The organism is Niallia sp. XMNu-256 (assembly GCF_036670015.1).
Classification (GTDB): domain Bacteria; phylum Bacillota; class Bacilli; order Bacillales; family Cytobacillaceae; genus Bacillus_BD.
In genome coordinates, this window is record NZ_CP137636.1 from 506200 (window position 1) to 621542 (window position 115343).

The 115343-nt window shown below is 37.4% G+C and carries 109 protein-coding genes, 1 pseudogene and 1 riboswitch (2 of these 111 only partly in view); of the genes and pseudogenes, 77 read left to right on the forward strand and 33 right to left on the reverse strand.

The annotated features are described in order from the left end of the window. Positions 1–596, forward strand: the 3' end of a protein-coding gene (locus R4Z10_RS02545; RefSeq protein ID WP_338471672.1) for an SEC-C domain-containing protein. Its footprint begins 1168 nt before the window's first position; the window shows 596 of its 1764 coding nt (coding positions 1169–1764); its start codon lies beyond the left edge, outside the window; its stop codon occupies positions 594–596. 24 nt (positions 597–620) lie between these two features. On the opposite strand, the gene R4Z10_RS02550 is transcribed toward R4Z10_RS02545, so the two are convergent. After that, a complete protein-coding gene (locus tag R4Z10_RS02550) occupies positions 621–1763 on the reverse strand; it encodes an NADH-dependent flavin oxidoreductase (RefSeq protein WP_338471673.1) in 1143 nt (380 codons plus the stop codon). Between the two features lie 20 nt (positions 1764–1783). Further along, positions 1784–2536, reverse strand: coding sequence for an IclR family transcriptional regulator C-terminal domain-containing protein (locus tag R4Z10_RS02555; protein WP_338471674.1), 753 nt, complete (start codon positions 2534–2536; stop codon positions 1784–1786). 442 nt (positions 2537–2978) lie between these two features. On the opposite strand from R4Z10_RS02555, the gene R4Z10_RS02560 reads away from it, so the two are divergent. Together R4Z10_RS02560 and R4Z10_RS02565 are read left to right on the forward strand one after the other, a co-directional pair. Beyond that, positions 2979–4319, forward strand: coding sequence for an aromatic acid/H+ symport family MFS transporter (locus R4Z10_RS02560; RefSeq protein WP_338471675.1), 1341 nt, complete (start codon positions 2979–2981; stop codon positions 4317–4319). 558 nt (positions 4320–4877) lie between these two features. After that, positions 4878–6170, forward strand: coding sequence for a uracil/xanthine transporter (locus R4Z10_RS02565; RefSeq protein WP_338471676.1), 1293 nt, complete (start codon positions 4878–4880; stop codon positions 6168–6170). 508 nt (positions 6171–6678) lie between these two features. Here R4Z10_RS02565 and R4Z10_RS02570 read toward each other — a convergent pair. The 10 genes from R4Z10_RS02570 to R4Z10_RS02615 all read right to left on the reverse strand — a co-directional run bounded on the left by R4Z10_RS02570 (position 6679) and on the right by R4Z10_RS02615 (position 15614). Then, a complete protein-coding gene (locus tag R4Z10_RS02570; RefSeq protein WP_338473143.1) occupies positions 6679–7191 on the reverse strand; it encodes a DUF3189 family protein in 513 nt (170 codons plus the stop codon). Between the two features lie 36 nt (positions 7192–7227). After that, a complete protein-coding gene (locus R4Z10_RS02575; RefSeq protein ID WP_338471677.1) occupies positions 7228–7530 on the reverse strand; it encodes a phage holin family protein in 303 nt (100 codons plus the stop codon). Between the two features lie 177 nt (positions 7531–7707). Then, positions 7708–8931 (reverse strand): metallophosphoesterase, encoded by a 1224-nt coding sequence (locus R4Z10_RS02580; protein ID WP_338471678.1) that lies wholly within the window; start codon positions 8929–8931, stop codon positions 7708–7710. Between the two features lie 385 nt (positions 8932–9316). Next, entirely contained in the window at positions 9317–9901 is a 585-nt protein-coding gene (locus R4Z10_RS02585; RefSeq protein ID WP_338471679.1) for a thiamine phosphate synthase, read from the reverse strand. A gap of 9 nt (positions 9902–9910) precedes the next feature. After that, positions 9911–11065, reverse strand: coding sequence for a 2-iminoacetate synthase ThiH (gene thiH, locus R4Z10_RS02590; RefSeq protein ID WP_338471680.1), 1155 nt, complete (start codon positions 11063–11065; stop codon positions 9911–9913). Positions 11066–11069: 4 nt separating this feature from the next. Continuing rightward, on the reverse strand, positions 11070–11849 hold the full coding sequence (locus tag R4Z10_RS02595; protein ID WP_338471681.1) for a thiazole synthase: 780 nt from the start codon (positions 11847–11849) through the stop codon (positions 11070–11072). 20 nt (positions 11850–11869) lie between these two features. After that, a complete protein-coding gene (thiF, locus tag R4Z10_RS02600; protein WP_338471682.1) occupies positions 11870–12673 on the reverse strand; it encodes a sulfur carrier protein ThiS adenylyltransferase ThiF in 804 nt (267 codons plus the stop codon). Positions 12674–12676: 3 nt separating this feature from the next. Continuing rightward, a complete protein-coding gene (gene thiS / locus R4Z10_RS02605) occupies positions 12677–12871 on the reverse strand; it encodes a sulfur carrier protein ThiS (RefSeq protein WP_338471683.1) in 195 nt (64 codons plus the stop codon). A 248-nt stretch (positions 12872–13119) separates the two neighbouring features. After that, positions 13120–14277, reverse strand: coding sequence for an alanine--glyoxylate aminotransferase family protein (locus R4Z10_RS02610; protein ID WP_338471684.1), 1158 nt, complete (start codon positions 14275–14277; stop codon positions 13120–13122). An 89-nt stretch (positions 14278–14366) separates the two neighbouring features. Further along, complete coding sequence (locus R4Z10_RS02615) at positions 14367–15614, reverse strand: MFS transporter (protein ID WP_338471685.1); 1248 nt, start codon at positions 15612–15614, stop codon at positions 14367–14369. A 424-nt stretch (positions 15615–16038) separates the two neighbouring features. Here R4Z10_RS02615 and R4Z10_RS02620 point away from each other — a divergent pair, with 424 nt between their 5' ends. From R4Z10_RS02620 to R4Z10_RS02655, 8 genes are all read left to right on the forward strand, one after another. Beyond that, the gene (locus tag R4Z10_RS02620; protein WP_338473144.1) at positions 16039–17172 is read left to right on the forward strand and encodes an amidohydrolase; all 1134 of its coding nucleotides are present in this window, start codon (positions 16039–16041) and stop codon (positions 17170–17172) included. A 244-nt stretch (positions 17173–17416) separates the two neighbouring features. Further along, positions 17417–17791 (forward strand): GntR family transcriptional regulator, encoded by a 375-nt coding sequence (locus R4Z10_RS02625; protein ID WP_338471686.1) that lies wholly within the window; start codon positions 17417–17419, stop codon positions 17789–17791. Positions 17792–17802: 11 nt separating this feature from the next. Continuing rightward, positions 17803–18492: an ABC transporter ATP-binding protein gene (locus R4Z10_RS02630; protein WP_338471687.1), complete on the forward strand. Its 690-nt coding sequence runs from the start codon at positions 17803–17805 to the stop codon at positions 18490–18492. After that, positions 18489–19325, forward strand: coding sequence for a hypothetical protein (locus R4Z10_RS02635; RefSeq protein WP_338471688.1), 837 nt, complete (start codon positions 18489–18491; stop codon positions 19323–19325). Before R4Z10_RS02630 ends, R4Z10_RS02635 begins: the two co-directional genes overlap by 4 nt. A gap of 17 nt (positions 19326–19342) precedes the next feature. After that, positions 19343–20563 carry a hypothetical protein gene (locus tag R4Z10_RS02640; RefSeq protein WP_338471689.1) on the forward strand — a complete coding sequence of 407 codons (1221 nt, stop codon included), beginning with the start codon at positions 19343–19345 and terminating at the stop codon, positions 20561–20563. Between the two features lie 526 nt (positions 20564–21089). Then, positions 21090–22259: a tryptophan synthase subunit beta gene (gene trpB / locus R4Z10_RS02645; protein ID WP_338471690.1), complete on the forward strand. Its 1170-nt coding sequence runs from the start codon at positions 21090–21092 to the stop codon at positions 22257–22259. A 627-nt stretch (positions 22260–22886) separates the two neighbouring features. Continuing rightward, positions 22887–24032 (forward strand): hypothetical protein, encoded by a 1146-nt coding sequence (locus R4Z10_RS02650; RefSeq protein WP_338471691.1) that lies wholly within the window; start codon positions 22887–22889, stop codon positions 24030–24032. Positions 24033–24057: 25 nt separating this feature from the next. Next, positions 24058–24489, forward strand: coding sequence for a transposase (locus R4Z10_RS02655; RefSeq protein WP_338471692.1), 432 nt, complete (start codon positions 24058–24060; stop codon positions 24487–24489). 180 nt (positions 24490–24669) lie between these two features. On the opposite strand, the gene dacB is transcribed toward R4Z10_RS02655, so the two are convergent. Then, a complete protein-coding gene (gene dacB / locus R4Z10_RS02660) occupies positions 24670–26079 on the reverse strand; it encodes a D-alanyl-D-alanine carboxypeptidase/D-alanyl-D-alanine-endopeptidase (protein ID WP_338471693.1) in 1410 nt (469 codons plus the stop codon). 899 nt (positions 26080–26978) lie between these two features. On the opposite strand from dacB, the gene R4Z10_RS02665 reads away from it, so the two are divergent. Beyond that, complete coding sequence (locus R4Z10_RS02665; protein ID WP_338471694.1) at positions 26979–27212, forward strand: hypothetical protein; 234 nt, start codon at positions 26979–26981, stop codon at positions 27210–27212. Positions 27213–27387: 175 nt separating this feature from the next. Here R4Z10_RS02665 and R4Z10_RS02670 read toward each other — a convergent pair whose 3' ends face one another. The 3 genes from R4Z10_RS02670 to R4Z10_RS02680 form a co-directional block, all read right to left on the reverse strand. Then, a complete protein-coding gene (locus R4Z10_RS02670; RefSeq protein WP_338471695.1) occupies positions 27388–28347 on the reverse strand; it encodes a D-2-hydroxyacid dehydrogenase in 960 nt (319 codons plus the stop codon). Positions 28348–28536: 189 nt separating this feature from the next. Further along, entirely contained in the window at positions 28537–29265 is a 729-nt protein-coding gene (locus tag R4Z10_RS02675; protein ID WP_338471696.1) for an amino acid ABC transporter ATP-binding protein, read from the reverse strand. Continuing rightward, positions 29252–30661: an amino acid ABC transporter substrate-binding protein/permease gene (locus R4Z10_RS02680; RefSeq protein WP_338473145.1), complete on the reverse strand. Its 1410-nt coding sequence runs from the start codon at positions 30659–30661 to the stop codon at positions 29252–29254. The genes R4Z10_RS02675 and R4Z10_RS02680 overlap by 14 nt, the downstream gene beginning before the upstream one ends. A gap of 420 nt (positions 30662–31081) precedes the next feature. Here R4Z10_RS02680 and R4Z10_RS02685 point away from each other — a divergent pair, with 420 nt between their 5' ends. Together R4Z10_RS02685 and R4Z10_RS02690 are read left to right on the forward strand one after the other, a co-directional pair. Then, positions 31082–31294 (forward strand): hypothetical protein, encoded by a 213-nt coding sequence (locus R4Z10_RS02685; RefSeq protein ID WP_338473302.1) that lies wholly within the window; start codon positions 31082–31084, stop codon positions 31292–31294. Next, a pseudogene (locus R4Z10_RS02690) lies at positions 31289–31668 on the forward strand (DNA topoisomerase IV subunit B); the annotation flags it as partial. The gene R4Z10_RS02685 and the pseudogene R4Z10_RS02690, both read left to right, overlap by 6 nt. 31 nt (positions 31669–31699) lie before the next feature. Here the strand turns inward: R4Z10_RS02690 and R4Z10_RS02695 are convergent. Then, a complete protein-coding gene (locus R4Z10_RS02695; protein ID WP_338471697.1) occupies positions 31700–32137 on the reverse strand; it encodes a MarR family winged helix-turn-helix transcriptional regulator in 438 nt (145 codons plus the stop codon). Between the two features lie 127 nt (positions 32138–32264). Here R4Z10_RS02695 and R4Z10_RS02700 point away from each other — a divergent pair, with 127 nt between their 5' ends. Next, positions 32265–32759 carry a CarD family transcriptional regulator gene (locus R4Z10_RS02700; protein ID WP_338471698.1) on the forward strand — a complete coding sequence of 165 codons (495 nt, stop codon included), beginning with the start codon at positions 32265–32267 and terminating at the stop codon, positions 32757–32759. 52 nt (positions 32760–32811) lie between these two features. Here the strand turns inward: R4Z10_RS02700 and sstT are convergent, their stop codons facing one another. Together sstT and R4Z10_RS02710 are read right to left on the reverse strand one after the other, a co-directional pair. Further along, positions 32812–34056, reverse strand: coding sequence for a serine/threonine transporter SstT (sstT, locus tag R4Z10_RS02705; protein ID WP_338471699.1), 1245 nt, complete (start codon positions 34054–34056; stop codon positions 32812–32814). A gap of 427 nt (positions 34057–34483) precedes the next feature. Then, the gene (locus tag R4Z10_RS02710; RefSeq protein ID WP_338471700.1) at positions 34484–35425 is read right to left on the reverse strand and encodes a cupin domain-containing protein; all 942 of its coding nucleotides are present in this window, start codon (positions 35423–35425) and stop codon (positions 34484–34486) included. Between the two features lie 196 nt (positions 35426–35621). On the opposite strand from R4Z10_RS02710, the gene R4Z10_RS02715 reads away from it, so the two are divergent. After that, complete coding sequence (locus R4Z10_RS02715) at positions 35622–35906, forward strand: hypothetical protein (RefSeq protein ID WP_338471701.1); 285 nt, start codon at positions 35622–35624, stop codon at positions 35904–35906. A 154-nt stretch (positions 35907–36060) separates the two neighbouring features. After that, positions 36061–36840, forward strand: coding sequence for a Cof-type HAD-IIB family hydrolase (locus tag R4Z10_RS02720; RefSeq protein ID WP_338471702.1), 780 nt, complete (start codon positions 36061–36063; stop codon positions 36838–36840). 190 nt (positions 36841–37030) lie between these two features. Here the strand turns inward: R4Z10_RS02720 and adhE are convergent, their stop codons facing one another. Further along, positions 37031–39634: a bifunctional acetaldehyde-CoA/alcohol dehydrogenase gene (gene adhE / locus R4Z10_RS02725; RefSeq protein ID WP_338471703.1), complete on the reverse strand. Its 2604-nt coding sequence runs from the start codon at positions 39632–39634 to the stop codon at positions 37031–37033. A gap of 436 nt (positions 39635–40070) precedes the next feature. Between adhE and R4Z10_RS02730 the strand changes: the two genes are divergently transcribed. The 5 genes from R4Z10_RS02730 to R4Z10_RS02750 all read left to right on the forward strand — a co-directional run bounded on the left by R4Z10_RS02730 (position 40071) and on the right by R4Z10_RS02750 (position 45000). Beyond that, positions 40071–41357, forward strand: a complete 1287-nt coding sequence (locus tag R4Z10_RS02730) for a glycosyltransferase family 2 protein (RefSeq protein ID WP_338471704.1) — start codon at positions 40071–40073, stop codon at positions 41355–41357. A 219-nt stretch (positions 41358–41576) separates the two neighbouring features. Then, entirely contained in the window at positions 41577–42461 is an 885-nt protein-coding gene (locus R4Z10_RS02735) for a DMT family transporter (RefSeq protein WP_338471705.1), read from the forward strand. Positions 42462–42717: 256 nt separating this feature from the next. After that, positions 42718–42900: a hypothetical protein gene (locus tag R4Z10_RS02740; protein WP_338471706.1), complete on the forward strand. Its 183-nt coding sequence runs from the start codon at positions 42718–42720 to the stop codon at positions 42898–42900. A 1049-nt stretch (positions 42901–43949) separates the two neighbouring features. Beyond that, positions 43950–44336, forward strand: coding sequence for a CidA/LrgA family protein (locus R4Z10_RS02745; protein ID WP_338471707.1), 387 nt, complete (start codon positions 43950–43952; stop codon positions 44334–44336). Beyond that, the gene (locus R4Z10_RS02750) at positions 44314–45000 is read left to right on the forward strand and encodes an LrgB family protein (RefSeq protein ID WP_338471708.1); all 687 of its coding nucleotides are present in this window, start codon (positions 44314–44316) and stop codon (positions 44998–45000) included. Before R4Z10_RS02745 ends, R4Z10_RS02750 begins: the two co-directional genes overlap by 23 nt. Positions 45001–45125: 125 nt before the next feature. Here R4Z10_RS02750 and R4Z10_RS02755 read toward each other — a convergent pair whose 3' ends face one another. After that, positions 45126–46547 (reverse strand): alkaline phosphatase PhoX, encoded by a 1422-nt coding sequence (locus R4Z10_RS02755; RefSeq protein WP_338471709.1) that lies wholly within the window; start codon positions 46545–46547, stop codon positions 45126–45128. A gap of 532 nt (positions 46548–47079) precedes the next feature. Here R4Z10_RS02755 and R4Z10_RS02760 point away from each other — a divergent pair. Continuing rightward, the gene (locus R4Z10_RS02760; RefSeq protein WP_338471710.1) at positions 47080–48369 is read left to right on the forward strand and encodes a LysM peptidoglycan-binding domain-containing protein; all 1290 of its coding nucleotides are present in this window, start codon (positions 47080–47082) and stop codon (positions 48367–48369) included. Between the two features lie 48 nt (positions 48370–48417). On the opposite strand, the gene R4Z10_RS02765 is transcribed toward R4Z10_RS02760, so the two are convergent. Then, on the reverse strand, positions 48418–49155 hold the full coding sequence (locus R4Z10_RS02765; protein ID WP_338471711.1) for a rhodanese-like domain-containing protein: 738 nt from the start codon (positions 49153–49155) through the stop codon (positions 48418–48420). A gap of 330 nt (positions 49156–49485) precedes the next feature. Here R4Z10_RS02765 and R4Z10_RS02770 point away from each other — a divergent pair, with 330 nt between their 5' ends. Then, positions 49486–49860, forward strand: a complete 375-nt coding sequence (locus tag R4Z10_RS02770) for a nitrous oxide-stimulated promoter family protein (protein ID WP_338471712.1) — start codon at positions 49486–49488, stop codon at positions 49858–49860. Positions 49861–49899: 39 nt separating this feature from the next. Here R4Z10_RS02770 and R4Z10_RS02775 read toward each other — a convergent pair whose 3' ends face one another. Further along, on the reverse strand, positions 49900–50043 hold the full coding sequence (locus R4Z10_RS02775; RefSeq protein WP_338471713.1) for a hypothetical protein: 144 nt from the start codon (positions 50041–50043) through the stop codon (positions 49900–49902). Between the two features lie 138 nt (positions 50044–50181). On the opposite strand from R4Z10_RS02775, the gene R4Z10_RS02780 reads away from it, so the two are divergent. From R4Z10_RS02780 to R4Z10_RS02840, 13 genes are all read left to right on the forward strand, one after another. Then, the gene (locus tag R4Z10_RS02780; protein WP_338473146.1) at positions 50182–51039 is read left to right on the forward strand and encodes an MBL fold metallo-hydrolase; all 858 of its coding nucleotides are present in this window, start codon (positions 50182–50184) and stop codon (positions 51037–51039) included. A gap of 329 nt (positions 51040–51368) precedes the next feature. After that, positions 51369–52055, forward strand: a complete 687-nt coding sequence (locus R4Z10_RS02785) for a YdjY domain-containing protein (protein WP_338471714.1) — start codon at positions 51369–51371, stop codon at positions 52053–52055. 61 nt (positions 52056–52116) lie between these two features. After that, a complete protein-coding gene (locus tag R4Z10_RS02790; protein WP_338471715.1) occupies positions 52117–53310 on the forward strand; it encodes a TVP38/TMEM64 family protein in 1194 nt (397 codons plus the stop codon). Positions 53311–53381: 71 nt separating this feature from the next. Continuing rightward, a complete protein-coding gene (locus R4Z10_RS02795) occupies positions 53382–54476 on the forward strand; it encodes a lysylphosphatidylglycerol synthase transmembrane domain-containing protein (protein WP_338471716.1) in 1095 nt (364 codons plus the stop codon). Then, positions 54460–55218: a glycine/sarcosine/betaine reductase selenoprotein B family protein gene (locus tag R4Z10_RS02800; RefSeq protein ID WP_338471717.1), complete on the forward strand. Its 759-nt coding sequence runs from the start codon at positions 54460–54462 to the stop codon at positions 55216–55218. The genes R4Z10_RS02795 and R4Z10_RS02800 overlap by 17 nt, the downstream gene beginning before the upstream one ends. After that, on the forward strand, positions 55215–55466 hold the full coding sequence (locus R4Z10_RS02805) for a hypothetical protein (protein WP_338471718.1): 252 nt from the start codon (positions 55215–55217) through the stop codon (positions 55464–55466). The genes R4Z10_RS02800 and R4Z10_RS02805 overlap by 4 nt, the downstream gene beginning before the upstream one ends. A gap of 42 nt (positions 55467–55508) precedes the next feature. Next, positions 55509–56774: an ABC transporter substrate-binding protein gene (locus R4Z10_RS02810; protein WP_338471719.1), complete on the forward strand. Its 1266-nt coding sequence runs from the start codon at positions 55509–55511 to the stop codon at positions 56772–56774. Continuing rightward, positions 56767–57639 (forward strand): ABC transporter permease subunit, encoded by an 873-nt coding sequence (locus R4Z10_RS02815; RefSeq protein ID WP_338471720.1) that lies wholly within the window; start codon positions 56767–56769, stop codon positions 57637–57639. Before R4Z10_RS02810 ends, R4Z10_RS02815 begins: the two co-directional genes overlap by 8 nt. 5 nt (positions 57640–57644) lie before the next feature. Continuing rightward, the gene (locus R4Z10_RS02820; RefSeq protein ID WP_338471721.1) at positions 57645–58460 is read left to right on the forward strand and encodes an ABC transporter permease subunit; all 816 of its coding nucleotides are present in this window, start codon (positions 57645–57647) and stop codon (positions 58458–58460) included. Next, on the forward strand, positions 58453–59475 hold the full coding sequence (locus R4Z10_RS02825) for an ABC transporter ATP-binding protein (protein ID WP_338471722.1): 1023 nt from the start codon (positions 58453–58455) through the stop codon (positions 59473–59475). The genes R4Z10_RS02820 and R4Z10_RS02825 overlap by 8 nt, the downstream gene beginning before the upstream one ends. Positions 59476–59492: 17 nt before the next feature. Beyond that, positions 59493–60167, forward strand: coding sequence for a TIGR04283 family arsenosugar biosynthesis glycosyltransferase (locus R4Z10_RS02830; RefSeq protein ID WP_338471723.1), 675 nt, complete (start codon positions 59493–59495; stop codon positions 60165–60167). Beyond that, on the forward strand, positions 60167–60853 hold the full coding sequence (locus R4Z10_RS02835; protein ID WP_338471724.1) for a TIGR04282 family arsenosugar biosynthesis glycosyltransferase: 687 nt from the start codon (positions 60167–60169) through the stop codon (positions 60851–60853). Before R4Z10_RS02830 ends, R4Z10_RS02835 begins: the two co-directional genes overlap by 1 nt. Next, a complete protein-coding gene (locus tag R4Z10_RS02840; RefSeq protein ID WP_338471725.1) occupies positions 60822–61832 on the forward strand; it encodes a phosphotransferase in 1011 nt (336 codons plus the stop codon). Before R4Z10_RS02835 ends, R4Z10_RS02840 begins: the two co-directional genes overlap by 32 nt. Before the next feature lie 31 nt (positions 61833–61863). On the opposite strand, the gene R4Z10_RS02845 is transcribed toward R4Z10_RS02840, so the two are convergent. Beyond that, positions 61864–62748 (reverse strand): nucleoside hydrolase, encoded by an 885-nt coding sequence (locus R4Z10_RS02845; protein ID WP_338471726.1) that lies wholly within the window; start codon positions 62746–62748, stop codon positions 61864–61866. 356 nt (positions 62749–63104) lie between these two features. Here R4Z10_RS02845 and R4Z10_RS02850 point away from each other — a divergent pair, with 356 nt between their 5' ends. Together R4Z10_RS02850 and R4Z10_RS02855 are read left to right on the forward strand one after the other, a co-directional pair. Continuing rightward, entirely contained in the window at positions 63105–63998 is an 894-nt protein-coding gene (locus R4Z10_RS02850; protein ID WP_338471727.1) for a sulfurtransferase, read from the forward strand. Between the two features lie 174 nt (positions 63999–64172). Continuing rightward, positions 64173–64400, forward strand: coding sequence for a hypothetical protein (locus tag R4Z10_RS02855; protein WP_338471728.1), 228 nt, complete (start codon positions 64173–64175; stop codon positions 64398–64400). A gap of 5 nt (positions 64401–64405) precedes the next feature. On the opposite strand, the gene R4Z10_RS02860 is transcribed toward R4Z10_RS02855, so the two are convergent. Continuing rightward, positions 64406–65092 carry an SIMPL domain-containing protein gene (locus R4Z10_RS02860; protein WP_338471729.1) on the reverse strand — a complete coding sequence of 229 codons (687 nt, stop codon included), beginning with the start codon at positions 65090–65092 and terminating at the stop codon, positions 64406–64408. A 342-nt stretch (positions 65093–65434) separates the two neighbouring features. On the opposite strand from R4Z10_RS02860, the gene R4Z10_RS02865 reads away from it, so the two are divergent. Beyond that, positions 65435–66319 carry a selenium metabolism-associated LysR family transcriptional regulator gene (locus tag R4Z10_RS02865; RefSeq protein ID WP_338471730.1) on the forward strand — a complete coding sequence of 295 codons (885 nt, stop codon included), beginning with the start codon at positions 65435–65437 and terminating at the stop codon, positions 66317–66319. A 49-nt stretch (positions 66320–66368) separates the two neighbouring features. Here the strand turns inward: R4Z10_RS02865 and R4Z10_RS02870 are convergent, their stop codons facing one another. Beyond that, positions 66369–67064 carry a pirin family protein gene (locus R4Z10_RS02870; RefSeq protein ID WP_338471731.1) on the reverse strand — a complete coding sequence of 232 codons (696 nt, stop codon included), beginning with the start codon at positions 67062–67064 and terminating at the stop codon, positions 66369–66371. A gap of 187 nt (positions 67065–67251) precedes the next feature. On the opposite strand from R4Z10_RS02870, the gene R4Z10_RS02875 reads away from it, so the two are divergent. The 10 genes from R4Z10_RS02875 (at position 67252) to R4Z10_RS02920 (ending at position 76192) form a co-directional block, all read left to right on the forward strand. Further along, positions 67252–68433 carry an LL-diaminopimelate aminotransferase gene (locus tag R4Z10_RS02875; protein WP_338471732.1) on the forward strand — a complete coding sequence of 394 codons (1182 nt, stop codon included), beginning with the start codon at positions 67252–67254 and terminating at the stop codon, positions 68431–68433. 301 nt (positions 68434–68734) lie between these two features. After that, positions 68735–69058: a hypothetical protein gene (locus R4Z10_RS02880; protein WP_338471733.1), complete on the forward strand. Its 324-nt coding sequence runs from the start codon at positions 68735–68737 to the stop codon at positions 69056–69058. A 181-nt stretch (positions 69059–69239) separates the two neighbouring features. Continuing rightward, the gene (locus R4Z10_RS02885; RefSeq protein ID WP_338471734.1) at positions 69240–70004 is read left to right on the forward strand and encodes a phosphate ABC transporter ATP-binding protein; all 765 of its coding nucleotides are present in this window, start codon (positions 69240–69242) and stop codon (positions 70002–70004) included. Further along, positions 70001–70759, forward strand: coding sequence for an iron export ABC transporter permease subunit FetB (gene fetB, locus R4Z10_RS02890; RefSeq protein ID WP_338471735.1), 759 nt, complete (start codon positions 70001–70003; stop codon positions 70757–70759). The genes R4Z10_RS02885 and fetB overlap by 4 nt, the downstream gene beginning before the upstream one ends. A 216-nt stretch (positions 70760–70975) precedes the next feature. Next, a complete protein-coding gene (hemG, locus tag R4Z10_RS02895) occupies positions 70976–72361 on the forward strand; it encodes a protoporphyrinogen oxidase (RefSeq protein WP_338471736.1) in 1386 nt (461 codons plus the stop codon). Between the two features lie 246 nt (positions 72362–72607). Next, positions 72608–73390, forward strand: a complete 783-nt coding sequence (locus R4Z10_RS02900; protein ID WP_338471737.1) for an IclR family transcriptional regulator — start codon at positions 72608–72610, stop codon at positions 73388–73390. A gap of 46 nt (positions 73391–73436) precedes the next feature. Next, positions 73437–74321, forward strand: coding sequence for an acetaldehyde dehydrogenase (acetylating) (locus tag R4Z10_RS02905; protein ID WP_338471738.1), 885 nt, complete (start codon positions 73437–73439; stop codon positions 74319–74321). A gap of 25 nt (positions 74322–74346) precedes the next feature. Then, positions 74347–75378: a 4-hydroxy-2-oxovalerate aldolase gene (dmpG, locus tag R4Z10_RS02910; protein ID WP_338471739.1), complete on the forward strand. Its 1032-nt coding sequence runs from the start codon at positions 74347–74349 to the stop codon at positions 75376–75378. Positions 75379–75593: 215 nt separating this feature from the next. After that, on the forward strand, positions 75594–75944 hold the full coding sequence (locus R4Z10_RS02915) for a YbaN family protein (RefSeq protein ID WP_338473147.1): 351 nt from the start codon (positions 75594–75596) through the stop codon (positions 75942–75944). Positions 75945–75958: 14 nt separating this feature from the next. Then, positions 75959–76192, forward strand: a complete 234-nt coding sequence (locus R4Z10_RS02920) for an excisionase family DNA-binding protein (protein ID WP_338471740.1) — start codon at positions 75959–75961, stop codon at positions 76190–76192. Positions 76193–76306: 114 nt separating this feature from the next. On the opposite strand, the gene R4Z10_RS02925 is transcribed toward R4Z10_RS02920, so the two are convergent. The 3 genes from R4Z10_RS02925 to R4Z10_RS02935 form a co-directional block, all read right to left on the reverse strand. Further along, the gene (locus R4Z10_RS02925; RefSeq protein ID WP_338471741.1) at positions 76307–76810 is read right to left on the reverse strand and encodes a hypothetical protein; all 504 of its coding nucleotides are present in this window, start codon (positions 76808–76810) and stop codon (positions 76307–76309) included. A gap of 69 nt (positions 76811–76879) precedes the next feature. Next, complete coding sequence (locus R4Z10_RS02930; protein WP_338471742.1) at positions 76880–77830, reverse strand: nuclease-related domain-containing protein; 951 nt, start codon at positions 77828–77830, stop codon at positions 76880–76882. Positions 77831–78210: 380 nt separating this feature from the next. Then, complete coding sequence (locus tag R4Z10_RS02935; protein WP_338471743.1) at positions 78211–79872, reverse strand: glutamine--tRNA ligase/YqeY domain fusion protein; 1662 nt, start codon at positions 79870–79872, stop codon at positions 78211–78213. A gap of 367 nt (positions 79873–80239) precedes the next feature. On the opposite strand from R4Z10_RS02935, the gene R4Z10_RS02940 reads away from it, so the two are divergent. From R4Z10_RS02940 to R4Z10_RS02965, 6 genes are all read left to right on the forward strand, one after another. Continuing rightward, positions 80240–82951, forward strand: a complete 2712-nt coding sequence (locus R4Z10_RS02940) for a dynamin family protein (protein WP_338471744.1) — start codon at positions 80240–80242, stop codon at positions 82949–82951. A gap of 401 nt (positions 82952–83352) precedes the next feature. Then, a complete protein-coding gene (gene dat / locus R4Z10_RS02945) occupies positions 83353–84195 on the forward strand; it encodes a D-amino-acid transaminase (RefSeq protein WP_338471745.1) in 843 nt (280 codons plus the stop codon). Positions 84196–84325: 130 nt separating this feature from the next. Continuing rightward, positions 84326–85264, forward strand: coding sequence for a dipeptidase (locus R4Z10_RS02950; RefSeq protein ID WP_338471746.1), 939 nt, complete (start codon positions 84326–84328; stop codon positions 85262–85264). 162 nt (positions 85265–85426) lie between these two features. After that, positions 85427–86788: an aspartate kinase gene (locus R4Z10_RS02955; RefSeq protein WP_338471747.1), complete on the forward strand. Its 1362-nt coding sequence runs from the start codon at positions 85427–85429 to the stop codon at positions 86786–86788. A gap of 281 nt (positions 86789–87069) precedes the next feature. Further along, positions 87070–87175: riboswitch (SAM riboswitch) on the forward strand. Between the two features lie 84 nt (positions 87176–87259). Further along, complete coding sequence (locus tag R4Z10_RS02960) at positions 87260–88477, forward strand: homoserine dehydrogenase (RefSeq protein WP_338471748.1); 1218 nt, start codon at positions 87260–87262, stop codon at positions 88475–88477. 44 nt (positions 88478–88521) lie between these two features. Next, positions 88522–89034, forward strand: a complete 513-nt coding sequence (locus R4Z10_RS02965) for an acyl-CoA thioesterase (protein WP_338471749.1) — start codon at positions 88522–88524, stop codon at positions 89032–89034. Between the two features lie 59 nt (positions 89035–89093). Here the strand turns inward: R4Z10_RS02965 and R4Z10_RS02970 are convergent, their stop codons facing one another. Next, complete coding sequence (locus R4Z10_RS02970) at positions 89094–90317, reverse strand: MFS transporter (protein ID WP_338471750.1); 1224 nt, start codon at positions 90315–90317, stop codon at positions 89094–89096. A gap of 389 nt (positions 90318–90706) precedes the next feature. On the opposite strand from R4Z10_RS02970, the gene R4Z10_RS02975 reads away from it, so the two are divergent. From R4Z10_RS02975 to R4Z10_RS03070, 20 genes are all read left to right on the forward strand, one after another. Further along, on the forward strand, positions 90707–92062 hold the full coding sequence (locus tag R4Z10_RS02975; RefSeq protein ID WP_338471751.1) for a sodium:alanine symporter family protein: 1356 nt from the start codon (positions 90707–90709) through the stop codon (positions 92060–92062). A gap of 254 nt (positions 92063–92316) precedes the next feature. Beyond that, positions 92317–93972, forward strand: a complete 1656-nt coding sequence (locus R4Z10_RS02980; RefSeq protein ID WP_338471752.1) for an alkaline phosphatase PhoX — start codon at positions 92317–92319, stop codon at positions 93970–93972. 39 nt (positions 93973–94011) lie between these two features. Then, a complete protein-coding gene (gene tatA, locus R4Z10_RS02985) occupies positions 94012–94215 on the forward strand; it encodes a twin-arginine translocase TatA/TatE family subunit (RefSeq protein ID WP_338471753.1) in 204 nt (67 codons plus the stop codon). Between the two features lie 312 nt (positions 94216–94527). Beyond that, positions 94528–95688 (forward strand): DEAD/DEAH box helicase, encoded by a 1161-nt coding sequence (locus R4Z10_RS02990; RefSeq protein WP_338471754.1) that lies wholly within the window; start codon positions 94528–94530, stop codon positions 95686–95688. A gap of 79 nt (positions 95689–95767) precedes the next feature. After that, on the forward strand, positions 95768–95902 hold the full coding sequence (locus R4Z10_RS02995; RefSeq protein ID WP_338471755.1) for a hypothetical protein: 135 nt from the start codon (positions 95768–95770) through the stop codon (positions 95900–95902). 380 nt (positions 95903–96282) lie between these two features. Continuing rightward, positions 96283–97806: a spore germination protein gene (locus tag R4Z10_RS03000; protein WP_338473148.1), complete on the forward strand. Its 1524-nt coding sequence runs from the start codon at positions 96283–96285 to the stop codon at positions 97804–97806. Between the two features lie 15 nt (positions 97807–97821). Continuing rightward, positions 97822–99021 (forward strand): Ger(x)C family spore germination protein, encoded by a 1200-nt coding sequence (locus R4Z10_RS03005; RefSeq protein WP_338471756.1) that lies wholly within the window; start codon positions 97822–97824, stop codon positions 99019–99021. Beyond that, positions 99015–99236: a hypothetical protein gene (locus R4Z10_RS03010; protein ID WP_338471757.1), complete on the forward strand. Its 222-nt coding sequence runs from the start codon at positions 99015–99017 to the stop codon at positions 99234–99236. The genes R4Z10_RS03005 and R4Z10_RS03010 overlap by 7 nt, the downstream gene beginning before the upstream one ends. A 42-nt stretch (positions 99237–99278) precedes the next feature. Next, entirely contained in the window at positions 99279–100385 is a 1107-nt protein-coding gene (locus tag R4Z10_RS03015; RefSeq protein ID WP_338471758.1) for an endospore germination permease, read from the forward strand. 199 nt (positions 100386–100584) lie between these two features. Next, entirely contained in the window at positions 100585–100929 is a 345-nt protein-coding gene (locus tag R4Z10_RS03020) for a flagellar basal body rod protein (protein ID WP_338471759.1), read from the forward strand. Positions 100930–100943: 14 nt separating this feature from the next. Beyond that, positions 100944–101597 carry a PspA/IM30 family protein gene (locus R4Z10_RS03025; RefSeq protein ID WP_338471760.1) on the forward strand — a complete coding sequence of 218 codons (654 nt, stop codon included), beginning with the start codon at positions 100944–100946 and terminating at the stop codon, positions 101595–101597. A gap of 198 nt (positions 101598–101795) precedes the next feature. Then, a complete protein-coding gene (liaF, locus tag R4Z10_RS03030) occupies positions 101796–102536 on the forward strand; it encodes a cell wall-active antibiotics response protein LiaF (protein ID WP_338471761.1) in 741 nt (246 codons plus the stop codon). Next, entirely contained in the window at positions 102533–103573 is a 1041-nt protein-coding gene (locus tag R4Z10_RS03035) for a sensor histidine kinase (RefSeq protein ID WP_338471762.1), read from the forward strand. The genes liaF and R4Z10_RS03035 overlap by 4 nt, the downstream gene beginning before the upstream one ends. Then, complete coding sequence (locus R4Z10_RS03040; protein WP_338471763.1) at positions 103570–104202, forward strand: response regulator transcription factor; 633 nt, start codon at positions 103570–103572, stop codon at positions 104200–104202. Before R4Z10_RS03035 ends, R4Z10_RS03040 begins: the two co-directional genes overlap by 4 nt. Positions 104203–104435: 233 nt before the next feature. Continuing rightward, positions 104436–106862: a nitrite reductase large subunit NirB gene (gene nirB, locus R4Z10_RS03045; RefSeq protein WP_338471764.1), complete on the forward strand. Its 2427-nt coding sequence runs from the start codon at positions 104436–104438 to the stop codon at positions 106860–106862. 22 nt (positions 106863–106884) lie between these two features. Continuing rightward, on the forward strand, positions 106885–107196 hold the full coding sequence (gene nirD / locus R4Z10_RS03050) for a nitrite reductase small subunit NirD (protein WP_338471765.1): 312 nt from the start codon (positions 106885–106887) through the stop codon (positions 107194–107196). A gap of 178 nt (positions 107197–107374) precedes the next feature. After that, the gene (gene cobA / locus R4Z10_RS03055; protein WP_338471766.1) at positions 107375–108823 is read left to right on the forward strand and encodes a uroporphyrinogen-III C-methyltransferase; all 1449 of its coding nucleotides are present in this window, start codon (positions 107375–107377) and stop codon (positions 108821–108823) included. Positions 108824–108849: 26 nt separating this feature from the next. Continuing rightward, the gene (locus tag R4Z10_RS03060) at positions 108850–109494 is read left to right on the forward strand and encodes an NAD(P)-binding protein (protein ID WP_338471767.1); all 645 of its coding nucleotides are present in this window, start codon (positions 108850–108852) and stop codon (positions 109492–109494) included. 225 nt (positions 109495–109719) lie between these two features. Beyond that, positions 109720–111048 carry an oligosaccharide flippase family protein gene (locus R4Z10_RS03065; RefSeq protein WP_338471768.1) on the forward strand — a complete coding sequence of 443 codons (1329 nt, stop codon included), beginning with the start codon at positions 109720–109722 and terminating at the stop codon, positions 111046–111048. A 145-nt stretch (positions 111049–111193) separates the two neighbouring features. Continuing rightward, the gene (locus R4Z10_RS03070) at positions 111194–111706 is read left to right on the forward strand and encodes an acyl-CoA thioesterase (protein WP_338471769.1); all 513 of its coding nucleotides are present in this window, start codon (positions 111194–111196) and stop codon (positions 111704–111706) included. Positions 111707–111748: 42 nt separating this feature from the next. Here the strand turns inward: R4Z10_RS03070 and mscL are convergent, their stop codons facing one another. Beyond that, a complete protein-coding gene (gene mscL / locus R4Z10_RS03075; protein ID WP_338471770.1) occupies positions 111749–112159 on the reverse strand; it encodes a large conductance mechanosensitive channel protein MscL in 411 nt (136 codons plus the stop codon). 115 nt (positions 112160–112274) lie between these two features. Then, positions 112275–112547, reverse strand: a complete 273-nt coding sequence (locus R4Z10_RS03080) for an acylphosphatase (RefSeq protein ID WP_338471771.1) — start codon at positions 112545–112547, stop codon at positions 112275–112277. A 206-nt stretch (positions 112548–112753) separates the two neighbouring features. Here R4Z10_RS03080 and R4Z10_RS03085 point away from each other — a divergent pair, with 206 nt between their 5' ends. Further along, on the forward strand, positions 112754–114946 hold the full coding sequence (locus R4Z10_RS03085; RefSeq protein WP_338471772.1) for a DNA topoisomerase III: 2193 nt from the start codon (positions 112754–112756) through the stop codon (positions 114944–114946). A 301-nt stretch (positions 114947–115247) separates the two neighbouring features. Here the strand turns inward: R4Z10_RS03085 and R4Z10_RS03090 are convergent, their stop codons facing one another. Next, a protein-coding gene (locus tag R4Z10_RS03090; protein WP_338471773.1) for a hypothetical protein crosses the window boundary here: on the reverse strand, positions 115248–115343 show its 3' end. Its footprint extends 114 nt past the window's final position; only the last 96 of its 210 coding nucleotides appear in the window; the start codon falls outside the window, past its right edge; it ends in the stop codon at positions 115248–115250.

A 115343-nucleotide genomic window follows, 5' to 3' on the forward strand; every position in this document is an offset into this window, starting at 1 on the left:
CTCATTTCGATGGATTATCCCCAAGGGAAATGGCGGAAAGCGGTAGAATAGCAGAACTTGAACGTTGGATCCAACAACATGAATTTATTAGCTATCAAATGGCTAGACAAGTCGCGGAGACAATTGAATATACTGCAGATTACAATTGGATTCGGAAGGAGCTTGGTCTACCCCTATCTCCGTTTGTTAGTCATTATGAAACAAGGGAAACAAGCATTTCCTTGACGACAAGTCCCAAAACAGTCGTGAAAATGAATGAACATGAAGTTCCTTACTATAAACTACTAGGCTTTACACTGAAAACAGCCAAGGAGTTTTATGGACAGGATATTGTGGATTTCTTTATTGAAAAAACAGATGGGAAGACAAAGCGGACAATAGATAAGTACACAAATGGAATGAGCTATCTAGTTAACTATTTTTCTACTTTAGAAGAAGGAATCAGCTCTTGGAAGGAATGTTCTCTTGAATCATTAGAACAACTTATCTCTAGTCAACTTCTAGATGCAAATGAGCAACTATCAAATACCCAGAAAAAAGATGTACAATCAACAATTAAAGCCTTTTTCAGATGGATAAACAAGAAATATAAATAAAACATAGGGGAGCCCCCCTATGTTTTATTTTTTAACGGTTTTTTTAACGGGAAACCAACCATCAACTTCTAGAATTAACTTCCATAAAGGGGTAGGGATCACCGTTTTTTGTTGATCGTTTTCTGTTAAGGACAGGATCAAAGAATCTTCTTCTTCATTCCGTACTTTTTCCACCCAATGTGGGTCAACAACGAGAGCTCGTCCAAGTGCAACAAAGTCAGTTTTCCCTTTGTTTAACACAAGTGCAGCATCTTCAGGTGTATGAATATTGCCGACACCAATTAGTGGGACACGTCCATTAATATATTCTGCGATCCATTCGGTACGTGATTTTTCGCTAGTTATGCCACGGCGTGGTTTTGCCCAAGCATTGGTTGTTGCGATATGAAGATAATCAAGATCTGCTTTAATTAAATCATCAATAAGATCGAACGTTTCCTTCATTGTTATACCAGGTGTTTCAGGTTCTTCAGGTGAGAAACGATAGCCAATGATAAACGGTTTTGTTGCATGGTCTTTAATGACACTTTTCACTTCATCAATTAATTTGAGTGCAAATAAATGTCGATTTTCAAACTCGTCTGTTCTATGATTGGAATGAGGTGAAACAAATTGTTGAAGCAAATAGCCCGTTGCACCGTGCAATTCTACACCATCAAATCCAGCCTGAATGGCTCGACGTGTAGCTTCACTAAAATCTTTGATAATCTCGTAAATTTCCTCTGTTGTTAATGCCCTTGGTGTTTGCTCAATACTATAAAAACCTCGGTCTCCAAGCGGTGGAACCGGACTGGCACTCACTGTTTCTCCATTTGGTATAAGTCTTGGAACGGCAAGTCGGCCACCATGGTAAAGTTGAACAACGCCTTTGGCACCACCCTCATGAATCACGTCTGCCAATTTTGAAAGACCCTCAATTGTACCATCATGGTCAATGCCCATTTGGCCGTCAAAACCCTTCCCACTTTTTGAAACGTAGGCACAAGCTGTAATAATGGTTCCCACACCGTTTGAGCGTTCTCTATAATAATCTAGTTCCTCTTCTGAAACATAATCCTCTTGGTTTGATGAAAAAGTAGTCATGGGTGCCATCATCAATCGATTTCTTACTTGAACCCCACTTTTAAACGTAAAATCTTGGAATAAATCTTCATAGTTGCTTTTCATGTTCATCCTCCGTTGTTTAATTAAGTGTTTTCTAATGTCTCAATTTCCTTTGTAACCGCATTGCTACCAGCCTGTAGTTTTATAGCGATTTGTTTAATATTTGTGCGTGATATTTGATCGGCTGGAGCAGCAATCGCTAGTGCCGCAATTGCCTCATTATTGCGAAAGACAGGAACAGCTACACAGCGGATGCCAACGATTCGTTCTTCATCGTCAAATGCATAGCCATCTTCATAAATCGCCTTTAAATGATAGCGGAATAGTTGTGAATCTTGGAACGTATTGGCTGTTGCGGGTTCCAATGACATTTTATCGAGTAAGGAATTTAACTTATCCTCATTTAAATGGGCCAGAATGACTTTGCCTAAAGCGGATTGATGTAGTTTAGAACGATTGCCCAATTCTTCTTCTGTTGAGTGAAGGAAAGGAGAGTGTAACACCTGGGTCATGACAAGGTCAGTACCATCCACTTTTCCTAAATAAGTGCTCATTTGCACGTTTTGTGCTACTTGGTAAATCGAATGTAATGATGCCCAATCTTTATTCGAACGCTTTTCAAGTCCGTTACTAAACTTCTTAGGATTGAAAAAATAATGTGTTTGAATTTTATAAATATAATTTAATTTCTCTAACGTTGTTAAAAATCGAAATGCTGTTGACTTGCTTAATTGAAGTTCTTTCATCACTTCTGCCAACGTAATCCCTTGATGTTTTCGAATCAATTCTAAAACGAGAAGCCCTTTTTTTAATGTCGCTACAGAATTTTGTGCCATTTGATCACCTCGTCTATTAATAGTATAGAGGTTAAATCCATTAAACAAAAAATTGCAATGAAAGTTTCATTATTTGAAACTTGATCAACCTTACTCGGAATACAACCATTTTCCCGGGTTTCATCAAATTTTTGGTAGTATTAGATTGTAATGCAACCAATTTCAAATGCTCCATCCATTTTTGTAGGATTTAGAACTAAGTCTTGGGATCCTTATAATCCAGTCACTGGTGGCTTGAAAGTTTTTATTTCACACAATGTATTTAAATTCTAGTGTTTTTAATAGCGTTATTAATTATTTCTTAACTTATTCCAATATTGTCATAAAAATAATTAGGTCATTTATATTGCAAAGATTATAAATTATTAGTATATTTAAATAACTATAAAATAGTAAAAATTTATATTCTACTATTTTAAAAGTGATTAAGGAGGAGAGACGAATGCAGATAACAACAAATGCTGAACAATTGGTTGAGAAAACGAAGTTAAATAAGTTTCATTGGACGTTACTGTTTTGGGGTGGTCTATTAATGTTGTTTGATGGTTTTGATTTAACCGTCTATGGTGCTGTCGTTCCTACTTTGATGGAAGAATGGGGAATATCTGCTGTTAAAGCAGGGATGTATGGTAGCTATGCATTATTTGGCATGATGTTTGGAGCCTTAATATTTGGGACTTTGGCAGATAGATTAGGACGAAAAAGGATTATCATCATTTGTGTGGCGATTTTCAGTTTGTTTATGCTTTTAGCAGCTTTTGCTCCGAGTCCAGAAATCTTTGGAGTGTATCGGTTTATAACAGGTTTAGGACTAGGTGGCATGATGCCCAATGTCATTGGATTAATTAGTGAATATTCTCCAGAAGGAATGCGTAGCCGTATGATCGCTACGATTATGGCTGGGTATTCAGTCGGTGGGGTTGTAGCCGCTTTCTTAAGTATGATTTTAATTTCTAAATTTGGATGGGAGTCTGTCTTCATTTTTGGTGCATTACCATTACTGTTCGTGCCTTTCCTAGTAAAAGTATTGCCAGATTCAGTAGGAACGTTAATTGCTAGAGATGATCATAAAGGGATTCAGAAAATACTTGTAAAAGTAAATCCTACTTATACACCTTCTAAGAATGAAACATTTATTTTAAATAAACCAAAAGAAACATCGTCTCCCGTTAAAAATTTATTTACTGGAAAAAGAGCCTTTTTAACAGTAATGATCTGGTTAACATACTTTATGTCGCTTCTGATGATTTACGGATTGAATACATGGTTACCTAAATTTATGAATGAAGCGGGATTCCCACTTGGGTCAAGCTTAAGTTTCCTTTTAGCATTAAATGTTGGAGCGACAGTTGGCGCAGTTTTGATGGGGTGGCTAGCTGACCGTTGGGGTGTGGGCAGAGCACTTATTCTATTCTTTTTGATCGCGACGGTTTCCATAACAAGTCTTGGTTTTGCAACAAATATGGTTCTCTTGTATGTGATGGTAGCAATTGCGGGTGCTGCAACAGTGGGTACGCAAAACCTTACACACTCGTATACATCCCAGTTCTATCCGATCACTATGCGCTCAACAGCGTTGGGATGGGCGTTAGCCGTTGGACGGATAGGTGGAATCCTTGGACCAACAATCGGAGGTATTTTACTAGCCTCTAATTTAACTTTACAGCTTAACTTCTTTGTATTTGCCATTCCGGGAATGATTGCAGCCCTAGCGGTTTTCTTCGCTAACCGACAAGGCACAAAAGTAATTGCGGCTGATAAAGGTTTAGATACTACAGCTTAATTAAATGCAATGTTGTCGAATAAAAAAATAGTATTTGAAATGATAGACCCTCTTTTGAAATGGACGAACCATCTATTTCGAAAGGGGGTTTTATTTATCAGGCTTAACGGGCAGTAAGACCCCCACCTCAAGTTTCTGAGTAAAACTTCATTCAGCTGAAGTCACCGACTTCTATAATTGAGGGATAATGTTTTTTTAATTCAGTAGGGGTTCACCCCGGCTGAATGAAGTTAAGCCTCCGGCGGATGCCACGGATTTTTTTAAAGGTGTTTTATCGAGCGAGCGCAAATTCGGAGGGGCGAATTTGATTTAAAGAAGATAGGTGGGGGGATCAACTGCCCGTAAAGTTCTGAAATAATGAACAACACAGACTAAATTCGCCTCCGGAAACGTCTGCGGCGTGATCAGTAAGCCTGCTGGCTTCCACTAACCATCAGTGGAGGGATGAATAAAACCCTCACACTGATGGAAGTTTCACTTTATGGTAGAATAATAGAAAGTTTTTAGTTAATTTTTACTCAGAATATTGTTATAGAATAAAGATTGAAGGTGATCCTCATGAACGAAAAGTCATCGTCTGCAACGATGTTTTTTGCTGGACTACAGTGGCTGTTTTTTATGTTTGCAAACACGGTTGTCATTCCGATCACAATTGGGGAGGCATTTCAATTGTCGTCCGTGGAAGTGGCTAGTGCACTGCAAAGGTCCTTTATTTTTACTGGAGTTGCTTGTATTCTTCAAGCAGTGATCGGTCACAAATATCCACTTATGGAAGGGCAATCTGGATTATGGTGGGGAGCAATTTTAAGTATTAGTGCTTCGGCATCTTCAGCAGGATTAACAGTTAGTGAATTAGGCGGTGGTCTTTCAGTTGGGATTATCGTTTCTGGAGCCCTTATTATCATTCTTGGAGCACTTGGTATGGGAAAAGTATTGAAAAGATTGTTTACTCCAGTTGTTATGAGTACGGTGTTGTTTTTATTAGCAGCCCAGTTGATTGGGATTTTTACAAAAGGAATGCTTGGGCTGTCAACTGGAGATCGCATTCATTTGCCAACTGCCGCTTTATCCATATTCTTAATCCTTCTCGTTGTGCTCATTAATGTGAAAGGACCTAGTGCTATACGTAATTTTTCCATCTTGATTGGAATTATAACGGGGTGGATCATTTATGCGGTCTTCTTTCCTGCGCAGCCAACAGAAGCTATTCCCTCAACAAAGCTTTTCAATTTTTTCCCTTGGGGAGAGCCAACTTTTAGTATCGGTCTGATTCTATTTGCTGTGCTTACAGGATTAGTCAATACGACCAATACGGTTGCTTCCATTAAAGGGTTTGAATCGATCGCTAATACAACGACATCAGATCATCAATACAGAAGATCATTTGTATTAACGGGTGTAAATTCAATGGTTTCGGGCTCGTTCGGTATGGTTCCGTATGCACCATACATATCGTCAATCGGGTTTTTGCAATCAACTCTTATTTTTCAAACCTTACCCTTGGTGATTGGAGGAGCTATGTTTATGATTCTTGGTCTAGTTCCTGCGCTAAGTTCCTTTTTTACGACGTTGCCAGTCAGTGTAGGGAATGCCGTCTTATTTGTGGCCTATTTACAGCTATTTAGCGGAGCTCTCTCCAATTTAAATGGAATCATCTTTACCCCAAAGACGATTTATCGAATTGCAGCTCCGGTTTTATTAGGAATAGCAATTATGAATATACCCATTGAAATGTTTGAATCCATTCCAATGCTCGTTAGACCACTTCTAAGCAGTGGTTTATTAATGGGAATTCTTCTGGCTGTTTTCCTGGAGAATACGATTAATTGGTCAAAAATAGATAAAAGATGAAAAATATACATAATTATAGATTCATACCCATTTAAACTTTTCTATCATGAATAGTTTATTTTGGAATAGAAATAGGTCACCTTTGTTCGTTTTTGGAAAGGTAACAAATGACCTGAAAATGAGGGAACTGTGTTATGTACCATGGAGGAATTTATGTTGGCTTAGAGGTAAACAAAGAAAGGATTATGGATTTGGCAGACCATTTTTGCGGAGTTTTAGATGGGGTTCACCAAGTCCGATCAGTCCTCAGATGGCTATGGATTTGGCTATCGTTATCCATGTTTTCCTTATTATGAACCTCTCCTGACTGAAGTCACAAGTTTCTGGGTTGGTGCTTAAGCACATTGACCACAGGTGGCGGGGAACACACCGTCGCTAGACCCTCGAACTTAAAAGTTTCTGGGCTTACATGTTCTTTTCGGAAAATCATAAAAATGAGCGTTCCTATAGGTGGGAACGCTTTTTCATTACAAGCTGAATTATAACTGACCAGTATTTGAATTTCGGGTTACTCTTTGAAATTCTTATTATCCAAAATAACTACACTGTCATTTTGCTCGAGTGCTGTTTTTTTTGTGTGTTCAACAAGTTGATAGATCGAGTTACAACACTGTTGTGCACCTTTTACGAGCAGAGGAACCCCAATGAAATCAATCCCTAATCCTCTTGAAAACATGCCGCCAAATGTCATAGCGAGTGGAACCGTTGGCGATGTGTTTGATAAAATGATTTGTTCGTTAAGAGCGAATTTGCCTTCAAGGATGAAGTAGAAATCTTTAATAACAGGAACAATTTGTTTAAATCTTCTCCTAGCAAGCGTATACACATCATTGCCATTTTCATCTTTTCCATGGAAGAGCAGCTTTCCTATATCATTTTTTGATAATTGATTAAAATAAGGAATTCCTAAAACCTCATCCTTTGATAATCTATGCGAAGATGGGGTAAGTAGTTTCAAGTGATAAGCTGCTGCAATTGAAGTTGAATGTGTACCAGCAAAATCATGATAAATAAAAATGATAGGTAGCCACCACCTTATATATTTGTAAATATATTTTTAAGTCGGTTGCTTTCGGTATTTTTTTATCAAGGATTTCTTAAAAGCTAATATAGAGGTTTTTAAAGAGGCATAACTGCCGATTGCTGCGTATCCATAAAAATATCCCATAAAAATCCCCGCTAATAAACTCCCTCTGTGACTAATAAAGATCGAGATGATGTACCCTATAATCACCGCTATGAAAGGAATATATTTTTTCTGAACTCTAAGAATTTTTTTGATCATCTGTGTCAGAACCATCACCAATGGCACGGCAATAACCGCATCCCAAAAGTTTGTATGTATAGTTGGAAAGTCCAACATGATCACCTCTAATAATAGTGTCTATAATAAAAGAAAAAATATGCTAACTTTTTAGCAAGAGAGCCCTTTAACGTTCGATTTTTAACTAACCTAATGTAAATATAGTGGAAATATGAAACAGGGCCCGACAGGCATTATAAAAAGGCGTGCAATTTGTAGTTGCACGCCAAAGCTTTATTTTTGAAGTTTTTGATCTAATTTTTTGTTTTCTGCTAGTGGCAATGGATCCATGCTTTGGTCGTTTGGAGTTAAATCAATCCCGTAATCCTTTGCGAAAACCATATGGGTTTCCACTAAGACATCATCTGTACTTTCATCTAAATTGAATACTCGAGCACCACGAAGTCTATGTTTCTCTGCTCCTGAGAGACCGTATGTACCAAAACCAGCACTACCCCCATAGCCTAATAAAATTCCATAATAATTTCCATGATACGTGTTAATATGATCATGTCCACAGAAAACGCCTTTAACATCACCACGATCTAACATCGCTGAAAATAAGCCGCTATTAAATGGTCCTGGACATTCATCCTCATTTCTTTCACCGACAATATTGTGTTTTTGAACGGCGCGTTCATGTGCTGCGGCTGACCGATCATCTACACTAGAGAACCACATAAAGCGATGTTCCCAAAGTGGAATATGCATGAACATGAGGGAAGGAATTTTGCGTTTGTATCTATTTTCGATTTCCTTAGAAGTTTCATAATACCAATGAACTTGATTTCCACGAAGCCAGTCCCAAGTTGGATAGCCTTCAAAATTCTGGCCAGCGATTGTTGAAGGGGCATATCGGCCGCTATCTAATAACCATATATTAAAGGCAGCATCGTTTTCTTTAGAATTTTGAATAAGTATATTCGTATTCCCCGTACCAACGACTCCTTTCTCACTATGTTTATTCAAGTTGTTAGGGAAGGACATATAAATTTCTAGCATATCTTCTTCATTCAGACCACTTTTTGGTGTAGAGTCTTCATCGTGGTTTCCATAGGTAACTGCCCATTTAATTCCCCTTTGCTCCATCGGTTGAGCAAGGTTGTTAAGAGCTTGTTTCGTTTCTAAAACAGAATCAACACCAGAAGCAATATTGTCCCCATTTAGTACAACAAAGTCAGGTTTTTCGGAGTCAAGAACCTTTTCCATTAATTCAATCGTTCTCCGGTCAATTCGTTCATCGTCCTGAGTATCGTTAAACTGGACAATTTTAAATTTTCCGTTTGGATTAAATCGTAAGACTTTGTCATAGTTGGCTTTCGCTTGTGCCGTTGGTGTGACTTGACCAAATAAATTTTCTGGAAGGCCAGTTGCACCAAGTGTTAATGCAAGAGTGCCCGCACCTCCTACTTTTAGAAATGTTCTTCTATCTAACCCATTTTTTTCATTTTGATTCATACGACTTCCTCCCACTGCTTATCCTTTGACACCATCTATGTTAATTCGACAATGATAATTTTTGATGATACATATGTGAAGAAGGGGTTAAGGATTATTAAAAAATTAAATGAATTATTAAGATGAGAACGGTCCTAAATTAGACTTTGAGACTATAATTCCTCATAATTGACAATCACTGCTAAAGTTTCAAGATTCCATTGTTCATAGAGTTTTTTTATGAAGAAATGTGAACTACTACCTATCAATTACCATTAATTAACACTCTCTATTAACATGAAATTTATGTTTATTTACAATAGATTTACGAAGAAGAGAGGCGGAAGAAACGCTATCCAGTGTTTAACAAAAAAAGGCAAAGAGGTTTGTCCTCTTTGCCTTAAAACTACAATTTAAATGAATACGCAAGTTCAGTAGGATGTTGACTCGTCATCGCTTCAGACATGATGCAAACACCCTTTGCCCCTGTCGCATAAATATCGTTTACATGATACCTAGTGATTCCGCCAATAGCCAAAACAGGAAGGGGCACAGCCTCACTGACGTTTTTCAAGAAGGGGAGTCCTCTAGGTGGAACTCCTTTTTTACTATCTGTTGAAAAAATATGACCAGCAATTAAATAGGTAGCACCTAACACCTGTGCTTCTTTTGCTTCATCAATGGTATGGACCGAAGCCCCGATATTTTTAAAAGCATGTAAATCCTGGTGATACTTTCTTAAATTAGTCATGGATAATTGGATGTTGGGTATCTTCAAATTCATCGCTACAGACATATTTTGATTGATAATGAGCGGAACATGATGTTCATGACAAATTTCTTTAACCTCTACAGCTAGTTTTTCATAGTCTGGTAAATTCAAATCCTTTTCCCTAAGCATCATTCCATGAGGTTTTCCTTTTGCTAATCTTTCAATTTGATCTAAGAAATCATATTGACAAAGTTTACGATTGGTCACATAAATCAGCATTCTCTACACCTAAACTCTTATATAGTTTGTATAGACAGGCTGCAAGCCCTTGCTAACAAGCATCTTGTGAACGTCGGCCACATTTCGTTCATCAGAGATTTCAAACTGTTGATCGCCTTTTTGCTCTTCTTCGTGGCCGCCGACGCCGACACTTACTCCAGCCGACATTTTGTTGGCCACCATTCCCGCAACATGATCACGAAATCGTGGTCTTTCACGCGTAGAAATCGTAATTCCTGCAAATGGCATGAATAAGCGATAAGCAAGCATGACTTGCAATAGTTGTGTTTCATGCACATCCTTTGAATTATTATCAGCATTGTTAATGTATGGACGAATCCGAGGGACAGAAAAGCCAATTTCAGCATGCGGAAACTTTTGCTGTACCAATTGTGCGTGTAAGCCTGTAGCAAAGGCATCTTTACGAAAATCATCTAATCCTAGCAAAGCTCCGAAAGATACGCCGCGCATCCCACCCATTAAGGCGCGTTCTTGGGCATAAAAACGGTAAGGAAAAATTCGTTTTGATCCCCATAAATGAACCTGTTCATATTTATCAGGATTGTAAGTTTCTTGATAAACAGATACAAAATCGGCGCCGCATTCATGTAAATAAGCATACTCATCCACATTTAGAGGATAAATTTCAATTCCGACCGTTTTAAAAAACTTTGTTGCGTGTTTAATGGTTTCCCCGATATATTCTACATCTGATTTATAACGAGATTCACCGGTAAGGAGTAAAATCTCCTCCAAGCCAGTAGCGGCAATCGCCTTTAATTCGTCCTCTAACTCGTTGGGATTAAGAACAGCACGCTGAATTTTATTGGTTGCCTTAAAGCCGCAATAAACACACTCATTTTCACAATAGTTCGCAATATATAAAGGAGTAAACAGGGACACGTTGTTACCGTAATGTTTTCGCGTTTCTGCCATCCCTTTCTGTGCCATAATTTCTAAATAAGGCAAAGCAGCAGGGGAGAGGAGGGCTCCGAAATCCTCAAGGGAAAGGTGATCTTTACTTAAAGCTCTTTCCACATCCCGATTGGTATATTTATGATAATCATAGAGATCAACGGTTCTAAACACTTTTTCCATTACATCAGACTGGATGACTTCCATTCCTTCTTGGTACTGCATATGATCAACTTTTTTTCTAGCCATTCTATTAATCCTCCAAAAATCCTGTCAATGGACTTGATGCTTCTGCTTTAAAATCAAGCACACGTCCTAATCCAGCTAAATAAGCAGCACGCCCTGCTTTGATGGCCTGGTTAAATGCTTGGGACATCATGGACACATCATTGGCGGTTGCAATTGCGGTATTACACATAATTGCGTCAACACCCATTTCCATTGCTTCACATGCTTGTGAAGGGCGGCCAATTCCAGCATCGACAATGATTGGTAAATTGATTTCATCGACTAAAATTTGAATAAATTCTTTAGTACATAGACCTTTATTGCTGCCAATTGGTGCGCCTAGTGGCATAACAGCGGCAGCGCCAGCATCGACTAGGGCTCTTGCTGTATATAAATCAGGGTACATATAAGGAAGCACAATAAATCCTTCTTTAGCAAGCATTTCTGTCGCCCTAACGGTTTCTTGGTTATCTGGCAGTAAATATTTTGAATCTTGAATGACTTCTACTTTAACGAAATCTCCACAGCCTAGTTCCCTTGAAAGGCGGGCGATTCGTAAAGCTTCTTCTGCTGTTCTTGCTCCTGAAGTGTTTGGAAGCAAGGTGATGTTTTTTGGAATATAATCAATGATATTTTCTTCGTTCGTATTGGCTCTTCTTAGAGCAAGGGTGACAATTTCCGCCTCGCCATATTCAATAACAGCCTTCATCATATCTAGTGAAAACTTCCCTGAACCTAAAATGAAACGGGATTGAAATTCGTGTCCTCCGATAATTAATGGATCCTTAGTTAATGTCTTTTCCATGTATTAAAACTCCTTTTCTCTTAAACTTCTTCTTCTCCTACTAATAAACGCAGAATCATATTTGCTTGATGACCAGCACAAATGCCAACCCGAGGTGCCATTAAGCCTTTTCCTATACTTGCTTCATTTTCTAAGTCTCCGCATACGTATAATCGCTTCATTGGTCTACTCGTATGAATTAAATTGGAACTTTCATATCCAGCCAATCCTGTACCAGCCACAACGATACTATTAGGCAGTTGGCTTAACGCTGTATTGATGAGCATCGATTTTTGATCGGCTTTATCAAATGCTTCACAAATGATGTCCACGTCGTTGAAAAGTTCAACGACATTTTCCTCAGTGATTTTCACAAACTCGGTATCTATTTTAATAAATGGGTTGATTTCTTCGATCTGCTCTTTAAGAGCTAATGTTTTAGGCATTCCTAAATGCCTTACGTAATAACTTTGCCTGTTAAGATTGCTGGGCTCAACGATGTCAAAGTCAACGAGCAGCAGATGCCCGACACCAATTCGAGCAAGCATTACAGCAATATTGGATCCTAACCCGCCTAATCCACAAATTGCTACCTTCGCATTTTTAACCTTGTTGTGAACATTTGGGGTATGGCGGGCCATCATCATGCTCTCTAATTCCTCTTTTTTAGGCATGACCCCTTTTTGGATAATTGATAGATAATCATTTTCAGAGAGTTGGCTGTCCTCGGCAATCTGGAAACCATTGAGGATGACAATATCATCTGGATTTCCAAACTTGTCTCTTACTTTGAATGCGGTCTGTTCAGTTATTGTCTGTTCTTTTCCATTAATCGTTACTCTCATGGCTCAACCACCTCCTACGAATTTAACAATTTCTAATGTGTCTTGATCTTGGAGTTGCACAGTCTCATATTCAGTCTTAGGTACAATCTCACCATTCCGTTCAACTGCAATTTTCGTTAAATCGAAGTTTTTTAACGTTAAATATTCGTATAGCGTTTGGTCTTTCTCTAATGGTTCAACCATTCCATTTACCTTCAAATTTCTCTTCCCCTTTCTTTTTCCATAAAAAAAGCACAAAACGAAGTAACACCCTTTCGGTGGTGCTCCCCATTTTGTGCTTTGCCTTTATTAATTTAATTATCTAAATTATATATAATATTATAAAACTTGTCAACAGGTTGGCAATATTGAAAACTAAGGTAAACCCTAAACGACAAGTAAAATGATGGAACTATTCCTCTGTCTCACTAATTATTAGTAATTATAATTTTCGTGTTACTTAATTGTTATTTTCTTAATGAGGTTAAAAATACATTTTGTGCCGCCTTTACACCTGCACCGGATTCAAAGGAGTAAGAAAAGTCCTGCAATCCAGCTTCGATAAGGGAAACGGCTTCCAGAACATCGCTAGGGAAGCAATAGCCCATATGCCCAAACCTGAAAATTTGCCCTTGCAATGGTCCAAGTCCACCCGCAAAATCAAGATGATAGTTGGTCTTTAAATGGCCCAAATAGGTTGGGAGATCAAGACCTTGAGGTGTCTTGATGGCAGTGATTGTTGGTGAAGCATGTTCATCATCAGTCAACAATTCAATCGAAAGAGCCTTCATTGCTTCCCGAACCATATTTTTCATTAATAGATGGCGTTCTACAGTTTTCGAGAAACCGCCTTCTTCATCAATTAAATCACATACAGCTGAGAGGCCCATAATGAGTGAAACCGCTGGTGTGTTTGGTGTCATTCCTTTTGAAGCCCATTCACGGTAGCTGAGTAGATTTAAATAATAGGCAGGAGTCTGATTTTCCTCGATTACTTTCCATGCTCGGTCGTTAACGCTTAATAGCGCCAGTCCCGGAGGAAGCATCATTGCTTTTTGTGAGCCTGTTACTAAAATATCAATATTCCAATCATCCATTTGGGCAGGAGCTCCTCCAATCGCACTAACTCCATCGACAATAAAAAGAGCATCACTATGAGTGCGAACGACTTCGCCCAATTGATCAATTGGATTTAAAATTCCTGTTGAAGTTTCATTATAAGTCGCAAAAACAGCCTTGATGTTGGATAAAGGTTTCAAAAACTCAATAAGGTCCTCTTTCGTACATGCCTCGCCCCAATCCTTTTCAAGTTTATGTACGTGAAAGCCATATTTTTCGCAAATCGAAACGAAATAATCTCCAAAGGCACCAACTGTGATAACAACGACCTCTTCACCTGGAGAAACCGTATTGACTGCAGCTGCCTCTAAAGCGGCTGTTCCCCCTGATGGAAGAAGTAGAATATCATGTTTCGTTCCAAAAATCGGTTTGACACGCTGGGTTGTTTCTTGGTACAAATTGACAAATTCGGGTGTGCGATGACTAATCATATCCTGGGCCATCGCAAGCTCTACCCTTTTCGGTATAGGTGTGGGTCCAGGATGTCTTAGAATATTACGATACATAAAGAATCCCCCTTCATTATTAGAATTGTAGTTTAATTATATCCCAAAATAAGTGTTTAGGGAAAAGATGGCAATCCGAGAATGATCCCTCATCCATTTGCATGGATTACTCTGTTTCTACCTGCACCTAGACCGACCAACATTAAAGCGATGGTCACACCCGTTAATAGGAGAAGCGGGATCGTTGCACTTCCAGTGATATCATTCAAATAACCGAAAAGTGTTGGTCCAGTTGCTGCGAGTAAATATCCAACAGATTGAGCCATCCCAGATAATTCTGCAGCTTGTTTAGCATTTTCGGTACGCAGGCTGAAAAACATCATTGCTAGACTAAAAGAAAAACCACTTCCCATACCTAATAGTACGACCCATAAACCAATAAAATTCATACTTCCATAAAGTAATCCAAGAATTCCCGTTAAAAGACTACTTGATGTTATGATGACTAAAAGTCGTTGGTTAGACATCCGACCAGCGAGGATCGGTGCAATAAAGGTAACGGGAAGTACAGCCATCTGCATGATCGATAGATACCAGCCTGATTGGTCCGGGGAAAATCCTTGTCCCTTCAAGATTTCAGGGAGCCATGTAATAAGAATATAAAAAACCATGGATTGCAATCCCATAAAAATAGTAACCTGCCAGGCAAGTGAAGATCGCCATACTTTCCTTCCATGATCTGTCGTTTGATGATGGATCCCGGCCTTAGGTGTTTGATTAGAACGCTTTAATACTTGAGGCAACCAAAATAAAATCGATAGAAAGCTCAAAATCCCCCAAACCCCTAGGGCGCCTTGCCATCCATAACCTAATCCAAACGCAATCGGGACACTAACCCCAGAAGCGATGGCCCCACTTAGATTCATTGAAACCGAATAAACGCCAGTCATCAGTCCAATTCTTTCAGGATATTCTCTTTTTATCATACTCGGCAACAACACATTACAAGCTGCAATGCCCAGCCCTAGAATCGCTGTACCTATATATAAGTAAGTAATTCCTGAAATTGAACGTAAGGTAATCCCAAACGTTAAAATAATGATTGAAAAAAATAAAACCCTTTCCATTCCAAGTCGTTGTGTTAATCTTGGAACAAACATCGAAAAAAGTGCAAAAGCTATCAATGGTAGCGTCGTTATCATCCCAGCCATCGTATTTGATATATGCAGCTGATCACGAATCGTTTCTACTAACGGTCCTACTGAAGTTAAAGGTGCCCTTAAGTTAACCGCAATAAAAATAATTCCAATCAACAGAACGATCGAGGTTGATTGTTGACGAAGCTTTGGACGAGGCCTTGTTTTTTGAATTTGATTAAGTTGATTAGATAAATTCATCGTGTTCCCTCTCTTTAAATGTTTAAATAATTTTAATAGTACAAAATTTAGGTGTTATTCTATTATAACGTAATTAGAGGCTTGATTACCCAGCCAGTTGGCGCTTTTCTACTAATCCAGTTCTACCTATGTATAAATGTGTTTTAGTTTAAAGTTGAATAAAGATACCGATTACATCTTAGTAGTAAATTTCATATTCAACATAATCTATTTTTTTAAAAAATTATTTCACCTTTTTAATACAACTACTAGTCATTAATCCTACTAAATCACTTGATATTAGATTCTTTGTATTCTAAAATGAATTCAATATTCTGATAGAGAAGATCTTGTAGTTAATAAAGAATTGAATTTTAATTAAGGTTTTAGTTACTTAGGAATCTTATAGAAAAATTAGGAATGGGTGAAGAAAACGATGTTTGTGATGACTGACGAACTTGTAAGCGATCTAATTGAGAAAAGAAGGTACTTACATCGCAATCCTGAACTTCCTTTTGAGGAGTACAATACTACGGAGCATTTGAAAAAATGGCTTAAAGAAAATGAAATCACGATTCTCTCCTTTGACTTAGAAACTGGCGTTATTGCCGAAGTAAAGGGAGAAAAGGATGGTCCTACAATAGCGATTCGTTCAGATATTGATGCATTGCCTATCTATGAAAAAACAGAAGTTTCTTTCCGTTCTGAGATCGATGGAAAAATGCATGCATGCGGCCACGATTTTCACGCGGTTTCGATTTTAGGGGCAGCGATACTTATAAACGAAAATAAGGAACAATTACACGGGACGGTCCGCTTTATTTTCCAACCTGCTGAAGAAATTGCTCAAGGTGCTAAGTATTTAGTAGATAAAGGGGTTTTAGAGAATGTAACAGCGATTTTTGGGATGCATAATAAACCTGACCTTCCAGTAGGAACAGTTGGTGTGAAATCTGGTGGGTTAATGGCAAGTGTCGATAAATTTGAAATTACGTTTAATGGAATAGGTGGTCATGCGGGTATTCCACATCACACGATTGATCCCATTATCATAGCCTCTCAATATGTAACAAATGTACAGTCCATTATTGCAAGAAGAATTGATTTATTTCATAATGCAGTGATTAGCATTACGAGTATTAATGGGGGAAATACGTGGAATGTAATCCCTGAAAAAGTAGTGCTTCAAGGAACAGTAAGAACCTTTCAACAAGAAGCACGTGAGGTCATCCCCGGTTATATGAAGAAATTAGCAGAAACCACGGCAGAAGGCAATGGAGGAACGGTTGAGTTTCAGTGGAATTCCTATGCACCTGTTGTAAATAATGCAAGAGAATATGAGAGCATTGTCCGTGAATCGGTCATAGAGGCTGGATATGAAGTAGTCGATGCCGAACCTACCTCAGCAGGGGAGGACTTTGCTTACTATCAAAACTTTATTCCCGGATTCTTTGTGTGGGTGGGAGTAGACGGACCGAGAGAATGGCATCACCCCGAATTTGATTTAAATGAGGACGCGATTAAAGTAGCTTCCGAGTTTTTTGCCACATTGGCCGTGAATGTTTTAAATCATGAATAATTGAACAGAAGCCCCTCGTTCAGAGGGGTTTTTATTTTTTTTTTGTTAAAAAAAGGTAACCTTTACATTGACAAGTGGTGTATTAGGCGTATAATACAATTTAAGGTGTATGAAGGTTGTAGTACAGCTTGTGTGTATTAATTTAGTGATACACTAACAGAAACATTGGTTAATTGAACATTTTTTTATTTTCACTGTACTAACCACTTAATACAACACACTATGGTTTAGGAGTTGGGTTCCTATGAACGTCAAGTTTAACAATCGAGATCCTGTTTATGTGCAAGTCATTCAGCATTTTAAAGAACAAATCGCTAAAGGCTTTTTCCAACCGGGTCAGGAAATTCCATCAAGAAGAGAGCTAGCAAACCAACTGAAAATTAACCCTAATACTGCGCAGCGGGCGTATAAAGAAATGGAGGAACAAGGATTGATTTTTACAGAAGGGAATTTGCCTAGTCGGATTACAAAGGATGAGGGAATTGTTAGGAAGGTACGAGAGGAATTGATTGTAGAGGCGGTTGATACGTTCGTTCATTCGGTTCGTACCATTAACATTCCATTACATGAAGCGCTTGATTTAGTAAAGAGAAACTATGAAAATCACAGGGAAGAATAGGGGGGAGAACCGTGATAGAAGTCAAAAATGTTACCAAAAAATTTGGTCGGAAACAAGTATTAAAAGGAGTTTCATTTACTGCAGAAAAAGGAAAGATTACTTGTTTAATTGGAATAAATGGCGTAGGGAAAACAACAGTTATGAAAGCCATTATGAACTTAACACCAATTAATGACGGAGAAATTCTTATTGACGGACAGCCTCTTAAAAAAACAAGCTACGAGAAAATTACGTTTATCCCTGATGCCATTACGATGTTACCGCAGATGAAAATCGGTGATGCATTTACATTTATGGCTGACTTTTACGATAGCTGGAATCAAAGCAGGGCAAGTGAACTTCTACAATTTTTCAGACTAAAAGAAAGTGATCGAATTTCTGACCTATCAAAAGGGAATGCCGCCAAAGTCAATCTACTGCTTGGGTTAGCATTAGATGTTGATTATGTGTTAATGGATGAACCTTTTTCAGGGATTGATATTTTCAGCCGGGAGCAAATCGCAAACGTATTTACTAGTCATTTAATTGAAGATCGCGGCGTCATTATTACTACTCATGAAATTAACGACATTGAGCATTTAATCGATAAGGTCGTACTGCTTGATAACGGTGTCGTTATTAAAGAATTTGATACAGAAGAGGTTAGGGAAACAGAAGGAAAATCGGTGATTGATGTGATGAGAGAGGTGTATAAAGGATGAATCGTTTTTTAAAGCTTGTGAATTTCGAAGTGAATCGATTTCTAAGGATTTACCTTGTATTAATAGGGATCACGATTCTTTTCCAGATGATTGCCGTTATTACATCGTCTCGCGAATACCTAAGTCGTGTTGATGACCTTATTTACAGGGGATCTATGCCAAAGAAGATGTTCCTAGATCAATACGGGACGTTCACATTGTTCGATGTCACTAACAATTCTCTTTGGTTTATTAGTCCGATTTTTCTAAGTATTGCTGCGTTAATCTTTTATGTCTTTTTTATTTGGTATCGCGATTGGTTTGGTAAAAATACATTTATTTATCGATTGTTAATGTTGCCAACTGACCGGATGAATGTATATTTAGCCAAATTCACAACCATTTTATTATTTGTTTTCGGACTTGTCGCTCTACAGCTACTATTATTACCTTTAGAAGGTCAAGTGGTAAAATGGATGGTTCCAAACGAGTTCTACTCAGACATGACTATCTATGAAATAATCAAAAATAATATAATTTTAAGCCTTATTATTCCGCGCTCATTTTTTGAATTTGTCCTTGCTTATGGGATTGGAATAACAGCTGTATTAATCGTGTTTACAGCCGTTCTATTTGAACGTTCTTTCCGTTTAAAAGGAATTATTTATGGAATTATCTATTGTGCTTTATCACTTTTCATCTTTTTACTTCCAATTTTAGTTGATGTCTTTGTACTTCGTTATTATTTTTATCCAATTGAGCTGTTTATCATTGAAGTAGTCGTAATCTTACTGCTTCTAGCAGGTGCACTATGGATTGGAAGTTATCTGATCAGAAATAAAATAAGAGTTTGATGGGAGGGATATTATAAATGAAACGTTATTGGAAATTAATCATTCTAAGTCTTGTCACAGTTGTTGTGATTGGAACTTTTTACACACAAGCTAGTTTAGCTAATAAAGCAGGTATAAACATTGAGTTTGAGAAAATAACAGGCAATGAAGAAGAACTAAAGGATCTTATGATTTATGGAGATTATTCAATAGGGCATATGTACCAGCCATTACAAATCACAACTGAAGGTACCGTTAATCCCTATGATCGTTCATTTATTGAACAACTCTCGCCAGCCAACAGTTCACCGATTTTTAAGGATTGGATTAAGGATCATAAAAAGTTTATGCGCGGAAAGGATCTAATCCCATCTAATTTTTTTGAAAATGAAAGTATATTGGTGTATGCGAGTTTTAAGGGAAACTTCCATGATTACCCTAAACAAAATATTGCCTTTGATATTGATATTTTAAATAAAAATTCAGGAGAAACGTTTTCCATTCAAACAGACGTCCCGTTCTTGGAAAAATATGATTGGATGAATATAGAGGATGTTCAACTGGTCGATAATGAGCTAAAGTTATTGGTCAGAGGGTTTGGAATGGAAGGCGGAAATGATTTAAAGGTGTATACCTTTGATGTGAAAGAGCAACAAATCGTTGGAAATGACACGATCGTTTCCCTTGAAACAGCATCAAACAGCTGGACAGAAATGGTGATTATCAATGAATTGCACAACTCAATTACTTCTCAAAAATATTATGTGATTAAATTAGAGACATTTGAAGCAGAGGAAGTCCAAAGCGATGGATTTACAAGCAGCACTGAAGGCGAACCGAAAACCATCGCAAATGAAGTCCTTCTATATAATATTGAAAACGACGAAGTGAAACAATGGGCGATTCCCGACGAAATGAAAGCACTTTTGGATATGTCTATTATTTCTCAATCGTCCATCTATACGTATATGCAATTAGATGAAGGGATTGAAGTCAGTCAATATGATTTGGAAAAAGAAAAATGGATTGGAAAACAGACCTTTCATTTAAAACAGAGTATAGATAATGAAAACCCGCCCTTTATTAAAATCATGAGTGGAAAAATCTATATGATTTCTGCAACAGATGATGGACATACCTTGTTAATCGGAGATTTAAACACTGGAAAGTCATTATATGAAGGAAAACTAGTCGTTAAAAATAAAAAGGAAAATCAACAAGGCTATCGGCTTTATTTTAATGAAATTGATTCACTATAAGTGAAAAATTAGTAAGTAAAGAAAACTATGTGCCAGGTACCTTCCGGTTTGGAGAGTACCTGGCTCTTTTTAATGGTAGCTTTAATGATTGGCTATTATTTCAATGATTCGGTCCTCCACTAGTTTTCCCGCTGTCTTCATCAACTAGATTATTTAATAGAACGGAAACAATCACGGCTTTTCCTTCCTTTATTTCACATATGGGAGGCACCTGGCCTCTATATCCTCCTAATCAGACTTAACGGCAGTAAGACTTCCACCTAAAAGTCCTAGTGTAATAGAAGAAGTTAGGGGGGGTCAACACTGCCCGTAAAGCTCAGAAATAAAAACACAGACTAAATACACCTCCGGCAAATGTCTATGTGGCCAGCATGTTGCTAGTTATAACTAACCATCGGTGGGGAGACGAAAGAACCCAACACTGATGGAAGTTTCTCTTTATAGAAACTATTAAAATTTTCATAAATAATTGTTATACTAACAAAGAATAGATTTATTTCGAAGTAAGAGAGGAGATAGTTGAGATATGACGAGTATGGAAGAGAATAGGGTAAAAGGCTATTATGGAGAATTCGGTGGCAGTTTTATACCAGAAGACCTTCAAAAAGCGATGGATCAAATTGAAGAGGCATTTTTACGTTATAAAAATGATCCTGAATTTCTACAAGAATATGAATATTATTTGAAAGAATATGTGGGTCGGGAAAACCCATTAACATACGCTGAAAACTTAACAAATAAAGTTGGCGGAGCCAAAATCTATCTGAAACGTGAAGATTTAAATCATACAGGTGCTCATAAGATTAATAATGTTTTAGGGCAAATTTTAGTGGCTAAGAAAATGGGAATTAAAAGAATTATTGCAGAAACTGGGGCAGGACAGCATGGGGTTGCAACTGCTACAGCATGTGCTTTGTTTGGCATGGAATGCGTGATTTATATGGGTAAAAAGGATACGGAAAGGCAAGCTCTTAATGTGTTCCGTATGGAATTGCTGGGAGCAAAGGTGGTGGCAGTAGATAAAGGTGAGGGTCACTTGGCAGAAGCAGTAGATGAGGCATTAGGTGATTTAATGCAAAACTACAAAAATACCTTCTATTTAATCGGTTCTGCGGTTGGGCCACATCCTTATCCACAGATGATTAAAGAATTCCAAGCGGTTATTAGTAAAGAATCAAAGAAACAAATTCTTGAAAAAGAAGGTAAGCTGCCAACTGCAGTTGTTGCTTGTGTTGGAGGCGGAAGTAATGCGATTGGTGCATTTGCTCACTATATCGAAGAACCAAATGTACGTCTAATCGGGGTAGAACCTGCAGAAGCTGCTTCTCTTTCAAAAGGAGTTCCGGCAGTTTTACATGGATTTAATAGCTATGTATTGCAAGATAAAGATGGAAATCTATTACCGACACATTCCATTGCTGCCGGCTTAGACTACCAAAGTGTTGGACCTGAACATAGTTATTTAAGAGATAGCGGCAGAGGCGAATATGTGCCTGTAAGCGGACAAGAAGCTTTGGAGGCTTTTCAAATCTTATCCCAAGAGGAAGGAATTATTCCTGCCCTTGAAAGTTCTCATGCAGTAGCCTATGCGATGAAATTGGCAAAAGAGTTATCAAAGGATGATATTATCATTGTTAACCTATCTGGACGTGGAGATAAAGACGTTGAACAGGTTTTTGAAATGCTAAAAAAATAGAGATGAAAAATACCGGATACCATCCATATAATCTTGGAAGGTGCCTGGTATTTTTTTCCTAGTGAGTTTAAAAGGCTGAATTAAACAATTTAGGATAACCGGCGAGAATCCTCCCTATTTCAATAGGGAGATGAATCGCCTTTTTTTAATTATTAACTATACATATAGTATAAAGAGTCGAACTGTTGTTCCTTTTTTGATTATTGTGTATAATATATATATGGAAAATGGATCCAGTAAAACAAATTTAACCCACGCTAGAACCTGTGTGTATAACGTCAATTATCATATTGTTTGGTCCGTTAAATATTGAAGACAAGTATTAACTCTGGAAATTGAACACTACTTACAGGAGCTATTTCAAGGATTACAGAAGATAAAGATTTTGTTGTTTCAATGGTTGTTGGAGAACAAGATAATGTTCATGTTTTTTGCCTCCATACACCCAAATGTTTCCCATCTTAAATCGATAAAATGTTGAAAGGGATTTCAGGTAGAAAATTGTTTCTGAACTATCCAGAGATAAAAGAACAGCTATGGAAAGGGAGGTTATGGAGCAGTAGTTTTTATCTTGAAACAGTCGGTTCTTAAATATATTGAAAAACAGAATAATAGGGGGTGAGGGATATGGCAGAAACAAGGTCTGTATTTTTACATGGTAAACCCACCGTTCATAAAATGAATCTGTTAAAAAACACTCAAAAAGAATACACAAATCTCATTAATAAATTTATAAATAGGATGGGTCAAGACCCTACTTATTTACTAGACTTGTTAACTAACAATAAACAGTCACCAAAGGTAAGAAATCTGGAAAAAGAAGTACGTAAAGGTCATCAACTTGGTTCAGCGTATGGACAAAATGCAGTGGACATGGCCGTTAAAGAACTGCATAATCATGTCATTCGTATTCGGAATAAGGTTTACGGGTTTATCCAACAGCATCATCCAGAAATGGAGGTGTATATATCTTTTCTATCCTTATTGAATGCGACCGTTATGAAAGCGGATGAAATGGCAATGATTCAAGGTTTAATCGAGAAGGAAAATCAAAAAGAGAAACCTTCCAAATCCAAAGTTGATGATTATCAAAAGCTATTGATGAAGTTAAAGGCATTAAGTGAAGAAAAACGTGAGTATTATAAGGAAACAGTCGCAAATCTCTTTCTGGACAAGCTAAAATACATGAAATTGCCTTTTTTGACAAAAAGTGTCCCCCTTCAATTGGATTCTCGCCTCTCAACATTAGAAAAGTCCCATTCCACAAAAGAAGCTTTTATTGTATATGTAAAATTACTTGGAGAAAAAGACCGGGTAGCTTTTCCGGTAAGTACTTCAAGAAATGGATTACGCCGAATGAAACAGTATGATACAGGATCAATGACGATCAAGTTAACGGATCATGGAAAGGTTCGAATTGGAGTTCCATTTACGAAAAAAATTGAAACGAAGAAAATTCCCAAAAAGAACATCCTTTCCTTTGATGCGGGTATTACAGATTTAATCTTTACAAATACAGGAAATCCTTACGGTAGTTTTTGTGGAATGAGGCAGCTTTATGAAGAGGTCGTAGAAATAAAATTAGGTCATCGATCTTCCTTACGAAATAAAATGAGAGACTATCAAAAGGAATTAAAGAAAAGCACTAATCGATATGAAAAAGAAAGATTAAGGGGGAAAGATCCAAAAGATCGCTGCTTCACTGAATGGAAAAAAGAAAAAGGACAAATGCCTTCGTCAATATGCTCACGAAGCAGATTTACGTATAAATGAGGCGGCTTACTTATTTATAGAAGAAGTGAAAAGATCTCATTCCTTTTGTGTATATGAAGACTTAGATATTACTGAGTTTGACCGAGGAACGAGAAACAACAAACGGGATAGTATGTGGATCCGAGGTCAACTAACGAAAAAAGTCCAATCTAAATTAAATTGGCTAGGCATTCCACATATGGCTGTAGATCCCGCCTACACTTCAAAGATGTGTCCTAAATGCTCCAATATTGATGACAAGAACCGGAAAGGTAAATTTTTTGTTTGTACCGTGTGCAAGCATGAAGATGACGCAGATCATAATGCAGCTATCAATATTGGACAACGTGCGCTTGATGATGAGGTGTTAAAGCTAGTTGAAAAGTATCGATATAACACCAATAAAAGGCACTCCGCATTAAAAGAATTATTTAAAAAACGTCACCGTAGCTATATAAGTATTAAGTCAGTGGCTTAATACTTATATAGCCCAATGAACCTCTTACCCATTCATTGGGGGAAAATCTTCGAGTTCATCATTACTCATTTGTAATGCGCTGTCCGAAGGTGTATCAGCTAATGATCGGATGTGCAGGTCTGTTGTTTGACCGTATGTTTGAAAAGTTAAAAGATGCTCGGTATTTCAATGCCGAGAGGTTCACTGATTAGCTATTAGTTCTACGATTCGATCTTCCACTTCTTTTCCTTTGGCTTCATAAATGAGATTATTTAAAAGGATTGAAACGATCACGGTTTTACCATCTTTTGTTTCGACATATCCGGCTAAAGAGGTGACCGTCGATAGAGTGCCTGTTTTAGCTTTAACATTCAGAGGCTTCATTCGGTTTCTTAATGTTCCGCCAACCATTTTGTTTTGTTTACCTGCAACGGGTAAGGAGGTTGCGAAAGCGGGAAACCAAACTTCCTTTTGGACATGAAATAATAGCTGTGAAATTTCGTTCGCCGGAATTAAATTCACATGAGAAATTCCAGAACCATCTCTGATGACTACATCTGTAGGATTTACACCGAATGTAGGAAGTTCCTCTTTTAACACTTGGAGTCCTTTTTCCCAGCTGCCCTCGCCTAATCTTCTTTTCCCCATTTCTTTTACGAGAGTTTCTGCATGGCCGTTATTGCTTAGTTTCATAAAGGGGATGAGGAGCTCTGACAATGCCATTGATGTATGACTAGCTAGAATATCAGTGTTTTGTGGGGTGACCCCTGGTTTTCCAGTTCCCAAAAGTTTAATCCCTTGTTTCTCCAGTTCCCCCTTAAATAGATCAAGAACGAATACAGTTGGTTCCCAAACGGAAATATATTCTTTCTCTGTTTTCGTCTCTATGGGTAGGAACCCTTTTACAATGACCGTGTTTGTTCCATGTTTTCGCTCAACTGAAAGGTCGGTGTTTCCTTCGGGTGATCCGGTTAAGGTTTGATTGATGACTTGGACATAATTGGTTGCAGGCGAAAGTTGAATTTGTGCGGGTTCACCGATGTTTGACCCTGGTGAAATATCCATTAAAACAGTGCCTGAATCAAAGTCTTTATCTGGAGAAATGGTTAGCGCAGAAATTTGCGATCCGTAGTAGGCAGATTCATCACTCCAGACTAAATCCGGTGATAAACGAACATCATCATACCAACTATCATCACCAATTAAACTCCCTTCAATTTTAGTGACACCTGAGTGGGATAATCTTTTCGCCATGTTCGTAAGGTCTTCTTTTAATAGAGTAGGATCCCCATACCCTTTTAAATACAAATTCCCTTTAAGTATTTGTCCCTCTATTTCGCCATCGGTTCGAAGCTCTGTCTTAAATTGATAATTTTGCCCTAATACGGACAAAGCGGCTGCAGCGGTAAAGAGTTTTAGATTCGAGGCAGGTCGCATCCGAATATCCCCATTATGTTCATAAAGGATCTCGCCAGTACTTGCACAGCGAACACTAATTCCTGTGAGACTACCTTTTAAAAGGGGGTCATTCTGTAACAGTTGATCTAATTCATTTTGAAAAGAAGGACTTGTTTTTTGTGCAAAAGAGGTTGAGGATGCTATTAATAACATAACTAGGGTAATAATAACGTAAATATATATAGCTTTTTTAGATTTGTTCACTATATTCCACTTCCAGCTTTTTTAATAGCTATTTTTAACTAAGACTAACGTTCTTATGTATAAAAAAGCATTATGGGATAAAAATTTTAGATGAATCTTACCATCGAATGAAGATGTGAGACACGGCCCAAATAAGAGAGGTGGTTTCGGACAGAATCCGTGCGATTCAGGCTAGCAGAGTTCGAAAGAGAGGTGGTTTCGGACAGATTACATGAGATTCAGGCTGGCAGAGTCCGAAAGAGAGGTGGTTTCGGACAGAGTTGGTGAGATCCAGGCAGGAAAAGTCCGAAAGAGAGGTTAGTTCGGACAGATTACATGAGGTTCAGGCAGGCAGAGTCCGAAAGAGGACTTAGTTCGGACAGATTCCGTGAGATTCAGGCAGGCAGAGTCCGAAAGAGGACTTAGTTCGGACAGAATCCGTGCGATTCAGGCAGGAAGAGTCCGAAAGAGGACTTAGTTCGGACAGATTCCGTGAGGTTCAGGCAGGCAGAGTCCGAAAGAGGGCTTAATTCGGACAGATTCCGTGTGATCCAGTCAGGCAGAGTCCGAAAGAGGGCTTAGTTCGGACAGAATACGTGAGATGTAGGTAGGCAGAGTCCGAAAGAGAGGTTAGTTCGGACAGAATACGTGAGATGTAGGTAGGCAGAGTCCGAAAGAGAGGTTAGTTCGGACAGAATACGTGAGATTCAGGCTAGCAGAGTCCGAAAGAGGGCTTAGTTCGGACAGAATTCGTGCGATCTAGGCTGAAAGAGTCCGCAAGAGAGCCTAGTTCGGACAGAATACGTGAGATGTAGGCTGGAAGAGTCCGCAAGAGAGCTTAGTTCGGACAGAATACGTGAGATGTAGTAATGATAGCTTTGAAAACAATTGCTATTCTATCAGGTGCAATCTTCGTACCGTTAGTTGTTGGCTTGTTTTGGAAACGTACAACGAGTAAAGCGGCATTTTCCGCCATTATCGCGAGTACAGTTGTTGTCTTTATTACCTCTATCGTTTACGGTGTCACCTCTATGCTCCCGATCATTTATGGAGTATTCACAGGCTTAGTTGTTATTGTAGCGGTAACACTACTTGGAACATAAAAGGCTAAGAAGGGTGATAGTGAAAGTTCTGTTGAAAATATTTCATAAAAAATAAAGGGATCCGTTCTAGTCTGCGAAGATAGTCATGCAGTTAGGATGGATCCCTCTTTTTTGCGCTGTAATATTCCCTTAAACTAGCGGTTGAGGCTATTAGCTTTTATATTTAATGTCGACTTCAGTACCCTAATTTCCGATCAACTAATCCATGTAATGGTTGTTCCTCTAAATATCGTTTTAAATTTTTGATAAAAAAGTGACTTACTCCTTCAACCGTACTTGGTCCTGATAGATGAGAAGTGACATACACATTTGGCATGGACCAGAGAATATGGCCTTTAGGCAACGGTTCTTTCTCGAACACATCGAGAATGGCCGCCTGAAGATGTCCTGATTGCATAACAGAAATTAAATGATCTTCATTAATGAGTGCACCACGACCTACGTTGATCAGACAGGCATTTGGTTTCATTGCTAAAAGAATATCCTTGTTAATGACGTAATGTGTTTGATCTGTTAAAGGAAGGGTTTGCACTAAATAGTCTAGTTCTTTTACGAATTCAAGCCATTGATTTGGAAAATAATGTTGGTCAACTAATGATGCTTGTTTTCCGCTAAAACTTAGCCCGTTTACATTCATATCGAATGCTCGTGCCTTCCGTACAATTTCAGCTCCAATCGATCCGAGTCCGGCAATCCCGATTGTTTTTCCCTTCAAAGTATCGGAAGTGAATGAATCCCAACTTTGTTTCAATTGGGCCTGCCTCATCCGAGGACCATCTTTTACTATGTCCAAGAGAAATGAAAATACATATTCAGAAATGTAAGTACCAAATTGATCAACAATTCGTGTAATGAACATGTCTTTAGGAATGGAAGGGTCTGTAACTAAATCATTGACTCCAGCTCCCATTGATTGAAACCATCGGACAGATGACGAGATGGGTTTGTTTAACAGTTGAGTAGGGAATTTCCAAGCTAAAATCACTTCAGTGTTGGGTAAGTATTTTTCTGCTTCCTCAAAAGTTGTCGCTCCTTGTACGGATAAATATCCCTCTTTGCGGATACTTTCAACATATGCCTCAACATCTGTAAGATTAGGACTAAACACGAGAATATTCGTTTGACGTTTACTCATTTAACTACTCCTTTTTGGCATTATATAGAAACAAAAAATAGGTTCCTATTCTATTAGATAAGGAATTGGGAAAATTAATTCAACTTGTTCTGTTTTATAGTTTAATTGATAATGAGTACTCTGTGAAGTGAGGCAACAAACTATATATAAATAAAAAGAGAAGCACCGGAACCATGCCGGTGCTTCATTCTATAACACTTTGTTCAAGAAGTCTTTCGTACGTTCATTTTTTGGGTTGCCGAAAATTTCTTGTGGTCTGTCTTGTTCAACAATATATCCACCGTCCATAAAGATAACGCGGTCGGCTACTTCTTTTGCAAAGCCCATTTCATGGGTTACAATCACCATGGTCATTCCTTCTTGAACCAATTGTTTAATAACGGCTAATACTTCACCAACCATCTCGGGGTCAAGCGCACTCGTAGGCTCATCGAATAACATGATATCCGGATTCATCGCAAGGGCGCGAGCAATCGCAACCCTTTGCTTTTGTCCACCAGATAATTGATCTGGTTTTGCCGAAGCTTTATCCTCTAAGCCTACACGTCTTAATAGCTCTAAAGCCTTTTCCTTTGCCTGTTCTTTCGTTGCCTTATTTAACTCAACTGGAGCAAGGGTTATATTATCTAATATCGTTAGATGAGGAAAAAGATTAAAGTGTTGGAATACCATTCCGATATTTTCACGGACCTTGTTTATATTTGTTCCTTTAGTTGTAAGGTTCGTCCCATTAACAATAACCTCTCCACCCGTTACCTCTTCAAGTAAGTTTAAGCAACGAAGAAGTGTACTTTTACCAGAACCAGAAGGACCGATTAAACAAACGACTTCACCTTCTCCAACCTGCAAATCAATTGATTTTAATACTTCTAGATCCCCATATGATTTTTTCAGATTCGTTACCTTAATTTTTTCCATATTTAATCCTTCTTTCTAACACATTCGATACTTTTGTTAAAATCATAATGATAATGAAGTAAATAATACCAACGATTAACCACATTTGGAACGACTCTAAATTTCGAGCAATGATAATCTTTCCGCTTTGTGTTAACTCATTAATACCGATAATCGATAGAATGGAAGTATCTTTTAATGTAATAACAAATTGGTTAATAAATGATGGAATCATCACACGAACTGCTTGTGGCAAGACAACTTTAGACATCGCCTTTCCGTATGGAAGTCCTAAGCTTCGGGCCGCTTCCATTTGGCCTTTATCAATCGACTGAATACCACCACGAACAATTTCAGCCATATACGCACCTGCATTTAAGCTTAACGTAATTAAACCTGCCACAACAGCTGTAATTCGTATATCAAGTGCTGCAGGAATACCAAAATAAATAAAGAATGCTTGTACAATTAGAGGGGTACCACGGAAAATATCAACATATACTGTGGCAATGATCCTTAATAATCTCGTTTTTGAAACTAGGAATAACCCGAAGACCACACCGAGTGCCGAGGCAATGATTAAGGAAACAACCGTTAAAATCATCGTCATTTTTAAGCCAGTCATTAAGCTCGGAAAACTTTGTTTGAATAAACCGAAAAATCCCGTATCTTCTGCTACTTCCGACCCTGTTTCTAAATATCGATCTAAAATTTCTTGGTATTCACCTGATGCTCTTAAGTTCATCAAACCGTCATTAAACATTTGTAATAACTCAGCATTTTCACCTTTAGAAACAGCGAAGCCATATGAATTACCAGCTTCTTTTTCTGTAACAATCTTTAATCCATTGCCTTGTTTAACCCCATAAGCTAATACAGGGTAATCATCAAATGCTGCCACTGAGTTACCGGATTTTACATCTTCATACATATTCGCAGAGTCATCATATGTAACGATGTCAAAGCCGTATTCATCTTGAATGCTTTGGGCAAAAGCAGCCCCTTCTGTTCCTGTCTTTATAGCAACTCTTTTCCCTTTTAGATCTTCATAAGATGAAATCGAATCATCGTTTTCATCAACTGCCATAATAACCCCTGAATCAAAATAAGGGTCTGAGAAGTCGAATTTCTTTGCCCGTTCTTCAGTAATACTCATACCTGCAATTACTGCATCTACCTGTTTTGCTTCTAAGGCTTGTACAGCTGCATTAAAGCCAAGAGGTTTAATTTCATATTTAAAACCTTGATCTTCTGCAATTGCTTTTAATAAATCCATGTCTATTCCAACAAATTCGCCATTCACATCTTGGAATTCAAATGGGGCAAAGGTGACATCGGTACCGATTACATAAGTTTTTTCTTCTGCATGTACATTGGTTGTCGATGCTAACGAAAATGTTGTAAACAGTACCAACATAAACATAAAAAGTGATGAAAGTTTCTTAGCTGTCTTCATATCTTCTCTCCTTTAAATGATGAGTTTGTTAAGTGCAATAAATTAAATTTTGTGAATTATATAACAAATAGAATCAAACCATCCTGTTATAATTTAGTTTTATAGCTGGGGGTATTAATGGGGATTCAACTTTATTAATTATACATGTTACTTCCGCTCGAATAAAAAACAATTTTTTCCAGTTAATGATTTTTTGAAATTAATTCACCTCAACGATTTTACCATAAATATAGGGCCTAGGTATAGAGGTGCAGGTCGAATGAAATTAGCTTTAAATTCATTTATAAAACTTTTGGTCCTATTAAGTAGCCCCTCTTGATTAAAATGAATGATTAGAGGAAAATTTCAAGTAGTATAGAAAAAATGACTAGAGGGTATTCGATGAAGGTATATAAGCTTAAAAGAAAATTTCGAGGCTATAAAAAGGGAACACAGTTTTATTTGGTCGCTCAATCAGAATTTATTGGAGTTAAAGAGTTTGTGTTGAGAACAAAGGATTTAGCAGATAGGGTATCCGTTAATGAAAGTGAACTATTTCAGAATTTTATTTTCATTGGAGTAAAAACAGTAAACGTAGAACAGAAAGACATCTAATCTTTCTTTTACCGATACATGCTTGAAGCGATAGAGCAGGGCTATATTTATTGTGCTCAACCACCTTTATACAAAGTTAGCAAGGGAGAAACATTCAATATGCTTATAATGACCGCCAATTAGAAGAGATTATGGCTTCATTACCAGCATCTCCTAAGCCAAACTTGCAGCGTTATAAAGGATTAGGAGAAATGAATTCAAAGCAGTTATGGGAGACAACGATGAATCCTGAGACTAGAACTCTGTTAAAGGTGACGATTGATGACGCAAAAGTCGCTGAAGAAACAGTTGAAATGTTGATGGGAGAAAAGGTAGCACCACGCCGTCAATTCATCGAGGAAAATGCATTATACGTTAAGAACCTTGATGTATAACAGAATAAGAGGGTGTTCTTAAGGCATCCTCTTATTCATCTGATAATCCCCAATCTAAAGCAAGAACTTCTTTTAAAGCAAGTAACCGATCCGTTCCAATTTGTTCTTGGACCTTCTTTTCTAACGTTGCTTTTAAAGCCTCATTTTTCTCGTAACACTCTTCACCTAGTGGGGTTAAACGCAAACACTTTTCTTTCTTATTATTTTCTACATTTTTCACCTCAACTAATCCTTTTGCTTCAAGGTTTTTAATAAACTTATGTGTAGCTTGCCTTGAAATGTCGACATGTTTAGAAATGTAAGCGATTGTGGGCTGTTTCTTATACGTTCGTGCCATTATAAACCATTCAGAATTCGATATATAAATATCACTATGGTCATTCCATAGTTTTTCAGTTAAGTTTCGAAGTTGATAATGACGTTCGCTTAATAGGTCGAATAAATCTAATTCTTCTAAATTCCTGTCCAATGACTTCACTTCTTTCTAATTCTAAAAATAATATACAAAAGGTAGATTGTCAATTAAATTGACAATAATAAAGGAATGTCCTATAATAAGATTAGAACGAAAATTCAAAAATGTAGGGGAAATGTAGATGTTTAATATTGGAGATGTCATTATTTATTCGGAACATGGACTGTGTGAAATTGATGATATCCGTGATCAAACCTTCGCTGGTGTAACTAGGAAGTATTATATTTTACATCCTTTAGATGATGCAAATCTAAAAATCAGCACCCCGGTAGATAACGATAAAGTAGTGATGCTTAGAACAATGGATAAGGAAGAGGCAGACTTACTTTTACAAACGTTTAATGGACCAGGTATTGAATGGATTGAAGATTCTAGACAAAGGAATTTAAAATATGGAAAGATCGTTCAGTCCGGAGATCGTACAGAAATCGCTCAGGTGGCCAACACGTTAATTCGCAAGAACCTTGAGTTAAAGTCCAACGGAAAGAGAATTTATGACCAGGACCGGAAATTATTGCAAACGATTCAAACCAACTTATTTAATGAACTCGCCTTATCATTGGAAACTTCTTATGAGGATATTGAACAAAGAGTTAATGATATGTTACAGGAATAAAAATTGCCAGGCATTTTCCACTTTATGGAACGTGCCTGGCAATTTATTTTGTTTATACGGCTTTCTTTGGAATCATTACAAATTCCTTGCCTTCTTTTCGTTTTTGTGCATATTCTGCCGTTGCCGTAAAGACAACATCTGTGTGTGAATTAAGTGCTGTCTCACAAGAGTCTTGAAGTACTCCGATAATAAATCCTACTCCTACAACCTGCATGGCAATGTCATTTGAAATTCCAAATAGGCTACAAGCTAAAGGGATTAATAATAGCGATCCGCCCGCAACCCCCGAAGCACCAGCCGCAGAAACTGCCGCTAGAACGACAAGAATCACAGCAGTAGCAAAGTCAACTTGAATCCCTAAAGTATGAACAGCAGCAAGTGTTAGAACAGAAATTGTAATCGCTGCACCAGCCATATTGATTGTTGCACCTAAAGGGATGGATACAGAATACGTATCTTCATCTAAACCTAGTTCTTTACTTAAACGCATATTGACTGGAATGTTTGCAGCTGAGCTACGAGTAAAGAATGCATAGATGCCACTATCTTTAATACATTTAAAAACAAGTGGATATGGATTTTTATGAGTATAAAAATAAACGATCAAAGGGTTAACAAAAAAAGTAACAAAGAACATGCAACCTAGAAGGACTAATAATAACTGCCCATATTCAAGCAAGGCTGAAAGGCCACTTGTTGAAATGGCATTATAAACTAACCCCATGATCCCGATTGGTGCCAAATTAATCACCCATTTTACGACCTTAGAGATGGCATCTGAGAGATCGACAAACACATCTTTTGTTCGATCTGAAGCATGTTTTAAAGCAATTCCAAGAACAATTGCCCATGTTAGGATCCCGATATAGTTAGCGTTTATAATCGCATCAACTGGATTGGCGACAATATTGAATAAGAGCTTTTCGAGTACCTCTAGGATCCCCCCAGGAGGAGCTACATCTTGGGCCCCTGTTGTAAGAGTTAAGCTTACTGGGAAGATAAAGCTAGCGATCACTCCTACCAAACCAGCCAAAGTAGTACTAATTGCATATAAAATGATGATCAATTTCATATTGGTTTTTTGTCCGGTTTTATGCTGTGCTATTGCACTAATTACAAGAAATAAAACCAGAACAGGTGCAACCGCCTTTAATGCCCCAACGAATAAGGAACCGAAAATGGATACCCATTTGGTGGCATCAGGAATGGTTAAAGCGAAGATGATCCCTAAAATGAGGCCCACAACAATCCGCTTGACCAAACTCACTTGGTTCCATTTGTATATTAAATTTTTCATTAGATGTTTCCCCCTAATTTTTTCCCTGTAAAAGTTTACCTGTTACGTACAATTGTATTGTCCCGATGGACGATAAGTAATGCTAGTTTAACATGAATTCGCCTATTGGGGAACATATTATTATAGTGAAATATGTATTTTTATAATTTTGAATCCGTCTTATCCCTGGGCAATCAGGATACCACCCTCAAGGTCGGACTCAGAATTTGTACCATTCTTGTAATATGATAGAAAGGATTGAGGGGGTGGGTAATCGGATGCATTTAAATAGAATTAATGAATTGATTAGAAAATGATTGACCACTATCTCACTAAGTATTTTTTCAAGAACTTTTAGAGGACAAATAATTGAAAAGGCAATGAGAATCCTACTCATTGCCTTTTCTACTGAACCGGAAATTCGGTCTATGGAATTAGATTGGTCCTTCTATTGCCCGTACCCGTGCCCATGCCCGTGCCCGTGTTCCTGTTCAGCGGCCATTGCATCTGCTTTTGTTCGATGTACGGTACCGAACGGGTGCTGAGGGGGTGCATAAATCGAATATAGTTTAAGCGGCTCATTACCTGTGTTGGTCAAATTATGCCATGTGCCCGCAGGAATCACAATTGCAAAGTCATCAAAGACATCTCTTTGAAAGTTTAATTGGTCTTTACGTGGACCCATTTGCATAATGCCCTGCCCTTGTTCAATCCGTAAAAATTGATCAATATTAGGGTGTATTTCTAAACCAATATCCTCTCCAGGTTTAAGACTCATTAGTGTAATTTGAAAATGAGTACCCGTCCATAAGGCGGTACGAAACGTGTTATTTTGGGTTGTTGCTTCTTCAATATTTATAACAAATGGCTGTCGGCCATAGTCTCTAATGACGAGACCATTATCATTTCTGCTTACTCGCAAATCCTCTAATTGCTGAATATGCTTTGCTTCATCATTAAAGTTTTGCAAAAACAGCTCTCGAACGAATGAATCTTGTGTAAATAAATAATGATTCCGATATTCTTCAAATTCATTACATTTCACTTCAAACGTTTTTTCCAATCCATCATGAAACTCCTGAATAGGGATCTTTTCTACATTGTAAAAAGGTTGACTTCCAGTAAGACGAATATAGTGGTCTGTCAACTGCTGCAAATGTAGGTTTTCATCCTCTAAAACTTGTAATAATCGCTCTTTTTGTTCTTGATCTGGAGCTATTTGAATGAGTCGGTTGATTAAGTCAATCGTGGAAGCCTCTCCATTAATTCTTGCTAATATTGCATTAGGTACGATTTGCCATTGGGACTCTGGAATTTGGTTTCTATAATCCGGATAAATCGGGGTGCTTGCATAATAAGGATATGGATAACCTGGAGGTACATAATACATATCTTTTCAATCCCTTCGTTTTTCATCAGGGTTATTTTATGGCTTTTTACTAGGGATGTGCCTGTCATTATCAAATACGTTCTTTCTCATTACTATCTTATTAAGAATCCTTTTCATTACGTTAGAAAATAACAAGGTTTGTTGCTAAGGTAAATTCTTATGTCTTTAATAAAATATTGAAATATAGGAGAAGAATATGACAACAAAATTTAAAGGATTGTCAGCATGGCAGTTAGCAATGATGGCAATCGGAAGTGTTATAGGGGGATCATTTTATCTTGGATCATCAGTGGCTATTCATGCAGCGGGTCCATCTATTGTTATATCTTATATTTTGGCGGGTGCCTTGGCCTTCTTTACCTTATACGCCCTTTCAGAAATGACCGTCGCTAACCCAACAACAGGGTCATTTAGCACCTTTGCTGCACAGGAGTTAGGAACAGGTGCAGGATTTGTTGTCGGCTGGCTATATTGGAAATGAGAGAAAACTATGAGTGGTTTTAGTTACCATTGCAGCGATAATAGGTAGATAGCAAGAAAATGATCTTGCTGTCTTCAGTATTTCTTTGACTTATACAAAAAGTACTTATAGAGTGAATGAGAGGCAGGTTAAAGGAATAGAAAGAAGGAATAAAATGACCAAACAAAGTATAATCTTTTTTGATATAGATGGAACATTGCTAAACGATGAGAAGGAAATGCCGAAAACAGCTAAAGATGCCATATATAAATTGAAAGAAAATGGACATATCGTAGCCATTGCAACTGGACGAGCTCCTTTTATGTTTGAAAAATTGCGAGCAGAATTAGAAATAGATACCTATGTAAGTTATAACGGACAATATGTTGTTTTAAATGGGGAAGTACTATATACAAATCCGTTAAAGATCGAACCTCTCGAAAGGTTAACAGAGGAAGCCCTTCGTCATAATCATCCCGTCTTATATATGGATCACAAAGATATGAAAGCCAATGTTCCAGAACATCCATTTATTTATGAGAGTATTCGTTCCTTGAGAATCGAACAATTTCCTACCCATGATCCTTCTTATTATAAAGGTCGTCCATTATACCAATCGATAATATTTTGTGAGGCAGGGGAAGAACAGTTTTATCAAGAGAAATTTCCTGACTTTGATTTTATTAGATGGCACCCTGTATCCGTTGATGTTATTCCAACAGGCGGATCCAAGGCAAATGGAATAGAAAAAATAACGGAAAAGCTAGGTTTTTCAAGGGAAAGACAATTTGCTTTTGGCGATGGCCCAAATGATGTTGAAATGCTTTCGAGAATTTATAATAGTGTCGCCATGGGAAATGCGGATGAATCTTTAAAGTCCGTTGCAAAATATGTGACTAAATCAGTAGATGATAATGGAATTCAATATGGCCTTCAGATGGTAGGATTATTATAAATAGAATAAGAACAATATCCATAACCTATAGCCTCTTATATTAGTATAAAGGAGATATTAGATACAGTAGATGATTTCACTATGATTGGGAATCGTCTTTGGTGTTGGTAAAAAGATATCCGATCTAACTAGATAAGTTCCTTACATAAAGAAGACTTCCGCTTATACGGAAGTCCTTTTATCCTCTTGATTATACCCCTTTATAAGCCTTACGATAAATTTCAGCAAGCTCAGAAACAAGCGGCATTTTAGGGTTAGCACCTGTACATTGATCTTCAAAAGCACGGTCTGCTAGTATATCTACATTTTGTTCAAACTCTTTTTTGTCAATCCCTTGTGATTGAAGACTCATCGGGATGTTTAATTCTTTTGCTAAAGAAATGATGGCTTGAACAAGGCTTTCGACTCCTTCTGCGGTTGTACTTGCAGGAAGTCCTAAAATTCTAGCAATCTCTGCGTAACGCTCATCAGCAATAAAATGCTCGTATTTCGGGAAAGTCGCTAGTTTCCTCGGTTTTGTTGCATTGTAACGAATGACATGCGGCATAAGAATCGTATTGGCACGTCCGTGAGGTACATGGTATTCGGCACCAAGCTTATGGGCTAAGCTATGATTAATCCCTAAGAAGGCGTTGGAAAAGGCCATTCCTGCAATAGCGGATGCATTATGCATTTTTTCCCGTGCTTCTTCATCATTCCCATTCGCGTAGGCTCTTGGTAAATATTTAAATACTAATTGAATCGCTTTAATGGCAAGGCCATCTGTATAGTCGTTTGCCATAACAGACACGTAGGCTTCAATTGCATGTGTCAACACATCCATCCCTGTATCAGCCGTTACAGATTTTGGCAAGGACATGATAAACTGTGGATCAATAATCGCAACATCTGGGGTTAATTCATAATCTGCCAATGGGTATTTCATGTTGTTCACTTTATCAGAGATCACAGCAAATGATGTCATTTCTGATCCAGTACCAGAGGTAGTTGGAATTGCTACAAATTTTGCTTTTGCACCAAGCTCAGGATACTTAACAACACGTTTACGAATATCCATAAATTTTTGTTTTAACTCATGGAAATTAGCTTCAGGGTGCTCGTAAAATAACCACATACCTTTTGCCGCATCCATTGGTGAACCTCCACCTAGGGCGATGATGACATCTGGTTGGAATTCCTCCATCATCTTCGTTCCATTCATGACCGTTTCAATAGACGGATCTGGTTCCACTTGGGAGAAGATTCGATAATGAACGTTATTTGGATTCTCTTCTAAATAATGAACCACTTTATCAACATACCCGAATTCGACCATTGCTTGATCTGTTACAATCAAAGCTTTTGAAATTCCTTGCATTGCTGCTAAATATTGAATTGAATTTTTTTCAAAGTAAATTTTTGGTGGCACTTTAAACCATTGCATATTTTTATTCCTTCTCGCCATCTTTTTAATATTAATTAAATGTGAGGCAGTCACGTTAACTGAGATCGAGTTGCCGCCATATGATCCGCATCCTAGTGTTAAGGATGGTGTGTTTGCATTATAAATATCACCAATGCCTCCTTGTGAAGAAGGGGCATTTGTAATGATTCGCCCAGCTTTCATTCTACTAGCAAATTCATCAAGAACGTCCCTATTCGTAGAGTGAATGACAGCCGTGTGGCCAAGACCACCAAATTCAAGCATTTCTTCGGCTCGCTCAAAACCTTCTTCTGTTGAATGAGCTTTATAACATGCAAGAACAGGACTTAGTTTTTCACGAGATAGAGGAAATTCAGGTCCCACACCAGCTAATTCAGCAATGAGAATTTTTGTATCCTCTGCGACCTTAATCCCTGCCAACTGTGCAATTTTACTTGCGGGCTGTCCGACGATTGCAGTATTAACTGCACAAGTATTTTCATTGATAACTAGTTTTTCTACTTTATCTTTTTCATCCGTTGTTAGGAAATAGCAACCAAGATCGATAAATTCTTTTTTTGTCACATCATAGATTTCCTTATCAATAATTACTGCTTGTTCAGATGCACAAATCATCCCATTATCAAAGGTTTTTGACAGGACGAGATCATTGACAGCACGTTTAACAATCGCTGATTTTTCAATATAACAAGGAACATTCCCAGGGCCAACTCCAATGGCTGGTTTTCCTGAACTGTAGGCTGATTTGACCATTCCAGAGCCACCGGTGGCTAAAATAAGAGAAATTCCAGGATGTGTCATAAGTTGGTGGGTAGCTTCCATGGAAGGAGACTCAACCCATTGAATACAATGCTCTGGAGCACCTGCTTTGATTGCTGCATCACGTAATACTTTTGCTGCTTCACTTGAGCATTTTTGTGCGGAAGGGTGAAAAGCAAAGATGATCGGATTCCGTGCTTTAATAGAAATTAAAATTTTAAACATGGTCGTTGATGTAGGATTTGTTACTGGTGTAACAGCACAAATCACACCGATTGGGTCAGCAATGTCTACAATGCCTTCTAATTTATTTTCATGGATAACTCCAACTGTCGGCTCATCTTTAATGGTGTTCCAAATGTACTCAGTTGCAAAAAGGTTCTTGATAATTTTATCTTCATAAACCCCACGTCTTGTTTCCTGAACAGCTAGTTTTGCCAATGGCATATGCTGATCTAATCCGGCTACAGCCATTTGTTTTACAATCTCGTCGATTTGCCTTTGGTCAAACCCTTTGAATTGACTTAAAGCCTGTTTTGCATTGGAAATTAATTTGTCAATCATTTTTGATACAACTTCTTCTTGGGTGAGTTCTGCTTCGATAACAGCCATGAGAATCCTCCTTAGTTGTGAAAAGATGAGCATAAATAGTTAATGATTCAAACTGACTAATTTCCCTTCATAAGGAAACTTTGTTATTTTGTGAAGTAATGGGCAATATATTTATATTTTTAATTTAATACAAATAGAAAAAAATGACAATCACAATCATGTGAAATGTTGAGTGATGTAAGTAACAAATATCACAAGAAGTTTTAGGGAAAACTAATTTTTACCAAACTTTTACATTACATTAATCCCCTGTTTGAGAATAGACCATATACTTAACTTTTAAGAGGTCAAGTGTTGTAGTTTCACTTTGGATGTTCCAAAAAGATCAAACAGGAGGTTCGTATTTTAAGAGGGGACGGCTTTACTACATTCTGTTTAGCCAATAAAGAGTAATAGAAGAAGATTTTAACTAAAATAACTTCATGGGGGAATCTGCTTGGAATCAAATCTATCGGCTTTTATTGAATATTTTAATTTCACCATGTTTGTATTATTTGCCATTATGTATTCCTATCAAATTGTGTACATGTTTGTTGCATTTAAGGCTAAAAGGAGCAAAAAAGAGGAAGTTAGAAATATTCAACTGAACAGATATGCGATCATTATCGCAGCACGTAATGAAGAGTTAGTGATCGGACAACTGATAAATAGTATTAAAAATCAGAACTATCCTAAGGAATTGGTTGATGTTTTTGTTGTAGCAGATAATTGTACGGATGGGACTGCACATGAGGCAAGGAAGGCTGGGGCCATTGTTAGAGAACGTTTTAATAAAGCCCAAGTTGGAAAAGGGTATGCCCTTGACTATATGATAAGTATCATTGAAACAGAATTTTCATCCAAAAAGTATGATGGATTATTTGTGTTTGATGCCGATAATTTACTAGATGAAAATTATATTGCAGAAATGAACAAAACGTTTAATAGAGGATATCGGGTAGTTACGAGCTATCGAAACTCAAAAAATTATGATCAAAACTGGATCTCAGCAGGGTATGGCCTTTGGTTCTTGCATGAAGCAGAGTATTTGAATCTACCAAGGATGGTGTTGAAATCAAGCTGTGCCATATCCGGGACAGGATTTCTTGTACATGCTGATGTCATTAAAGCCAATGGAGGATGGATTCATCATTTGCTCACCGAAGATATCGAGTTTTCTGTATCTCAAATCATTAAAGGTGAAAAATTCGGCTATTGTAAAAAGGCTGTATTTTACGATGAACAACCTGTTACGTTTAGCCAATCCTGGAACCAGAGATTGCGTTGGGCAAAGGGGTTTTATCAAGTCTTCGCCAAATACGGCAAAGATCTGATTGGCGGTATTTTTCAAGGAAAACAAAATCGATTCTCCTGTTTCGATATGACGATGACGATCATGCCTGCAATGTTGATTTCTTTTGCTAGCATTTTAGTTAATGGCTTTTTCTTCGCAGCCGGTTTCTTTGATTTGTTTGGGGGAAAAGCGGTTATAGAAATGACTTCGATTGCACTACTTAAATCTGTGTGTTGGTATTATGGAGTCCTGTTTATTCTTGGTTTCATAACGACATTGACAGAATGGAGGTCCATCCACTGTGCTAGTTGGAAAAAGGTTGCCTATATGTTCACATTTCCTTTGTTTATGTTTACGTATATCCCCATTTCGGTTGTAGCTTTGTTTAAAGATGTTGAATGGAAGCCAATCGCCCATACAGTGGTGAAGTCATTAGACGATGTAAGGTAAGAATTTAGACTCGGTGATCGTGATAGACACGAATACCGGGTCTTTTTTTAATAGAATTATAATATGTCGATAGGGAAACGATAAATAATAAAAAGAATATAAACTTACTTTTTTTATTCATATGCTTTTTATTCTATTTAAATAACTTTCATAAATACCAATTTTCGCTATAATACTAATATACTACTTTAATGAACGTCATTATAAGGGGAGAACACCATGAAGGGTCAGGTTAAGCTCATTTCAGCCATGCTCATATTTGGAAGCATCGGCTTGTTCGTCAAAAATATTCATCTATCATCAAGTGAAATTGCCCTTTTAAGAGGAGCGATTGGAAGTATCTTTTTACTAGCTTTAAGCTTCTTAGTCAGACAAAGACCGTCTTTTTCAGTGATAAAAGAAAATCTGATTCTCTTACTATTATCGGGTGCAGCACTTGGATTTAACTGGATCTTTTTATTTGAGGCCTATCGATATACAACCATTTCAAATTCAACTATCAGTTATTACTTTGCACCAATTATTGTTATGGTTTTAGCACCCTTTATTTTGAAAGAAAAGCTCACACGTATTAAAATTGTTAGTTTACTGTTAGCGATGGTTGGGTTGATTTTAGTCGTCAATAACGGGGGTGGCAGCATAGACGGGGCGTATAATCACGCAGTTGGGATTATATACGGTTTGTTAGCTGCTACGTTATATGCGAGTGTCATATTAATGAATAAATTTATTAGAAATTTATCGGGGTTTGAAACAACGCTTATTCAATTAATGATGGCATCAATTGTTTTGGCTCCTTATGTTTACATAAAAGAGGGGTTGGATTTCTCAGGAATAAACAGCCAGTCCGTCATTCTCATCCTTATTCTTGGAATGGTCCACACAGGGGTTGCTTATTTCTTATATTTTGGAGCAATAAAAGAGCTTAAAGGACAAACGATTGCTGTTTTAAGCTACATTGACCCTATTTCAGCTGTCATTTTCTCATTCCTCTTCCTAGGAGAACATATGGGGGCTCTACAAATCATCGGAGGGATCCTCGTGCTAGGTTCTACTTTTCTTAGTGAAAAGGAATTTGGTCTGCGTAAGAAGGATAAAACTTGAACTTGATTTAACCAAGGTTGTCTTCAAATATAATGAGGACAGCCTTTTTATATACGAAAGAAGTAAGTGTAATTCTATTCGATGATTTAGTAAATGTAGGAACCCTACCCTAAAAAATTCCCACAAGTTATAGTTTAATTTTCTTTACTTTCAATTTATTTAGGTTTAAAATATAGACAAAAGTTCACAAATTGTTCAAAAAGTTGTAAAAAACCCGTAACAATTAGAAACTTATATTAAAAAAGGGGTAGATGAAATGAACGGATTATTATTTTCATCACTAGTATCATTAGTTGTTTTTTACGTATTAAGTATAACTATTTCATTTGGGACTGCTTTCATTATATTTTGCATTACTCTAGTTTTAATGGGAGGAGCAGCCTTTTTAGAAGTAAGTGCAGAGAAAAAACGAATCAAACATTTGCGACTTGTAAAATAGTTTAGAGGCTATATCTACAAAAAAAATGGCGTGTTAAACCTATATAGGTTTACACGCCATTTTATATAAGGTTTTTATTCATTGAACTTATTTTGGACATCTCAATTTTTTCTTCATATGCTACTCCTCACGTTGACGTTAATCCTTTTTCTTGACTGAATCTGCACATTCCACATACTTCAACAAAATAAAAAATGGCCAAAAAATTACCAACAATATGGCTTTTGTCCATTGGTTTCGTGATCGAAATTTACTGAAAAACAAACAACCTAAACCAATTAAAAAGTAAAGGGTTAATTCAAGAAACATCATGATCACCACTTCATCTCTTTTCTCTCAGTGTATACAATAAGGATTGTTTTGGTGTCTGTATCATGAACGACATATGATGAATACGGGCCAAATCATATATCGTTCTTACGATTCGAGGGGTAAATAAGTTGTAAAGAACCTTATAAGGAATGAAGGTTTTGTAAAAAATATGAAATTAAAACATTCTATAAATACCTATTTAATAACATTTACAAAAGGAGAATGAAATGAATGGGATCAACATATTCTTGGTGAAACCGAAACTGAGGATCATTTAAGCACACTAGCAGTGACTGGACAAATCGCAGCAAGAATTGTCCTGAGTGGGATGTAAAACGACTATTTCAGTCATTCTTTATCCGGTTGTGGACTTTCTTAATAGCTAAGAAAATGTTATTCTATTAAAACATTAGTTTTACTAATCAAAGAGCCTAATTTCCCTATGGGATGGGTTCTTTATTCGTTTTATCAGGATTACCGGACAGTAAGATCTTACCTCAAGTTTCTAAGTACATAAAACAAGATAAATGGGGAGTCAACTGCCCGTTAGGCTCAGAAAGTTGAACACAGACTCAATACGCTTACCCGCAACGTCTGTGTGACCCACATTCTGCTGGCCTGAGGCTTTCCATTAGTGGGAATGAAAAGCTCCACTGAGGGAAGTTTCACTTTATCATCATTTTCCTATTTTTAGGTATCCTAGTTAATAGGGAAAACTTTTTTAAGGGGATGTACTCATGAAGAATATGATGATATTTCTCGTTCAAATGGTGTTGCTTTATTTAATTTATGCCATTTCAGACTTGCTGGTGAAGTGGCTTCATTTGCCGATTCCAGGTAGTGTATGTGGTTTGATCTTATTATTTGTGCTATTAGCTACGGGTATTTTGAAAGAAAGTTATGTTGAGAAGGCGACAACATTCTTGAATAAGCATCTAGCCTTTTTTTTCATTCCCTTTGCTGTCGGTTTAATGAACTATGGACACTTAATTAAAACGAGCGGGATTCAATTATTGTTGATGATTGTTGGAAGTACATTAATTGGATTAGTCGTGACATCAGGAGTTTCGCAAGGTTTATCTGGAAAGGTAGGAGCAAAACGTGGACAGTCTGACTCTCATTAATATAAGTATAACCGTGGTTGTCTATCTAGGAGCAAAATGGCTATCCGAACGGTTGGTATCACCACTGACAACTCCTGTATTAACTGCAAGTTTGCTCATTATTGTTATTCTTAGTGTCTTTGATATTTCATATGAACAATATTCAGAAGCGAAGGAATGGATCTCTATATTATTAGGGCCTGCAACGGTTGCCCTTGCTGTACCGATGTACCATAATCGAACGGTTATTATGGAAAAAATGATTCCTGCTCTGTTTGGTTTAATGATTGGAACAATTTCAACCATTGTTTCTGCTGTTTGGTTGTCGAAGGTGTTTGGCCTTTCTGAAGCTATACAAGCCGCTGCTGCTGTGAAGGCGGTAACCACTCCTGTTGCGATTGATGTTGTTTTAATTATTAATGGCGATCCAGCTTTGGCCTCAGCGTTCGTTGTTATTGCCGGGATTGTAGGAGCTGTACTAGCACCAACTCTTCTATCCATCTTAAAAATAAAGGACCCTTTCTCTCGTGGTCTTGGGATTGGAGCCGTTTCCCATGTAATTGGAACAAGTCAGGCAGTAAAAGAAGGACCATTAGAAGGAGCTGTCTCAAGCATGGCCTTAAGTCTTGCAGCTATCTTCACCACACTCATCCTGCCTTGGCTCTATCCAGTAATTCAAATGTGATATACAGCAGTAAAGTGACTTCCATTTTTGGGAGAGCTCTGCACCCTACACATTTTGAAACTTCTACCTTTCGAAGAAAAGAGCCATTCCCGCAGTAATTGGAAATGGCTCTAAGTTTTGTCTGTTTACAGAATGGGCATACCGTGACGCTCTAACGCAGCAGCATCAAGCATCGACATTCCTTGTTCCTCAGCAAAGGAAGCAAGTTTGTCCGATACGATTGGAGCGAGTGCTTGAGGTGGTTGAGCATAGTTCATCGCACGGCGGCGAGTAGAATTTTTGCGAGCAAACGGTCCCCAAATTGCAAATGTAATACCAGGGGTTTGCATATTTACAAAAAATGTATTGCCATCATGAGAGAATGTAGGACCGGCAAATTCCGAATTATTCATCATGTTTTCGGCAAAAGTATATACTTCGCCTTCTGGAGTTAAACCAATGATCCGGTCGTTTCCACCGCCATCCTCTGCAATCCAAAGATCTCCCCATGGAGTAATACAAATATTATCAGGTGCTTCTAAATCATTTTTATCTGTAGATTCATAGAAAAGTTCTAATGAATTTGTGGCTGGAGTATAACGGTAAACACGGCCAAGACGTTCTGAACCTGCACTTGTGTCATCGAACCAGAAAGTCCCTTCTGAGAAATAAGCACCTTCTAATCGGCTAAATTGAATACAGCCAAGGTCTTTTGCATCCTGTTGAGCACGTTCTGGATTTAACTTTTTCCAAACTACTCCAAACTTTTGACCAGTTGCCATTTGTGAGGCTTGTGGTAATTCATCAATTGCCGCTGCCTCTAAAATACCGCCTTTTTGAAGAGAACCTAGTGTTTGGCTTCTGTCATGTGGAGTAAAACGATAAAGGAAACTTGGGTTAGCATCTTCTGTTAAATACCAGATGCCTGTTGAAGGGTCAACATGTCCAGCTTCATGTGAGAAGTATCCCATGTCACGGATAGGTGTTCTAGACATCTCATTTTCAGGATCCAGTGGATTGACTTCAAATACAAAACCATGTCCCATATTACGCGTTTCTTCCATTGTTAACCAAGTACCCCATGTAGTTGCCCCACCAGCACAGTTACGGATGGTACCTGAGCTTGATACGTAATGATCGATAAGTTCTCTATTAGGTCCAACAATTAAAGTGGTAGTACCACCAGCTGCCCCATTACTCCATGGATTTTTTCCATTTACCGGGAGATTTGAGTTTGTACTATTTTCATGGTTTCTTACTAAAATAGTAGTGTTTTTCTCACCTTTAAATGCAGCCATCCCATCATGCATCGCAGGAACTTTATCACCATTTGGCATTAAATCTCCAGCCTTTGAAAGCATTTTATAATGGAAGCCCTTTGGTAAATCAAGTATTCCATTTGGATCCTTTACTAAAGGTCCGTATCCCCCAAATCCACCTGTTGGATTCGTAGCTTTTCCGGCTGCTAAGCTTTTTGATGCATTTGTTAATGAAAAAAGTCCAGTAGTTCCAAGTGTTAATGCTAATGTACTCATTCCGCCAACCTTTAAGAAGTTACGTCTATCCATCCCTTTATTCCCCATCCTAATTAAAACCTCCGTTTTACCATTTGAATTTGAGGATGCTTGAATTACTGCAAACTCTATCTATAAAGTTAGCAAAGTATTCTAAAGTGTCCGTTAACAATATGTAATTTTGTTCTTTACATTGCATAATAGGTCGATAGTTATAGGTGGAAGCGGAAAAATGAGCAGAAACGGGTAAGAATTATAACTTTAGTAATATAAAAATAGTGATAAAAGCTGAAAGTGCAATGGCATATGAGGAGATATAGGATTTAAGTAGTCTAATTTATTAATTTGATTTTAATTCCATATGAAGATATGAATTAATTGTAAATGTTCATCTGAAATTAGGCGTTTTCCAAACATGCTGGGGATCTTATCTCATAAACCACAATTACGTATAAATTAATTCCAACAAGGTCGCAAATTTTGTTTATATTTCTACGTACATATTCATATATTTAAGCTAACTGTTATTTTAAAAATGAAGGTGGGACATGTTAATTGAGAATCCATCATAAAAGGGAGATAGAATATGTCAATCCATGTAGTTAGCAGTGGGGAAACATTATGGGCAATTTCTAATCAATATGGTGTCTCGATCCCAACCATTGTTCAAGATAATGGGCTTTTATCTACGCAGACACTTAAACCAGGGCTAGCTTTATACATAGCTAATAAACGATCCTCTTACTTTCCACGTTATTACAGAGTCAAAACAGGAGATGCATTATGGTCTATAGCACAGCGCTATCAGACAAGCGTAGATCAGATTATACGAGCAAATCCAAAACTTAATTCAAATCAGTTAACGATCGGACAAAAATTGATTATCCCCTCGCCCGTTCAATTACCCTTAACCACTTTAGGTTTTATTGAACCTTATAATCCTGAAGCGTTTTTAACTACATTCGTTCCCCTATCCAATCAACTAACATACATAGCTGTCGCAGCTTTTTCTATAACTGAAGAGGGAAATGCCTATGCTTTATTAAAGGATCAACTAATAGTGGAAAGAAGTAAACAATTAAATGTATCCCCATTATTAATGATACGAAATTTTAAAAATGGAGAGTTTAACCCTGAATTAATTGGCAGTATTCTTGTAAATCCCACGTATCGTAATAATTTAATTACGAGTCTGGTGAAATTGGTTCGAGAGCGAAGGTATGAGGGGGTTAGTATTGACTTTGAATTTGTACCTCCAGAAAGACGGAACGAATTTAATATGTTTTTAAGACAGTTAAAGTCGGCTTTGGGTGAACAAATTTTACATATAAATGTTCATGCCAAAACGGAAGATCTTCCCACAAATCGAATTGTAGGAGCCTATGATTATCGGGAAATTGGTCGAATAGCGGACATTGTAGCTGTGATGACGATTGATTATGGTTATCCAACAGGCCCGCCTGATCCAATTTCTCCTATTTGGTGGGTGGAAGAAGTCCTTCGCTATACGATGACACGTATTGAACCCAATAAAGTACAAATGGCAATGGCATTATATGGATATGATAAAAGTGGGTCTGACAATTTGACTCGTGCATTATCTGTTCAAGCCGCACAAAACCAAGCGATAACAAAAGGTTCATCGATTCAATATGACACTGCATCACAGTCTCCTTGGTATCAATATTGGGAAGATAAAACCAAACATATTGTGTGGTTTGAGGATATAAGAAGCTATATTGAAAAATATAAATTAATGGATGAATACGAACTATTGGGAACAACCTTTTGGCAATTAAGTTTGCCAGCCCCGCAAAACTTCGCCTTTTTAAGAGATCATATAACCGTTCGAAAGAAGTCGAGTACCAGAAAATAAATAGCAGCTACACCTAAATAAAAAGGAAGGAGCGAACTCCTTCCTTCATTAGTTTACTAAAGTAAACGAATGCTCTTTAACCCCTTCAATTGCGTTAACGACATTTTTATAACCAAGGCTTTCTAATTGCTTGGCAACATCAGCACTCTTTGTACCTGTATTGCAATACAAAGCGATTGTTTTATCTTTTGGTAATTGGTCTAACTGGTTTTCCACTTCATCAAATGGAATATTAATGGCTCCTTCAATCATGCCTTCTTCTTTTACTTGTTTTGCAGGGCGTACATCTACTAAAACAATATCTGAGTTCCCATCAATTAACGCTTGGAAGTCTGATCCTGTTACATCATCATATTTAACTAGATCATACTTGAATTCTTTTACACCTTGGGCATTAGTTACATTTGTGAAACCATTGTTGGCGAGAATTTCAGCCGCGTCACCACTTTTTTTCCCTGAATTGCAGTAGGCAATAATTGGGGTATCTTTATAATTTCCAAGCTCATCTAATCTGCCCTCTAATTCATCAACATTCATATTAATAGCATTGGGAATATGGCCAGCTTTATACTCTTCTGGTGAACGGACATCAATGATTAAGACGTCATCCTTTTTCTTATCTGAGTTTTGAGCAGTTAGTTCCTTGCCTGTCATTGCTTTAATTTCAACAGTTTCGACTGTAGTTTCAGCTGGTTTTGCTTCATCTTGAGAACATGCTACAGATAACATCGTCGATAAAGAAAGTGTTGCTAATAATGATATAAATTTAATTCTTTTATTCTTCATATTAAAGCCTCCATTATTATATTAGAAAAGTATTATCTAGGACTAAGAATATATGACAATCAATCGATAATCAATTTGTTTAATCAATAATAAACAGGGATATATATCAAATTTTTAAGATTGTAAGAGGCTAATTATTTTTGCGATAAAAGTTATATTACTAAACTGTGTATGTCAAGTGTCATCCGAACAATTAGAGGTGACGTATTTATGGATAAACTCCAATGTGATGTGATTTATATCAATTCAGATGAAATAAATCTGTGCTAATCTTATAAATAATATCTTACAACATCCAAATGAGTTTAATATTAAAGAGGGGTGGAAGAGATGACAACAACTACTATAGATAAACCAAATAAACGGAAAAGAGAATTAAATAACGGTCCACGAATTCAAAAGGAAAAAGAAACCGTTACCAAAATGATTGCGGTTTATTGCCGAAAAAATCACCATCATCGGTCCGATCTTTGTGAGGAGTGTGAAGATTTAAATAGTTACGCAATGAAAAGATTGTCATACTGTCAATTCGGCGAAGATAAAACCTTTTGTTCCTATTGTCCTGTTCATTGTTATAAATCTGATTATCGAGAAAAAATTAAAGTAGTCATGCGGTTCTCAGGTCCATGGATGCTACTTTATCATCCAATTCTAGCGATTACACATATTTGGCAAGAAAAAGTCACATACCGAAATAAACATTGATTTCTAGGTGCCAGGCGATATCCGCCTGGCATTTCTATTTTAACCTTTTATTCCGAGCAGCCACTCTTGATAGCATTCGTGGCAAAGCTTTTCTTCTCTTTCTTGATTGGATACATGAAAGGTTACTAAATGCGTTTGCTTTTCTTGTGTTTCATTCCAACAATAAAAACATGTGTGCTGCAAATGAATTTCCCCCTTAATGGTTTCTGAAATTAGTTTGAAACGAGCAGTTGATTTTATACCAGTCACTTTTCTGCATAATTGAATTTTGAAAGTGAAACCTATTACATGAAACGAATATATAATGAAAGGAAACATTCAATGGATAAAGAACTGTCATATGGAAGTGATTATAAATTTATTCCGGCAACTTCCATAAATAATGGATTAGGGATTGAAGTATTACCAGACTTATTTGCTTATACCGTTCAAATCGTTAACTTTTGTTTAGTAGGACATCCGGATCAAAAGGATTTTGTGCTTGTGGATGCGGGAATGCCAGGATCGGCAGAGGAAATGATTGCGGTGACAGAGGAAAGGTTTGGTTCTGGCGCCCGTCCTAAAGCAATTATTCTAACACATGGACATTTTGACCATGTTGGGGCTATTATCGAACTCGTTAATCATTGGGATGTTCCTGTCTATGCCCACGAACTGGAATTGCCGTACTTAAAAGGTGAAAAAGGCTATCCTGAACCTGATCCAACTGTTGAAGGGGGTCTCGTCGCCAAACTATCCCCTTATTTTCCTAATGAACCGATAAATTTAGGTGATCGAGTACAGGCCCTTCCATCCGATGGACAGGTTCCATTCATGTCAGGATATCGTTGGGTGCCAACCCCGGGACATACACCAGGCCATGTTTCATTCTTTAGAGCTGAAGATCGAGCTCTTATAACAGGGGATGCCTTTGTCACAGTTAAACAGGAGTATTTATACAAGGTATATACTCAAGAACTAGAAATAAGTGGCCCGCCGCGCTATTTAACACCTGACTGGGACACAGCATTCCAATCAGTTAAAAAGCTGGCAGCCCTAAAACCATCAGTAGCTGTAACGGGTCATGGTCAGCCACTAGAAGGAGAACAGCTTACAAGAAGTCTTGAAAAATTGGTTAATGAATTTTATACCCTTGCTGTACCGGAATATGGGAAATATGTAAAAAAGAATCTCCATTAAATTAAAAAGGATAAAACTTCAGTAAAAAGTTTTATCCTTTTAGGCATTTAGTTGTGAAACTTTTGTGAAGTAGATAACATGTTAATATTATAAAAGGTGATAATATCAAGGGTTTTGTTTTAATTTATCTAAAAAACCGATCAGTTACTCTCTGTTTGATAGGCAAAATGAATTTTAAAGTCAATGGGGTTTCATTATAATGAGGGTGTCTTTAAATAAATAATTATAGCATGTTGTTATAATTATGGAAAAATATATGCTTCATATTTATAATAACATGCTATAGTTCCACAGAGACTAATATTCTATTAATTAGGGAGGCATTGGTAATGAAATTTAATAAAAAAGCAATTATTGCCGCGGTACTTTTTGCAATCATGATGGTATTTGTTGGGTGTAGCTCAAACGATGGAGAGAATTCAGCGAAAGAGAATACAAAAACACCTGATCAAGTGGGCGGTGTATCACTAGAAAATCCTATCAAAGTGGACAAAGAGGCTGGGACTATAACTGTTCTTGCTCAAGTAAATGGTAAATATTTTACTCAACCAACACGTCATGCTTCAGTGTTCAAGGATGGATCTAACGGAGCTAAATCTGTATTAACAGCATACGGAACTCATGAAGACTTCTTTAATGCACTTGAGGAGATTGGGGCTGAGCCAGGAAACAACATGACTCCTGATAATGCTTCAACGACTAAAGTTGAAGGTACACCAATTGATTTAAAGGTTACTTGGAATGGTGCGGATAAAGAATATGATGTTAATGAAGTGATTAATGATAGCAACGGAAACAAAATTGCCTTCAAATTTGGTGGAAATCATGATAGATCTATAGAAAAGCATACTGGCTGCCTAACTTGTCTTGATAGCTGCCCAGTTGGTATCATCTCCAACACTGCTTATTCTTATGGTGCAGTAGAAAATACGAAAGAAGTTAAATTCAATGGAAATCAAGATGTGCTTCCTGAAGATGGAACTTATGTAGCTACAGTCTATTCAATTGCAAAATAATTTGGCTTAAGTTTTATTTTTGTATGGGTTTGTCATACAGAATAATTCAGGAGGTGGAGTCGTGTTAAAATTAAGACTAATTTTTTACTATACTACTGCAGGTATAGCGCTAGGCTTCCTTTTCAACATGCTGCTGTTTTTTAACGTAGCACTTGAAATGATGATAGGACTAGGATTAGTAATGTATATTTTTGCAGGCTTTGGCCTAATGGTCGCTATTGCTAAGACAAGACTAGATTGGAAGTATTCATTCTTCTATATTGAGCTAGCGGCTATACTGTTAGCTTTATTTACAGGAAGATTACAACAATTCTCTTATATTATAAAGGAAACATTAATGATCACAAATCCTGTATCACAGATACAACCAATTTTCATTGTATGTGCAATAATAATAAATCTAGTGAACCTATATATTGTACGTACTATAGGAAATTACCAAAAGGAATATACTAGGGAAGAAAGAAAAGCTTTAAGAGAAGAACAGGTAAAACTAAGTGACTTAAGGGAAGAATTAGATAAAGAGGAAATAGCATTAGTTAAGAAAAGAAGAAAACGTGGGAGAATTATTGCAATTGTTGGTATAGCAATTTTTATGGTTTTCTACTTTACTATCCCTACTCTTCATAATGGATTAAATCATGCTTTTAGTACGATATCTAAGCTAGATACAGCAATAGTAATTGAATATTTGAGATCTTACGGGAAATTAGCTGCCGTGGTGTCATTTATCCTCATGGTTCTTCAATCAATTGCTGCACCCATTCCAGCGTTTCTAATCACTCTTTCAAATGCAGCTATTTTTGGATGGTGGCAAGGAGCAATCCTATCTTGGTCATCTGCTATGGCGGGGGCTGCGCTATGTTTCTTTATTGCGAGAGTACTTGGTAGAGATGTGGTAGAAAAGCTTACTAGTAAAGGTGCGATGGAAAGTGTAGATGTTTTCTTTGAAAAATATGGAAACCGTACCATATTAGTTTGTAGACTTTTACCGTTTGTCTCCTTTGACTTTGTAAGTTATGCGGCTGGTCTTACGAATATGAGATTTTGGTCATTCTTTATTGCAACAGGTATCGGTCAATTACCTGCGACAATCGTGTATTCATACGTTGGAGGAACACTTACAGGTGGAGCTCAGAAATTGTTTGTTGGGTTATTAACATTGTTTGGATTATCGATATTAATAGGTGTTGCAAAGAGAGTATATAATGATAAGCGAAGTAAAAGTAAAATAAAAGAAGAAAAAATAGCTTAATAACGAACACAAAAGTGGTGTGACAAAAGCGTGTAAATTCTTTTTTCACACCATTAATTATTTGTAACCTAATGTTAGTAAAATTAATGATCCTAATTGCGCTATTTCAACAACTTGTTAAAGTAATTGAAAAAATTTTAGTTGAAAAGGTGAGGGAGGTGAAAAAATCGATAGAGAACAAAGTAAAATCATATTTACAACTTCTTATTAGATTTATAGTTAGTGTTGGTTTAATGGTCTGGCTAGTCACGATGATTGATTGGGATGAGGCCTTTCAAATGATGAAGGAAGGCTCTCCTTTTTATTTTTTCCTTGCTTTTATGGCGATTCAGATCACTGTTGCAACAAGCATTTGGAAATGGAAAATGCTTATCCAATCCTCTGAAAAAAAGCTTCGTAATGATCAAGTATCCCCAACTTACTTAGGGAAACTATATTATATTGGTCTATTCTTTAATAACTTTATGCCTGGCAGTGTCGGCGGGGATGTTGTCAGAATTTATTATTTAGGGAAAAAGACAAGCGTGGCAACAGCTACCACATCGGTGTTATTTGAAAGGATTACAGCTGGATTCGCTCTTGTAGGCATCGTGTTGATTTCTGCTTTATTTATGGATCAATCAAGACCTTATTTGATTTCACTACTTGTTTTACTTATCATAGCAGTAGTTTTGTATTTAACTTTTAAACTCTTTATGAAAAAGGCTAATGGAGCTAAAGTCGATCCTTCTTCTACTGGGAAACTAAGTTTATTACTAGGAAAAGGTAAGGAGACTATTGTTGGAATTGGGGAAACAGCAAAAAATTATCGTAATGAAAATTGGCAATGGTGGGGGATGATTCTTCTGCTATCCTTTCTATTTCAAGTGGGAATGGCGTGGATTAATGATTTATTATTCCGAAGTTTTGGAATAGAGGTCTCCTTTTTGCACTTACTTGTGATTATCACATTAATTTCAGTAATTACCATGATTCCTGTTTCCTTAAATGGACTGGGGGTTCGTGAAGCCAGTTATGTTTTATTTTTCCAAAGTATTGGGGTTCCAGAAGGAATTGCCTTATCTGTTTCATTATTATTTTTCTTTCTTGTTACGATTTCAAGTTTAATAGGAGGTTTATTTTGGCTAATGGAAAGGAGGGAAATGAACCATGAAGTTATCGGGTAATAAAGTAATTGAATCGGTTATGGAAGTAAAAGCGAAGGGGATGGTTGATTCAATTATAGGAGATATTCCAATTAACCGACTTGAAAAAGAAACGAGTGAAGCTACTATTGCTCTAGTCACAACAGCTGGTGTTCTTTTAAAAACACAAAATGTTTTTAATGTGGTAGACGGGGATTCTACTGTCCGGTTTATTCCGTCCACTAGTGTAGAAGATGACTTAATGATTAGTCATGAGCACTTTGACCGCAGTGATGCAGACCAAGATGTAAACTGTGTTTTTCCGCTTTCAAGACTGAAGGGGTTAGCGGAAGAGGGGATTATTGGTGGTGTAGCCAATACCCATTATGGATTAATGGGGTATATACCAGATACAGTGCCCTTGATTGAAGAGACTATTCCGAATATCGTTCAACAACTGATCACAGATGAAGTCGATGCTGTTATTTTAAATCCTGGCTGATATATCTGTCATCAATCCGTGGGGTTGATTCAATATGCAATTGAAAAGGCGGGAATTCCAGCAATTTCAATTACTCATTTAGCTCATTTAACGAGGAAGGTTCGTGTTTCGCGTGCTCTGCAGACTAAATTTCCATTAGGGCGCAGTTATGGAAAAGCTGGTGAAGTGGACATGCAAAGGCGAATATTACTAGATTGCTTGCGCTATATAAAGGAAATAAAAGAATCTGAAACCATTATCAAACTTCCTTATAAATGGAAAAGAAGGTTAAGTCTTAGATGAACAAATTGATACAAAGGATCGGACAAGCAAAAAGCATTCAACAACAGAAAGCCCGCTCCATGCAGAAGATCCTTTGGCATGTAAGATGGGTTGTCCTAAGTTTACTAATCATTTTCAATGCTATAGGCTTAATGAACGATCTTCTTGTGCCGTTTTTTCTAGCCATTAATGGAATAGGTTTTAGCTTCTATTTCCTATTAGGGCAGCTTGAAGGTTATTTTGAATGCAAGTCAAATTGCAGGATATAAGATATGTTTATGTCGTTATAAAAGAGAGGATGTTGAAAAGTTTTGATTAAGAAAAAAATATGGTTTGTATTATTGCTGTGCTTTATGCTGATTGCAGCTGGATGTACTTCAAACGAAAATACAAAGGAAAATGAAAATACGCCAGAACAAAATAAACAAGCAAATGTACTGGATAAGGAATTTGAACAAATCCTCGAAGATGCTAAAGGAAGCACCGTAAGATTCTATGGATATGGCGGTGGACAAAAAACGAATGAATGGATTGACAAATACCTCACCGAAAATGTTAAGAAAGACTATGATATCAAAGTTGAACGTGTTGGTATGAATATCGATGAAATCCTAAACATTATGTTGAATGAAAAGCAACTGAATGTTGAAGAAGGCACTGTTGATGTTGTATGGATTAATGGAGAAAACTTCTTTACGGCTATGGAAAATGATTTGCTGTTTGGGCCTTTTACGGATAAACTGCCAAATTTCAATAAATATGTTGATAAGGAATCACCTGATGTAAAATATGATTTTGGTTATCCTGTTAATGGATATGAAGCGCCTTATGGGAAAGCACAATTTGTGATGATTTACGATAGCAATCATATTGACAAAACACCGGTCGATCATAAGGAATTATTGGAATTTGCAAAAGCGAATCCAGGTAAATTTACTTATCCTGCTCCTCCTGATTTTACAGGGTCTGCTTTTGTGAGAAATATTATTAGTGATATTGTAGGATATGAACAGTTCATGGATATGGAAGCAGATGAAGAGGTCGTGAGAGAGGCGATTGCCCCTGCAATTGAGTATTTCAAAGAATTAAAGCCTTATTTGTGGAAAAAAGGAGTAACTTATCCAGCTGAAACACCTCTACTTAATAACATGTATGCCGATGGTGAGGTTTGGATGACGATGTCCTATAATCCAAATTCAGCCTCTGGTCAAATTGAAACAGGCGAGTTTCCTGAATCAACAAGAACATTTGTATTTGATAAAGGGACAATTGGAAATACGCATTTCTTAGCCATCCCACATAATGCTCCAAATAAAGAAGGGGCGCTTGCTTTGATTAACTATATTTTAAATGTAGAGTCTCAAGCGACTAAATATGACCCAGCAACATGGGGAGATTTACCAGTCTTAGACCAAGAGAAGCTTAATGAAGAGGAGAAAGAAAGATTGGCCTCTGTTAACTTGGGTGAGGCAACATTACCAGCGGATGTACTTGCTGAGCATCGAATTCCTGAAATGCCGGCTGATTTAGTACCAATTATTGAAAAAATTTGGATGGAAGAAATACCAGGTGAATAATTTTAGAGAATCGGTAAAACCATATCTATTGCTGTCTCCAATGCTTTTGATTCTAATTGGGATTTTCGTTACTGGCATTCTAATGGGGCTTCTTCAGAGTTTTGGATATTTCAAAGAGGTAGGGTTAACTGAGTTTACACTGAAATACTACAAAGAGGTTTTAATGGATTCAAACTTCCTATCATCTTTGAAATTCAGCCTGTATACATCAGCCGTTTCATCTATTATAGCAGTGGTTTTAGGGGTGTTACTCTCATATACCATCCTTCAAATTAAAGGAAATAAGGAAACAGTAGAATTAGTTTATAGAATACCCATTGCAGTGCCGCATATTGTTGCAGCGCTGCTAGTCTATAATATTGTTTCCCAAACAGGGATTCTACCTAGAATTTTGTTTGAAACTGGCTTGATCAAGGATCAAGACCAGTTTCCCTCTTTGCTATATGAACCAAACGGTGTTGGCATCATTGTAGCTTATATTTGGAAGGAAATACCTTTTGTAGCACTAACCACTTACACGGTTCTTAGCAATGTCTCTAAGAAGTTATCCGATGTAGCTTATAACCTTGGAGCCAACAAAAAGCAAGTATTTTTTTATGTATTACTGCCGCTTATCATGCCTTCTGTATTGTCCTCATTTATTATTATATTTGCCTTTTCTTTCGGAGCATATGAGTTGCCGCTCTTGCTAGGACCGACGCAGCCTAAGGCCTTACCAGTGCAAGCGTTTATTGAATATAGCAACCCTGTTCTACAAAACAGGCCTTATGCCATGGTGTATAATATGCTGATTACTCTGATTGCGGTTATCCTAACATGGCTCTACTATAAAGCTTTTGAAAAGGTATTTAAATACACAAGGTGATGAAAATGGAGAATAAAACAAAATTACGTTATAAATGGATATTAGGCATTTTTCTTAGCTTTATATTATTACCACTAGTGGTTATCGTGATATGGAGTTTTTCTAGGAATTGGCCATGGCCTCAAATATTTCCTTCCAGTTTTGGTTTACGCGGCTGGGAGTATTTTTTTGATCCATCATCAAAAAGCATCGAAATTTTATTATTTAGTCTAGGATTATCATTTATTGTCACGCTGGTGGCCTTGGCTATAACCATACCTGCTGCTAAGGCACTCGCCTTGTATCAATTTAGAGGGAAAAAGTTCATTGAAATTTTAACCTTCGCTCCCATTATTGTCCCTACCGTTGCAGTAGCTATGGGAATCCATGTCCAGTTTATTAAAATGGGATTGGCTAATACGTTTACAGGAGTGGTATTGATTCACCTTATCCCCTGTATCCCCTATACAGTAAGGATTCTTAAATCAGTTTTTGAACTAGTAGGAGATAGAATGGAGATGCAGGCTAGAGTGCTAGGAGCCGGGAAGATTCAGACACTGATTTATGTAACTCTGCCTATGATACTACCAGGAATTATCTCCGCTGGAAGCATGGCTTTCATTGTCTCCTACAGCCAGTATTTCTTAACATTTTTGATCGGCGGTGGGAAAATTATTACTTTTTCCATGCTTATGTTTCCGTTTGTCCAAAGCGGAGACAGGATGGTTGGATCTGTATACAGCGTCGTGTTCATCCTGACTACTTTCATATTCTTAATGATTATTGAAAAACTCATGAGACGATACTATAGAGGGAAACTTGGGGAATTTCATTATGTCTAAAATAACGTTAAAAAGTTTAAAGAAATCTTTTGGTAAAGGTAAGGTATTGGACAATATTGACTTTGAAGTGGATGAGGGAAAGGTCGTTTCTTTGCTTGGTCCATCGGGATGCGGAAAAACAACGACTTTGAAGTTGATTGCTGGACTACTTCAGCCTGATGAGGGGACTATTTTCTTAGGTGATCAAAACATTACGAAGTTGCCTCCAGAAAAAAGAGGGACGGTCATTGTTTTCCAGGATCATCTTCTTTTCCCGCATTTAAATGTAGAGCAAAACATTGGGTTTGGTCTCAAGATGGCAAAGCATCCAAAGCAGAGAATTAGTGAACGGGTGGAGGAGATGCTCGACCTAGTAAAACTAAAAGGAACGAATCGCAAATACCCTCATCAACTTTCAGGAGGGCAACAACAAAGAATTGCATTAGCCCGTGCATTGGCGGTTCGCCCGAAAGTACTATTGCTCGATGAGCCATTTTCGAATCTCGATCCAAATCTTAGACAAGAGATTAGAGAACTAACCTTCGAGATACAAAGGAATTTGCAAATGACTACCATCCTAGTTACGCATGATAAGGAAGAAGCTCTAATGTCTTCGGATAAAATTGCCTTTATGCAAGGTGGCCAAATTAAGCAGTTTGGGACTCCTGAAGAACTGTATCAACAGCCTAACTCTATAGAAGTTGCCCATTTCCTTGGGGAAAAGAATTTTATTCAAGGTAGGATTCAGAATGGAAGATTCGAATCTGATATGATAATGATACAGACGGCAAGTAGTGATACTGATCATGCTAGGTTAATGATAAAGCCCGAAGATATCGAGATCTTTCCTGTTGGAACAAAGGATCTAGAAGGAAAGATTGTATCGAGAAAATATGCCGGTGAAAGAGTTTATTATACAGTTGTTGTTTCGGAAATGGAGCTTAAGGTTATCTCCCAATCTGCTAACCTTTATAACATTGGCGATCAAGTGTCACTTGAAGTGAATATAAATGATCTAGTTATTTTTGAAGAATAATTGAAGGAAGAGAAGCTATGATAACGATTATTATCCCAGTACTCAATGAAGAGAAAACAATCGGAAAGTGTTTAGAAAACATCATCGAGCTTCCTGGACAAAAAGAATTAATCGTTGTCGATGGGGGTAGCCTCGATCATACGGTTGAAATAGCGAGTCGCTATGCAAAGGTAATTAGTAGTCCAAAAGGAAGAGCTAAGCAGATGAATAGTGGCGCAAAGGCTGCAAAGGGAGACATTCTTTGGTTTGTTCATTCTGATTCAAAGCTACATCAGAACAGTATTTCTGAGATAGAAAATACGATAGCCCAAAAATATATCGGGGGTTGTTTCAAGCTTTATTTCTATGATTTTGATACAAGATTTATGAGATTTGTAGCAACCACCTCTAATCTAAGGGCAAAATATTTAAAATTAATTTTTGGGGACCAAGGGATTTTCATGAGTAGAGACACCTTTGAAAAGTTGAGGGGCTTTCAGGATATGGAGCTAATGGAGGATTGGGACTTTTCCCGAAGAATCCATCGGCTTGGAATGATGAGAATGATTAATAAAAAAATTGGAACCTCGGCTAGACGATTTCAAAGGGACGGGCAGCTAAAAACCCTGCTCAAGATGCATAAAATCAAAGTCCTTTACTTATTAGGAACACCATCGGAAAAATTAAATAAGATCTATAGAGAAGTGAGATAATGAATGCTTTAATACTAATGACGAGAATTCCAATACCGGGAAAAACAAAAACAAGGTTAATGGATCTGCTCACTGGCAGTGAGTGTGCACAATTACATATGGCTTTTTTGAAAGATCTTTTCGCTACTTTTGAGGATTTAAAAGATATTGATCTATTTATGACCTACACGCCTGAAGATTCATTTTTCATTATTGAAAATATGATTCCGGATTCAATGAAGCACTTTCCTCAACAGGGGGAGGATTTGGGTGAAAAGATGTTTAATGCGATCAATCAAGTTTTTCAAAAAGGGTATAAAAAGGTTATATTAATTGGTTCAGACATCCCAGATTTGTCAGCAGAGGATATCCAGACTTCCTTCAAAGTATTGGAAGAGTGCGATTTAGTACTAGGACCAACATATGATGGAGGGTATTACTTGGTTGGCATGAAGGCATCTAATGAAAAGATCTTTCATATCCCTAAAAAGTGGGGCGGAAAATCCGTATTGGAATCAACCATTGAGATTGGGAATGAGCAGGATTTATCCATTGGGCTGAGCCAGAAATATCGGGATATTGATACAAAAGAGGACTTATTCGAATTTGAGAGGAAAAATAACCATTCAAAAGCCTCTAATACGATGAAATGGATTCTGGATTGGAGAAGGAAGGATGCTAAAAGATCATTTACTAGAACAAATTAAAGAATACATTAATAATAATCAGAGTTTGAGCCATTTAAACTTAAATAATCATACGAGAGTTAGTTTTCTCGCTCAAGGCGAATATAACATTAACTTTGTTTTGGATTCTAATCTAAATAAATATGTGTTTAGAGTAAACACTGGAAGCCAAATGGAAAATGAAAACCAAGTTAGATATGAATATGATTCTATAAAATATTTGGAACCGTCTGGTGTTACTCCTAAGGTGTTTTTTCTTGATGATTCGTTAGCCTTTTTTCAATATGGCATTTTGATTATGGAATTTCTTGAAGGGAAGCCGCTCCACTACGAAAAGGATTTGACGAAAGCTGCAGCAATCTTTTCGAATATACATTCGTTAAATGTGAAGAAGAATTCCACTCATTTTAAAGTGGAGGACTATATTTTTAGTGATCGGATCAAAGAAGGAGAAAGACTTCTTGCCAGTATTTGGGAAAGTCCACATGTCAGCAAAGAGATCAAAAGCTTTTTTGACCAATTTTTAGATTGGACCAAAGTCAATCGAAGCAAGGAGCAATATTTTATTGATGATCCTTGGCACGTCATCAATAATACAGAGGTGAATTCTCATAATTTTATTATAGGGGAGGATACATCTTTTTTGATTGATTGGGAAAAGCCAGTCATTTCGGACCCAGCCCAGGACTTAACACAATTTATGGCTCCGACCACTACCCTGTGGAAAACAAATTATCTTCTCAGTAAAGAGGAAAAGGAACTTTTCTTTTCAACCTATATTGAAGGTTTAAATGGTCAAGATAAGAACATTCGTGAGAGAGTTCAGCTATATACTCCTTACCTATATTTAAGGGCTCTCGCGTGGTGTGTCCACGCTTATGTGGAATACCATAATCCAAATAAAGAAATAAAAAACATCGATACCTTTGAAAAAATTAAAACATTTTTGGATCTAGATTTTATGAGGAAATTATGCGGCCCTTTTTGGCATTCGTCTTAGTTGACGGATGTCGGAAAAAGGGCTGTTATTTTTACATTCGTTTGATCTTAACATTTTTCCATGTTTCGAAGATGATTTCGTTAAAAAGGCCGATATCTAAAATTTCAGTTGGAATATTGACGATCGAACCTTTGTCATGATCATCTTCGGTTTTTAAAAATCCCTTTTTCAAATCCTCGTCACTTGAGATAATGGACGTATAGTTGTTATCAAACAGTTCTGGATTCGTAATGTATACGCCTGAGACAATATCCCAATTGAAAAAACCTTCTGTAGCAAAAAGCTCCTTAAAATGCTCGTACCATGCATAGGAATGTTTTTTAATATATGAATAGCAAGCAATATCCTTATTTTCCATTAGTCGCTCGTATTCCGTTTTTCCAAATTCTGCCTGTAGACAAATATGGCCAGTCATCGTTGTTATTGTTGCACCGGAATGAAGGACATTGTAGCTTGCTTCATGATCAACAGAAAAGTTTAATTCATCTAGATTCTTTCCATTGATAATAAGAGGCTTTGTCAAACCTCCCATTAATACGATTTCTTTTACTTTATCGTAAAAATGTGGATCTAGACAATAAGCTCCATATAAATTCGTAAGAGAACCGGTAGCCAGTATGGTTATTTCATTCGGATATTGATTGACCATATCAACAAGAAAAGCCGCCGCCTCACTTTTTCTGTCAGAACCCTTCCCGGCCCCTTTTTTTAGAGGAATATTAGTTATATTTAAATCGTTAAATAGTTTGGTTGTTGCTTGAAATACATCTTCTATATGGCTGTTGCCAAATGTTGTTGTTACACCTAACAAATCAATGAGATTGTTACCAATTAAATACATAAGGGTTAATCCGTCATCTACATCTTTGTTTGGAATCCCCATTGTGTTATCACAATCATATAGTACTTTTATCAAACGAATTCCTCCATTTAACTGTAGTTAAAGAATAGTATAACTTAAATCCGGATTTAGTTCTGTGATTAATATGAAGTCTTTATAAATTCAATTTGAAACAATAGTAAAGGTGTATCTATTGTATTGTTATAGGATATGGTTTTAGTATATTTTTTGTAAGATATATTCGTAGTATTTGGGATAGAGATAAGGGGCTAGGTGCGTGTTCTAGTATGAAACATGAGGTAGAGATTGATTTCAAAATCATTGGTAGAGGCACATCGGCAGAGTAGTTCTAGATATAGGAGAACGCTCGTTTAAAGGGAATTAATTATAGCATTTTTTAAAAAGCTAAGAAAATTGATAGGAGGAAAAAAGTGATTCCTATATTTGTTTCAACAGAATGGTTAGTTGATCGATTAGATGACCCTAATCTTAGAATTATAGATGCAACAACGTTTTTAGGACCCCCTTTACATGAAGCATATATGGATGTTTCATCGGGACGAGAGGCCTATGAGAAGAACCATATTAAGGGGGCCGTTTTTGCTGATTTATATGAAGACTTTTCTGAGACAGAATCAGAACTTTCCTTCACCCACCCTTCTCGAGAGAAATTTATCAAAAATATCCGTGACCTCGGTGTTGGTGAGGAGACTTATGTAGTCGTTTATGATCAAGGAATAACAGATGACGCTATTGTAGCTGTATCGTACTGGGCGTCTCGCTTCGCATGGCAACTACGCTATGAAGGCTTTGACCGAGTTGCTGTACTTGACGGTGGCTTTATTAAGTGGCTAGAAGAAAGGCGTCCAACTACTTCACAATTGAACTCTTACCCACAAGGGAATTTTGCAGGTGTAAGAAGGCCTGAATTATTTGTCACAAAAGAGGATGTGCTACAATCGCTAGATGATGAAGATATTATAATTGTTGATAGCTTACCCCGAGAAAGCTATAACGGGGATCCGAATAGTCTAGAAAGAAGTGGCCATATTCCTGGAAGTGTAAATATCTTTTTTGGCATCCAGTCAAACTCTAAAACTAAAGAGACCTCACCTGATGGAGATATTCAGGAAATCTTTGAAAAAGCAGGTGTATTGGACCCGGATAAAAAGGTAATTATATATTGTGGGTTTGCAGTTGCTGCAACTTGGGTAGCTCTACTATTAAATAAACTAGGACAAAATAATGTGGCTGTTTATGATGGCTCCATGGAGGAATGGGCCAGTAATTTATCATTACCACTCGAAGTGAATTTTAAAAATTAAAAGGATAGTTTCGTAGAGATTCAACCATTCTCATAACTTTCTTTTTTATTACTAAGGTAAGGGCATCATCTAGTTTTTCTGGATGGTGCCCGTCTTTTATTGGGAAAATAAAAATTCTAAAGGAATCAATCATCGATCTGTCGAAATATCATTTAAAAGAGGAGGGGGGCTTATATGACGGGTATAATTGCTGTAGTAATGGTTTTTTCAATTCCCATTATCGCCATTGTAACTAATCACTTTCAAAAGGTTGCTAAAATTAGACATGATATGATTCAAGATGAACTTAAACTAGAAGAATTAAAGTATCAAAATTATTTAATCGAAACAGAAAAAATGAAACTGGAACTTGAAAAAATGAAAGCAGACGAGCTAATTCAGGATCCTTATAAGATAAAATAACCCTACTACTGATAAACATAAACAACTTGAACGGTAGCACGGATGGAAATTTGACCTGTTTGAATCGGTGGGATTTCTTCTGCTTGAAAAGTCTGAGCTTGTGCAGAGAGGACACGGCCCACCTTATTTTGTTGTGGATTTTGTTCAGTTACTTTATTGGGAACCGGGTTCATTCTTGCGCCAATCGATTGGGAGATAACCGTTGCTTTCTCGAAAGCCATTCTAAGCGCTCTTTTCAATGCTTCCTGGTAAATAAAGTCCTGATTTGATACGATAAAGTCAATGTCACCACTACGATTAACGCCATTTCGGATGGCTGTTTCATATACTCTTCCAATGATGTCAAGGTCTTTCACGAGTACCTCTAAAAGATGTTCTACTTCATAACCTCTTAAAATGGACTGCCCCTCTACATAATCGTAACGAGGAAAAATTGTATACGAGGCTGTTTGGATCGAGGATTCTTCTATCCCTAAATCTCTTAATGCTCGAATAACAGAGTTGGAAATCAATGCATTTTCCTGCTGTGCCTTTTGAACGTCCATATTCTCGGTTACCACTCCAAGCGTAACTTTTGCTTGGTCAGGTTTAACTTTAATGGTTCCCTCACCTTCAACTATTATTGTATTACCCATTTTAGGATGTGCAAATTGATTTGACGGATAAAATGGCTGGCCTTGCTGTAAGTACATTACCATCACCTCTTTTAGATTCATACAATCAACAGACTTATATGGTAAAATTTAAATCCCTATTCCTAATAAAGTGAAACTTCCGTGAGTGGGGGGTCTATCATCCCCCACTAATGGTTAGTTGAACCAATCGGAGCTTTACGGGCAGTTGATCCCCCACCCATCTTCTATTATTATACTTTAGAATCTTGAGGTGGAGATCCTACTGCCCGTTAAGCCTGATAAATTGAAGTTAGGGCCAATATTCTATACAATATCTAGTATTACGATAAATAATTATCTGTTTTCTTGATTATTTATACGAATCAACTACTAACCAATTTTTGAGGTGTATTATAAATAATGGATTTACATCAACTTTTTGTTTTTACAAAGGTCGTAGAGCATAGAAGCTTTTCGAAAGCAGCGGAAGATATTTATTTAAGTCAATCGACGGTAAGTTCCCATATTCACTCACTTGAAAAATCCTTAAATGTTACGCTATTTGATCGTGTTGGCAGGGAAAGTATCCTAACACCGTACGGAGAGCGTTTATATAAATGGGCGTTAAAATTACTACAGCTGAAGGATGAGGCCTTGCTTGATTTGAATGAGGGAATGAGCCATATGAAAGGAAATATCCGGATTGCGGCCAGTTCGGTTCCAGGGCAATTCATCATCCCTAAAATGGTTAAAATCTTTAGAAAAGACCATCAAGGGGTCACTTTCTATGTGGATCAATCTTCATCAAAAGGTGTGGCTGAAAGGGTGCTAAATGGTTCTGTTGATTTTGGAATTTTAGGAGAAAAATATGAAAATGATAAGCTTCGCTTTATTCCTCTTTTAAAGGAGAAGCTAGTATTGATCACACCAAAAGATATGGAGTTAACATGCCCTGTTTATCTGACAGATGTAGTTAACTATCCATTCATCATGAGGCATTCAGATTCTGGAACGAATGCGATGGTGGAACGATTTCTGAAAGACAACAAGATTGCCAAGGAAAAGTTAAATGTGATTGCCTATGCAGATAATAGTCAAAGTGTCATTCAATTTGTAATTGAAGGAATTGGCGTCTCAGTCATATCTGAAATTGCCGCTAAGGAACATGCGAAAATGAATCAAATCAATATGTACTTTTTCGAAGATTTTAAAACGGAAAGAAATTTTTATTTAACTTATCATATAAATCGCACTCAATCATTAATTTCTAAGAAACTGATTGAACAGGCACCCAATTTAGTATAAGGGAGAACCGGTACGATGAACTTGTTCCGGTTCTTTTTTGGTAGATGCATTAAACGCTCATTTCGATGACTAAAAAATGAGAGGTTTCATCTGCTTTAATTTCGACTCCCTCTTCAACCATTTCTAGTGCATCTCTAGCTTCTAGTGAAAGGCCATTGATCGTTGAATTCCCTTCAATTTGTACTAAGTAAGCTTGGCGTCCAGAGCTAACTTGAAAGTCAATCTCATTTCCTTTTTCAAGTTCAAGTGAATAAAAGTTGACATCCTGATTAACTTTTACAGGCGCATTTCCCTCTTTACTTGATACCATATGAAGCCACTTATTTTTTCTTTCTTCCCAATCAAACAGGAAATCGCCATAATTTGGTGTATAGCCTTGCTTATCAGGGAAAATCCAAATTTGCAGCATTCTTAAAGGGTCATTTTTACGGTTATATTCACTATGCAGCACACCTGTACCAGCACTCATATATTGAACATGTCCCCGCTCTATCGTTCTTTGATTGCCCATACTATCCGCGTGTGTTAAAGCTCCGTCTACAACGTAGGAGATAATTTCCATATCTCGGTGGGGATGGGTTCCAAATCCTGTTCCTGGTGCAATTTGATCGTCATTAATGACTCTTAATACGCCAAAGTTAATATTTTCAGGATTATAATACTCGGCAAATGAAAAATGAAATATACTTTGAAGCCAACCTTGGTTACTTTTGCCCATTTGGCGGTGATCAATTTTTCTTAACATATTATTCGCTCCTCATATAGTGAGATCTTTATTTCAATTAAATTAATCTTAATTCAAGATAAATTATACTAGCATTTTTGTTGTGCTGTCAATTAAATTTCAATTAGGAACTTTTAATTCCATTTATTATGGTAAAATTTTGGTATAACTATATGTTCGACTAACAACATGAAATGAGGGTAAAGATATGCAGTTAATCGCTTCGGAGAAAGTACAAAGTATGGCCACGAGTATTTTTACTGAATTGGCTAATAAAAAGCGGCAGGCAATTAATAAGGGTGTTGATGTTATTGATTTAAGTGTTGGAAGCCCTGATATGGCACCGCCAGACTATGTAGTTGATACTCTAGTAAAATATAGTCAAGATACAACGAGATATGGTTATACGTTAAAAGGGCTTGATGAATTTCATCAAGCTGTACAATATTTTTATAAAAAACGGTATGATGTCGATATCAATTCAGACGATGAAGTTCTGCAGTTAATGGGATCACAAGATGGACTTGCCCACTTGGCAACAGCCATAATTGATCCAGGTGACTATGTTCTTGTTCCAGATCCAGGTTATCCGATTTATGAACATGGTGTAACAATTGCTGGGGGTAGCATATATCCTATGCCATTGCTTGAGGATAATGACTTTCTACCAAAGTTAGATGAAATTCCAGTACATATTTTGGAAAAAACAAAAATGATGATTATTAGTTATCCTGGGAATCCGGTGACAGCGCTCGCAAGTAAAGGATTTTTTGAGGAAGTTGTTGAATTTGCGAAAAAACATCAAATTCTTGTGGTTCATGATTTTGCTTACTCCGAATTGATTTGGGATGGTAGACCAAGCTTGAGTTTCATGTCAGTTGAGGGGGCAAAAGACGTCGGCATTGAATTCAATTCATTGTCAAAAACATTTAATATGGCAGGATGTCGAATTGGCTATGCAGTTGGGAACAAAGAAGCACTAAAGGTTTTGGCTACTTTTAAATCAAATATTGATTATGGTATTTTTTATCCAATTCAAATGGCGGCAGTTGCTGCACTCACCTCGGATTTTCAAGTATTAGATGAACAAGTGAAAGAATATGAAAAACGTCGGGATGCTTTACTGGCAGGCTTGGAGAAAGCCGGTTGGAAAGTAGAAAAGTCTCCAGCAACAATGTTTGTTTGGGCGAAAATCCCTGCAGGTTGGTCCTCGCGAGAATTTGCCTTTGCCTTAATTGAAAAAGCAGGGGTTGCAGTCGTACCGGGTGATGCGTTTGGCGCTCAAGGTGAAGGATACGTTCGAATGGCCATCGTTCAACCATCTGAAAAACTAACTCAAGCTGCGGAGCGGATACGATTGTTTCTAAATACCAATCAACCTTCAAAATAATGTTAGAAATGCTGACTATTTTTTAAAAGTGGTCAGCATTTTTAACTTCATTCAGCAATGTTTTTGTACCGATAGTTTGCGACAGGTACAGGAGTCCACAACTTCTATAAGTTGGAATGATTGCAAAGTGTTTATTTGATTCAGCCGGGGGTTTAAACCCCGGCTGAATGAGGCTAAGCCTTCGGTGGGAGGTGAATTTGATTATAAAAACAAGATTGTAATCTATTAGCAAAGAAACTGAAATGGATGCTTGATACAATGATAGAATGAGTCTATAAATTTTAATAAAAAGGGGATTAAGATGGATTTAAATGTTGAAAAGGCATTGCAAGAATGGAAAGATGAAATTAACTCTTTGTTAAATGAAATCGATCAAAAGTATGATGAAGTGAGAAGCGAGTTACAAGTGTATACTTACAAATATAACATCACAAAACAAGTGGTCCAATCAACGATGAATGAGGAAATAATTCGAACCATTAGAGAGCAATACCAAAAGCCATTTGAAAAGTCGTTCATAGAATTGAAAGAATCGATAAAGGATTTAGAAGAAAAGAAAAAAGTCTACCAAATGTTTGTTGATAAGATTGATAAAGTTTTAGATAAAGGTGAAAATAAGATATAGCTTCCTAAAGGAGAAACAAATAAGAAGAGATAACCCCGAACTTCTTCTAAACATATAAATTCAATTAGCTAAAAAGCCTCGAATCTCCTCTCAAAAAATAAGGTATGATTTAACTTTAATGGTAAAATGTAATCATATATTGGCACTGAAATAATCATATAAGCAAAGAAGTGAGAGGACTATGCAACTACTAGAAAATGAATCAATACACGAGAGACCCGAATTAGAATTTGTAAATGTTAGTAAAACGTTTCAGCAACAAAGTGAGTCATTGCAAGTGTTAAAAGGGATTAGTGGGAAAGTTGAAAAAGGCTCTATATTAACTCTAATCGGTCCATCTGGTTCAGGAAAAAGCACGTTAATTTCGTTAACCAATTTACTGCAAACTCCAGATGAAGGTCAAATTTACATAGGCGGCCAGGAAATTCGAGAATGGGATATCCAAGAACTTAGACGTAAAGTAGGAATCGCTTTTCAGGCTGCACCAATGATGCAAGGAACAGCGCTCGAAAATTTATCGCTCCCTGCTATTTTAAAAGGAGAGCCGCTGCCGGACCCCCAGAAGTATATGAAATATGTAGGTCTATCAGATGAACTTTTATCTAGAGAGGCAAAAGAACTTTCCGGAGGTCAAAAACAAAGATTGTCACTTGCCCGAACGCTTGTGAATGAACCAGCCATATTATTATTGGATGAGGTGACATCAGCCCTTGATTCGGTTGCAGCCCATGAAATTGAAGAACTTATTTTACGGATTAATAAAGAGAGGAAAACGACCATCCTTTGGGTGACTCATGACCTCTCACAGGCAGAACGGGTCGGTGATCAAACATGGTTTTTAATGGATGGGAAAGTGATTGAAGCAGCTCCTACTCGGGAATTCTTCAACAAACCAGCTCATGACCTGACAAAGGAATTTTTAGAAACGAAGAAGGTATATATATGAGTTTAGGTGCAATTTTACTTAGTTTTATTTTCGTTATTATGGCCCTATTTCTCTCCAATGCTTTTAAATTGGGGCTAGGTCGGGATCTTATAATTTCAAGTATTCGAGCGACGATCCAATTACTAATTGTGGGGTATATTTTAAAACTCGTATTTGGCTTCGATAATCCAATTGCTGTGATCCTAATGCTACTAGTAATGATCGTAGTCGCTGCAAAAAATGCAGCAAAGCGCGGAAAAGGATTACCTCATATTTTCACAAAGATATTTATTACAATTACCATTGTAGAAATCGTTACACAAGCGTTTTTATTAGGGCTTGAAATCATCCCTCCTAAACCGGCGTATATTATTCCGATTAGCGGGATGATTATCGGGAATTCAATGGTGATTGCAAATTTATTTCTTAACCGACTAAAGGGCGAAGTAGAGATGAGAAAAGAGGAAGTTCAACTCGTTTTGTCACTTGGAGGGACAGTGAAACAGGCGATTCATCCGATTCTAAAACAATCTATTAAATCAAGCCTGATTCCGACGATTGATAGTCAGAAAACGATTGGACTTGTACAACTACCTGGCATGATGTCCGGTCAAATTATTGCAGGCGCTGACCCCCTTCAGGCTGTCCGTTTTCAACTATTAATTGTGTTCCTTATTATGTCAGCAGCCTCCATCACAGCCATTATTCTCGGGTTTCTCATCTACCCTAGCTTATTTAATAAAGACCAACAATTAACTATTAGTAAGTGGGAATAAGTGTATGAAGGTTGGCAACTAGCCTCTGTAAATTATGTTAAACTTTTAACTTCATTCAGCAAATGTTTTTGTATTCGGTGAGGGTTCAAACCCCGCTGAAAGAAGTTAAGCCTCCGGCGGATGCCTTGGACTAGGATGTGGCGTTTTGAAGCGTAATAAAAATCCGGGCGCAAATTCGGCGGGGCGAATTTTATTGAATCATAGAGGAGGAATGGCGTGAGTACTATACTAGTTATTGGCGGAGGAGTTACTGGTTTATCTGCCATGTATACATTACAGAAATGGAAGAAAGAAAGTGGGATCGATGTTCAGTTAATTTTGGCTGAAGCGGGCGCAGAGCTAGGTGGGAAAATCCGAACAGTCAAAGATGGCGGATTCTTAATGGAAACAGGCGCTGATTCGATTGTAACCCGTAAGATCAAAGAAATGCCAATTATAAAGGATCTCGGCTTGGAAGAGGAAATCGTCTACAATCATGCAGGTCAATCTTTTCTGTTTACTGAAGGTGAGCTAAAATTGATTCCGAAAGATTCGGTGTTTGGAATTCCTGCAAGCCTTGAATCTTTGGCAAAAAGTACCCTTGTTTCATCAGAAGGAAAAGTGGAAGCGCTTAAAGATTTTTATACTAAAAATGATAGGTTTACGAAGAGTGCTTCAGTCGGTGAATTCTTAGAATACTTCTTAGGAAAAGAATTAGTCGAAAAGCAGATATCACCCGTTCTTTCAGGAGTATATTCCGGGGATTTGTATGAACTAACGATTGAATCTACCCTCCCATATATATTGGATTATAAAGAGAAGTATGGAAGCATTATACAAGGTTTTTATGAAAATAAAGCTCAATTTCAAAGCGATGGAAAACAACGATTTTTATCGTTTAGAAATGGTTTAAATACATTAATCGAAGCGTATCAACAAAAGTTTGAAGATGTTGAGGTTCGTAAAAATGCAAAAGTGAGTGGGATTGACCAAGCGGATCATCGTTATCTAGTAACATTTGAAAATGGTGACTCCATCGCAGCCGATCAAATTATCTTTAGTGTTCCACATACAGTAGCACAAGGCTTTTTTAAGGATGAAGATCTTCGGGAGGAATTCCAACAGTTGAAAAACAGTTCAATGATCAGCATCTATATGGGATTCCATGTTTCAGATGAGGTTTTGCCATTAGATGGTACGGGCTTTATTACCCAGAAAGGGGAAGCCGTATTTTGCGATGCATGTACTTGGACTAGTCGAAAATGGAAACATACTTCCAAGGAAGGTAACTTGCTAGTTCGCTTATTTTATAAAAGCAGTAACCCCTATTTCGGGGCTTTAAAAGACTTATCAGAACAAGAGCTCCTTCATGTTGTCCAAGCAGATTTGAAAAAAAGCCTTGGACTGGATATCGAACCAAGTGTTAGTGTCGTTACAAATTGGACAGACAATATGCCAAATTATTTGATTACGCATTCAACAACAGTCAAAAATTTGGAAACGAAATTAGAAAGTAACTATCCTGGAATCTTATTAGCAGGTGCTTCTTATTACGGAGTAGGAATTCCAGATTGTATTGTAAACGGAGAAAACGTGGCAAGTAAAGTTATTTCTCAACTTTAATAAAAAGACACTTCTAACAAAGGTTTGTATGCTCCATATCTAGTAATTTTTTATTTCAGATAGGACTAGATATGGAGTGTTGATATTCGTTTGGATTGGGAACAGACATATATTTAAAATTTTTTCAATATACTAACTTTCTGATAAATAAAAATTTATTGACGAAACTGAAAAAGGTGGTATTATATAAGTGTAGTGTAAAATACGAACGGCATTCGATAGTGCCGAACGAAGAGGAGATCAGACGTGTCAGAACGTTTAATTCAATCTGTAGAAAGAGCAGCTGATATCCTGGAGTTATTTTTGCGCTTGGGTCCGGAACTGAGTGTGAAAGAAATTAGCGAATTTCTAAGTATTTCAAAAAGTACAGCACATGGACTCATTAAAACGCTTGAACACAGAGGATACCTTCAACAAAACCAAGAAAACCTTAAGTATAAATTAGGTTTAAGGTTATTTGAACTGGGACATCACATGGGAGAACAACTGGATATCGTAAACATTGCGCTTCCAATAATTAAGAATTTAGTTGATGAGTTGAAGGAAACGGTTCACTTAGTTGTTCGTCAACAGGACGAGCTAATTTATGTAGCAAAAGAAGAAGGTCCACAAACACTTAGAATCTATTCTCATGTTGGAAAAAGGGCACCGATTCATTGCACAGGAGTTGGGAAAGCGATACTCGCATACCAAACTGAAGAAGAAGTAAATCGAATTTTAGACACCGTTCCATTGGAAACATTTACTGAATTCACCATTACCGATAGGAACGAAATTAAACAACAATTAAAAATGATTGAATCGAATGGTTATTCGATTGATGATGAGGAAATTGAAATCGGTCTCAAATGCGTAGCCGCGCCAATTTTTAATTTTAAAGGGGAGGTCTTTGCCTCAATCAGTTGTGCTTCGCCAAAAATGAGAGTAACCGAGGATCGCCTTCCTGTCGTCATACAAGGAGTCAAAAACGCTGCTTCTGAAATTTCAAGCAAATTAGGCTACAAGCTGTTCCATGTCTCTACCAATTGAGAACAGATTAAGATATTAAATATAGACATTTAGGAGGAGAATTAATTTGGCAAAATTAAAAGCTGCCATTGTTGGCTCAGGTAATATCGGTACAGACCTTATGATTAAATTAGGAAGATCAGAATACTTAGAATTAACTGCTGTTATCGGGATTGACCCAGAATCAGATGGACTTCGTCGTGCAAGAGAAGCTGGCTATGCGGGTGTAGATACTGGAATTGATGGCTTCTTTGCAGATTCTAATCTAGAAGCAGATATCATTTTTGACGCAACAAGTGCGAAAGCCCACCTTTATAATAATAAATTAGCTCAAGAACGCGGCATTAAAATGATCGATTTAACACCAGCTGCTGTTGGACCATATGTATCACCGGCGGTAAACATAGATGAACATATTGACAAAAGCAATATCAACATGATCACTTGTGGTGGTCAAGCTACAATTCCAATGGTACATGCAATTAATCGTGTAGCAAGTGTTGATTATGCAGAAATCGTTGCAACGATCTCAAGTAAAAGTGCGGGCCCTGGTACACGTGCTAACATTGATGAGTTTACTGAAACAACGTCAAAAGCGATTGAAGTAGTAGGTGGAGCGAAAAAAGGGAAAGCCATTATCATTTTAAACCCTGCTGAACCTCCAATTATGATGCGTAATACGGTTTATGCATTAGTAGAAGAAGGAAAAATGGATGAAGCTAAAATCCGTGAATCAATTCTTGAAATGGAAAAAACCGTTCAATCTTATGTTCCAGGATATCGCTTACGCACAGAACCTATTTTTGATGGCAATAAAGTAACCATCTTCATTGAAGTAGAAGGTGCAGGAGACTACTTACCAAAATACTCAGGTAACTTAGATATCATGACATCTGCTGCTGTCCGTGTTGCTGAAGAGTTTGCAAAAAATGCGAAGAAAGAAACAGTCTAAGCTGTAGAAAGGGGAAAATAACATAATGACAAATGAGAGAGATATTTTAATTACAGAGGTTGCTTTACGTGATGGAAGCCATGCGGTTAACCACCAATTTACAGTTGAACAAGTACGTGACATTGCAAAAGGTGTAGCGGAAGCAAATATTCCTTACATTGAAGTGGCACACGGCGACGGATTAGCGGGTTCATCTTTACAGTACGGCTTTTCTAAAGTAGATGAAATGGAATTAATCGAGGCAGCTGTCGACGCTGTTGACGGCAAGTCAAAGGTGGCTGTTCTTTTACTACCTGGTATCGGAACTCTAACAGAATTAAAACAAGCGGCAGATTTAGGTGTAAAAATGGCTCGTATCGCTACACATGTAACAGAAGCAGACGTGGCTCCACAACATATCGCATATGCAAAAGAATTAGGATTGGAAACAGTTGGCTTCCTAATGATGTCTCATATGGCACCAGTTGAAAAATTAGTAGAACAAGCAAAATTAATGGAGAGCTATGGAGCGGATACAGTATACGTAGTTGACTCTGCTGGTTACTTAGTTCCTGATCAAGTGACTGAGCGCATCCATGCATTGAAAGAATCTTTAGGTGTAAACATTGGCTTCCACGGCCACAATAACTTATCTTTAGCAATGGCAAACACACTGGCTGCGATCAATGCAGGTGCAACTCGTATTGATGGAAGTATTCGTTGTCTAGGTGCGGGTGCTGGTAACACACAAACGGAAGTTCTAATTGCTGCTTGTGAGCGTTTTGGAATTAAAACAGGTGTAGATCTGTATAAAATTATGGATGTGGCAGAAGATGTTGTCGCACCAATGCTACAAGTACCCCAAGAAATTACGCGTGACAGCTTAACTCTTGGATATGCAGGTGTTTATTCAAGCTTCGCGCTTCATGCAAAACGTGCAGCTGAAAAATTCGGTGTTGACTCTCGTGATATCTTAATTGAACTTGGTAACCGCAAAGTTGTCGGTGGTCAAGAAGATATGATTATCGATGTTGCGTCTGAACTTGCAAAGGCGAAAAGCGCAGTAGCTGCAAAATAAATAATTATAATTTCCTATGGGGATGGGAAAGGGTTTTTAATAAAGGGGATATAATATAGAAAGCAAGTAGAGCTTCCTGTTAATAGAGGAAAACCTACTTGCTTTTTCGTATTGATCGTATATTTTGAAATCGTCGCTTTTCTAGTATAATAGGACTGTATTGAATAACAAGAGGGGAGTGAATAAAAGTCAAAACAATTATCAACTGGGTTTATATACTACTAGGATTTTTATGTGTAGGGTTAGGGATTATTGGAATTGTTCTTCCGATCCTGCCGACTACACCATTATTCCTCTTAGCAACATTCTTTTTTGTAAAAGGTTCGGATAAATTCGATCGCTGGTTTAAAGGGACGAAATTATATAAAAAATATCTTGAAGATTTTGTTAGAGAGAGAGCGATGACACGTAAGCAAAAGTGGACAATTTTATTAACTGCAGATGCAATGATTGCTATTCCGTTTTTTATTTTGGACAGCAATCTTGTGAAAATCTTACTTATCCTCGTCGTAGCTTATAAGTATTATTATTTTATGACAAAAATTAAAACGATAGAAGCTCACTGAGTGGAGGGGTTTGTTTGTATTTAACGATTAAAGAGACGGCTGAATATTTATCTTTGCCAGAGTCTATGATTCAAAAACTTATTGTTCAAGGTAGTATTCGAGCTATGCCTGATGGGAACGGGGAATATCTTATTAGCAAAGGGCAATTTAATACCCATCTAGAGCAGATGAAAAAATATAAAGAACTCGTCCAAGAATATTATAATGAACCGATTCCGGAAGATCGCGATATTAAGGATGAGGATTAAAAGAAGAAAGCTTAGACATTTATAAGGGTCTAAGCTTTTTGCGTTATTAAACGTAAGTTGTTTGACGACCCTTTTGTTAACATTATTGTGCTGTCGACATATCCTCTAAATTTATTATAGAACCTCTCCATCAACAGGGCCAGTCAGCTCAACATTGTGTTCATCGGCAAGCCTTTCAATTTCATGGTTGTAATCTCGAAAAAGCTTTCGTGCCTCACTTAACATTTGGTTGGCCTCTTCAATTTTGGCTCGGTCATATTCCTCTAAAGCTGTGACAATCCTTATGAAAGCGTTGCTTTGCAAGTTAACTGCCTCAATATAAATCTCATGTGCTTCCCGCAATTCATCGGTTTTGACTTTAATTGATTCTAATTCGGTTTCAAACCTTTGATAAGTAGGAATAACTTCTAATAGCATCATTTCGTATAGAATATAGTCATCCGTATAGTTGGCACCTGTGACGCTTTCGTAAGCACTAAGGGCCTCATTTTCCAAGTGGGCAATCTCGGCAAGGTCTTCATTTAAGTATACAAGAAGATCTTCTTGAACGGGGTCACTAAAACAGCCGGAAAGGACGAACGTGAGGAACAAAACGGGTACAAGCAGCCATTTTTTCAAGCCTTCCACCTCCATAATCTTAATGTATGAAGACTGGAAGTCCCAGGATACCAGTTGCCCGAGCGGTTATTAATCGTTTTCTATATAAAATACACTTTTGGTGGTTCCTTTTTTAATGAGATTCATTGAATTTAAGATTTGTTGTGATGTTCGTCTAGAGGATAATAGGAGGAACTCCCTGCACGTTTTATTTGTTATAGGAGAATCAAATAGCAAGAAATAATCTTTGATGGCTTGGATGTGTCCTTCTTTTGACTCATTCATACAATATGGACAAAACCAGATCCCGTGATTCCTTTTCATCGGATAACGAAGACAAGTGGGACATTGAATGTCTTTAATAATTTCATGTGGGGAAATGCCCCATTTGTTTAGGATATTTATTTTCATAGGGGTATTTTCCTTAATGAGAGTTTTATGTATTTTTCGTATCATTTTACTATCTGCTACAGAGGTAGAATAAGGTTGTTCAAACTCAAGAATTTTATTAACAATATGTTCGGTATGAAACACACGGTCAAATAGTTTCTCATCATTTGTTTTCATAATGCTTTGTGGGTAGCTGATTGTAGCAAAATGCTCGATGGGGATAGAAGGAAAATTATGTTTTATAAGCCAATTTTGAAATTGGTAGGATTGCCGTTGTGCCTGTTCTCGTGGATTTGTAAAACCGTTCTCATTTCCTTCAACTGTTCGGATTAATTGTTTGGAGTATTTATCAAAAAAGAGTTCGCCAAATATATTTTTCGTTTCTAAAATAAAAATGACTTGGGGAGAAAGCAAAAGTGTGTCGATTTGAAAGGGAAATTGATCGGTTAAATGAAGGTCCCGCACGATTGTATAGCGATTATGCGGAAGAAACGTTAGGTGATAATCCATATTTAGCTCACCACGATATCCAGCCCGTCTTTTTTCAATGCTATTATGGACTTTCGGTAATATGGGATGATTTTTCGGTAATCTCCGCGCAAGTGCTTCCTCTTGAAGTAGCCGTAAAGGTGGTTTTCTTTCATTTTTCATATAACATTCACCTCAATAAGTATTCTTTGATTACATTCTAGAAAACTACTATGGTTCCTTCTCTATATTTGTGGTTTTTATGAACAATTAATGAAATATTACTGGCTTCTGCGATGTTTATTGGTTTTGAAATCTAATTAAAAAAAGAATTGCACCAGAATTAAGGAGGATTGCACCAAAACGGGCAATAATTGCACCAAAACGGGCAATAATTGCACCAAAACGGGCAATAATTGCACCAAAATTAAGGAGGATTGCACCAAAATCCGCAGGAATTGCACCAAAACCGTCCTTAATTGCACCTACTCCCTTTTTCTGGAAAAAATCCGTTACTATCTCGACAAAAATAGACCTGATTCAAAGAATCAGGCCTTCACAAATTAAAGTTTAAATGAACTTTTCAACGAAACGATCAAATTAAATACTGTTTTTTCAACGGTTGATAATTTAGGATCGACGTTAAAATAGCCATGGCGGAAAAATTGAAACTTTTCTTGGGATTTGACATCTTTCATATTCGGTTCAACAAACCCTTGAATGATTTCTAACGAATTTTTATTCACATGATCAATGAAAGTGGTTTCCTCCCCAGCTTCTTCTGCTGCTTCTAATTCATCATCAAGAATTAATGGCTCATATAAACGGAATTCGGCTGGAATGGCTTGACTCGCTTCAACCCAGTGAATCGTGCCTTTTACTTTACGACCTGTAAATCCACTACCACTTTTTGTTTCTGGATCATAGGTACAATGAATTTCAATGACATTTCCTTCACTGTCTTTTATTACTTCTTCACACTTAATAAAGTAAGCATGTTTTAAACGCACTTCGTTTCCAGGGAAGAGACGGAAGTATTTCTTTGGTGGGTTTTCCATGAAATCCTCTTGCTCAATATAAATCTCACGAGAAAATGGAATCTTACGAACACCCATTTCTGGATTTTCTGGATTGATTTCCGCATCAAGCATTTCGACTTGTCCTTCTGGATAATTCGTAATCACGACTTTCAAAGGACGAAGAATCCCCATTGTGCGCGGAGCCTTCAGTTTTAAATCCTCCCGAACAAAGTGTTCTAACATGGCAGAATCAGCTGTACCTGAAGCCTTTGAGACACCGGTTTCTTGAACAAAATTTACAATGGCTTCAGGAGTATAGCCGCGTCTTCTTAAACCAGAAATCGTTGGCATGCGTGGATCATCCCAGCCATCCACAAACCCTTCATCAACGAGTACTTTGAGCTTACGTTTACTCATGACCGTATTCGTTAAATTTAAACGACCAAATTCATATTGATGCGGAACACTCTCCATTTCACAATGTTCGACAACCCAATCATATAGCGGACGATGGTCTTCAAATTCAGTTGTACAAATGGAGTGTGTAACTCCTTCGATCGCATCCTCTAACGGATGGGCAAAATCGTACATTGGATAGATGCACCATTTGTCACCTGTATTGTGATGGGTAGCATGAGCTATTCGATAAATAACCGGATCGCGCATATTTAAATTAGGTGAAGCCATATCGATTTTTGCCCGTAAAACTTTACTTCCGTTTTCAAATTCACCATTTTTCATCCGTTCAAATAGGTCGAGATTCTCCTCTGCCGAACGATCGCGGTAAGGGCTCATCTTTCCTGGCTCGGTTAATGTACCGCGGTATTCACGGATCTCTTCAGCCGTTAAATCGTCTACATAAGCAAGCCCCTTTTTTATGAGCAATACGGCACGGTTGTACATTTCATCAAAATAGTTTGACGCAAAGAAAAGATTGTCCCAGTCAAAGCCGAGCCATTTTACATCTTCTTTTATTGAATCGACATATTCTTGATCCTCTTTTGTCGGGTTAGTATCATCGAATCGCAAATTCGTTGTTCCATTAAATTCATCCGCAAGACTAAAGTTAATGACGATTGATTTTGCATGACCGATGTGTAAATACCCATTTGGTTCAGGAGGAAAACGGGTAACGATCTCACTATGTTTTCCGCTTTCTAAATCTTCCTTTATAATAGTCTTAATAAAATTTGAATTATTTTCCATCCCTGAATCAGCCTTTCTATTATGTAAGGTTCTTATCCACCATTATAGCAAATTAAAATGTAACACTTAAACAATATAAAAGATATTTTATCATTATAACCACTTTTCACAGCAAACAATCTACTAGGACCTATTCAGTTAACCACCATTTTACTCATAAGGCTAACTTAGTAATTTAAAAAATGGTACAATAGAGAAAATGACTTCGAGGGTCTTAATACCTGTTAAGTGTCGAATAAAGTGAGCTAAACGACATTGTTCGTCAATACGTATTGTATATTATACTAAAATAAAGGAAATTGAGTGGTAAAGGAAGTAATATTTACATATATATGAGAGCGTGAATTTTACTTGGGGGACGATAATAGTGAATGATGTGAAATTGATTGAAAAAAACTACTATGAAACATTATTAGATGATCACTCAGATAAGGAGCCGATTCAGTTTTTTGGAGAGGCTTTTTTAGAAGAATCTAAAAACGACATCCCGGAATTATCAGAAATTCGATTTGCCCAAGGTGAATTATATTTTCAGTATAAAGACTTTGAAACAGCGATTTTCAAATGGGAAAGCGTCCAAGGAGAGCTTGAATATTGGGCGAAAAAAAATATCGCGGATGCTTATTTTGAACTGGGCTTATTGCCAACGGCAGAGGAAGTTTACCATAGTATCGATACGACTGACTTAATACTGAAAACAGAAATTTGGCTGCAACTGTTTTCATTATATATCCAACTCGAAAAGTTCGACCTTGCCAGCCAGAAGATTAAGCAGACAGTCGTGATCAATCCTGATTATCAGAATGTAACAATGCTGGCGCGAGCCTTTTTTGAGAAACAGCAAGATTGGTCTAGTGCGATTGAACTAGCCGCAAATGAAGGGGCACGCTTAGAATCTGTTGAGTGGTTTGATATTTTAATAGATTATGTGAAAAATGGTCATACTGTTATAAAAGAACCGGCTTATTTTGCCAAAGGCCTTAATTTGTTGGCTACATTGGCCCCTGAGCGTTTTGAGGAACTTGGAGCATCGCTATGGAATAGCTATTTCGATACACCGAAACATATGGATTGGGTCATGGTGATCAATGGGGTCATCGAAAGCTTGGATTCTAATCAAGACACTTGGAGCGAGTTATCGAGTTGGTATGAACAATCATACTTTTCTTTGATTAATGGTGAATTTTTAGTTAAAGAAATTGAAACAATTATTCCACAAGTATTAAAAAGCTGGCTTAAAATCTGTGATTCTTCTAGGGTGTTGGCGGTGTCCGCTGCAATTCTATCATGGGAAGAGATATTCCCTGGAAGTATTGAAGCCTCTACTGTCTATAAAGCTGAAAGTTATCTATTGGAACTTGACCAACCGTCCTTCAGCATTGACACAGTGATTAAGCTGGCTCGAGACATCTTAATATGGGCGAGTAAGCAGCAATTACAACCATCCCAAACGTTAAAGTGGATGTTAACATCTATAATGAACCCAAAGCAGTATCAACTTTTACTTCTTGGAACTTATGAAAGTGGTAAATCAACCTTTGTCAATTCTGTATTGAATCAGGAGGTTTTACCGGAAAGCCAGTCAAGCCTAGTAATTGTAGATCACGCAGATGAGGATGTAATCGACGAAATTTCAGAGTCTCAAATTTTACAAGTCGAGGAAGTTGAGGAACAGCCATCATTTCGATATCAATGTTCCTATCATGTGAAACTAGAGAATGACTTTTTAAAAAGAAACGAGCTTTCTATCATTCATACACCTGATTTAATAGGGCAGGATGATGATTACGAACATTTGCATTTAGCGGATGGAATCTTGTTTATATTAAATGCCAACAATCCTATAACCGAATCAGAGATTGAGGCTTTAACGAAAATAGCAGAAATGAAGCCGAATGTGCCGATTCACTTCCTATTAAATAAAATGGATTCAGTATATGATGAGGCAGAGGCAGGCATGCTTATTAGTGATACGGCCGCTAAAATACGTCCATATGTTGGAAATGCGAAAATATTTGCCTATTCACCGCATTATGATCCGCACAGTCAGTTAAGAGATTTAAGTCATTTCTTAAATGATTATTTTAGAAAGCAGGACAACACGTTAGGCAGAACAACTAACCTCCTTTACTATATTCGCAAGATGATCTCTTATTTAATTAATAAACGAATTGATAAGGAAAATTCGTTAGCGGATAGTATTCGATGGAATGAATCGATGGTGTCAAAAGTGAGTGGGGCTGTTCATCAAGTAAGCGATTTAGAAATTGACAAGGTTCGCGTTATGACAAGATCCTACAACAATGTGAAAGAAGCCATGAGGAAGGATTTGTTAGAACATATTCCGACTTTACTTAAAAGCACCACTGAATTTATTAAAGAAGACAGTGATTTTGGAAATCTGTATAACGAATTAAATGAAGAAATGAATAGAATTGTAAAGACTTACTTGGAAGACAAAGCTTTACCACAATATTACGGTTTTATTCAAAATTGGATTGAAGACTGCACAAACATTTTTAATGAAGTCCAATTTTCAATTAATGAGATGGCGGATAGTTTTAATGAACTTTATGGAGAAGAAAAGTTAAAACTAGAGTGTGATTTTAAAGTGTTAGATGATTGGCGACGAGATGCAGATCGAATGACTAGTGGGATGTACTGGGAAAACCTTAATATCTTTTTACGGTCTACCCCAACCCAACTATTATTAAAAAGTGCTGGGAAGTTACTTGGCGGACTTTCCCAAAATAAAACAAAGCTTTATAACAAATACAAACAGCTTATCGAATCAGAGGATTACGTTGCGGTTACAGAGTTAATTGCAAATAAATTCTTCCAGCAATTTGAATTGTTTGAGAAGGGACTTGACCGCGATGTGGCAATTTTCTTCAGAAATCCGCTTGCGATTTTAAAACAAACAGTGGATGAAACCAATCAGGATACTGCTTCCATGAGAGAAGAATTAAAAGTAATGCGCCAAAACCCTGAATACTACACAGATCCACTTACCTTCTTTGAAGTGAGGTTAAGACAGAATGAATGGCTTAATCAAAAGGAAAGTAAAATGAGAGTATAGTCTTAGCAAGGGAAACCCGTTTTCGAGTAGAGAACGGGTTTTTTGTTATGTTTTTTTTCAGAAAAAGAGAATAGGTGCAATTACAGGTAAAACTGGTGCAATCCAGCTCCAATTTGGTGCAATTCTTCCTCATTTTGGTGCAATCACCCTCCACTTTGGTGCAATTCCAAGAAATAGGTCTAAAAATATTCGTAGAAGTCATAAAAACAACGAAAATCTTCCCTTAATGAATCAAAACGGTATAAAAAACTATTGTTCTATTCTAAGGATTGGTCCATATACATAATCATGGTATTTCTTAGACTTTTTTATGGAACAACAATCCAATCTTATTAGCCAAGGTTTCCATATCAAGTATGCACTCATCGATAGAATTCAAACAGGCGAAGGGAGATAATTTCATGGGGATTGGTTATATTAATGGCAAGTATATTCCTTTAACTGAACCGGTTATTCCAATTGAGGAGCGCGGCCATCAATATGGGGATGGAGTATATGAAGTGATCCGTGTTTACAAGGGAAAGCCATTTATGTTGAGTGAGCATATCGACCGACTATTTATTAGTGCTACAGCGATAAAGCTTCAATTAGAGTGTAACAAGAGTTATTTTAATGATTTAATCAAGCAGGCCATTAAAGTTTCAGGCCTATTAGAATCGAAAATCTACTTGCAAATAACCCGTGGAATAGCACCCCGAAATCATTTATTCCCAGACGTTCCGGTCTCAATAACGATGACTGTCAATGAAATGATCCCATTAGATCCTGTTTTTCGTGAAAGTGGGGTTAAGGCAATCTTCCATGAAGACGAACGATGGGCCAACTGTCATATTAAATCTCTTAACCTTCTTCCCAATATATTGGCCAAGCAAGCAGCTCAGGAAATGGGCTGTTTTGAGGCAATTCTGCATCGTGATGGGTGGATAACAGAAGGGTCGTCTTCCAATATTTTTATTGTAAAAAATAACGAACTCTATACGACGCCATTATCAAATAAAATATTAGCTGGCATCACTCGAAGGGCTGTTATACAATTATGTGAAAAGCTTTCCATAAATGTTATACAGCACCCCTTTCGTAAAAAAGATCTAATAGAAGCAGATGAGGTTTTTATGACCAACACGACAAATGAGGTCGTACCAATTGTTGAGGTTGACGGGATATATAAAATTGGTTTTGGAACACCAGGGAACATGACCAAACGTTTATACCAACAATTTCAACAAGAAATTTATCAGGATTAATGGGCTGTAAGACCTCACCTCAAGATTCTAAGTATCATATTAGAAGCTAGGTGGGGGATGAAAAAAACCACTGATGGAAGGATCACTATATAGAAAATGCTATGTTGAAAGAACATAGAAAGGAGCTCTCATGAAAGTTATTGACCTGCATTGTGATGCCTTGTTTAAATTAGAGGAAGCAAAAGGGACACTAACCTTTGCAAACTCACCTGAACTAAATACGAATAAGGAACGGTTAAAAAAGGGAGAAATCCATGTACAATGTTTTGCCATCTTCATCGAACCTGATATTCCCTCAGATCAAAAATTCCAAGTAGCTTTAAAGCAAATCCATTATTTCTATGAAGAAGTCCTTGGGAAAAATCCAGAAATGAAACAAATCAAAACCTGGAGCGATTTTGATACTTTACAAGATGGTGAAATTGGAGCAATGTTAACTCTTGAAGGGGTTGAAGCCATTGGAAATGACCTCTCAAAGCTGAATATCCTTTACCAACTAGGTGTACGATCTGTGGGTTTAACCTGGAACCATGCTAATTTAGCGGCAGATGGGGCAGAAGAACCGCGTGGTGGAGGATTAACCGTTTTTGGCAAAGAAATTGTCGCCTGGAATAATAAACACCATGTCCTTACCGATGTATCTCATTTAAGTGAACGATCATTTTGGGATGTAATGGAGTTGGCGAAATATCCGATTGCTAGTCATTCGAACTCGCTGAAGTTGTGTAATCATCCACGTAACTTGAGCGACGATCAAGCAAGAGCAATGTTTAAGAAAGGCGGCATGATTCATGTTGTCTACTATCCAAAATTTATAAGAGAAGACGGCCCTGCTTCAATTGATGATTTAATTGCCCATATTGATCACTTTTGTTCATTAGGGGGTAAGAAACAAATAGGATTAGGTTCAGACTTTGATGGCATCTCCTATTTTGTTAAAGATTTAGAAAATGCCTCCCAAACCCAAAACTTAATCGAAAAATTATTGCGTTATTACAAAGAAGATGATGTAAAGGGATTTGCGTACCAGAACTTCTTAGACCATCGTCCAAGTGATTTTGAAGGGTGAGTCGACAAATTTCGGGCTTTTTCCTTAATTACCTCTTAAATGTCCTCTTATAAAAAACATTTGTCCACAATAGGAGGAAAAAGGATTGCAATTTTTATTAAAACAGTGGATAATAGAAAAATAAATTTCTACTAAAATGATAACTGTGTGGGAGATGACGAGATGAAGGTAGCAAAATTTGGTGGGAGTTCTTTAGCATCGGGTAAACAATTAGAAAAAGTATATAATATCGTTTTGTCAGATCCTGAACGAAAAGTGATTGTTGTGTCAGCTCCAGGAAAGCGATATAGCGATGATATTAAAGTAACAGACCTTCTCATCACGATTGGAGAAAAGTCTTTAGCAGGTGAAGTAGTAGAACAAGAATTACAAGCAATTGTAGACCGATATGCACAGATCGCTGAGGAATTAAATCTTACATCAGAGATTATTGATAAAATCCGTGAAAATCTAGTTGGTCTTATCAACGGGGATAAGAGCAACCCAACTTTATATATAGAGGCTTTAAAAGCGGCAGGCGAGGATAATAATGCAAAATTGGTTGCGGCCTATTTTAATGCACGGGGTCAGGAAGCGCATTATGTAAATCCGAAAGAAGCAGGTCTATTTGTGACTAATGAACCTGGAAATGCTCAAGTTCTTCCAGAGTCTTATGAAAATTTGTATCGTTTACGTGAACGTAGCGGTATTCTAATTGTTCCAGGTTTCTTTGGTTATAGTCTAGATGGAGCTGTACTGACCTTCTCACGCAGCGGATCAGATATTACTGGATCCATTTTGGCAAACGGTGTCAAAGCAGAATTATATGAAAACTTTACTGATGTGGATGCAGTCTATTCGGTTAATCCGAGTATTGTTAAACAACCGAAAGAAATTCGTGAATTAACGTATCGTGAAATGCGTGAATTATCATATGCTGGATTCTCCGTGTTCCATGATGAAGCATTAATCCCGGCTTTCCGTGCTGGTATTCCAGTTAATGTAAAAAATACAAACAATCCATCTGCACCAGGAACGTTAATTGTGAGCAAGCGCGAAAATAAGAACGGTCCTGTCATTGGAATCGCTAGTGATGATGGTTTTTGCAGCATTTATGTGAGCAAATATATGATGAATCGCGAAATTGGTTTCGGCCGTAAAGTTTTACAAATTCTTGAGGACTTTGGTCTAAGTTACGAACATGTTCCATCAGGTATTGACGATATGACTGTTGTATTACGCGAAAAGCAACTGAATAAGGAAATTGAGCTAGAAGTATTACAACGAATTAAGAATGAACTAAATGCTGATGAAGTGATTATCGAGCATCATCTAGCCCTAATTATGGTGGTAGGTGAAGGGATGCGTCATAATGTTGGTACAACAGCTAGAGCAGCAAAGGCACTTGCTGGGGTTGACATTAATATTGATATGATTAATCAAGGATCTTCTGAAGTTAGTATGATGTTTGGTGTGAAAGCTCAGGATGAAAAAAGAGCTGTTCAAGCATTATATAATGAATTTTTTGCAAGTGTATTAGTATAACTCTTGCATAACTTATATTATTAGCTATAATAATAATTAACTTTTCTAACTCATTCAACAAAGCTATATAGCAATAGCTTGCAACAGGTACAGAAGTACTCTACTTTAATGAGTGGGGATGAATATAATCCCTCTATCATTCAGTGGAAATTAAAATTAGCTGATAGAGATAAAGTTTCCGGCAGATGCTTCGGATTTTTAAAAAGGTACTTTAGCGACACGTTCGATAAAGTCCCGGACGCAAATTCGACAGGCGAATGTGATAAATCTATATTAATTAACTCTTATCCAGAGTGGTGGAGGGACAGACCCTATGAAGCCCGGCAACCATCAAGGTAGTCTTGAAAAGGTGCTAATTTCTGCAGAAGTAATTCTGAAAGATAAGAGGAGGAAAACATCGATATGTTAAAGACCTCTTCTTATTAATAGAAGAGGTCTTTTTGTATACAACAATAGAAGGGATGATGGTTCATGTCAGCTATTCATATTGCAATTCTCGGACTTGGAACGGTAGGAAAAGGCGTGCTTGAGACCATTGAAACACATCAAGAACGTTTACAATATTTATTAGGAAAACCAGTGAAAGTTGAAGCGGTTCTTGTTAAAAATTTAGACAAGCATAAATTAGAGGATTCATCGATTTTGTTAACGGATCAATTTGACGACATCCTTCAATTGGCTAAATTAGATGTAGTCATAGACGCAATTGTCGGGCAAGAACCAGCTTTTACATGTGCCAAAAAATCCATCGAGAGAGGCAGTCATGTCATCACAGCCAATAAGGAAATGTTTGCTCACCATGGGAAGGAATTGTTAGAACTAGCGAAAAAACACCAAGTTTCGATTGGGTTTGAGGCTACGGTCGCTGGTGGAATTCCCGTTATTCAAACGCTACGAAAGCTATTGAATGTAAACAGAATTACTAAAATAGAAGGAATCGTAAATGGAACGTCCAACTTTATTTTGACGAACATGAGAGAAAAAGGTTTGCCTTTTGCGGATGTATTAAAAGAGGCCCAAGAAAAGGGCTTTGCTGAAGCAGACCCTACAAATGATATTGAAGGCTTTGATGCGTATTTTAAGGCGCTGGTGCTGAGTAACGTCATATTTGGGAAACTGCCAGAACCCGAGCATATTGTGCGTGAAGGAATTTCGCATATTACTAGAGAACAAATTCAGACTGCTTCCTCTTTAGGTTTAAAATATAAACATATTGCAAAATTAGAAAAGCAAGGAGGCGCCATTAAATGTAATGTTGAGCCAGTACTTGTGACAGACGCCCATCCATTTTACAGTGTAGAAGGTGTGCAAAATGCTCTTTCAATTGACGCTGATATAGTAGGAAACATCACATTATTAGGTCCGGGTGCCGGTAAGCTTCCGACTGCTAGTGCAATCATAGAGGATTTGCCGCATTTATACGAAAAACAACCACTTAAATTTTTCGATGATAAATTGAATAGCGGAGAACAACAAGTAAAAACAGGGCAATGGCTACTCTTTAGTAAGGATTTAGAACGGAGTGTTCTCGAGCCGTATTTTGCAGAGATCTTAAATGTTAGTGAAGAAGCCATTTATGTACGTGGTTTAACAGAAAGTATGAATAAATGGGAACAAGACTATCCAGTTGTGAAGATGGTTCCAATTGAAGGGGAATTCTCCCTTGTGAAGGAATTATTATTAGTGTAATTAATCGTGTAACATTGTGGGATGAATCAGGAGGAAAAGGATATATGAAAGCTAAATATTGTAAGGAATCAAGAGTAGTTCGAACGAGTCGTGTATTCCCAAATGATGTGAATAATCATAATACATTATTTGGTGGGAGATTAATGAGTGATTTAGACCAAGTTGCCTCTATTTCGGCAGCGCGTCATAGCCGCAGCGAATGCGTAACTGCGTCAACGGATTCAGTTGACTTCTTGCATCCGATTCGCCCAACAGACTCAGTTTGTTTTGAATCGTATGTATCATGGACGGGTAGATCATCGATGGAAGTATTTGTGAAAATTATTGCGGAGGATTTAAAAAGTGGAGAGCGTAAAATAGCTGCTACGGCTTTATTAACTTTTGTGGCACTTGATCATCTGAAAAGACCTATACAAGTTCCACAGGTCATTCCGGAAACAAAAGAAGAAAAAAAGTTACATGAAACAGCACCAGAGAGAGCAAGAATTCGAAAAGAAAGAAAACAAAAAAGCCAAGAGTTGGCTGAGTTTATAACGACAAATCAACCATGGAAATGATTTGAGAATGGTTCTTGTCAAGAAGTATCCAAAAGAGTCGGCACAAACTAGCCGACTCTTTAACTCGCCTTTACTGATTCTTTCACTTTCTTCCTATGATGATGAACAGATGTAAATAGGATACCCCCACCAATTACAAGCAAACCGCTTGTCGTAAAGAACACAGATGAGAAGCCAAAATGTCCGGAAATTATTCCACCCATTGAAGGACCAATCAGATTACCTAGAAATTGAAGGCTGGTGTTATAACCGAGAACCTCTCCTTGTACTGCAATCGGAGCCTCTTGACGAATATAGGCCACTCGAAGCGGAATAAGGCCGCCTAATGTAATTCCCAACAAAAATCGAATGACTAGGAGTTGCCAGTAATCGGTAATAAAGGCCCCTGGAAGATAAATGAGACCTGCAGCAAATAAAAGGATGATCAAAATTTTTACATATCCATATCGGTCTCCAAGTCCGCCCCAGCGTTTTGCCATTAACAAGCTTCCTAATCCCGCAGCAGAGAAAGCCATTCCTGAGAAAAAGGCAAGATTGTTGTCCCCATGAAGTTCATTAACAAATAATGAGAGAATAGGTTGGATACTAAAGTTAGCTACTTGAATTAAGGTAGAAAGAAGCAATACGGTAACCATGATAGGATTATGAATAATCCGCTTGATTACTTCCATACTTGAGTAACTTTTGGTCAACTCTTGCTTCGTACCTAACTTAAATTCCTTCGTAGTAAACACAAGACAAGCTGAAATTAAGATGAGAAAAGAGGTTAGTTTAAATGATGTTGAAAAGCCAACGGCATCAGCTAACATTCCACCGAGTAAAGGTCCCATTAAACTTCCAGTAATATTACCTGTTTGTAATGTGCCAAGTGCCCGGCCTGCGACTTCCTTTGGTGTTTGTGTTGAAATATAGGCTTGAGAAGTGGGAATAAACCCAGTAAAAATGCCAGAAAAAAGCCTTAATAAAAACAGTTGCCAGACTGATGTAACAAATCCCATTAAAAACAGGGAGGATGCTAGACCTACCCCTGAAAAAATAAGGATCTTTTTACGTCCAAATTTATCACCAATTTTCCCCCAAATTGGTGCAAATAAAAAAGCAGTTAGAAAAGTAACTGCAAACGTCCAACCTGCCCATTGTTGAACATAAGTATCTGAAAAGTCCCCGAATGAATCAATATATAAGGAGATGAAGGGAAGAACCATTGTCATACTAGCACCAACGAAAAAGTTTGCGAACCACATAATCCTTAAATTTCGCTTTGCGATTCTCTTGTCTACCATATAGAAAAACACTTCTTTCTTGGAATAGTAAAATATTTAATATTCTGCATATAATTCTATCATACTCTAATGCTAATGAAATTCAAGGAAACCGCCTTTCCTAAAAAGCGGTTAGAGAAATAATATTAAAAATATCTTTGTATTAATTATTCAGAATATTTAAATAAATAATTGACTGGGCTTGTATGATGTTATATATTTAAGAGGATTTACATTATTCTGTTATAAAAATGGGAAAAATAGTATCGTAGATAACTGTTGAAAAAGACACTAATATTAGTCTGAATGTTCGTTAAATTATAAGCCTACATAATTTTTTTGGGTGTTTTCTGTCTTATTAGGCGGATTCATTAAAATAAATTTAAATAAAAGAGGGATGGTGAATTTGTATGATAGACCTTTTAAATTGGTTAAGTAGTTTTTTATGGGGACCACCCACACTGATTTTAATCGTGGGAACTGGACTATTATTATCATTTCGTCTAGGTTTTTATCAATTTAGTAGTCTGCCATATGCATTAAAATTGGCATTTTCAAAGAACCAAGATCGAACCTCTGAAGGGGATATTTCCCACTTCCAATCCTTAATGACAGCATTATCCGCTACCATTGGGACTGGTAATATCGCTGGCGTTGCCACAGCTGTTGTTTTAGGGGGGCCAGGTGCTGTTTTTTGGATGTGGATGACCGCACTGGTAGGAATGGCCACAAAGTATGCGGAAGCGATCCTTGCTGTTAAGTACCGTGTAAATAAAAACGGTCAAATGGCAGGGGGACCCATGTATTATATTGAAAAAGGTCTAGGATGGAAATGGCTCGCTGTACTATTTGCTTTATTTGGTTCTATTGCTGCATTTGGTATTGGTAGTTCCGTTCAATCGAATTCTGTTGCTGCTGCTGTAAAGGAAAGCATGGGTATTAATCCTTGGATAACAGGTATTATTTTAACTATTTTTACAGCTTTAGTTATTCTAGGTGGAATAAAAAGTATCGGTCGAGTAACATCTTATTTTGTACCAGTTATGGCCATTTTTTATGTGGTCGGTGGGTTAGTCATTATATTGATGAATATTGATATGCTTCCAAGTGCTTTAGCCCTTATTTTTAAAGATGCCTTTACTGGTCAAGCCGTAGCAGGTGGTGCCATTGGTGCTGTCATCCGTTGGGGGGTTGCTCGCGGAGTCTTCTCGAATGAAGCGGGGATGGGTTCTGCCCCGATCGCGGCAGCTGCAGCAAAAACGGACCACCCTGGTCGTCAAGCATTAATTTCAATGACTGGAACCTTCCTTGATACGATCATCGTTTGTTCAATTACAGGGATTACCCTTGTTATGGGTGGACTGTATATTGGTAATCCTGATTTAACCGGTGCAGCTTTAACAACCAAAACATTTGATGCGATGCTACCTGGTGGCGGTTGGATTGTAACTATTGGGATTATTCTATTCGCGTATTCTACTGTGTTAGGTTGGGCCTATTATGGAGAAAAATGTTTCGAATATTTATTTGGAACAAAATCCATATCCGTTTACCGAGTCGTTTATGTTTCAACGGTTTTAGTTGGTGCTGGAATGAACTTAGGATTAGTTTGGACAATTGCCGATATATTCAACGCCCTTATGGCGATTCCGAACTTAATTGGATTAGTTCTTCTGTCTGGTGTAGTAGTTGCTGAGACAAGATCGTTTAAAAAGCTGCGTGCAGAGGAGAAATTACAAGTAAAGGAGCCGAATATTCAAGCTTAATAGATAGATTGAGAAGTCCTATAGTATTAGCTATTAGGGCTTCTTTTTTTTTCTAGGATAACCAGTATTATACTTTCTTCCAATTATTCGACATGTAAAGGAAATTGTATAATTTAGCGAAAAATTAATAATTATGTAAAAATCTATACATTTATTTAGAATCTCTTAATCTACTATCGACACTCTCTTAACAATTGTTTATTAATATTTTCATTAGGGAAACGTTAGAAATGAATGAAAAGAGGGTAAACAATATGACTGAAATTAATCGTCGTAAATTTTTAACATATGTAGGTACAGGCGCAGCGGCATTAACGGTTGCTTCTGCAGGTCTTGGGGGACTAGCTCCTAAAGTTGAAGCTAAAGGAAGAAATGCGGCAAATAACTTATTTGGTTTTAATAAGAAGGTGTCGGGTTTAAACTTTAAACCGATTGAACCAACAGATACGGATGATGTGATCCTTCCAAAAGGATTTAAATACGAAGTAGTAGCAGCATATGGAGATAAGATTAACGAGGCAGGCGATACGTTCGGATTTAACTGTGACTTTACTCAGTACTTACCAATTAATGGATCCAATCATGGACTGTTATGGGTAAACCATGAGTATTCTAGTGATCTTTTTGTACAGGGGAAACCTGCTGGGGCAAACGGTAAATATACGCCAGAACAAATCGAACAATTATTATATGTTCAAGGCGGCTCGATTATTGAGGTAAAAGGGGATCGTAAAGGCGGCTGGAAGATGGTTACAAATTCTAAATATGCCCGCCGTATAACAGGATTAACCCCATTTGAATTAACCGGTCCAGCCAAAGGTTCACAAGCTATGGAAAATGCAACAAATGTACAAGGTACTTTTGCTAACTGTTCTGGTGGTTTAACGCTATGGAACACCGTTCTTTCAGCAGAAGAAAACTATGAATCTACTAGTAGAGCTGCAGGATTAAATGAAAATCACTACGGTTGGATTGTTGAAATTGATCCGTTTGATCCAAACTTCAAGGTTCGTAAGCATACAGCATTAGGTCGTTTCCACCATGAAAATGCTGCAATGGGTCTTACTAACGATGGTCGTGTAGCAGTGTACATGGGGGATGACGTAAAAGATGCTTGTGTGTACAAATATATTAGTAAAAATAAATACATAGAATCTCGCGGAAAAGCTAATTCTGATTTATTAGAAGAAGGTACCCTTTATGTGGCAAACATGAAAAAAGGCGAATGGGTTGCCATGACGATTGAAAATGTACGAGCAGCGATTAAAGGAAAGGCTGACCTTGAAGCCAAATTCCAAACTCAAGCAGATGTTTTAGTTTATGCAGATGAAGCATCAATTTTACTTGGAGGAACACCAACTGATCGTCCAGAAGATGTTGAAATCAGCCCATTTGATAAAACAATCTTCATTGCTCATACAAATAATGATAGACATGGGAACTTCCATGGACATATTACAAGGTTCATTGAAGACAACAATGACCTTGGTTCATTAACATTTGATTTTGAAATTTTTGCTGCTGGTGGGAAGCAAAGCGGATTTAGTGCACCAGATAACTTAACTTTCGATAGCAATGCAAATTTATGGACGGTAACAGATATTTCCTCTGGAAGTTTGAATAAAGGAATCCACAAAAACTTCAAAAATAACGGATTGTTTGTTATCCCAACGGTTGCTCATAAAAACGTAAAAGAAGAGGAAGTCGGTGAAGCCTACCAATTTGCTTCAGGTCCAGTTGAAGCAGAAATGACAGGACCAAGCTTTACACCAGATGAAACAACTTTATTCTTAGCTGTTCAGCATCCAGGCGAAAATACAAGAGATATTAATAATCCCACAAGCATGTGGCCACACCGTAAAGGTGACACAATGCCAAGACCATCTGTTATTGCGATTACAGGATTTTAATCTAATTCAGTCTTATCGTGCCTGAAAGGGAGGTTTATCATGCTAACCAATATTGGTGTACCTGGTTTGATCTTAATTATTGTCCTTGCGTTAATCATTTTCGGTCCAAAAAAATTACCAGAACTAGGCAGAGCGGTTGGAACTACTTTGAAAGAATTCAAACGTTCTGCAAAGGACTTAGTGGATGATGATGACGATTCTGAGGAAAAAGGCGAAAACAAAGAAATAAAAAGAATTAAGTAAAAGGAAAGGAAGACTCCACGATCAAGTGGGGCCTCCTTTTCGCTTTATAAACAAATCTAAAAAACGTCATTCCCTGTTAGCTTTTTAAATAACAAACATAATAGTATAATGAAATGAAAGATTTTTTAACATCATTCAGCCAAAGTCTTCCACTTCTATAAGTGGTGAGACGAGTGCTAAGTTTTTTAATCAATTTAGTCTCGGCTGAATGCAGTTATAGCCTTAGCGGCTGTCACAGATAATATCGAGCGAGCCGAGGTATGATCTGAGCGCAAATACGCAAAGGCGAATTTGTATTAGAAGGAGATCGGAATGACGGAAAATCAAAAGGTAATTAAAGATCTTAAACCATTTATTGGTCAAATATGGGAAAAGGCAGGATTTAGTACTCCTACAACGATTCAGTCTTACGCAATTCCTGCGATTGTTGAAAATAAAGATGTGATTGCTCAATCACCGACAGGAACGGGTAAAACTCTCGCTTATTTATTGCCGGCACTTAACAAAATTGATCCTGAACAAAAATCAGTCCAAGCGGTTATTTTAGCTTCATCCCAGGAGCTAGTGATGCAAATTTTAAATGAACTTCAAAAATGGTCTGAAGGAAGCGGGATTCGGGGGGCTTCTTTCATAGGCGGGGCAAATGTAAAAAGACAATTAGAAAAGTTAAAAAAGCATCCGCATATTGCGGTAGGAACTCCTGGTCGGATATTGGAGTTAATCAAGCAAAAAAAGTTAAAAATGCATGAAGTAAAGACAGTGGTCCTTGATGAAGGAGATCAATTGCTTGTCCCGGAACATATTAGTACGATTAAGGAAATTATAAAATCTACATTAAGTGACCGACAAGTAGTACTCTTTTCTGCGACCTTGCCCGAACAAACGGTTAACATGGCAAAGGAACTTACGAATGATGCCGAAATTATTACAGTTGAAAAAGACGAGACGATTGTAGCCGGTAAAGTGGATCACATTTACTTTATGAGCGAACAACGTGATAAAATCAGGCTAATTGAAAAGATATCTCGTCTGGATAAAGTAAAAGGTCTCGTTTTTGTCAAAGATATTGGCAGTTTAACTGTGTTGGTGGAAAAACTTCAGTACAATCAAATAAAGGTTAGTCCTCTTCATAGTGATATGAATAAAATGGACAGGCAAAAATCAATTCGTGAATTCCGTGATGGAAAAACCCCTATGCTGATTGCAACCGATGTTGCGGCAAGAGGACTTGATATTGAAGGAATTTCCCATGTGGTCCACTATGATTTTCCAAAAGACATTAATCAGTATGTCCACCGTTCTGGGAGAACGGGAAGATTTGGGGCTAGTGGTATGGTGATTTCCTTAGTTACAGAGCGTGAAGAACGGGAATTAAAGACGTTTGCTAAAAAGCTCGGTATGGACGTTGAAATGAAACGATTCCATGGTGAAAGTATCGTCGATCCTCACGTGAAATTTTCAGGAAAAAGGTAATTTCTGCGCCTGAATAATGCGAGAGAACAAATACATACTACCTACTGTAAGCTATTCTAGAAGGAGTGTGTTTTGGACAATGGGTAGAACAAAACGCGGAAATGCAAATGCGCAGCGTAATAAAAATAAGAAGCGAGAACAAAGAACAAGTGAAGAGTTAGTTGAATTCACAACAGGAAGCAAGGAAAGACAAGCTACAGAAACGATTGATTAATTATTGAAATACAGGAGGTACTCGGATTTTAATTGCCGAGTATCTTTTTTTGTGACTTTCTTAGATTAGGTCGATATCACGCTAATTAGGATTGAGAAATGCGGCATTATCTAGGTCAATTCATAAAATATTTTCTTGATAGCTATCGGTTAAAATGATTTTTCCCATCTGTTTTAACGAGTCATTTCATGATCCAACGCCAATGCTGTGGCAACGAACCTCTCACTATTCCCAGAAATTAATGCAATGTTGTATAAAATTTCCTAAATGAAGAATGATAGAAAAATAAGAGCATGAATATTAGGGAATAAAAGAGGGATTCAGACTTGATACGTAATGTGAATCGACTACTAAGAAAGAGGCAGGACAAAAAATCACTTCTGAAGAAGATACACGAGGATTCTAAACCTCAGGATGCTCTCCAAGATGGCTTTGATCAAAACGTAGAAACCTTTCGAGGAATTTATCAAAAATGTTCAGATGTCAACTTTAGATCGTTTTACCTTTTTGGGAAAAGGCAAGCAATGATCATTTATATCGAGGGGATCTCAGATACCGAAGGAATTGAAAATTATGTGTTGATCCCATTTATGCAGGAGACTGAAAAGGAGAATCAACCTTTAAATGAGCTTTTAGAGAAAAGGATGCCTGTATCTAAAGTAAAAAAGATACGCTTGATTGCTGATTGTATAGAGTCGATTTCGAATGGAAATCCACTTTTATTAATCGAGGGGGAAAAGGAGGCTTACTCGCTAGGACTTTCTAAATGGGAAAAGCGGTCAATAGAAGAGCCGGTCGCAGAAGGTGGAATTAGAGGGCCCAGGGAAGGATTTAATGAATCACTTGGGATCGGCACAGCTCTTTTAAGGAGAATTATTAAAAGTCCTGCTTTAAAAATGCAATCGATGAAAATTGGCCGCTATACGAGTACGAATGTTGTAGTAGCTTATATTGAAGGAATTGCTGATCCTGCATTAATTGACGAAATCACCAAACGGTTAAATAGAATTGACATTGATGGGGTTTTGGAAAGTGCTTACATTGAGGAATTGATCGAAGATAATCCGTATTCTCCCTTTCCGCAAATCATGACTACGGAACGACCGGATGTTGCCTGTTCCAATCTATTAGAGGGGAGAGTCGTCATTTTAATCGATGGAACCCCCTTTTGTTTAATTGCACCGATTTCTTTTTTTTCATTGCTTCAGTCCCAGGAAGATTATTATGAACACTATACAATTGCTACTTTTATTCGCTGGCTCCGTTATTTATTTTTAGGAATGTCCCTACTGTTCCCATCCATTTATATAGCCGTTTTGACCTTTCATCAAGAAATGGTACCTAGTCAACTTCTACTTTCTATGGCGTCTTCTCGAGAAACGGTTCCTTTTCCTGCCATTGTTGAGGTTTTACTAATGGAAGTATCATTTGAAGCATTACGGGAGGCGGGAATCCGCTTGCCTAAACAAATTGGCTCCGCGGTTAGTATTGTTGGGGCTCTAGTAATTGGGCAGGCTGCTGTTCAGGCGGGAATTGTTTCAGCACCTATGGTCATTATTGTAGCCACTACCGGAATTGCTTCCTTTATGATCCCACGGTATACAGCGGGAATTACGATTCGATTGCTCCGTTTTCCGATCATGCTACTTGCTGCTAGTTTAGGGTTGTTAGGTGTCATGATGGGAGTGATTGCCATTGCTATCCATTTATGCACATTGCGATCATTTGGGGAACCATATTTAGCTCCAGTGGCACCGATAAAAAGAAGTGAGTTGAAAGATGTCCTTTGGAGATCTCCATTGTGGATGATGAACAAACGCCCAAATTTTACTGGGAAAATGAACGTACATCGTCAAGCGATTGAACAGAAACCAGGTATAAATGATGGGAAAAGTAATGAATAAGGAAGGTGAAAGGACTTGGAGACGGATAATTCAAAACGTATACGCTGGATCCCTCTTCTTCTTATCTCTTTTTCACTTCTTTTCTTAACTGGTTGCTGGGACCGAACGGAAGTAAATGACTTAGCAATTGTAACAGGGGCAGCGATTGATCAAAAAGAGGATGATGAAATAGAATTATCGATCCAAGTATTTGTTCCGAAAGCAATAAGTAGTGGTGGCGGTCAAGGCAGTGGAGGCGGAGGTGGCAAGATTACCTATACCGCGTCTCAAAGGGGAAAAAATATTGCAGACGCTCTATCCAAGCTTCAAGGAAAATTTCCTCGGGAAATTTTTTGGGGACAATGTAAAGTTTTTATATTTGGTGAGGAATTAGCAAAGAAAGGGATTCGTAAACAAATGGACTTTTTGTTGCGTCATCCAGAGCCAAGGGAAAGAGCGGTTGTTTTTATTAGTGAAGGAAAAGCAAAGGCGATCCTTGAATTACAACCAAATTTAGAAAGATATTCAGCTGAAGTCATAAAAGAAATATTAAATTATCGTATTGGACTAGAGAAAACAGTAAAGGATGTAGATGAAATGCTATCATATATTTCATCAGCTGCATCGATACCTTTTGTTACAATTAAAACTCAACAGTCAAGTGAAGGTAAATCTATTAAATATGTACATATTGATGGGGCTGCTATTTTTAAAAAAGATAAAATGGTTGGAACAATTTCTGAAGCGGATACAAGAGGAGTGTTGTGGCTAAGGGATGAAATTAAAGGCTATACCGTTAACGTTGAAATTGAAGGTGAAATAGTATCATTAAATCCAGTTTCAGCACTTGTACACATAACCCCTACGATTCAAGGTGATAAATGGAAAATGGATGTAAGGATCGATACAGAAGGGGCGATTGTTCAAAATGAAACCAAAATTGCCTTTCAGGATGAAAAAACGTTAAAAAAACTAGAACAAGGTTATCAGGAAAGTATTGAAACGCGTATTAAAGAGGTATTGTATCTCATGCAGCATAAGTTAAATGCAGATATTGCTGAATTTTCAAAAGAATATTATCGGAAATATCCAAAACAAAAGAAAAGGATTGAAGACCAATGGGATCAAATTTTTCCAAATATAGAAGTGAGTATAAACGTTAATGCCCGTATTCGCAGAAACGGTTATATCAATAAACCAGGGGCAACGACACAGGAAGAGGTGAAACAATGGTAAGATGGGGAGCGTTTTTTGGGACAACACTTGCGATTGTTATCTTTGTTACCGTTCAATGGCCGAAGATAAAAAAGTATGCCAAGAAAGAGAAATGGGCATTTTTCATTTTGCTCTTTATTGGTTGGGGACTGTCACTGTTCGATCTTCCCCATATTGCTGGTCCTCTAACCTGGTTGGAAACAATATTTAAGCCGATTGGAACTTATCTTCTATAAAAAGGAGTTTTGTTTTTTATCTACGTATGAAGGAGAAGCTTCATGGAAAAAGGTAAAATTTCATCCTTACAAATGGGAATGATGCTCTATCCTGCGATGATTGCGACTAGTATTATTTCTGGTCCAAGTCTCATAGCGAGCTACGCAAATAATGATTTATGGATTCCCCCAATCTTAACCTCTTTAGTGGGAATCCTAACTGTCTATATTGTTTTTGCGTTACATCAACGTTATCCCAATCAAACCATCATTGGATTTAGTGAGCAAATTCTCGGTACATTTGCAGGAAAAATAGTCAGTTTTCTCATTCTTTCCTATTATTTAATCGGTACTGGCCGTGTCGTTAGAGGTTACAGTGAGTTTATCATCAGTTCTTTTTTGTTTCAAACTCCAATTAGCGTGACGATGATCACGATGGTTATCCTTTGTGCCTTTGCTGTATATGGAGGAATCGAAGTATTAGGGAGACTTTCTCAATTATTTTTCCCTTTATTTATTATCCCCGTTTTTATTAGCTTCTTGTTGTTAAGTCCAGAATTTGATGTAGGCAATCTCTTTCCTATATTAGGAGAAGGAATTATTCCTTTACTCAAGGGGATAATCATGGAGATCGGTTGGTTTTCGGAAATTTTCCTGATGATTTTTCTACTTCCTTTTCTCACAGATACCAAGAAGGCAAGAAAATACGGAATATTTACTATACTAGCTGTAACAGTAACATTAGCTATGGTTAATTTAATGGTTTTATTCGTACTTGGTTCAACTACAGCTGATCGGGAATACCCGCTAATGAATGTCATTCGTTACATTAGTCTTGCAGATTTTTTCGAAAACCTAGAGGCAGTCGCTATGACGGTGTGGATCGTAGGGGCATTTATTAAAATAACTGTTTTCTTCTATGCGCTTGGTCTAGGGACAGCACAGTGGTTAAATCTTTCAGACTATCGCCCGATTATTTGGCCTATGGCAATATTGATCGTCGAATTTGCCTTTTGGTCAGTGCCAAGTACAGTGGAGTATAAGACATTCACCATAACGGTCCTTCCTTTTTACGCAACTTTAATACAAATCATACTACCACTAACATTATTAATAGTCGCTATTTTACGTAAGAAAAAACAAAATCAAAGTCAAACGAAATCAAGCTGAGTAGTGAACAACTATATAGCTTGATTTTTAAATTGACGGAAGAAGTACCTCCTAACAACCCCTCTTAATTAATAAATCACCTCCAATAAGGGGTCCCGTCTACACTCCGTCTTAAGTCTTACTTTAAAATACATATCCAGCTCGTTATAGAAAAGTCTTGAAAAAGGTAAGATGAAATCAAGAAAGGGGGCAACAAAAAATGAAAAAATTTGGGTTGCTTTTATTAGGAGGAATTGCGGCGATCGTGCTGCTTCATAACCTCGGTCCAATGGTCGGAATGGTGATTAGTTTGGCCATCTTCTACTTTGCCTTCAAGGGCTTTTTAAAAACAAATTCAGTATGGGCAAAGATTGGCTGGGGGATCCTTGGATTCATTGCAATCATGTCATTAGCTGCCAATATTCCAGCCATCCTAGGAATTTTAGCTATTTATGTTTTATATGTCGTCTATAAAAAATGGAATGCACCAAAGGAGACAGTCGTACAATCAGACGATCCATTCGTGAATTTCGAAAAACAATGGTCTCAGTTAAACAAACGATAAAAGGGGAGAATATAATGGCAAACTTATTAACAAGATTAAAAAATACGGTATTAGCTGACTTGCACGAGGCTCTGGATCATAAAGAACAAAAAAATCCGATTGCCCTATTAAACCAATATTTACGTGAATGTGAAGGGGAAGTGGAAAAGGTCCGGAAACTGTTAGAAAGACAATATCGTCTAAAAGAAGAATTTACAAGAGAATATAATCATGCTTCTGAGTTGGCTGCAAAACGCAAAAGACAAGCGGAGATTGCCTTAGAAGCAGGTGAAACAGAACTTCATCAGTTTGCAATTAATGAGCAGAATCATTATCAAGAACGTACAATTAGAATACAAGAATTATTGGAACAAGCAAATAACCAATTGGTGGACTTAGAACAGAAATATGAGGAAATGAAGCATAAGTTAAAAGATATGAATTTACGCCGATTAGAATTAATGGGTCGCGAAAATGTTACACGTGCTCAAATGAAAATTAAAACAGTTCTTGACAATCAAACATACAGTAGTCAAGCATATTCCCGATTTCAGGAAATTGAATCGTACTTAGATCGGCTTGAACATCAAGTAAATCGTTCGTACGATCGGAATACCATCGATGCAAGAATAGCTGAAATAGAAAAACAAAATCCGATAAAGGGAAACGAAACAAGTTCAAATTTCTAGACTAAACTGTTATTCTAGAGGAACGAAGTAGTTTCCTTGTCTTAGTAAAGCTCCAGCGCCTAGCTCTTCGGGTCATAAGCTAATCGCTACGGAAGGCAAAGAGCACGCCTTCTTTTATCGGTTTCTTATACCTGTCAACACTGAACAAGGCGCTTCCGCTTTTCATTTTCCTGCTACAACAAGAAGGGAGGAATATGGTTGTTCAATAAATTAAAAAGTGACTATATGAGCTGGATCTTATTAATTGGAGCATTTTTCCTATTGTTGGATGTGTTCTTTTTTAATCGCGGCCTCATTTTCTCTCTTATTGTGGTAACGGGAATGATTTATTTTGGAAGAAGGTGGATGCCGAAAAGAACAGGAAAATTTCTTTATTGGGCAGGCCTGTTTTTTCTTGTCATTAATGCTTTTAATATGTTATCGATTCGATTCTTTCTTGTGGCACTTCTCTGTGTTTTGATCGTCCAATATGGTTCTAGAAAGCAGAATCCAACCACAATCCGTCCAATTATAACAAGGTCATCAGGAGAAGTTCATAAGGAAAGTGAGACGATCATTAAAGGGCAGCCTCTTTTACAAAATTTTTTCTTTGGAGGTCAAAAAACTCCAAATCATGTGTACGAATGGAACGATGTGAATATTCAGGGAGGGATGGGAGATACGGTAATTGATTTAAGCTACACCGTATTGCCAAAGGATGAAACGATCATTTTTATTCGAAATATAATGGGGAAGGTTACAATACTCATCCCTTATGATGTTGAGATTAGTGTGAACCATTCTGCATTTTATGGTTCTGCTAAAATCCTTGACTTTTATGAGTCACCATATATGAATCGCCGAGTGAAAGTTGAAACAGCAAATTATGAACAAACCGTTCAAAAGGTGAGAGTTTTTACTTCTATGATTATCGGAGATATTGAGGTGAAGCGGGTATGAATACCGTTTCGCGTCAAATCATTTTAGCAACTAGTGTTGCAGTTATTGTGTTTGTTTTTGTGTTAAGCGCAACCTTTTTTGTTTTTCCACTGTTTCATTTTTCGGATCTATGGGAGAAAAATGTTCTGGACATTCCCTTTATTATTCTAGTACCAAGTGCAAGTATTGTGATTGGAATTCTATTTGGTTTAGTTTCCGGTTATTTTTGGAAAAGGGAATTACAATTAATTGATGAAAGTTTGCATCAACTAGAAGAAGGGCGCCCTTTAGAATTAGCTAATTCCCCCTTACTTGAAGTTCAAACGATCTCCATTCGAATGAATAAAATTCAAAAGCAGATGATTGAACAAGCGAAATTGTCACAGCGTCTAGCAACGGAAGCGGCCGAGGATCAAGAAAAACAAATGCAAGAAATTATTTTTCAAGAACGAAATCGTCTAGCCCGAGAGCTTCATGACTCGGTCAGTCAACAGTTATTTGCAGCCTCGATGATGATGTCGGCCATTAATGAAACGAAAGCCGATACAAATAATGAATTGGAAGGAAGGCAGCTTAAATTAGTCGAGGAAATGATCCATCAATCCCAATTAGAAATGCGTGCATTGCTTCTGCATTTACGACCAGTTGCCTTAAAAGGGAAATCACTACAGGAAGGGATCGAAGAGCTATTAATAGAACTGCGACAAAAAGTTTCAATGGAAATCAAGTGGAAAGTAGAGAATTTCTCCATTGAAAAAGGCATTGAAGATCATTTGTTTCGTATTTTGCAAGAATCAGTCTCCAATACATTGCGTCACTCAAAGGCAAATGGATTAGAAGTGCTAATGATCAAAAGAGATGGCTTTATCATTTTAAGAGTAACGGATGATGGGGTAGGATTTGATGTCGATGAGCAAAAGGCTGGATCCTATGGATTACAAAACATGTATGAACGAGCGGTTGAAATTGGTGGAAATTTAAAAATGGTTTCTCTCAAAGGGAAAGGTACGCGTCTTGAGGTAAAAATTCCGATAGTGAATGAAGGTGAGAATGAATGATTAAAGTATTATTTGTGGATGATCATGAAATGGTAAGAATTGGAGTTTCCTCCTATCTCTCTGCGCAGCCTGATATTGAGGTGGTAGGGGAAGCGGATAATGGAAAAACAGCTGTTGAATTGGCATTATCACTTAGGCCGGATATTATTTTAATGGATTTAGTGATGAATGAAATGGATGGAATTGAAGCAACAAAATTGATTATGCAGCAATGGCCAGAAGCCAAAATTATCATTGTTACAAGTTTTTTAGATGATGATAAAGTATATCCGGCACTTGAAGCAGGGGCCACCAGTTATCTTTTAAAAACCTCCAAAGCAAGTGAAATTGCAGAGGCTGTCCGTTCAACCTATCAAGGACAATCAATTTTAGAGCCTGAAGTAACAGGAAAAATGATGAGAAAAATGAGACAAAATACGAAACATGAGTTACACGCAGATTTAACGGCAAGGGAAATGGAAATCCTTCTCTTAATGACACAAGGAAAAAGCAATCAAGACATTGCGGATGAATTATTTATTTCATTAAAAACGGTTAAAACCCATGTAAGCAACATTCTTAGTAAGCTTCAAGTGCAAGATCGTACACAAGCAGTCATTTATGCGTTCAAACATTCACTAGCTCAATAAGGTCCAGGCAAACAAAAAGACAATAAATAGAATTGTCTTTTTGTTTGCCTGGCATCTTTTTATTGTGAATTAATTCACTAATTTTGTCCTTTTTATGTCTAGATTATGTCATATTTTTGAAAACGTTCCCAATTGTGAAGAAGTTCACACTATAAAAATAGCAGAAAATTTACTATATAGACATACAAAGAAAACATTGACTTCCAATTAAAACATACAGGAGGCGTTCATATATGGGTAAACAGAAATTAGTGATGATTGGTAACGGAATGGCTGGAATTCGAACACTAGAAGAATTATTAAGGTTAGCACCAGATATGTATGACATTACGGTTTTTGGCAAGGAGCCTCATCCGAACTATAATCGAATTCAATTATCGACTGTTTTACAGGGGGATACAACTGTCCAAGAGATTATTATGAATGATTGGGATTGGTATAAAGAAAATAAAATACAATTATTCGCTGGTGAAGAAATCGTCAAAATTGATCCTGTAAAGAAAATTGTAGTTTCGAACACAGGTCGAGTAACAGAATATGATGAATGTATTTTTGCAACTGGTTCTCGTTCCTTTATCATCCCATTCAAAGGGCATGATAAAAAGGGAGTAACAGGTTTCCGTAACATCGAAGACTGCGAATTGATGATTGAGTCTTCAAAACAGTACAAAAAAGCGGTAGTAATTGGTGGAGGGTTGTTAGGACTCGAAGCCGCACGCGGACTATTGAATTTAGGGATGGAAGTAAAAGTGGTTCACTTACAGCCTTATTTAATGGAAAAACAACTAGATCCAGTAGGTTCCACAATGCTTCAAAAAGAACTAGAAGCTCAAGGTATGGAATTTTTAATGGAGAAAGATACAGAAGAAATCTTAGGTGATGACCATGTGACAGGCATTCGTTTTAAAGATGGAACAGAAGTAGAAACTGATTTAGTCGTCATGGCTGTTGGGGTTAGAGCCAATATTGAAATCGCAAAAGAAAGTGGAATTGAAGTAAACCGTGCCATTGTCGTCAATGATTACCTTGAAACAAATTTGGCAAATGTTTATGCGGTTGGAGAATGTGCGGAGCACCGTGGGACTGTTTACGGATTAGTAGCTCCATTATATGAACAAGGAAAAGTTCTAGCTTCCTTTTTAGCTGGAAAAATGCCTGAGCCTTATGAGGGGTCTGTAGTAGGAACTCAATTAAAGGTTTCTGGTGTTGATATGTATTCTGCAGGAGAAATCATGGATGATCCATCGATGAAGGCCATAAAAGTACACAATGAGTTTGATGGTGTGTATAAAAAGGTCATGATTCGTGATAACCAAGTAGTCGGTGTTGTTCTCTATGGAGATACTTCAGACAGTACAAGATTATTCGGCATGATGAGGAAAAAAGAAGATGTCAGCGGAATGACAAGTGTATCGATTTTGTCTTCGGGATGTGAAGCTGCTTCAAGCGATGTTGCTTCTATGGCTGATGATGATCTTGTCTGCGGATGTAATGGGGTGTCAAAAGGCACCATTGTAAATGCCATTAAAGAGAATGGGCTAACAACGGTTGCTGAAGTTGGAGGCTGCACCAATGCGGGGCGTTCTTGTGGCCGTTGTAAATCGCAGATTGCAGATATTCTAAGTTATACACTTGGGGATGAATATAGCGATGCCGCTCAAAAAGAATCCATCTGTGGCTGTACACCATTAAGCCGTGATGAGGTAGTTGCTGAGATTAAAGAAAAAGGCTTAACGAATGTCAAAGAGGTTATGAATGTTCTAGGCTGGGCCAATGAAGAAGGTTGTTCAAAGTGTCGTCCTGCATTGAACTATTACCTTGGCATGATTCATATGGATCAATATCAAGATGATCGTGATTCTCGTCTTGTAAATGAAAAAATGCATGCCAATATTCAAAAAGATGGGTCGTATACAGTTGTTCCTAGAATGTATGGTGGTGTTACAACCGCACAAGACTTAAAAACAATTGCAGAAGTAGCCGAAAAATATGACGTCCCATTAGTTAAATTAACAGGTGGTCAACGAATTGGTTTATTTGGAGTTAGAAAAGACGATTTACCTGCTATTTGGGAAGAACTTGATATGCCATCAGGCTATGCTTATGGAAAAACATTAAGAACCGTAAAAACTTGTGTTGGATCAGCATTTTGCCGCTATGGAACTCAAGAATCGATGGGACTTGGTATTAAACTTGAGAAGAAATTTGAGCGTCTTGATACACCGCATAAAGTGAAAATGAGTGCTTCAGGCTGTCCAAGGAACTGTTCTGAATCTGGTATTAAAGACATTGGCTTTGTTGGAGTCGAAGATGGGTATGAAGTATATGTAGGTGGAAACGGTGGAACGGATCTGCGTGCCGGTGTTTTATTAGGAAAAGTGAAAAATGATGAAGAAGCTCTTGAGTTAACAGGTGCATATCTACAGTATTATCGTGAGACAGCCAACTATTTAGAACGTACATCCAAGTGGCTTGAACGGGTAGGACTCGACCATATTAAGGAAGTTCTAACAAATGAAGAAACAAGAAAAGCACTTAATGAAAGAATGAATAAAAGCCTTTCCCGTTACAGTGACGATCCATGGCAAGAAGCGATTCATAACGAGGACATCCAAGAAAAGTATTATACGGTTCGTAAGGGGAAAGAACTTGTAAAATAAGGGAAATGGAGAGGACGTTAGTATGGCAAATCGAGTGGAACTAGGAAATTATGCAGATTTTCCAGTGGGAATTGGACAAGTTTATCAGTTTGACAAAGAAGAAATTGCCCTTTTCCGCTTATCTAATGGAGAAGTTAAAGCAGTTGAAAATCACAGTCCACATCCTAAGGGTGGCACTTTAGTTGATGGACTTGTTAGTGGTGAATATATTTTCTGTCCTGTTTACGATTGGAAGATTTCCCTTGTTGATGGGAAAGTTCAGTCACCTGATGAAGGACAAGTAAAAACTTATCACATTGAAGTATGCGATGATAAGGTTTATCTTGAATTATAAAGATGAAAAGAGCTGTTCCCACTGAACAGCTCTTTTCTGATCGGTTTAGTCGTGTTAAGATAACAAAAAGAGTTTTGAGGATAGAGAGATAGGTTCATTGCCTAGGGTGTCTGATTAATTAAGAAATAAGAGATATTGGGTTAGGAACCTGTTCTCCGTCTAAAGGAAGGATGTCTTTATGAGAAAAGGCAAAGTATATTTAGTTGGCGCTGGTCCAGGAGATATTGGACTGATTACAGTAAAAGGATTAGAAGCGATCAAAGAGGCAGATGTAATCCTATATGATCGCTTGGCAAATCCAAAACTACTTGATTATGCTCCAGCCCACTGTGAATTAATCTACGGTGGGAAATTACCAGACAAGCATACATTAAGACAAGAAAGAATTAATGCTATTTTAGTAGAAAAAGCTCAGGAAGGAAAAACGGTTGTCCGTTTAAAGGGTGGCGATCCAGGCGTGTTCGGTCGTGTTGGAGAAGAAGCGGAGGAATTGGCTCAAGCAGAAGTCGAGTTTGAAATGATTCCGGGGATCACATCTGGAATTGCAGCACCCTTATATGCAGGAATTCCTGTTACCCATCGGGAGTTTGGCGAGACGTTTGCAGTGGTAACCGCCCATAATAAATCAAAGGATGGTAAACCAGTACTAGACTGGAAGTCGCTTGCTAACGGGATTGACACAATCGCCTTTTATATGGGGGTAGGAAATCTCCCTTATATTTGTGAAAACTTAATAGCAAATGGAAAATCACCAGATACTCCTGTTGCATTAATTCATTGGGGAACATTTGGCAGACAGAAAACATTAGAGGGTACCCTTGCAACCATTGCTGACCTAGTTGTTGCAAACGGATTTAGTAATCCTGCAATTACACTAGTAGGGGATATCGTTGCTTTACGGAAAAGGATTAATTGGTTTGAGAAAAAACCATTATACGGCAAACAAATATTGCTTGCTAGAACCGGAATTTATCCTAGCAGTCTAGCCAAAGCTTTAATTGGACAAGGTGCAGACGTAATTGAGTTTCCGAAATGGAAAAGTGAAGAAGTACCAATTGATTATGCAGTTTTAAATCAACTATCTACCTATGAAGAAATTTTATTCACTTCAGCTGAAAGTGTTGAGGACTTTTTTCAAATTTTAATAAATGAGGAAATTGATTTTCGCTCTCTTACTGGTGATATCTATGGACTTTCATCTAAGACAATAGCTGCTTTAAGACAAAAGGGAATGATCGGGGAAATAGCAGGACATCTCCAACATCGGGACAAATTGTTGGTAATCGGAGACAGTCGAATTGGTGAACAGCAATATGAATTTTGCCACACGTTTATTACAAGGAAAAATATCATTGATACGGCATTATTACCGATGATTAAGCGCATGATGGATGATGCAACACCTGACACCCTTGTATTTCCTAGTTCACAATCTGTGAAAATGTTTTTTGAGGAAGATGATGTGGCAGAGTTATTTCCAGCACAGAATCTTCAGCAGGTTAACGTTATTTGTATGGGAGAACAAACAGCGAGAGCAGCCGAATTTTACGGGGTTAAACCAGATGGAATTGCTAAAGCTCCGACAAAGGATGCATTGATTGAAACGATTCTAGAAAAGGTGAAATAATCTTTTTTAAAGGTAGTGAAAGTAGATTGAATAATGCAGGTGATCGGATGAACTACTATCCTATTGGGCTTAATCTGAAGGGGAAAAAGGTCTTTATTATTGGTGGCGGGAAAATTGCTGAGAGAAAAATATCAGGACTTTTAAATACAGGGGCCGAGATCACCGTGATCAGTCCAGATATAACGGATGCTCTCAAAAAGTTGATGAATATGCGAAAGGTGACATGGCTGAATAAGACATTTTCTCCAACTGATATTGTCCAGGCGTTTCTTATTATCGCGGCTACAAATATACCTGAAATCAATGAGGCGGTAAAGAAAGCTTGTTCTCCTCAGCAACTATTATTAATGGTCGATAATCCTGAGGATTCAGACTTTATCTTACCCTCCGTCATGAATCAAGGGAAACTAACGATAACGGTCTCCACATCAGGAGCAAGCCCCATTTTGACGAAAAAAATCAAACGCAATTTATCGGACCAATATGGACCAGAATATAAAGACTATGTTGATTTTTTGTATCATTGTCGAAAATGGATTTTACAGGAGATACACGATTCAAGTCTAAAACAGAAATTACTAACTAAAATTACAGAACCCTCCTTTTTATATAGCGATAATAGAAACGAGGAGTTTAAGCAAATGGTGGATATCTTGCAGTCCAAAAAATAATTCTTTCCGTCAATCGTCGGCGCCAGATACTATTAAGGTTTTTTAAACCTTAATAGTATCTGGCGTCGATTTTTTTATAAATATTTTTCGAACTTGTCTCATATGTTGTACTATATTTCATTTTATGAATTCAAGTTTTAAATTTGAGAAATGTCTAGCCCCAGATGCCTAGCGGCAAGATGCTGTTAGGCCAGGTGCTTCCGCTTTTCTAAAAAGGAGAAATGTATGAATACATTTTTAAAAGGTACTGTTTTACTGATTATCGCTGCTTTTATTGGAGAAATTGTTGAATTTATAACGAATATGGTATTGGCCCGTGAGTTAGGGGAAAAGGGACTTGGCATGTATATGTCCATTTTGCCGACAGTTTTTTTAATTGTACTTCTTGCAAGTTTTGAAATGCCGGTATCAATTTCAAAGTTTATTGCTGAAAAAGACAAACGAATTCATCGAAGCATGTTGAGTCATGTTCTAAAATGGACAATCATTCTCACTTGCGTCCTATTAGTATTAATTTCTATCATCCTGCCCTTTATTCCTGTTTTTGACCATTACCATCCAAGCTTTAGATGGCTTGTATTGATTCTGATCCCAATCATCTCATTTACCTCGATTGCAAGAGGATATTTTATGGGAAGGTCGCAAATGGGTAAAATTGCTACTGCTAACTTTTTACGAAAAATTGTTCAATTATTATTATTAGTCTATTTATATCGTTTGTTCGAATTTGAATTAGATGCAGCGGTTCTAGTGGCATTTTGTACTCTTATAGGTAGTGACATAGTTGTTTTTATTTATCTATTCTATGTGTTCATGATTCAGTATCAATATATGAAAAATCAGCCCTCGAAACGACTGCACGGAAAAGTAGTCATGAAGAATTTAATGCAAGTATCACTTCCAACGACCGCCTTACGAGTCTTTAATGCATTTACATCTGCATTGGAACCCTTTCTGATTACAGGTGCTTTAATGTATGCTGGCATTGGCAAGGAACTGGCTACCGAACAATTTGGGATGGTATCAGGAATAGCGATGGTAATTGGAACTTTCCCTGCCTTTATTGCACATTCGTTCATGATGATGCTCATTCCAACAATATCTAAAGCGGCAGCCGATCGAGACACAGATCAACTGCAGAAATTATTAAAACAAGTGATGATGATTACATTAGGATATGGGATTCCTGCAGTTGCAATCTGTTATTTCTTTGCAGAGCCCTTAACGACTATATTTTTCCATTCGCCAGATGCAGCCCGCTTTGTTCAATTATTATGGCCTTGTTTTTTATTCCGTTTTTTCATTTTTCCATTACAAGCCTATTTAATCGGACTTGGATTAATGAAGGAGGCTTTTATTCATGGGGTTTGGTCCACCGTAGTTGCGTTTGCAATTATTTATTTTCTCGGCTCGAAAAGTAGTTTCGGAATGGATGGAGTTATTATCGGGATCAATACAGAGGCGATTTTAATCATGCTCATGCACTATGTGACTGTATGTAAAAAAATTGGGGTTAACTTCTTGATGAATCCATTAAAGCCTGTAAAAGCATAGGGTAACTATTTTTTTCTCCATCAATTATTTGATATGATGAAATAGGGACCAAAGGTTGTGGTTCACGCAGGAGTTGTCATAGGATGCGACGTTCTTAGCCTGTGTTCTATGTGGTTAAGATAACGTTCAAAAGGAGCAGTTTACTATGGAAAATGTTAAATATTGCAAAGAGTCTCTAGCGGTGAAAACAAGTCTTGTGCTACCACCTGATACGAATTCATTTGGAACGATGTTTGGTGGCAAGCTAATGGCTTATATTGACGATATAGCAGCGATTGCGGCAATGAGACATGCAAGAAAATTAGTCGTAACGGCTTCTAGTGATTCGGTTGACTTTCTGTCGCCTATTAAAGAGGGACATTCAGTATCGCTCGAAGCCTTCGTAACCTCAACAGGTCGGACATCGATGGAGGTATTTGTAAAAGTGGTTGGTGAGGATATGCCATCAGGTGAACGTAAAGTCTGTGCGATTTCTTTTCTCACGTTTGTCGCGCTTGATGAAAATGGCCGACCAACAAAAGTACCTGGAGTGATACCGGAAACAGAAGAGGAAATTTACTTACATGAAACAGCTAACGAAAGGCAAGAAATTCGCAATAAACGCAGAAAAATCAGTGAAGAAAAAGCGAGGAGATTCGGTACGAAACTCCCAGGTTAAGGTTGCCTGGCACCTCCCTGAAAATGGGGGTGCCATAGCCTCCTATTTATCCTTTGATGTATTTAAGACTTGCGATTGGTTTTTTAATAGATCGCGGATTTCAGTTAATAATTCTTCTGTTTTGTTTGCTTCAATTTCCACTAATTCTTCTAATTCCTCTTCCTTTTTCCTCTTAAAACGGGATAAGAAGCGAATAAATAGAAAAATAGAGAAAGAAATAATGAGGAAGTCAACGACGGTTTGAAGAAAAGCACCATATTTTATATTAGCTTCTCCTACTTTATGGGATAATCCTGAGAAGTCTACCCCGCCAAGAAGTAACCCAACAAGAGGCATAATTAAATCATTTACAAGTGATGTGACAATTTTTCCAAATGCCCCGCCAATCACAACCCCTACCGCTAAGTCAATAACATTTCCCTTCATCGCAAATTTTTTGAATTCAGACAACATAAATGTACAGCTCCTTAATCAATATATGAAGGCAAAATAAAATCCTGCAAGGCTACTATTCCCGGCAGGTCTATTTTTAATCAAACATTAATTTCTTATACAACTTCTTAAACTCTTAATATTTAATTGTAAATGAGTGAAAATCCTCGCTTTTTTCACCTTCCGTGATGTTCATTTCCTCAATCTTAGAAAATGGATTACCTATCCGAAGGTCTTCAATAAATGGTTCAAGTTGGTCGTTCGTACCAATCGCCAAAATTTCAACTGATCCATCTGGTAAATTTTTTGCCCACCCGGTTACTCCATATTGAACTGCCTTCATTTGTGAAAAGTATCGATAGCCTACGCCCTGTACTTTTCCAGATACAATTATATGCAACTGGATCATTCCATACCCTCCGGTCAACCTAATTCACTCTAAATTATTCTTCATTATATCGTCCCATAAATTCGCTTGTGATGCAATATACAATCTATATTTTTCATGATTTATTTTGCTCACTATTTTTGACTGGGCTATATTAACCGGAATTCTGTAATGGACAAATCTATGCTATATTTATGGTTAAGGTTGATTGAAAGGATGTTTATTCAATGAAAAAAAGTGTAGTATTAGCCGAGAAACCTTCTGTGGCCCGGGATATTGCCAGAGTATTAAATTGTCATAAAAAAGGCAATGGGTTTATTGAAGGGGATCGATATGTTGTTACTTGGGCCTTAGGGCATTTAGTAACCCTTGCTGACCCTGAAGCCTATGACGATAAATATAAAACATGGAAAATAGAAGACTTGCCGATGATGCCGAAAGAATTGAAACTTGTCGTGATAAAAAAAACAAGTAAACAGTTTCATGCGGTTAAAAGCCAATTAAATCGCTCGGATGTAGGTGAAATCATCATTGCAACTGATAGTGCTCGTGAAGGAGAATTAGTAGCGCGTTGGATCATTGCAAAAGCAAAAGTAAATAAACCAATCAAGCGCCTTTGGATCTCCTCGGTAACGGATAAAGCAATTAAAGAGGGTTTCCAAAAGTTAAGAAACGGAAAAGACTATGAAAATTTATATCATTCAGCTGTCGCTCGTTCTGAGGCAGACTGGTATGTTGGATTAAATGCGACAAGAGCCCTGACTTGTAAATTTAATGCCCAACTATCCTGTGGACGTGTTCAAACTCCAACTTTGGCGATGATTGCCAAAAGAGAGGAAGAGATAAGAAACTTTAAACCGAAAACGTATTACGGAATTAAAGCACAAACAGACCGTAATCTCACTCTTACGTGGCAAGATTCAAAAACAAATGATGTGAAGACTTTTTCAAAAGAAAAGGCCGAAGTCATTATTGATAAAGTAAATAAAAAGCAGGCAAAAATAATCGAGATAGATAAAAAACAAAAGAAAAGCTATGCGCCACAGCTTTATGACTTAACCGAATTGCAGCGTGAGGCCAACAAAGTGTTTGGCTACTCTGCCAAGGAAACTCTTTCAATCATGCAAAAATTGTATGAACAACATAAAGTCTTAACCTACCCGCGAACGGACTCTAGGTATTTATCCAGTGATATTGTGGAAACCATTAAAGACCGTCTAAAGGCTTGCGCAGCAGGTCCCTATAAGATGCTTGCACATAAGGTTTTGCAAAAAACAATTAAAGCCAATAAAGCTTTTGTAGACGATAGTAAAGTTTCAGACCATCATGCCATCATCCCGACGGAGGAAACCGTGTTTTTGGCTAAATTAACGGATAAAGAAAGAAAAATTTATGATTTAGTCGTTAAACGGTTTTTAGCGGTATTATATCCACCTTTCGAATATGAACAAACAACGATTAAGGCCGATATTGCAGGTGAAACCTTTATTGCCAAAGGAAAAACAGTACTTTCTTCTGGTTGGAAAGAGGTCTATGAAAACCGTTATGAAGATGAGGATGGAGCCGATGAATTAGCTGAACAATTACTTCCACGAATTGAAAAAGGGGATCAATTAACAGTCACCTCACTTTCACAAACAAAAGGAGAAACAAATCCGCCGGCAAGATTTAATGAAGGAACATTATTATCAGCAATGGAAAATCCGTCTAGATTCATGGAAGGTGAAAGTAAAGAGCTGGCAAAAACGCTCCACCAAACTGGTGGATTAGGGACCGTCGCGACTCGAGCAGACATTATTGATAAACTATTTAATACGTTCCTTATAGAAAAGAAGGGCAAAGATATTTATCTTACCTCAAAAGGTAAACAGCTGCTTGACTTAGCTCCTGAAGATCTAAAGTCCCCAGCACTAACCGCACAATGGGAACAAAAGCTAGAAGCCATAGCAAAAGGGAAGTTAAATAAAAATATCTTTATTAATGATATGAAAAGCTACGCCAAGACCATTGTAGTCGAAATTAAAAATAGTACAAAAAAATATAAACATGACAATATAACAGGAACAAAATGTCAAGAGTGCGGCAAGCCAATGCTGGAGGTAAATGGAAAGAAGGGAAAAATGCTTGTTTGTCAAGACAGGGAATGTGGACATCGCAAAAACATTTCCCGTGTCACGAATGCTCGCTGTCCAAAATGTAAGAAAAAGCTTGAACTTCGCGGGCAGGGAGAAGGTCAAATATTTGCTTGTCAATGTGGATTCCGTGAAAAACTTTCTACCTTTAATGATAGAAAGAAAAAGCAACAGAATACGAAGGTATCCAAAACAGACGTGGCTAAATATATGAAACAGCAAAATAAGCAAGAAGAACCGATAAATACAGCTTTGGCTGATGCATTAAAGAAGTTAAATCTGAAATAGTAACATTCAATGAAGCATTTTTCATATATGTGTAAGGCTAGAAATAACCTTAAGCCAAAAAAGGGGCAGTCTCATAGTAGACTGTCCCTTCATACTTATCAGGCTTAACGGTCAGTAAGATCCCTACCTCAAGATTCTGAGTGAAAATTAGAAGAAAGGTGGGGATCAACTGACCGTAAAGCTCCGAAGTTGAACACAGACTAAATTCGCCTACGGCAACGTCTGTGTGACCAGTATGCTATGACCGCGGGCATTTCAACAGTGGGACTGAAAGAGCCCCCACCCTGTTGGAAGTTTCACTTTATTCTTGCCCCTCAATTCGGTTTTTAAAAGCCTCCTGAGTAACAATCAGCTCTTCATCCTCTTGTGCTTCTGTTGTACGTCTTTCAACTAAAGT

Excerpts from the sequence above, each read along its gene's own strand:
- R4Z10_RS02550 (WP_338471673.1), bottom strand. The coding sequence starts at position 1,763 with ATGAAAAGCAACTATGAAGATTTATTCCAAGATTTTACGTTTAAAAGT.
- R4Z10_RS02555 (WP_338471674.1), bottom strand. The coding sequence starts at position 2,536 with ATGGCACAAAATTCTGTAGCGACATTAAAAAAAGGGCTTCTCGTTTTA.
- R4Z10_RS02560 (WP_338471675.1), top strand. The coding sequence starts at position 2,979 with ATGCAGATAACAACAAATGCTGAACAATTGGTTGAGAAAACGAAGTTA.
- R4Z10_RS02565 (WP_338471676.1), top strand. The coding sequence starts at position 4,878 with ATGAACGAAAAGTCATCGTCTGCAACGATGTTTTTTGCTGGACTACAG.
- R4Z10_RS02580 (WP_338471678.1), bottom strand. The coding sequence starts at position 8,931 with ATGAATCAAAATGAAAAAAATGGGTTAGATAGAAGAACATTTCTAAAA.
- R4Z10_RS02585 (WP_338471679.1), bottom strand. The coding sequence starts at position 9,901 with ATGCTGATTTATGTGACCAATCGTAAACTTTGTCAATATGATTTCTTA.
- thiH (WP_338471680.1), bottom strand. The coding sequence starts at position 11,065 with ATGGCTAGAAAAAAAGTTGATCATATGCAGTACCAAGAAGGAATGGAA.
- R4Z10_RS02595 (WP_338471681.1), bottom strand. The coding sequence starts at position 11,849 with ATGGAAAAGACATTAACTAAGGATCCATTAATTATCGGAGGACACGAA.
- thiF (WP_338471682.1), bottom strand. The coding sequence starts at position 12,673 with ATGAGAGTAACGATTAATGGAAAAGAACAGACAATAACTGAACAGACC.
- R4Z10_RS02610 (WP_338471684.1), bottom strand. The coding sequence starts at position 14,277 with ATGTATCGTAATATTCTAAGACATCCTGGACCCACACCTATACCGAAA.
- R4Z10_RS02615 (WP_338471685.1), bottom strand. The coding sequence starts at position 15,614 with ATGAATTTATCTAATCAACTTAATCAAATTCAAAAAACAAGGCCTCGT.
- R4Z10_RS02620 (WP_338473144.1), top strand. The coding sequence starts at position 16,039 with ATGACTGACGAACTTGTAAGCGATCTAATTGAGAAAAGAAGGTACTTA.
- R4Z10_RS02625 (WP_338471686.1), top strand. The coding sequence starts at position 17,417 with ATGAACGTCAAGTTTAACAATCGAGATCCTGTTTATGTGCAAGTCATT.
- R4Z10_RS02635 (WP_338471688.1), top strand. The coding sequence starts at position 18,489 with ATGAATCGTTTTTTAAAGCTTGTGAATTTCGAAGTGAATCGATTTCTA.
- R4Z10_RS02640 (WP_338471689.1), top strand. The coding sequence starts at position 19,343 with ATGAAACGTTATTGGAAATTAATCATTCTAAGTCTTGTCACAGTTGTT.
- trpB (WP_338471690.1), top strand. The coding sequence starts at position 21,090 with ATGACGAGTATGGAAGAGAATAGGGTAAAAGGCTATTATGGAGAATTC.
- R4Z10_RS02650 (WP_338471691.1), top strand. The coding sequence starts at position 22,887 with ATGGCAGAAACAAGGTCTGTATTTTTACATGGTAAACCCACCGTTCAT.
- dacB (WP_338471693.1), bottom strand. The coding sequence starts at position 26,079 with ATGTTATTAATAGCATCCTCAACCTCTTTTGCACAAAAAACAAGTCCT.
- R4Z10_RS02665 (WP_338471694.1), top strand. The coding sequence starts at position 26,979 with ATGATAGCTTTGAAAACAATTGCTATTCTATCAGGTGCAATCTTCGTA.
- R4Z10_RS02670 (WP_338471695.1), bottom strand. The coding sequence starts at position 28,347 with ATGAGTAAACGTCAAACGAATATTCTCGTGTTTAGTCCTAATCTTACA.
- R4Z10_RS02675 (WP_338471696.1), bottom strand. The coding sequence starts at position 29,265 with ATGGAAAAAATTAAGGTAACGAATCTGAAAAAATCATATGGGGATCTA.
- R4Z10_RS02680 (WP_338473145.1), bottom strand. The coding sequence starts at position 30,661 with ATGTTGGTACTGTTTACAACATTTTCGTTAGCATCGACAACCAATGTA.
- R4Z10_RS02685 (WP_338473302.1), top strand. The coding sequence starts at position 31,082 with ATGAAGGTATATAAGCTTAAAAGAAAATTTCGAGGCTATAAAAAGGGA.
- R4Z10_RS02700 (WP_338471698.1), top strand. The coding sequence starts at position 32,265 with ATGTTTAATATTGGAGATGTCATTATTTATTCGGAACATGGACTGTGT.
- sstT (WP_338471699.1), bottom strand. The coding sequence starts at position 34,056 with ATGAAAAATTTAATATACAAATGGAACCAAGTGAGTTTGGTCAAGCGG.
- R4Z10_RS02710 (WP_338471700.1), bottom strand. The coding sequence starts at position 35,425 with ATGTATTATGTACCTCCAGGTTATCCATATCCTTATTATGCAAGCACC.
- R4Z10_RS02715 (WP_338471701.1), top strand. The coding sequence starts at position 35,622 with ATGACAACAAAATTTAAAGGATTGTCAGCATGGCAGTTAGCAATGATG.
- R4Z10_RS02720 (WP_338471702.1), top strand. The coding sequence starts at position 36,061 with ATGACCAAACAAAGTATAATCTTTTTTGATATAGATGGAACATTGCTA.
- adhE (WP_338471703.1), bottom strand. The coding sequence starts at position 39,634 with ATGGCTGTTATCGAAGCAGAACTCACCCAAGAAGAAGTTGTATCAAAA.
- R4Z10_RS02735 (WP_338471705.1), top strand. The coding sequence starts at position 41,577 with ATGAAGGGTCAGGTTAAGCTCATTTCAGCCATGCTCATATTTGGAAGC.
- R4Z10_RS02740 (WP_338471706.1), top strand. The coding sequence starts at position 42,718 with ATGAACGGATTATTATTTTCATCACTAGTATCATTAGTTGTTTTTTAC.
- R4Z10_RS02745 (WP_338471707.1), top strand. The coding sequence starts at position 43,950 with ATGAAGAATATGATGATATTTCTCGTTCAAATGGTGTTGCTTTATTTA.
- R4Z10_RS02755 (WP_338471709.1), bottom strand. The coding sequence starts at position 46,547 with ATGGATAGACGTAACTTCTTAAAGGTTGGCGGAATGAGTACATTAGCA.
- R4Z10_RS02760 (WP_338471710.1), top strand. The coding sequence starts at position 47,080 with ATGTCAATCCATGTAGTTAGCAGTGGGGAAACATTATGGGCAATTTCT.
- R4Z10_RS02765 (WP_338471711.1), bottom strand. The coding sequence starts at position 49,155 with ATGAAGAATAAAAGAATTAAATTTATATCATTATTAGCAACACTTTCT.
- R4Z10_RS02770 (WP_338471712.1), top strand. The coding sequence starts at position 49,486 with ATGACAACAACTACTATAGATAAACCAAATAAACGGAAAAGAGAATTA.
- R4Z10_RS02780 (WP_338473146.1), top strand. The coding sequence starts at position 50,182 with ATGGATAAAGAACTGTCATATGGAAGTGATTATAAATTTATTCCGGCA.
- R4Z10_RS02785 (WP_338471714.1), top strand. The coding sequence starts at position 51,369 with ATGAAATTTAATAAAAAAGCAATTATTGCCGCGGTACTTTTTGCAATC.
- R4Z10_RS02795 (WP_338471716.1), top strand. The coding sequence starts at position 53,382 with ATGTTAGTAAAATTAATGATCCTAATTGCGCTATTTCAACAACTTGTT.
- R4Z10_RS02805 (WP_338471718.1), top strand. The coding sequence starts at position 55,215 with ATGAACAAATTGATACAAAGGATCGGACAAGCAAAAAGCATTCAACAA.
- R4Z10_RS02820 (WP_338471721.1), top strand. The coding sequence starts at position 57,645 with ATGGAGAATAAAACAAAATTACGTTATAAATGGATATTAGGCATTTTT.
- R4Z10_RS02825 (WP_338471722.1), top strand. The coding sequence starts at position 58,453 with ATGTCTAAAATAACGTTAAAAAGTTTAAAGAAATCTTTTGGTAAAGGT.
- R4Z10_RS02830 (WP_338471723.1), top strand. The coding sequence starts at position 59,493 with ATGATAACGATTATTATCCCAGTACTCAATGAAGAGAAAACAATCGGA.
- R4Z10_RS02835 (WP_338471724.1), top strand. The coding sequence starts at position 60,167 with ATGAATGCTTTAATACTAATGACGAGAATTCCAATACCGGGAAAAACA.
- R4Z10_RS02840 (WP_338471725.1), top strand. The coding sequence starts at position 60,822 with ATGCTAAAAGATCATTTACTAGAACAAATTAAAGAATACATTAATAAT.
- R4Z10_RS02855 (WP_338471728.1), top strand. The coding sequence starts at position 64,173 with ATGACGGGTATAATTGCTGTAGTAATGGTTTTTTCAATTCCCATTATC.
- R4Z10_RS02860 (WP_338471729.1), bottom strand. The coding sequence starts at position 65,092 with ATGTACTTACAGCAAGGCCAGCCATTTTATCCGTCAAATCAATTTGCA.
- R4Z10_RS02865 (WP_338471730.1), top strand. The coding sequence starts at position 65,435 with ATGGATTTACATCAACTTTTTGTTTTTACAAAGGTCGTAGAGCATAGA.
- R4Z10_RS02870 (WP_338471731.1), bottom strand. The coding sequence starts at position 67,064 with ATGTTAAGAAAAATTGATCACCGCCAAATGGGCAAAAGTAACCAAGGT.
- R4Z10_RS02875 (WP_338471732.1), top strand. The coding sequence starts at position 67,252 with ATGCAGTTAATCGCTTCGGAGAAAGTACAAAGTATGGCCACGAGTATT.
- R4Z10_RS02880 (WP_338471733.1), top strand. The coding sequence starts at position 68,735 with ATGGATTTAAATGTTGAAAAGGCATTGCAAGAATGGAAAGATGAAATT.
- R4Z10_RS02885 (WP_338471734.1), top strand. The coding sequence starts at position 69,240 with ATGCAACTACTAGAAAATGAATCAATACACGAGAGACCCGAATTAGAA.
- fetB (WP_338471735.1), top strand. The coding sequence starts at position 70,001 with ATGAGTTTAGGTGCAATTTTACTTAGTTTTATTTTCGTTATTATGGCC.
- dmpG (WP_338471739.1), top strand. The coding sequence starts at position 74,347 with ATGACAAATGAGAGAGATATTTTAATTACAGAGGTTGCTTTACGTGAT.
- R4Z10_RS02930 (WP_338471742.1), bottom strand. The coding sequence starts at position 77,830 with ATGAAAAATGAAAGAAAACCACCTTTACGGCTACTTCAAGAGGAAGCA.
- R4Z10_RS02935 (WP_338471743.1), bottom strand. The coding sequence starts at position 79,872 with ATGGAAAATAATTCAAATTTTATTAAGACTATTATAAAGGAAGATTTA.
- dat (WP_338471745.1), top strand. The coding sequence starts at position 83,353 with ATGGGGATTGGTTATATTAATGGCAAGTATATTCCTTTAACTGAACCG.
- R4Z10_RS02950 (WP_338471746.1), top strand. The coding sequence starts at position 84,326 with ATGAAAGTTATTGACCTGCATTGTGATGCCTTGTTTAAATTAGAGGAA.
- R4Z10_RS02955 (WP_338471747.1), top strand. The coding sequence starts at position 85,427 with ATGAAGGTAGCAAAATTTGGTGGGAGTTCTTTAGCATCGGGTAAACAA.
- R4Z10_RS02960 (WP_338471748.1), top strand. The coding sequence starts at position 87,260 with ATGTCAGCTATTCATATTGCAATTCTCGGACTTGGAACGGTAGGAAAA.
- R4Z10_RS02965 (WP_338471749.1), top strand. The coding sequence starts at position 88,522 with ATGAAAGCTAAATATTGTAAGGAATCAAGAGTAGTTCGAACGAGTCGT.
- R4Z10_RS02970 (WP_338471750.1), bottom strand. The coding sequence starts at position 90,317 with ATGGTAGACAAGAGAATCGCAAAGCGAAATTTAAGGATTATGTGGTTC.
- R4Z10_RS02975 (WP_338471751.1), top strand. The coding sequence starts at position 90,707 with ATGATAGACCTTTTAAATTGGTTAAGTAGTTTTTTATGGGGACCACCC.
- R4Z10_RS02980 (WP_338471752.1), top strand. The coding sequence starts at position 92,317 with ATGACTGAAATTAATCGTCGTAAATTTTTAACATATGTAGGTACAGGC.
- tatA (WP_338471753.1), top strand. The coding sequence starts at position 94,012 with ATGCTAACCAATATTGGTGTACCTGGTTTGATCTTAATTATTGTCCTT.
- R4Z10_RS02990 (WP_338471754.1), top strand. The coding sequence starts at position 94,528 with ATGACGGAAAATCAAAAGGTAATTAAAGATCTTAAACCATTTATTGGT.
- R4Z10_RS02995 (WP_338471755.1), top strand. The coding sequence starts at position 95,768 with ATGGGTAGAACAAAACGCGGAAATGCAAATGCGCAGCGTAATAAAAAT.
- R4Z10_RS03010 (WP_338471757.1), top strand. The coding sequence starts at position 99,015 with ATGGTAAGATGGGGAGCGTTTTTTGGGACAACACTTGCGATTGTTATC.
- R4Z10_RS03015 (WP_338471758.1), top strand. The coding sequence starts at position 99,279 with ATGGAAAAAGGTAAAATTTCATCCTTACAAATGGGAATGATGCTCTAT.
- R4Z10_RS03020 (WP_338471759.1), top strand. The coding sequence starts at position 100,585 with ATGAAAAAATTTGGGTTGCTTTTATTAGGAGGAATTGCGGCGATCGTG.
- R4Z10_RS03025 (WP_338471760.1), top strand. The coding sequence starts at position 100,944 with ATGGCAAACTTATTAACAAGATTAAAAAATACGGTATTAGCTGACTTG.
- R4Z10_RS03035 (WP_338471762.1), top strand. The coding sequence starts at position 102,533 with ATGAATACCGTTTCGCGTCAAATCATTTTAGCAACTAGTGTTGCAGTT.
- R4Z10_RS03040 (WP_338471763.1), top strand. The coding sequence starts at position 103,570 with ATGATTAAAGTATTATTTGTGGATGATCATGAAATGGTAAGAATTGGA.
- nirB (WP_338471764.1), top strand. The coding sequence starts at position 104,436 with ATGGGTAAACAGAAATTAGTGATGATTGGTAACGGAATGGCTGGAATT.
- nirD (WP_338471765.1), top strand. The coding sequence starts at position 106,885 with ATGGCAAATCGAGTGGAACTAGGAAATTATGCAGATTTTCCAGTGGGA.
- cobA (WP_338471766.1), top strand. The coding sequence starts at position 107,375 with ATGAGAAAAGGCAAAGTATATTTAGTTGGCGCTGGTCCAGGAGATATT.
- R4Z10_RS03065 (WP_338471768.1), top strand. The coding sequence starts at position 109,720 with ATGAATACATTTTTAAAAGGTACTGTTTTACTGATTATCGCTGCTTTT.
- R4Z10_RS03070 (WP_338471769.1), top strand. The coding sequence starts at position 111,194 with ATGGAAAATGTTAAATATTGCAAAGAGTCTCTAGCGGTGAAAACAAGT.
- mscL (WP_338471770.1), bottom strand. The coding sequence starts at position 112,159 with ATGTTGTCTGAATTCAAAAAATTTGCGATGAAGGGAAATGTTATTGAC.
- R4Z10_RS03080 (WP_338471771.1), bottom strand. The coding sequence starts at position 112,547 with ATGATCCAGTTGCATATAATTGTATCTGGAAAAGTACAGGGCGTAGGC.
- R4Z10_RS03085 (WP_338471772.1), top strand. The coding sequence starts at position 112,754 with ATGAAAAAAAGTGTAGTATTAGCCGAGAAACCTTCTGTGGCCCGGGAT.